The organism is Streptomyces sp. NPDC007856 (assembly GCF_042868225.1).
Classification (GTDB): Bacteria; Actinomycetota; Actinomycetes; order Streptomycetales; family Streptomycetaceae; genus Streptomyces.
The window spans coordinates 57,672-169,553 of the sequence record NZ_JBIAEC010000008.1 but is presented as its reverse complement, the minus strand read 5'-3'; the positions used below and the strand labels follow the sequence as shown (position 1 = coordinate 169,553).

Genomic DNA, 111,882 nt, shown 5'->3' with positions numbered 1-111,882 from the left:
GCGCACCACCTTGCAGACCCCTCAGCGGGCGAGGACGATCTACCGCACGAACAGGAAGGGCCGTGGCCATGGCAGTTGGACCCACCACTCGTAGGCGCCAACTGGGAGCTGACCTACGTCGACTCCGGGAGTTGAAAGGGCTGACCCTGGAGGAGGCAGGCGCGCGCGTCGGCATCTCCAAGGCGACACTCAGCCGGTACGAGACGAAGGAAGGCACGGTCAAGTGGCCGGCCGTCGATGCCCTCTGTCGTGAGTACGGCGCCACAGACGAGGAGCGCCTGGCGCTGGTCGAGCTAGCCAAGGGCGCCAAGATCCAGGGCTGGTGGCGTTCCCTCGCCGATCCGATTCCCGAGTCCATGAACCTCATGCTGACCCTCGAAGACGAGGTCGTACGCGAGGACCACTACGCCTGCATGTACATCCCCGGCCTACTTCAGACACGGGCGTACGCCGAAGCCGTACACCGGGCCTCGGAGGTGCAGTGCCCGGAGCGCGAGGTCCAGCACATGGTTGATATCCGCATGAAACGTCAGGAGTTGATGGACCGTGAGGACCCACCGCACATCTGGTGTGTGATCGACGAGGCGGCCATCCACCGGTTGGTCGGCGGTCGAGAGGTCATGCGACAGCAGTTGGAACACCTGCTCGCCCAATCGCAACGGCCACACATCACAGTCCAGGTACTGCCGTTCGCACGTGGCGCACACGCCGCAGCCGTAGGCAGCTTCGCCGTCTTGCGGGGGCAAGCGCGAGAACTCGACGTGGTGTACGTCGACCTCATCGGCGGCGGCCTCTTCATGGAGAAGCCGCAGGAACTGGACCGTTATAAGTTGGCGTTCGAGTACCTCAGCGCTCAAGCACTCGACTTCGAGTCGTCAGCCGAGCTCATCGAGCGGGTCAGCAAGGAGCCTTGATGACAGCGTCCTCAGAACTTCACTGGTTCAAGTCCTCTTACAGCGGCGGCAGCGGGACCGAGTGCGTGGAGTGTGCGCCGGCCGTTAACGAGGTAAAAATACGCGACTCGAAGAGACCCGAGTCAAACATCAGAGTCGGACACGACACTTGGCAGGTCTTCATCCGGGCGGTCACCCATAGCGAAGGAATTAGCTAGGGCGAAGACGATTCATAGCCAGCTGCGGCTGGCTCATCGACGGCCGATGAGCCAGCCGCTGAGTAAATCTCAGGGACTCCACGGCTTTCCGCTCGTAAGAGCCTCCATCGCTGTTGCGACGACCTCGGCCCGCTGCTCTATGAACGCCGCGTAGTCGTTCTCACGCAGTGGAACCTCTGGCATTCCATGTGACTTCAGCCTGAATACCGTTTCATCGTCTCCGAGGCTATTCGCCTCGGCCCGATCCCTCATATAAACCAGAGGCTGCTTATCATGGATGGTTCGATTCGTCTTCCACGTAATGAGCGCACAATTAAGAGCTAGACTGGCCGCTATCTCCGACTGAAGTGAATTAAGGTAGGCGTCAGGGAATATGTGATGATATTCGCGCCGCGTGGCATTGAGGACAGTTATTGCCTCACCATCTGCGAGATCCGTCGCCCCACCCTGGAGGCTAACCAAGAGAATTGCCCGGGCAAGTCGATCCTTCTTCTTCGGCCAGCCAGCTTCTTTCAAATCCTGGAGACTAGGCAACTCCGATGCAAAGATGGGCGGATTGATGTTCGTGGCACCATCGCGAACGGCCTTCGTAAGCTCTCTCACATCCTGAATAACTGCAGAGTGAGCACTACTCTCATACCGTTCGGTAAAGAATCCCCGCCACATGAACTTGCGTAGGAGCGTTCGCGCTTCTCCCAGCCTATCCGGAGTAAGGCCATCACCATGCGACCAGAGAGAAATCAAGGCCGGGACCACAGTGAAGATAGGCAGCCTAGCTGCATCCAACACCTTCTCGGCCTCCAGGAACTGCACCGCCCTCTCTGCCCCTGAGACAAGCTGCGGCCAAGACTTTACGACCGCTCCCCAATCAAGGCTAAGAATGCTTGGGCGGTCTGGAGTCTTGTCCTGCATCAAAGTCGCAGCTCTGAGTACGATGTCTTGAACGTCCCCGTACCTAGCCAAACCCGGGACACGCCCATTCAAGCTTTCCATCAAGTCATGCAGGGACTCGCCGACCGCTTGCTCAATATCCGCAGTAATGATGTCGAATATAGATAGCGGAGTTGAACCCGTATTGATCCTCGTGAATACCTCAAGGACCTGGGCCGCACTAGTGCCGGCGGGAAGAGACAGGAACGGAATGTTGAATGACGAGAATCGCGAACGCCAATCATTGACTCGCATCATCAGATCGAGGATTCGCTCCTGATCCTCTCCACAGGCAGCCTTTATCCATTCAAGTGCCATTTTATTCGCCTCCTCCCCAGGAAGGAGCAGTCGAATAGGAACTAGGCCTCGCTCGAGAAGTCTACTCGAATCGTCAATCCATAGCGGGTATCGCTTCCCTCCTCTGGTGCTTATCTTGACGGCTTGCACCGCTATTCCGTCATAATCAGTCTTCTCGTCAAGACTGACGAAAAATTCACGCTCCGGGTAATTCCCATGAAGGCTCTTCCAGAGAGCAGTGATACGCTGTTGCCCGTCCAGCAGGAGTTCGCTAACTTTATCCCCGGTAGGACCCGTACTTATCGGACGGGGATGAAACGGCGGGTTACCTTCGACTTGAAGCACAAACATGGCACCGATAGGCAGATCGTTCAGCACACTCTCTAGCAGGCTTTGAACCTGTGAGTAGCTCCATGCTTCAAACCGTTGGAAACGGGGTAGCTGTACCTGGCCCGTCCTGACAGCTCCCAGCCAATCATTCAAGCTACGGTTCCTGGCTTCCAAGACCCCTCCCTCATTTCCGTACCTGTAAGTTACCGTCTCAAGTGGTCAAGGTGTAGAGAGCACGCAGCCTCCTCCATGCACCAACTGAGTGAGCCTCTTGGGGAAGCAGGGTGGCTCGCCGAGGGCGGGCAGTCGGACCGGCCCCTGAGCACCCTCGGGCTAAGCGAGACCACCGTCTTGTCGGCACGCTGCAGGACACTGTGCCGAACTGACGTCAGCCCAGAGTCGCGACGGCCTTGGCCATCAGGGCCCGGGCCTCGGTGCCGTGGGCTGCCATCGCAGACATCTCAGCGAACGCTTTGAGGTACGTACGGATCTCGCCGGGTGCTGTGATGTTGACCTCCGCCGTAAGGGTCTCGACCGCGACTTGGGCATCGTCGAAGGCGTAGAAGGCTTCCAACGGCCACATGGTGCGCCGCGCCGTGAAGGGGATGATCCCGAGGGACACGTTCGGTCGGCCCATGACGTCCAGCATGTACCGGAGCTGGTCGACCATCGCTGCCGTCTCGCAGAGCCGGTAGTACAGCACCGCTTCTTCGAGCACGAAGGCGAATCGATGGTTGCCCTCGTGGACAACGCGGGATCGGTTCAGCCGGGCCCGCACGGCGTCGGCCACGTCGTCCGGAGTGCCCTGAAAGGCTGTGATGGTGCGCAGGAGCCCCGTCGCGTACTCGGCGGTCTGGAGCATGCCGGGAACCACGTTCGAGGCGTAGACGCGAAAGTGCCTGGTGCGCTCGTACAGCGGGACGGTCTTCTCGTGGATTTGCCGCATGCCGTCGCGGTGGATCTGCCGCCAGTGGACGTACATTGACTCGGCGGTGCGGGAGGCGGCGATCAAGTCTGTCGCCTGATCCTCAGCGCCGCACGCCCGGCACCATGCGCATATGTCGTCATCGGACGGGGCGGTCTTGGCTCTGGCGATGCGGGAGGCCTTCGACTTGTGCCAGCCGCACCGCTGCGCCAGTTCATGCCCGGTGAGGCCTGCATCCTTCCTTATTTCGTCCAGGCGGACGGCGATGGCCATGCGCGCGGCCTGGACGGTGGCAAGTGGCGACTTGGGCATGAACTGGCGTACCGGACTTCTCAGATGACGTACTTGTCGTGCGGGATGGCCCGCTCCCAGACGGCGTCGAACGCTGTCGAGCAAAGTCGGGCCACGGCCGGCTCTGCGGTCTGATCGGTATGGACCCAACGCCCTTCGCCGTCGAAGACGTTGAACTGGACCACTCCGCCGTCGAAGAGCCAGAAGTCATTGCCGGGCAGGGCGAGATCGGAAGTCCGTCGCCTCGGTAGCCAGCGGATCTCCTCACCTGCAGCGACGTTGGTGAACGTGAAGGAGTGCTCGTACGCGATGTACTCAGTCACCGGCTCCGAGACGATCCGTGCCCGGCGCATGACGACACCCTTGGCAGTGACCTCTTGAACGAGGTCGAGCCAGGGGCGCCACCAGGACGCGCGGTCGTCGGGGTCGAGTGTGTGGCCCCGCTTCCAGGCCGCGAATCCCTCGTCTTCGTCCGGAATGGCGTACACGTCGCGCATCTCGAGGTGGACGGCGAAACGCTCCACGGACCGAATCAGGTCGGCGAAGCTACTCAGGCTCTGCGCCATCAACTGCCTTCCTCAGCAGCGGGATCATGCGCTGCGGTAGCCGGATCACGCCTTCGTGCTCCGGGAGCGGGCTGTCCTGGGCGGTCCGGGCGACCGTATCGGTGTCGGCCCTGAGGCCCTGGATGACGAGATCTTTCGTGTCTTCGTCCACCCATACGGCCGGGCAGCCGTGATCTCCGGACTCTGGATCCTTCCCGACGAACCGTAGCTGCATCGCCCCTCCGCCTATCGAGTCGGTTACTTCCCGTTGCACGAGCGTCACGGTCCTCTGATCAGGGCGTCAAGGTCGCCACAGGCCTCGTGCAACCGCGTGCAACATTGTGGACCGGCCCCTTCACGGCTTCCTACGGTCATTGTCACTATCACGAAGAGTCGGGGAACGCTGATGGCCGCGAAGTACCAAACCACCCAAGGACGCCCTGTCGAACTCCCAATGGGGTATCACGCCTGGCTCCTGGACTGTGCTCCCATCGCCGGCTGCTCGACCTGTCAGACCGAGTCTCGGCACCTTCACGAGGCGAAGGCCGCCGGGAACATCACGCAGGCCGCGAGGCATGCGACGAATGTTCGCGATCACGCCTCTGGGGCCCACTGACGACGTCGGCACCGATACCTCGGTGGCGGCGGCCAACGCCCACCTCGGCCAGGCGGTCCTCGAAGATGACGGGTCGGACCGACGTGGGTCAGCAAGTGCAGAACGGCGCGGAGACCGACTCTCCGCACAGCAGTTGCGTCAGAAGGAGTGTCCATGAGTGATGACCTCTACTCCCTGCCCGCCGAAGGCGCCAAGTTCCAGCAGTTCTGCGGCGGCAACCTCCAGGGCGAACACGAGGCGTGCGTCAAGTTCGCGAAGATCCCCGGCTCGAAGTCGGCGTACGTCCTCACGGACTCCAAGCCGGAGGGCGCCGGCAGGGAGGTCCGCTACAGCGCGGCCGAACTCGACACGTTCGTCATCGGCTACGCCAAGGAACGGGGCTTGAGCCTCTAGTCTGTCCCCTCCCCACCACGCACACGGCGGGCCGCCCCTCCACGGCGGTGGCGGCCCGCACCTCACAGAGGGGCGCAAATGAGCTGGTCAGGACACTTCCACGGGTACGGCCCGTGGATCGGGACCGCGGAGAGCTACCACAAGGAAGGTAACCGCCGACCTCCCCACCCTGGCCACCCGGCGCCTCCGACCTCCCCCGACGACAAACAGGCCGAGCGGGTGCTCGCGCGGTACCGCGAGGTCGCCGCTGAGTTTCCAACCTCGGAGCTACCGCCCCTGATGACGGGGCACTGGCTGCTGAAGCGCAATCGCGTCTCCGCCGGGCGCACGTGGACCGAACCGGCGGCGGCGCTGGAATGGATGACAAAGCACTACCTCGAAAACCTCCCGTTCGAACGCGAGGACGGTAAGCAGGCATACGTCGGCCTGGACACCAAGCGCGCGTACGCGATCGATGTCCTGCCGGTCGGAGTCGACGTGAGCTGGGTGTACTACATGCGCTCGGGCCATATCGTTTCGCTCAGCGTTGTGTGCTGCCCGAACCGCCACCACCCCGAGCTGGTGTGCCCGCTGCCGCCCGCTTAAGCCCAAGGACAAAGCCCATGTCGCTGCGCCTCTTACTCCCCGAGGACGGTGTGAACGAGCTCCTGACCGCGTGGCCCGACGAACCGCGTGTCTTCGAGCGCGGCAGGACCGCACTCGACGAGACCGTCACCGAAAACCTCCTCACGTACTACGCCTTCACCGGCTGCGTGCCTGCGCACGAGGTCGCGGTCGTAAAGGCCCCCGGTCCCTCCCTGAACCAGAACGCGTACATGGCCAACGGCCGTACGGACGCGGCCAAACTCCGCAAGCTGTACGACAACGGCTACACGATCCGACTCGGCAACCTTCAACGTGTTATCCCCTTCATGGCGACGCTTTCACGGAGCATCCAGGAAGAGACGGGGTTTTCCAACTACGTCCACGCCTTCCTTACCCCGCCAGGCAACCAGGGGCTGTGCCACCACTGGGATCAGCAGATGGCTGTGATCGTCCAAACCTGCGGGGTGAAACGCTGGCAGCTTTGGTGTCCACCGGTCGAGTCCCCCATGAGGGAGTACAACGAATCCTGGCGCGTCTGGCGCGACCACTACATCCCCGATTGGGAAGCAGCGGGGCCCGACTTCGAGATCGACCTCAAGGCAGGGCAGTCGCTTCTGCTCCCAAGGGGCTGGGTCCACAGCCCTCACGTGATTGACGAGGTTGAGCACAGCGCCCACTTGACGTTCGCCATCCGCGAGCGCACGCCCCTGTGGCTGGCCGAAAAGTTCGTCGCGGAGGCGATCGAAGACCCCGAGTTCCGGCGGACCATCCTGCCCGGCGACATCACAGGCCCGGCTCTCGTTGATCGCATGAACGAAGTCCGCAATGCGCTTCACGCGCACCTGGACAGGCTCGACCTGGATCGTCTTGCCGCAGTCGTACGACAGACTGCACTGACCGAGCTGGAGTACACCACGTAGTCACCGGAATCCCAACGAAGGCGGATACAGCTTTACTTGGACGGTGAAGCTGGGCCGTGAAGTTCCGAGACCTTCCAGAGCGAGGCGGTGGCTGCGTTCGCGCCCTTGGCTGAGAGCGCGGGTACGGCTCACACACACGCCGGGCGGGTCGGAGGGTCGGTGTCGGCTGGGCGAGCGGCTTTGAGGATCCGCGGGCGCCGCAAGTACGAGGTGCGGCGCCCGGTGACTGTCGCATTACGCCGCCGGCGCCAGATCCCCCCGTCCGAAGAGGAGGGCGTAGCCCGGGGGGAGTTGGGCCAGGATGCGCGTGGTCAGGGGGTCGCCGACCCAGTTCGCCAGGGTGCTGAGGACCGAGCTGACGTCCCAGCGGGCCGTCGCGGGGGTCGAGCCCTCGATGCGCGTCGCCACCGACTCCACGAACTCCCTTGCCGTCAGGGGGTGGGTCGCCGGGATCTGGGAGGCGATCACTCGGGCCGCCTCTCGGGGGAGGGACTGGGCCAGGGCGACGCGTTCGTCGCCGGTCACGTGGCCGCCGAGGGCTGAGAGGACTATCCGGGTCACGCGTTCCGCCTCCGCCCTCGTGGTGTACTGACCCGCCTCGCGCACCCGCTCCGCCAGTTCGTGCCAGCGCCTGGTGTCGGCATCGCCGTCACGGGCCGCCAGGGCGGACGGGGTGGGGATCGTTGTTCTCGGCTGCGGGGTCGTCACGGTCATCGTGCTGGCTCCTCCTCCGGGACACGTGGGGGCACGGGCAGGGCCGGTGCCCCGTGATGCAGGGGACTTGAGTGGGTGGATCGGCGCGTCCCGGGTTCCGCTCGTGACCCGGGACGCTCTGTGCCGTCAGTCGTCAGCCGTCAGCCGCCGCCTGTCCGCCGTGCGGGCGGTCAGCCGCTGATCTGCTTGCGGCCGGCGTCGCCGCCCGTGATCTGGATGCGGCGTGGCTTGGCCGCTTCGGCCACCGGAATGCGCAGCGTCAGGACGCCGGCCTCGTACGACGCGTCGATGCGGTCCGTGTCGAGGGTGTCGCCGAGGAACAGCTGGCGGTTGAAGGTGCCCGTGGGCCGTTCGGCGACGAGCATCTCCGCGTCCTCGGGGGCCGGGTTGCGGCGCTCGGCGCGGACGTTGAGGACGTTGCGCTCGACGTCCAGCTCGATCGACTCGGGATCGATGCCGGGCAGATCGAAGTGGACCAGGAAGTCGTCCCCCGAGCGGTAGGCGTCCATCGGCATCGCGGCCGGGCGCGTGGCATCTCCGAAGAGCTGCTGTGTGAGGCGGTCGAATTCACGGAAGGGGTCCGTGCGCATGAGCATCACGGGTCACTCCTCTCTACAGGGACTGGGATGCGATGCCCTACGGCTTCTTATATAACTCCAGGACGGAAAGTTGACAAGCCTCGACTCAGGTTGGTCGAGTCGGCTGACCTGCGCGTTAACCTCGGCGCAGAGACAACGCAAAAGTGGAGAAAGAGGAGGCAGTCGTGGCCGGGGTTCCCAGTGCAGTCGTAGCCGCCACCGGGCTTGTCGGTGGGTATGGCGTGGCCCGTTGGACCAAGAAGCGGCAGCTGGGTGGGGCCGTGCTGGCCGTCGCCGGGGTCGCCGCCGCTCAGCAGTGGCGTGCGCAGGCCGGTGGGAAGGCTGCGGGTGCGCTCACGGCCGCTTACGTCGCCGCGTTCGCCGGGTCCCATCCGCTGGCCAAGAAGGTCGGCGCCTGGCCGTCCGTCCTCGGTGTCGCCGGTGCCGTCGCCCTCGCCTCCTGGGCCGTCGCCGACCGCCGGGGCTGACCGAGGCCGCGAGCGCTTCGGCCGACGCCGACCGCCGGGGGACGCCCCCCGGCACCGGCACTTCCTCCGGCGCCGGCCCCGCCGACGCCGACCGCCGGGGCACAACCCCCGGCACCGGCACCCTCCTGGCGCCGCCCCCGGCACCGGCACTTCGGCCGGCGCCGCGAGACCCCGCCGGGCAACGGCGCCCATCATCTGCCGAGCACGTCCCCGCCGGGCAACGGCACCCATTACCCGCCGAGCACATCCGACCCAAGCGGCAAAGCAGCCGTCAGGGGCTCACGCGCCCCGCATCGCCTCACTGCGTCAGCGATTCCGCGACCAACCGCCAGATCTCCGCGGCGAGGTCCATGTTGCCGCTCGACTGGGCCTGCTCGGCGAGGTCGCGCAGGCCGGTGATGGCCGCCTCGCGATTGCCCTCCATGAGCAGCACCCTGTTGCGCAGCATGTCGAGCCTGACCTGTTCCTGGTAGGGCGTCACGTCCTTGAAGCCCTCGAGCCGGGTCAGCAGCGCGCGCGCTTCGGCGGTGCGGTTCTGGTAGACGGCCACTCGGGCGTGCAGCGCCAGCAGTTGCTGCTCCATGGTCGGCGTTGCCGCGAACGGCATGCACGCCTCCACTTCCTCGACGCGCCGCTGAGCGGACTCGATCTTCGGCGGTCTGCACAAGAGATCGAGCTGGGCCGCATCGAGGCGCAGGCGCATCCACAGCGTGAGGTCGTCCCGGCCGTTGAAGCCGCGGATCGTCTGGTCCATCAGCTCTGCGGCGGCATCGAGATCGCCCTGGCGGGTTCGGATGTTGGCCATGGTCCACAGGGCTTCGGCCCAGCGCACTCCGGACTGTCCCTCGACCAGGGCGAGCAGCTCGTCGCAGTAGCGCGCGGCATCGGGAAGCCGCCCGGCCTCGGCGAGGGCCGACACCAGGGCCAGCAGCGTGGACGTCAGCACCCGGTGGGGAAGGTCTTCGCTCTTCGCCAGCTCGTAGGCGCGCGTCGAAGTGGTGACGGCGTCGTCGATCTGGCCGGTGCTGCGCATGCAGCGGGCCAGCTCGGCCAGGACCCTGGCCCGCAGCTCGGGCAGTCCGATGTCGTCGCTGAGCGCGACCAGCTCGTCGAGGCTCTCGCGCTGTTCGGCGAACTCCCGGCGCCGGCGGCGCCACTCGGCGACCTGCCACAGCGCCTGCCAGCGAAGGAGCGGATCCTCGCCGCCCGACGCCTTCAGTGCCTCGGCGAGCGTCTCGCCGGCTTCGTCCTGGCCCAGGCCGGTGGCCAACGTCAGGCTCTGCACCAGTGACGTGGCCGTGGACTCCGCCAGCTCGGCCGGGCTGATGCCCAGCTGGGCGGCCAGATGCGCCACGGCCCGCTCGGTGGGCTGCCGCGCGCCGGACTCGAGCCGGGACAGATAGCCGGTCGACATGCCTTCGCCCGCGAGGGCGGCGAGGGTCAGGCCCCGCTCGGTCCTCAGTTGCCTGAGTCGGCGGCCGAAAACCGGCTGCTCCAGCATGTCTGAACTCCCGCGGGTGGCGACGTCGTACGACGTCCGACTGATCCCTTCACCCCGATCCTAACCCGCTTGCCCATATGGCGGCAATTCTTTGCCCGCTCGCAATCACTCCGATCGAGCGATCCAAGCCACCTTGGCAATCACTTGTGGCAACTACTTGCCAATGTTATGGCAAGCGTCGTAGCGTTCCTGTCGTCGCCAAACGCCGTACACGACAAGGGGATTCGTCATGGGACAGAGCAACCGCGGTTTCGCCGAGGCAGGACTGCGCCGGCTGCACGACGTGCTGGCGCGGCATGTCGAGTCGGGGAAGATCCCCGGTCTCGTCGCCCTGTTCAGCCGGGGAGACGAGACGCACGTCGAAGCGCTCGGGACGATGCGTCATGACGGTGGCGCGCCGATGCGCCGGGACGCGATCTTCCGGATGGCCTCGACGTCCAAGCCCGTCACGATGGCGGCGGCGATGGTGCTGCTCGACGAGTGCCGGCTGCGGCTGGACGACCTGGTGGAGCCGTGGCTGCCCGAGCTGGCCGACCGGCGGGTGCTGAAGCGGATCGACAGCCCGCTGGACGACACCGTGCCGGCGCGGCGGCCGATCACCGTACGGGACGTGCTGGCCTCCACGTTCGGGCTTGGCATGGATATGACCTCACTCGGCACCCCGATCATGAACGCGGTCTTCGAGCAGGGGCTCACGCCCAATCTGCCCGAGCCGATGCCCGAGCAGGACGAGTGGATGCGCCGCCTGGGCACGCTGCCGCTCATGTACCAGCCCGGGGAGCGCTGGCAGTACCAGATCAGCAACGACCTGGTCGGCGTGCTCGTCTCCAGGGTCACCGGCCAGTCGTTCGAGAGCTTCCTGCGCGAGCGCATCTTCGAACCCCTGGGCATGAAGGACACGGGTTTCCACGTGCCCGCCGACGACATCGACCGGCTGCCCACCCTCTACGCCCCCGACCCGCAGACCGGCGAGTTCATCGTGTGGGACGAGGCCAAGGCGGGACGCTGGAGCGAACCTCCGGCGTTCCAGAGCGGCGGCGGCGGCCTGGTGTCCACCGCCGACGACTACCACGCCTACTTCCGGATGCTGCTGAACGGCGGCATGCACGACGGCGAACGGATCCTGTCCCGGCCCGCCGTCCAGCTGATGACCACCAACCGCCTCACGCCCGAGCAGAACGCCGCCCGCAACGCCATGGCCCGCGACAACGTCCACGTGTCCTTCGGCCAGGGGCAGCACGGCGGCTGGGGCATGGGGATGGCGGTGCGCACCTACCGCGGTGACTACGCGCCGGTCGGCCAGTTCGGCTGGGACGGCGGAAGCGGCACCTCGACCTACGCCGACCCCGACAACCAGCTCACCGGCATCCTGCTCACCCAGGTCGGAGCGTCCGTCCCGGATTCGGTGCTGCTCATGCACGACTTCTGGACCACGCTCTACCAGGCCATCGACGACTGACACCGACCGACCACCCGACGTCCCCGTGGCCCCGCCTGTCGTCCGACAGGCGGGGCCACGTCCAGGGGCTACGTCGTCCGGGCCGCCGGCCGCGCCCCACGCCCCGCCCGGCACTCCGGTCGACCTCGAAAACCCCTCATCACCCCGCCGGAACGCCCTCACCTCGCCGGAACGCCCTCCGATACGCCTGGGGGCTCGTCCCCACCACCCTCCGGAAGCGTTCCCGGAAAGCCGTCGGTGAGCCGAAGCCCGTCTGGGCGGCGATGCGCTCCACCGGGTACGGCGTCGTCTCCAGCAGGTACTGGGCACGGCGTACCCGGGCCCGGTGCAGCCACTGCAGCGGTGTCGTGCCGGTCTGCTCGCGGAAGCGGCGGTTGAGGGTGCGGGTGCTCATGCCCGCCCGAGCCGCGATCTCGTCCACCGTCATGTCGCGGTCGCAGTGGTCCTCCAGCCAGTGGAGGAGCGGTTCCAGGGTGGCACCCGACGGTGCCGGGGGGAGGTCGTGGACGATGAACTGGGACTGGCCGCCCTCCCGTTCCAGCGGCATCACCGACATCCGTGCCGCGTGCGCGGCGACCGCGGAGCCGAAGTCCCTGCGGATCATGTGCAGGCACATGTCCAGCGCCGCCGCCGCGCCCGCCGACGTCAGGAACTGGCCGTTGTCGACGTACAGGACGTTCGGGTCCACCGTCACCTTCGGGTACCGCGCCGCCAGGTCCCCCGCCGCGCACCAGTGGGTCGTCGCGCGCAGGCCGTCCAGCAGGCCCGTCGCCGCGAACAGGAACGCCCCCACGCAGATCGAGGCGATCCGGGTGCCGTTCGCCGCCGCCGCGCGAAGGGCCTCCGGCACTCCCGGCGGCAGCTGCTGCGGCACTTCCGCCACGCCCGGCAGGATGATCGTGTCCGCCTCCGCCAGCGCCTCCAAGCCGTACGGCGCCCGCACCATGAAGGCCCCCGCGCTCACCTCCCCCCGCACCGAGCACACCCGCACCCGGTACGGCACCCGGCCGTCGGGCAGCCGCGCCCAGCCGAAGGTGTCGATGGGAGCGGAGAGGTCGAAGGGGATGACGCCGTCCAGCGCCAGTACGGCCACGGTGTGCATGGCAGGATCCTAGGTCTACGACGGATTACGGCCGATGGCGCCCATCGGCGCCGTAACCGCAGAGACAACCGTCCACCTTTCTGGCGGGAATCCGTTGAAGCCTGGCACTCCCGCCACTTCTGCGAGATCCGGCCGCCGCCTACCGTCACCGCGTGACCAAGTTCCTCCTCGCCGTCCACGTCCTGGCCGCCATCGTCGCCGTCGGCCCCGTGACCGTCGCCGCCAGCATGTTCCCGCCCGTCGCACGCCGGGCCCTCGCCGCGCCCGGCGATCCCGGTGCCGGCGGCACGCTGCACCTGCTGCACCACATCTGCCGGGTCTACGCCCTCGTCGGCGTCGTCGTCCCGGTCTTCGGGTTCGCCACCGCGAGCGAGATGGGCGTGCTCGGGAGCGCCTGGCTGATCGTGTCGATCGCGCTGACCGCCCTCGCCGCCGTCGTCCTCGTCGCGCTGGTGCTGCCCGCCCAGGGCGCGGTCGTGGAGGGCCGGGACACGAACCCCGCGCGGCTCGCCATGGCCACCGACATGTTCAACCTGCTGTGGGCCACCGTGACCGTTCTGATGATCGTGCGGCCCGGCTCCACGACGGGGGCCTGACGGCACAGGCGCCCTACGGCGTACTCGGCGCCGAAGGCCCCTGCGTACCCCCGACACCATGCGCATCCCGTGTGGCCGCCCTGGTCCGGCTCGCCACCGCCGTCAGCGGCCGGGCGATGTCCTCCAGGGAGCGGCGCTCCGCCCGCACCGCCAGGAAGGCCGCGACCAGGCCCGCCGCGCACATCAGGGCCGCACCGATCGAGAAGGCCAGGACCGTGTCGCCGACCTTGCCCGTGCCGGTGAGGTCGGCGAACAGCAGCGGGCCGCTGATGCCGCCGGCCGCCGTGCCGAGGGCGTAGAAGAACGCGATGGACATCGCCCGCGTCTCCATCGGGAAGACCTCCGAGACCGTCAGATACGCGCTGGAGGCGCCCGCCGAGGCGAAGAACAGGACCGCGCACCAGCAGGCAGTCAGCGTGCCCGCGCTCAGCTCGCCCCGGTCGAACAGCCACGCCGTGCCGAACAGGAGCAGACCCGACAGCAGATAGGTCGAGGAGATCATCACCCGGCGGCCCACCGTGTCGAACAGCCTGCCCAGCAGCAGCGGGCCGCAGAAGTTGCCGACCGCGATCACCGCGAAGTAGTAACCGGTGTGGCCGGAGGGCACGTTGAAGAACCTGGTCAGGATCGCGCCGAAGCCGAAGGTGATCGCGTTGTACAGGAACGCCTGGCCGATGAACAGGGAGAAGCCGAGGACCGCGCGCCTGCGGTAGTGAGCGAAGACCGTGCGGGCGATCTCCCGGAACGTCACGCTCCTGCGCTGGTGGATCTCCAGCTCGCCCCGCGGCTCGGGCAGCGTCACGCCCTTCTCCCGCTCCACCCGGCGCTCGATACCGGAGACGATCTCCTCCGCCTCCCGGTCCCTGCCGTGGATCAGCAGCCAGCGCGGGCTCTCCGGGACGTGCCGCCGTACCAGCAGGATCACCAGCGCCAGGACCGCCCCCAGGGCGAAGGTCAGCCGCCAGCCGACGTTCCTGGCCAGCAGATCCGTGTCGAGCGCCACGATCGACAGCAGCGCGCCGCCCACCGCGCCCAGCCAGAAGCTGCCGTTGATGATCAGGTCGACCCGGCCGCGGTGGGCGGCCGGGATCAGCTCGTCGATCGCCGAGTTGATCGCCGCGTACTCACCGCCGATGCCGAAACCGGTCACAAAGCGGAACAGGAAGAACCACCAGGCCTCCCAGGAGACGGCGGTCAGCGCCGTCGCCGCCAGGTACACCGCCAAGGTGATCATGAAGAGCTTCTTGCGGCCGTGGCGATCGGTCAGCCGGCCCCAGAAGAGGGCGCCCGAACAGGCGCCGGCCACGTACAGCGCGGCGGCCGTGCCGGTGATCTGCCCCGACGTGATCGACACCCCGCTGCCCGGTTCCGCCAGCCGGCCGGCGATGTTGCCGACGACCGTGACCTCCAGGCCGTCCAGGATCCAGACCGTCCCCAGGCCGATCACGATCGTCCAGTGCCAGCGGGACCAGGGCAGCCGGTCCAGCCGGGCGGGCAGGTCGGTGATGACGGTCCGGCCCGTCCCGCCGGGCCCGCCGGTCTGCGGTGCCGGCGTCCGCGCTGCGGCCATGGGCTCCCTCCTCGCCGAAAGACGTCCCCCCGACATGCGGGAGACGGCGGGACGGGTGCCCGCGTACCGCGGATTCAGGCACCCAGCGTCCGCGTCACCGTATAGATCAACAGTCCCGCCAGTGACCCCACCACCGTGCCATTGATCCGGATGAACTGCAGGTCGCGGCCGATGTGCGCCTCGATCTTCCGGGTGGTGTGCTCGGCGTCCCAGCTCGCCACGGTGTCCGTGATCAGCGAGGTGATCTCCCTGCGGTACGTCGTCACCACATGCACCGCCGCGCCCTCGACCCAGCTGTCGACCTTCTCCTGCACCTTCGGCTCCGTCGCCATCCGCGCCCCCAGCGACAACAGCGCGGACCGCACCCGCATCCGCAGCTCGCTCCGCTCGTCCTCGGCCGCCGCCACGACCATGGCCCGTACGGCCGTCCACGCGGACGCGATCAGATCCTGCACCTCGCCCCGCCCCAGCACCTCGCCCTTCAGCCGCTCCACCCGCGCCCGGGTGTCCGTGTCGGACTGCAGATCGGAGGCGAAGTCGGTGAGGAAACGGTCCAGCGCGCCACGCGCCGGATGCGAGGGCATGTCCCGCATCTCGGTGACGAACCGCAGCAGCTCCTTGTAGACCCGCTCGCCGACCTTCCGGTCCACGAACCGCGGGGTCCAGCCGGGCGCGCCACCCTCCACCGCCACCATCACGTCACCCCGGTGCAGCACCAGCCAGTCATGCGCTCTGGCCACCACCAGGTCCACCGCCCGCCGGTGCCCGCCGTCGGCGACGATCCCCTCCAGCAGCTTGCCGATGCCAGGCGCGACCTCCTTCGTGTTCGCCCGCCGGGTGATCGCCTCGCTCACCACCACCTGCACATCCCTGTCCCGCAACACGGTCAGCGCACCGCGCAGCGCCGTGGCCAGCTCCGCCGTCACCCGGTCCGCGTGCTCCGGCTCGGCCAGCCACGCCCCCAGCCGGCTGCCGATGCCGACCGCGCGCAGCCGCTGCCGTACGACGTCCTGGGAGAGGAAGTTCTCGCCGACGAACTCGCCGAGCGAGACACCCAGCTGATCCTTCTTGGTCGGGATGATCGCGGTGTGCGGGATCGGCAGCCCCAGCGGGTGCCGGAACAGCGCCGTCACGGCGAACCAGTCCGCGAGCGCACCCACCATGCCGGCTTCGGCGGCCGCCGCGACATAACCGGCCCAGGGCCCGGCGCCCTCGTGCGAGGCGAGCTTGGCCAGGACATAGACCACCGCCACGACCAGCAGCATGCTCGTCGCCGTGAGCTTCATGCGCCGCACCCCGCGCCGACGCTCCTCGTCGGCCGGGGTGAAGGCCGTCATGGTCCGGTACGACACACCCCGCGCCGGCGCCGCTTCCGTCTCGGTCGATTCCATCGGCTCCACCCGTTCAGCTACGCCCACTCACTGATCCGTCCAGTGATCCGGTCCAGTGACCCCGTCCGGTGACCCCGTCCGGTGATCCCGCACACAATTGTCCCTTCCTGACCGACTCCCGGAACGGAACAAGAGTTCCCGGCGTCTGTCAGAAAAGAGGTTTTGAGCAGGGCCCTGACAGCTCTCCCCGGCCCATGACGCATCATGGGCTCACCAAGATCGGAGCCTCGGGCTCCCATCCCCGAGGAGAACAACACAAGCATGACCAAGCGTCATGGTTATGCCGTACTGAGTGCGCTCATCGCGCTGGTCGTAGCCGTCTCCGCCGCCATCTACCTCACCGTGGCGGCCGACGACGGCACCCCGCACGGCGCCCTCACCGACGACCGCCCCCACCACGGCTCCTCCGTCGCCCCCGCCTCCACCGGCACCTGGGTCGGCGCCTGGTCCGCCTCCCCGGTGGGCGGCGAACCCGGCACCGAGACCCACGGCCTCGCGGGCCGCTCCGTGCGCAACATCGTCCACACCAGCACCGGCGGCACGAGCGCCCGGATCACGCTCTCCAACCTCTACGGCCACGAGCCGCTGACCATCACCGACGCCTCCATCGCACTCTCCGCCGGCGACGGCACCGCCGCGGCCGTCCCGGACTCCATGCGCCGCCTCACCTTCGACGGCGCCACCAGCGTGGTCATACCCGCCGGCGAAGAGGTCGCCGGCGACCCCGTGCACCTCGCCGTCCCGCACGACAGCGACGTCCTCGTCACCACCTACTCCCCCACCCCGTCCGGCCCGGTCACCTACCACCCGCACGCGAGGCAGATCTCCTACGTCGCCACCGGCGACGCCACCGAGGACGCCACCGGCACCCCCTACACCCAACAGACGTCCTACTGGCGCTACCTGACCGCCCTGGACGTCCTCAGCAACGAGGCCGACGGCACCGTCGTCGTCTTCGGCGACTCCATCACCGACGGCATCACCTCCACCATCGGCGCCAACCACCGCTGGCCCGACATCCTCGCCGGCCGACTGCGCACCGCGCTCGAAGGCGGACAAAAGCTGCCCCGCTACAGCGTCGTGAACGAGGGCATCAGCGGCAACCAGGTCCTCACCGACGGACTCGGCCGCCCGGCCGAGAACCAGAGCGGCCTCGACCGCTTCGCCCGCGACGCGCTCACGCACCCGGACGTCAAGGTCGTCGTCATCGACCTCGGCGTCAACGACATCCTCCGCAACCCGCGGCTCGCCGACCCGAACCAGATCCTCACCGGCCTGCGCACCCTCGTCCGCGAGGCCCACGCCCGCGGCCTGAAGGTCGTCGGCGCCACGCTGATGCCCTTCCAGGGCCGCCGCGGCTGGACGGCCGCCCGCGAGGCGGTACGACAGCAGGTCAACGCCGAGATCCGCGCCGGCCGGGTGTACGACGCCGTGGTCGACTTCGACAAGGCGCTCCGCGACCCGTACGACCCCCGGCGCCTCCGCCCCGACTACGACTCCGGCGACCACCTCCACCCCAGCGACCTGGGCTTCAGCAGGATGGCCAAGGTCTTCGACCTGAACACGCTCGAGGGGGCGGGGCAGACGGAACTGTAGGTACGGGGCGAGGAACACTGACGGGATACTGGCTGGCATGACCCGCTTGATCCTCGCCACCCGCAACACCGGAAAGATCACCGAGCTGAGGGCGATCCTCGCCGAGGCCGGACTCCCTCACGAGCTGGTGGGCGCCGACGCGTACCCCGACATCCCCGACGTCAAGGAAACCGGCGTCACCTTCGCCGAGAACGCCCTCCTCAAGGCCCACGCCCTGGCCCAGGCCACCGGCCTCCCCGCGGTCGCCGACGACTCGGGCCTCTGCGTCGACGTCCTGAACGGCGCCCCCGGCATCTTCTCCGCCCGCTGGTCCGGCCGCCACGGCGACGACAAGGCCAACCTGGAGCTGCTGCTGGCCCAGCTCGCCGACATCGCGGACGAACACCGGGGGGCCCACTTCGCGTGCGCGGCGGCGCTCGCCCTGCCGGACGGGCGCGAGCAGGTGGTCGAGGGCCGGCTCCGGGGTGCACTCCGGCATGCGCCCGCGGGCACGAACGGCTTCGGCTACGACCCGATCCTCCAGCCGGATGGCGAGACGCGCACGTGCGCCGAGCTGAGCCCGGAGGAGAAGAACGCGATCAGCCACCGGGGGAAGGCGTTCCGGGCGCTGGTGCCGGTGGTGCGGGAGTTGTTGGGCTGAGAGCGGAAGAGGGGCCGTCTGGATGGACGGCCCCTCTGTGCGCGTGCGGCCGGTGGGATTCGAACCCACACGGGCTTTCGCCCACTGCGATCTAAACGCAGCTCGGCTGCCAGTTACGACACGGCCGCGTGCACGGCCATGGTACCGGTCACGCGGTGCTTGCATGAGGGGTACGTCGACGGCTCCCTCTGCACCACGTGCTGGTGATGGCGTGGCAGTTCGGACACAGCAACCGCAGGTTCTCCCGCCGGTTGTCGCGCCAGTCCCCGTTCATGTGGTCCACCTCCAGCGTCAAGGGCTTGCCGAGCCACTCCGGACCGACTCCGCATCTGGCGCACTGCTCAGGTACGCCCACTTCGCAGAGCGCACGACGGAGGCGTTCGGTGGCGGTCCGGTGTCTACCGTCGTGCCGCACCAGGACTTCCTCCGGCCGCTTGGCATTCGTACCCGGCTTGCCTCGCTGATGGGCTTGCCCGAGAAAGTGGGCGGTGTCGAGGCAGTCGTCGGCACCCCCACTTGCGAAGCATCGCGCGCTGACCGCCGTTGTTCGGGCGCCCCAAGCGGCGAAGTACCTCGGCGATGGATGCCGACTCATCGACCACCGCCCGTAACTCATCCGGAGTGGGACGCGCTTGCCTGCCGTACGGCGAGAAGTGCGAGATGTCGATGCCGAAATCGGCGAATCGCTTTGTGAGGTACCGACGGGCATTGGCGTAGGGCCGGGTGCCGAAGAAGGCAATAACCTCATCCAGGTTCGAGCACTGCGCGGCTGCCTGGGCCATCCGCTCGCGGGTGTACTGCACTCCGCCGCTCATGCGGCACCTGCCCGCGCATGGCCTTTGCCGCGCCCTCGGTAAGTGTCGGTCGTCGAGTGGCAGTTGGGGCAGAGGAACCGCAGGTTCACGACACTGTTGTTGCGCCAGTCGCCGTCAATGTGGTCGACCTCGAGCGGGAGCGGCTCTCCGTGCCAGACCGGCTCGATACCGCACAAGGCGCAGCGCTCCTCTACGCCCAACTCGATCATCGCCCTCTTGAGTCGCTGGCTCGGGATGCGCCGAGCATGCGCCGATGTGTCCTGGACAAGAATCTCCTCAGCGCTTCGGCGGCGCTGGTTGTACCTCATCCGCTCGGTTCGGACCACAGACGTGAAGTGTGAGGTGTCGATGCCGACGCCTTGATCCGTCGGGCGATGTTGGCCTGGTGACCGCCCACGGAGTCGAGCCCGAGTCGACGCACGACCTCGTTGATGCTCGCGGACACCGCGACGACCGGGTCAAGAATCTCCCGCGTCCGCTTCACCCCCTCCCGCTCGAAGTGCCCGACATCCACCCCGAGCTTCTTCATTCGCTCCCAGACACACCGCCGCGTCGAACTCCTCGGATCCACCCCCAGCCTCTCCAGTGCCTCCGACAACGTCCGCGCCCCGCGAGCCGCCTCTTCCAGCCGCTCCCTCGTGTATGCGCCGACCCCCATCGAGCCCCTCCGTTCCGGGCGTGCGTTCGCCGCCCGTACGGAGTAACGAACCGGTTATCGGACAGTCACGTACGGGGACGAGAAGGCGGCCCGCACCGGAATGTCCCGGTGCGGGCCGCCGACAGTGGAGACAGGTGTCCTCAGATGCCCAGATCCTTGATGATCTTGGCCACGTGGCCCGTGGCGCGGACGTTGTAGAGGGCTCGTTCCACCTTGCCCTCCTCGTCGACGACGATCGTGGAGCGGATGACGCCCATGTAGGTCTTGCCGTAGTTCTTCTTCTCGCCGTACGCGCCGTAGGCCTCGGTGACCGTCTTCTCCGGGTCGGCCAGGAGCGTGACCCTCAGGGACTCCTTCTCGCGGAACTTCGCCAGCTTCTCCGGGGTGTCGGGGCTGATGCCGAGCACGTCGTAGCCGGCGGAGGCGAGGACGTCCAGGTTGTCGGTGAAGTCGCAGGCCTGCTTGGTGCAGCCGGGGGTCAGGGCGGCCGGGTAGAAGTAGACGATGACCTTGCGGCCCTTGTGGGCGGACAGGGAGACATCGTTGCCGTCGGCGTCGGGGAGGGTGAAGGCGGGGGCCACGTCCCCCGGCTGGAGTCGCTCGCTCATCGGGCCAGCGTAACCGGGGGGCCTTGCGGTGCGCCGGGAGGAGAAGCTGACAGACTGTCTGGAACAGCATCACAGACTTCGGAGGCCGTACGGTGGCGGACACGTCGGACACCAGAACCCCGGCGCAGATCGAGGCGGACATCAAGCGCCGCCGCGAAGTGCTGGCCGAGACGCTCGACGAGATCGGGGTGCGGGTGCATCCGCAGACGATCATCGGGGATGCCAAGGCCAAGGTCGTCGCCAATATCGATCACACGGTCGGGCGGGCTTACGTCCAGGTCAACCGGGTGGTCAGTGAGGTGCGGGGGCAGTTCGTCGACGAAGAGGGCGCGCTGCGGGTGGAGCGGGTCGTGCCGGTCGCGGTGCTCGCCCTCGGCGTCGTGGGACTGCTCGCCGTGGGCCGCAGGCGGCGCAGGCGCTGACCCGGGCTCGGACGAGCGGGGCGAAGGCAGGTAGGTTCGAGGCGTGAGCGCCAACAGAAACCAGCACAGCACCCCCCATCACGACAAGCTGCCCATCCGGATGCTGCACGACCGGGTTCTGGTCAAGCAGGAGACCGGTGAGGGCGAGCGGCGGTCGGGGGGCGGCATTCTGATTCCCGCCACCGCGGCGGTCGGGCGGCGGCTGGCCTGGGCCGAGGTCGTCGCGGTCGGGCAGAACGTACGGACCGTGGAGCCGGGTGACCGGGTTCTGTTCGATCCGGAGGACCGGGCCGAGGTCGAGGTGCGGGGTGTGGCGTACGTGCTCATGCGTGAGCGGGATCTGCACGCCGTGGCCGCGGACCGTTTCGAGGGGTCGGAGGACTCCACGGGTCTGTATCTCTGAGTCGTCGTCTTCGAGTCGTTCCGGTAGAGGGGTTCCGGCAGAGGGGCTGGTGACCGTGGTCACCAGCCCCTTTGTCACGCCGCGGGGTCGCCGCCTCCGGTGCCGGCGGCCGTGCCTGTCGTGCCGCCGCCGCCATCGGTACCGCCGCCGGTGGCCGTGCCGCCTCCGGTGGTCCCTCCGCCGGTCGTGCCACCGCCCGTCGTGGTGCCGCCGCCCGTCGTGCCGTCGCCCGTGGTGCCGCCGGTGGTGCCGGTGCCGCCGCCCGTGGTGGTGCCACCGGTGGTGCCGGTGCCGCCGGTGGTGGTCGTACCGCCGTTGGTCGGGGTGCCGGCGGTGCCGCCGCCGGCCGGGCTGGTGGTCGCACCGCCGCCCGTCGGGGTGCCGGTGGTGCCGCCGTTGCTCTGGTCACCGGTCGTGCCCGGCTGGGCCGAGCCGGTGGCGCTGGGCGCCTGCGGCTGGTCGGCGCCCTGCTCCAGCTGGAGGTCGAAGGCGGAGGCCGACGTGTTCTTGAGCGCGTCCGCCGTGTACTGGGCCCAGATCTGGGTCGGTGCGCCGCCACCGTTGATACGCGGCTGGCCGAGGGCGCCGTACAGCGGCATGTGCTTGGCCGTCACCGGGTCCTGGCCCATGACCGAGACCACCGTGGCCAGGTCGGGGGTGTAGCCGGCGAACCAGGCGGCGGTGTCGTTCTCGGCGGTACCGGTCTTGCCGGCCGCCGGGCGGCCCGCGGCCTGTGCGGCGGTGGCGGTGCCGTTGTCGACGACGCTCTGCAGGATGGAGGTGGTGGTGTCGGCGGCCTCGCGGCTGACGACCTGCTTGACCGACTGCTCGGGCAGCTTGACCTCGTCCGTGCCGTCCTTGGTGATCTTCTCGATCAGCGTGTACGTGCCGTGCTTGCCGTGGTTGGCGAGCGTGGCGTAGCCCTCCGCCATGTCCAGCACGCTGGCGGTGGCGGTGCCGAGGGCGATCGACGGGTACGGCTGGAGGTCCGGGGTGTCGGAGGGGATGCCGAGGTCGATCGCGGTCTGCTTGACCTTGGACGGGCCGACGTCGACGGCCATCTGCGCGTAGACGGCGTTCACGGACAGGTCGGTGGCCTTGGTGACGTCGATCTGGCCGTACGACTTCTGGTCCTCGTTCTGCGGGGCGTAGGCGCCGCCGCTCCAGCCCTGTACGGGGCGTTCGTTGGTGCCGTCGTACAGGGTGTTCGGGGTGATGGGGCGGCCGTCCTGGGTGGTCGAGCCGTTCTGCACCGCCGAGGTGAAGACGAAGGGCTTGAAGGTGGAGCCGACCTGGAAGTCACCGCGGGTCGCGCCGTTGGTGTACTGCTTCACGTAGTCGATGCCGCCGTACATGGCGACGACCTTGCCGGTCTTCGGGTCGACGGAGGCGCCGCCCGCGCGGACGTATCTGTCGACCTTGTTGTTCTTCTTGTCCAGCTTGGCGATCAGCTGGTCGTTGACCGCCTTGACGAAGGCGTTCTGCCGGTTCTTCTGGATGGTGGTGGTGATGCGGTAGCCGCCGGAAGCGAGCTGGTCGTCGGTGAGGATGTTGTTGGTGGTCAGGTAGTGCTTGACCGCCTCGACGAGGTAGCCGCGCTGGCCCGACATGCCCGTGGAGACCGTCTGCTCCTTCGGCATCGGGAACTTCATCCCGGCGCGCTGGGACTGGCTGAGCCAGCCCTTCTTGACCATGCCGTCCAGGACGTAGTTCCAGCGGGCGACGGCCGCGGCCTTGTTCTCGGGGTGGGCCACGACGTCGTACTCGCTGGGCGCGTTGACGAGCGCGGCGAGGTAGGCGGCGCGGGCCGGGTCGAGGTTCTGGGCGTCCACGCCGTAGTAGGCCTGGGCGGCGGACTGGATGCCGTAGGCGTTGCGGCCGAAGTAGCTGGTGTTGAGGTAGCCCTCGAGGATCTCGTCCTTGGACTTGTTGCGGTCCAGCTTGATCGAGATGAAGAACTCCTTGGCCTTGCGGGTGACCGTCTGCTCCTGGCCCAGGTAGTAGTTCTTCACGTACTGCTGGGTGATCGTCGAGCCGGACTGCTTGCCCTTGCCGGTCGCCGTGTTCCAGGCGGCGCGGAGCATCGCCTTGGGGTCGATGGCCGACTCGGTGTAGAAGTCGCGGTCCTCGGCGGCCAGTACGGCGTGCTGGGCGTCCTTGGATACCTGGGCGAGGCTGACGTTCTCCCGGTTGATCTGGCCGTCGCGGGCCAGCTGGGAGCCGTCGGCGTAGAGGTAGACGTTGGCCTGCTTGGTGGCGAGGGCGTTGGCCGGCGGGATGTTGACCATGGAGTAGCCGAGGAAGAAGAGGCCGACGAGCAGCATGATGCCGATGACGAAGGTGCCGAGCACCATGCGCCAGGTCGGGATGATCCGCCGCCATCCGGTCCGCTTGGGCCGCTTCGGCTTCTTGCCCTTGCCGCCGTTGCCTCCGGCGGGCTCACCGTCGCCGGGGCTGGGGGTGGCTGCCGCGCGTGCCGCGCCCGCGGGGCCGGCCTGGGAAGCCTGGGCGGCGGCACCGGCGGTGCCGACCGCTCCGGCTGCCTGGGTGGCGCGGGGGGCGGTGTCGGGGCCGGGCGTACGAGGGGTGCGCCCGGCGGCGTTCGGCTCGCCGGCGGCCGTCTTGGCGGGGTCGCCCGGCTCGGCCGCTCGGGGTGCGTTGATCCGCCGGAGCACCTGGGTGGTCTCGGGCGCGGGCGCCTGCCCGGAGCCCTGGGCTGCTTCGGCCGCGGGCGCCGTGACGCGCCGCAGCACCTGGGTGCTCTCGGCGGACTGAGCCTGCGCCGGGACCTGCGGCTTCCCGGAGCCAGTACGGGGCCGACCGGAGCCCTGGGATACGGCGGAGCCGCCGGAGTCCTGGGAAGCGCTGGAGGGCCCGGAGCCTTGGGAAGCGACGGATGGCCCGGAGCCCTCGGAAGCGCTGGAGGCACCTGCGGCCTGGGACGCACTGGAGCGCTCCGAGCCATGGGAAGCACTGGAGGGCTCCGAGCCTTGGGAAGCGACGGATGGCCTGGAGCCCTGGGAAGCGTTGGAGGCACCTGCGGCCTGGGACGTGCTGGAGCGCTCCGAGCCATGGGAAGCGCTGGAGGGCTCCGAGCCCTGGGAAGCGACGGATGGCCTGGAGCCCTGGGAAGCGTTGGAGGCACCTGCGGCCTGGGACGTGCTGGAGGGCTCCGAGCCCTGGGAAGCGACCGAGGACCTGGAGCCCTCGGAAGCGCTGGAGGCACCTGCGGCCTGGGACGCACTGGAGGCGCCGGACGCCGAGGCGGCGTCGGCTGCCGGGCCACCCGAGGCCTGGCCCTCACGAGCCGCCGAGCCGCTGCCGAACGCCGACGCGCCCTGGTCCGACGCGGCCGTACCGGAGCCCGCGCCGCCGCGAGCCCCCGAGCCGTCACCAGCAGCCCCACGGGACACCAGCGCGCCTCGGTCCACCGAGCCTGCGCCGAAGCCCGAGCCCCTGCCGGAACTCGAGGCCTCACCGGACGCCGAGCCTCCGCGCGCCGCCGAGCCCCCACCGGGGCTCGAAGCCGCGCCGGAAGCCGAAAGGTCACCGGAACCCGTGTCCTCGTTGGACGCGGTCGCCCCCTGCTGTTCCGTCCGGCCGCCTCGGGCCGCCTGGCGGGCCCGGGCCATGGAGGCCGTCCGGTCCAGGGCCGAGCGGTCCGCCGGAGTCGACGAGCCCGCCGGAGTCGAGCGGTCCGGGGAGGCCGTACGGTCACCGGTTCGGCCGGACCCGGTCCCCTGGACCTGACCACCCTGCCCGGTCTCCCGGGCATGACCACCCTGCCCAGTCGTGCCGCTCTGCTCAGCCTGTCCAGCTCGGCCAGCCGTGCCACGCTGCTCAGCCCGCTCGGCCGCACCGCCCGCCTCGGCCCGCGAGGACTCCGCCGTACCCGCCGAACCCGCCGGCCCCGGCGTCTCCCGGGACTCCGCCCGCCGACCGGACCCCACCGAATCCGCCGTACCAGCCGAACCCGCCGGCCCCGGTGTCTTCCCGGGCTGCCCGCCAGCCGCCTCGGGAGGTGTCGCTGTGCCGGCCCCCTCGGGCTCGGCCTCCCCGGGCCGCTTTCTCGGCGGCATGCCTTCGTTCGGCTGCTGCGGCTGCGGCTCGTCGCTCATTCGTGCACGGACTCCTGTTTCGCGTCGTACGTTCCCGTACGCCTCGTACGCTCTTCTGCGCCCCCGGTTTGAAGACTCTCGCACCTGGCGTTCCGTTCCCGGATTCCAGCACGCTTCGGGCACGAAATTGCGTGGCCGGACGCCGGGCTCCGGGACTAGGCTCCTGCGCTTCGGTGTCGAGCGGTCCCGGGAGGTTGACTGGCGTGGGCGCGGGACGGTTGTACGTGGCCGTCGCGGCGGGGGGATTCAGACGGTACGCGACGTATCGGGCCGCCACTGCGGCAGGGGTGTTCACGAACACGGTCTTCGGACTGATCCTCGTCTATACGTACCGGGCGCTGTGGGACGAGCGGCCGCACCTCGGCGGGTGGGATCAGGCGCAGGTCGTGACCTATGTGTGGCTGGGGCAGGCGTTCCTGTCGACGCTCGCGATCGGCGGCGGTGGCGTCGAGAACGAGTTGATGGAACGCATCCGTACGGGGGACGTGGCGATCGACCTGTACCGGCCCGCCGATCTGCAGATGTGGTGGCTCGCCACCGACCTGGGCCGGGCGTTTTTTCAGTTGGTGGGACGAGGGATCGTTCCCTTTGTCTTCGGTGCTCTGTGTTTTCCGGTGTACCTGCCGACGGACGTGGGCACCTGGGTCGCCTTCTTCGTCGCCGTGCTGCTCGCGATGCTCGTCGGATTCGGCATCCGGTACCTGGTGGCGCTCAGCACGTTCTGGTTCCTGGACGGCATGGGTGTGACGCAGATGTCATGGCTGGTCGGCTACTTCTGCTCGGGCATGCTGCTGCCGCTGAACATCTTCCCGGGGGCGCTCGGCGAGGTCGTGCGGGCGCTGCCGTGGTCCTCGCTGCTGCAGGCGCCGGCCCAGGTCCTGCTGGGGCACGCGGATCCGCTGGGCACGTATGTGTTCCAGGGGGCGTGGGCGGTGGTGCTGCTGGGTGCGGGGCGGCTGGTGCAGTCGGCGGCGACGCGCAGGGTGGTGGTCCAGGGTGGCTGAGATCGGCTCCGGCCGGGTGCGGGAGGGGGTGCGGGCCTATCTGATGATCGCCGGGATGTGGATCAGGTCCACCATGGCCTACCGCGCCTCGTTCCTGATGACCACGTTCGGCAACTTCTCGGCGACCCTCCTCGACTTCGTCGGGATCATGCTGATGTTCTCGCGGGTGGACGCCCTGGGCGGCTGGTCGCTGCCGGAGGTGGCCTTCCTGTACGGGCTGTCCGGTACGGCCTTCGGTCTCGCCGACCTGGTGATCGGGTCGATGGAGCGGCTGGGGCGGCGGGTGCGCGACGGCACGCTGGACACGCTGCTGGTGCGGCCGGCGCCGGTGCTGGCCCAGGTGGCGGCCGACCAGTTCGCGCTGCGCCGGCTGGGCCGGGTGGTGCAGGGCCTGCTGGTGCTCACCTGGGCGGTGGCCCGGCTGGACATCGCCTGGACGCCGCTGAAGCTGCTGCTGATGCCGGTGATGGTGGTGAGCGGCTGCGGGATCTTCTGCGCCGTGTTCGTGGCGGGGGCGGCCTTCCAGTTCCTGGCGTCGGACGCCTCGGAGGTGCAGAACGCCTTCACCTACGGCGGTACGACGCTGCTGCAGTATCCGCCGACGGTGTTCGCGAAGGAGCTGGTGCGCGGGGTGACGTTCGTGCTGCCGCTGGCCTTCGTCAACTGGCTGCCCGCGACCTATGTGCTGGGGCGGCCGTATCCGCTGGGGCTGCCCGAGTGGCTGGCGTTCGCTCCGCCGCTGGTGGCGGTGGGGTGCTGCGCGCTGGCGGGGCTGGCCTGGCGGGCGGGACTTCGTTCGTATCGGAGTACAGGGAGCTAGCGCGGTGGCGGACAGCGATTTCATCTCACTGGAGAAGGTCGAGAAGGTCTTCGAGGTGCGCAGGAAGACCGGGTTCCTGAAGCGGGAGCGGCGCGAGGTGCGGGCGGTGGACTCGATCTCGTTCAGCGTGGCGTGCGGGGAGATGGTCGGGTACATCGGGCCGAACGGCGCCGGGAAGTCGACCACGATCAAGATGCTGACCGGCATCCTGACGCCGAGTGGGGGCCGGCTGCGGGTGGCGGGCATCGATCCGTCGCGGGAGCGGCGGCGCCTGGCGCACCGGATCGGGGTGGTGTTCGGGCAGCGTACGACCCTGTGGTGGGACCTGCCGCTGATCGACTCCTACCGGCTTGCGCACCGCATGTACCGGATCCCGGATGCGCGTTACCGCGAGAACCTGGACCGGTGCGTCGAACTGCTGGAGCTGGACGCCCTGTTGGACGTGCCCGTGCGGCAGCTCTCGCTCGGGCAGCGGATGCGCGGGGACATCGCGGCGGCCCTGCTGCACGACCCGGAGGTGCTGTACCTGGACGAGCCGACGATCGGGCTGGATGTCGTGTCGAAGGCGAAGGTCCGGGGTTTCCTGCGGGAGTTGAACGCCGAGCGGGGTACGACCGTGCTGCTGACCACGCACGATCTGCAGGACATCGAGCAGTTGTGCTCCCGGGTGATGGTGATCGACCACGGCCGGCTGATGTACGACGGCCCGCTCGCGGGGCTGCACGAGGCCGGAGAGAGCGAGCGGACGCTGGTGGTGGACCTGGAGCGGGAACTGCCGCCGGTGGAGGTGCCGTCGGCGCGGGTGGTGCGGGTGGAGGGGCCGCGGCAGTGGCTGGCCTTCCCGGCGGGGCAGTCGGCGGCGCCGCTCGTGGCGTATCTCGCGGCGGAGTATCCGCTGGTGGACCTGTCGGTGCGGGAGCCGGACATCGAGGCGGTCATCGCCAAGATGTACGCGGAGAAGGCGGTCTCGTAGGCTGCTGTCATGACCGACGACGCAAGTCCGGACCTCCGGGCGTCCGACAGCGACCGTGAGCGGGTCGCCGAGGTCCTGCGGGACGCTCTGGCCGAGGGCCGGCTCGACATGGCGGAGTTCGAGGAGCGGCTGGAGGCGACGTACAAGGCGCGTACGTACGGCGAGTTGGCGCCGCTCACCCGTGATCTGCCGGCGGCCGGCACGGTGACGGCGCCCGTCCCGGTCTCCTTCACCAAGGAACCGGCGGAGAGCGGGAGTTGGGCGGGCCGGATCGTCGGGGGCGAGGGGTCCTCGTCGGGTGCGGTCGCCATCATGTCCGGCTTCCAGCGCAAGGGCCGCTGGACGGTGCCGAAGCGGTTCGACTGCTTCGCGTTCTGGGGCGGCGGCGAGATCGACCTGCGGGAGGCGGACTTCGCGGACCGCGAGGTCGAGATCAACTGCGTGGCGATCATGGGCGGGGTGCAGGTCATCGTGCCGCCGGGGGTCGAGGTCGTGGTCCGCGGCATCGGCATCATGGGCGGCTTCGACCATCCCCGGGACGACGGCCCGCCGGAGCCGGGGGCTCCGCGGGTGATCATCGGGGGCCTTGCGTTCTGGGGCGGGGTGGACGTGACCCGCAAGATCACCCGAGCGGAACGGCAACGGCTGAAGGAGCGGCGCCGGGACCTGGAGCGCTGAGCCCCGCGCGCCTGCGTTACTTCGTGCAGACCTTGGTGAGTTCGCCGGCCGCGTCCGTGACCGGGCCCAGGTCCGGCGTCTTGTCGCCGTTCTTGAGGGCCGTACGGACGTTCCCCACGGCCTTGTCCAAGTCGTCGACCGCCTTGTTGACGTCGGCGTTGTCGGTCTTGTCGCCGATCTTGTCCAGGTTCTTCTCGATGGAATCGAGTGAGCTGTCGGCCTGGGAGGGGTCGTTGGCCGCGTTCTCCACCGCCTGCTGCAGATCCGTGACGCTGTCGGCGATGGAGTCGGCGGTCTGCACGCAGTCCAGGGCCTTGTTCACGGCGTCGCAGCCGGTGGTGAGGCCGGCGGTGAGCGCGGCGAGCGCCACGGCGGCGACGGCGGTGAGACGGCGTCGGCTGACGGCCATGGTGGTGTTTCCCTCCCCTGGTAGGGCCCGTACGGCCCGGTGCGGCCGCCGTACCCCTAGGACGCCGGGACGGGCGCGCGGGTTGCCCCTGCGCGCCCGCCCCTTTGGCCTGCCCTTTACTTCCGGGTCTTCCTGCTTCCGGGTCTTCGCCTACTTCGCGAGCGTGGCTTCGAGGGCCGCACGCTGGTGGGCGGCCAGTTCGGCGCAGCCGGTGACGGCGAGGTCGAGCAGGGCGTCGAGTTCCTCGCGGGCGAAGGGCTCGGCCTCGGCGGTGCCCTGGACCTCGACGAAGCGGCCGTCACCGGTGCAGACGACGTTCATGTCGGTCTCGGCGCGCACGTCCTCCTCGTAGCAGAGGTCGAGCAGCGGGACGCCGCCGACGATGCCGACGGAGACGGCGGAGACGGTGCCGGTGAGCGGCTGGCGGCCGGCCTTGATCAGCTTCTTGCCCTGGGCCCAGGAGACGGCGTCGGCGAGGGCGACGTAGGCGCCGGTGATGGCGGCGGTGCGGGTGCCGCCGTCGGCCTGGAGGACGTCGCAGTCGAGGACGATGGTGTTCTCGCCGAGCGCCTTGTAGTCGATGACGGCGCGCAGCGAGCGGCCGATCAGCCGGGAGATCTCGTGGGTACGGCCGCCGATCTTGCCCTTGACGGACTCGCGGTCGCCGCGGGTGTTGGTGGCGCGGGGCAGCATGGCGTACTCCGCGGTGACCCAGCCCTCGCCGCTGCCCTTGCGCCAGCGCGGGACTCCCTCGGTCACGGAGGCGGTGCAGAACACCTTGGTGTCGCCGAAGGAGACGAGGACGGAGCCCTCGGCGTGCTTGCTCCAGCCGCGTTCGATGGTGACCGGGCGGAGCTGTTGGGGGGTACGGCCGTCGATGCGAGACATGGCAAGGAGCCTAGCCGCACCTGAGGAAGGGGCTCCGCCCGCGTCGGGAAGAGCCCCTTTTCCGGTGAGCCCGTCGGCTCACATCATGTCTTCGATCTCCGCGGCGATCGGGTCGGCGTCGGTGCCGATGACGACCTGGATGGCCGTGCCCATCTTGACGACGCCGTGGGCGCCGGCGGCCTTCAGGGCGGCCTCGTCGACCAGGGAGGGGTCGGACACCTCGGTGCGCAGCCGGGTGATGCAGCCCTCGATCTCCTCGATGTTGTCGATGCCGCCGAGGCCGGCGACGATCTTCTCAGCCTTGCTGGCCATGTTCCTTCTCCCTGATCCGAACCGCTTTGTCGCAGTAACCCACAGTTGGCCCATCTTCGCGAGCGGTCATGCCGTGCGTGCCGAATGATGGCGATCACGACAGCGGAACCGTCCGCCAACTGGTCTACACCACAGGGGGTACGGTCGCCAAACCGCGTGCGAGTCGAGTGTCCGGGAGGACGCCATGAGTGCCGACAGCGCGCCCGCCGACAGCACGGCCCGCCCGGCGCGGGAGCGCTGGAACCGGCTGTTCCAGGGCCTGCAGAAGATGGGTCGCAGTCTGCAGCTGCCGATCGCGGTGCTGCCGGCGGCGGGCATCATCAACCGGCTGGGCCAGCCGGACGTGTTCGGCAAGGACGGACTCGGCTGGACGAACGTCTCGAAGGTCATGGCCGGGGCGGGCGGCGCCCTGCTCGACGGCTCGATCGGGCTTCCGCTGCTGTTCTGCGTGGGCGTGGCGATCGGCATGGCGAAGAAGGCGGACGGCTCGACGGCGCTGGCGGCGGTGACGGGTTTCCTCGTCTACTACGGGGTGCTGCACCAGTTCCCCCAGCCCTGCCCCGGCGGCTCCAAGGCGGTCCCGCAGGTCGGCTGTCAGGTGACCGTCGGCGTGGGCACGGGTTCGGTGACGCCCTTCACCTTCCAGAACCCGGGCGTCTTCGGCGGCATCGTGCTGGGCCTGCTGGCCGCCTTCTTCTGGGCCCGCTTCCACCGCACCAGGCTGGTGGACTGGCTGGGCTTCTTCAACGGCCGGCGACTGGTGCCGATCATCATGGCGTTCGTCGCCATCGTCCTCGCGGCGCTGTGTCTGTGGATCTGGCCGCCGATCGGCGGCGGACTGGAGAGCTTCAGCAAGTGGCTGCGGGACGCGGGTTCCTGGGGCGCGGGGATCTTCGGCGTCGCCAACCGGGCGCTGCTCGTCGTCGGTCTGCACCAGTTCCTCAACGTGCCCATCTGGTTCCAGTTCGGCAGCTACACCAAGCCCGACGGCACGGTGGTGCACGGCGACATCAACATGTTCCTCCAGGGCGATCCGCACGCCGGCCAGTTCACCTCGGGCTTCTTCCCGATCATGATGTTCGCGCTGCCGGCCGCCGCGCTGGCCATCACGCACTGCGCCAGACCGAGCCGTCGCAAGGAGGTCGGCGGCCTGATGCTGTCGGTGGCGCTGACGTCGTTCGTGACCGGCATCACCGAGCCGATCGAGTACTCGTTCATGTTCATCGCGCCGCTGCTGTACGCCGTCCACGCACTGCTGACCGGTGTCTCGATGGCGGCGACCTGGGCGCTCGGGGTGCACGACGGGTTCAGTTTCTCGGCCGGCCTGATCGACTACGTCATCAACTGGCGCCTGGCGACGAACCCGGGGCTGATCATCCCGATCGGCCTGTGCTTCGCGGCGGTGTACTACGCCGTCTTCCGGTTCGCGATCACGAAATTCGACCTGAAGACCCCGGGGCGTGAGCCGGAGGACGAGGTCGAGGACACCACCAAGGCGTGACGCCTTAGCACATCGGCACGCCGCGTAGCGTTCCGGTAGCGGATTTCGTGGTTCCTTATACCGCCTTCATCGTGCTACAACAGGTCTACACCACTGAGTGGTGTAGACCACCACCGATGGAGGAACCATCCATGAGCACCGCCACCGCGACGGCGGCTCCCGCGAAGAAGCGGGGATCCGGCCTGTTCCAGGGCCTGCAGAAGGTCGGCCGCAGCCTGCAGCTCCCCATCGCCGTACTGCCGGCGGCGGGCATCCTCATGCGGCTCGGTCAGCCCGACGTGCAGGCCAAGCTCCACCTTCCCACGAACGTCGCGAAGGTGTTCGCCGGTGCCGGCGGCATCCTGTTCGACAGCTCGTTCGGCCTGCCGCTGCTGTTCTGCATAGGCGTGGCGATCGGCTTCGCCAAGAAGGCCGACGGGTCGACGGCGCTGGCCGCCGTGGTGTCCTTCCTCACCTACTACGCGGTGATCCACCAGTTCCCGATCAAGGACGGGCACGAGGGCGCCGTCTACACCCCGGTCGCCCCCTTCGGTGGGTTCTGGCAGAAGGGGCACGAGGCCGCCCAGGCCGCCACCTTCCAGAACCCGGGCGTGCTCGGCGGCATCGTCATCGGTCTACTCACCGCCGTGCTGTGGCAGCGCTACCACCGCAAGCAGCTCGTCGACTGGCTCGGCTTCTTCAACGGCCGCCGGCTGGTGCCGATCATCACCGCCGTCGTCGGCGTAGCCCTCGGTGTCCTGGTGGTCCTCGGCTGGCAGCCGATCGGTGACCAGATCACCAGCTTCGGCAAGTGGATGACCGGCCTCGGTTCCGTCGGTGCCGCCCTCTTCGGCCTCATCAACCGTGCGCTCATCCCGATCGGCATGCACCAGTTCGTCAACTCGGTGGCCTGGTTCCAGATCGGCGACTACACCAACCACGCCGGCACCGTCTTCCACGGCGACCTGCCGCGCTTCTTCGCGGGTGACCCGCACGCCGGTATGTTCATGACCGGCTTCTTCCCGATCATGATGTTCGGTCTGCCCGCCGCCGCCCTGGCCATCGCCCACTCCGCCCGCCCCGAGCGCCGCAAGGCCGTCCTCGGCATGATGACCTCGCTGGCCCTGACCTCGTTCGTCACCGGTGTCACCGAGCCGATCGAGTTCTCCTTCATGTTCATCGCCCCGCTGCTGTACGCGATACACGCGGTCCTCACCGCGGCGTCGATGGCCGTCACCTGGGGGCTGGGCATGCACATGGGCTTCAGCTTCTCGGCCGGGCTGACCGACGTCCTCTTCAACTGGGGCATCTCCACCAAGCCCTGGCTGCTGATCCCCGTCGGCCTCGTCTTCGCGGCGATCTACTACTCGGTCTTCCGCTTCGCGATCGTCAGGTTCAACCTCCCCACCCCGGGCCGCGAGCCCGAGGAGGAGGTCGAGGACATCACCAAGGCCTGACGGCAACGACATGACGAAGGCCCCCGGGACCTGATCGGTTCCGGGGGCCTTCGTCATACGCCGAGGCTAGATCTCGTACGTCACCCGCGGCGCCGCCAGCTCCACCGGCCCGTCGAACACCGCACGCGCGTCACGGAGGTTCACCCGCGGATCGGTCCACGGCGGGATGTGGGTGAGCACCAGGCGCCGCGCGCCGGCCCGTGCGGCCGTCTCGCCCGCCTCGTGGCCGTTGAGGTGCAGGTCCGGGATGTTCTCCTTGCCGTGCGTGAACGCGGCCTCGCACAGGAACAGGTCGGTGTCCCGGGCCAGCTCGTCCAGCGCCTCGGTGACCCCCGTGTCGCCGGAGTACGTCATCGACCGCCCGCCGTGCTCGACCCGGATGGCGTACGCCTCCACGGGATGGCGGACCCGCTCGGTGTGCACCGTGAACGGGCCGATCTCGAACGTGGACGGCTTGACGGTGTGGAAGTCGAACACCTCGCTCATGGACGAGGCGGACGGGGTGTCGGCGTAGGCGGTGGTCAGGCGGTGTTCGGTGCCCTCGGGGCCGTAGACCGGGAGGGGGTCGCAGCGGCCGCCGTCGTGGCGGTAGTAGCGCGCGACGAAGTACGCGAGCATGTCGATGCAGTGATCGGCGTGCAGATGGCTCAGGAAGATCGCGTCCAGGTCGTAGAGACCGCAGTGGCGCTGCAGCTCGCCGAGGGCGCCGTTGCCCATGTCGAGAAGCAGCCGGAAGCCGTCGGCCTCGACGAGGTAGCTCGAGCAGGCCGATTCCGCGGACGGGAACGACCCCGAGCAGCCGACGACGGTGAGCTTCATGAAGCAGAAACCTCCGTTGGCGGAAAGATCATAAAGGGGCTGGAAACGGGGGTCGTGCGGTTCGTCGAGCGTAAGGCGCGAAAGCACGGGTCGCTCCTCCGCCAGGGGCCGTTGTGGGCGAACTCACCTGTGCTGTCACCGGTTCGGCTGGACCGGGGGCGCATGAGGATCCGCAGAGGGCGCGCAATCCTCGGCGCGCGCCGGTAACGTCGTCGTATGGACACGTCCTGGTGGCTGGCACTCGCCGCGGTGGTACTGCTCGCGCTGGTCGCCACGCTCGTCGACGGCTGGGGGCGCGGCCGCCGGTACGCCGGCCGGCGCCTCGGATCACTCGGCCGCATACGCCCGGGGCAGGCCGCCCGGCCGGTCCCCGGGGACATCTGGTGGGCGGACGTCCCCTACGAGGACCGCGCAGACGCCAAGGACCGGCCGTGTCTGGTGCTGGCCGTGCGCGGGAACCGGGCCACGGTCGCCAAGATCACCAGCAAGTACCACGACGAGCGCGCGGGCGTGATCCCGCTGCCGCCGGGCGCGGTCGGCGACGCCCGCGGCCGCCCGAGCTTCCTGGAGACCGACGAGCTGCGCGAGGTGCCGGTCGGCGACTTCCGGCGCCGGGTGGGTGTGGTGGACCCGGTTCTGTGGGACCAGGTACGGCACCTGGCCGGCTGATCACTTCACGTTCACCGTGACCGTCCACTCCTGAATGCCCTTGCAGGACACCTGGCCCGGTGCCGTCGGCTCGGCGCACAGGGGGCGGGAGGACGTCAGTTTCTCGGTGCCGGTGGCCACCGCCTGGTACGCGGCCGTCGCCTGGCCCGGCAGGATGACGAAGCCCGCGTTGATGCCCTTCAGCGCGCTGCCGGTGGCCATGAGCGGCTTCCAGGGGCGGGACTTGGTGCCGTCCAGGGTGACCCGGACCTCGCCGCCCTTGGCCACGCACACGGTACGGCCGCTGTCGGAGGCCTTGAGCTGGACGAGGGGGGCGCAGCCGGCGCCGCTCGGGGACGCGGACGGTGACACCTTGCTGCCACCGCTGCCGGCGTCCTTGCCGCTGTGGGAGCCGCAGCCGGCGAGGAGCAGCGCTGTGGCCGCGAGGGCACAGAGGGTCGTACGGCGCATGGGGGTTCGCCTTTCTGCCGTGCGTGGCCGTGAGGGTTCGGCCGCCTGGTGCAGATGTGACGTACCGGTACCGAAAGAGGATCCCGCACGCGGACGGTTTCCGCGTGCGGGACCCGGGGTCGTGCGGAGGATCAGCTGGTCGTCAGGGCGGTGTCGTCCACGACGAAGCTGGTCTGGAGGGAGGAGTCCTCCACGCCGTTGAACTTCAGGGTGACCGTCTGGCCCGCCAGCGAGGACAGGTCGAAGGTCTTCTGCGCGTACCCGGAGTTCGCGTTGACGTTCGAGTACGTGGCCAGGGTGGTCGAACCGGCGGTCACGGTCAGCTTGTCGTACGCGGTGCTGCCGGTCTCGGCGGTGTCGATGTGCAGGTAGAAGGTGAGCGTGGCCTTGCAGCCGGCCGGGATCGTCACCGACTGGGACAGCGTGTCGGTGTGGCTGGAGCCGTAGCCGTCGAGCCAGGCGTAGTACGAGCCGCCGTGGGCCGCCTCACCGGTGCCGTTGGTGATGACGCCGCTGGAGGCGCTCCAGCCGGTGTTGCCCGACTCGAAGCCCGGGTTGGCCAGCAGCTGGGAGGACGAGCAGGTGCCGCCGGAGGAGCCGACCGTCCAGGTGAAGGACGTCGAGCCGGAGGCGCCGGTGGAGTCCTGCGCGGTGACCGTGACCTGGTAGGTGCCCGCGGTGGACGCCGTACCCGAGATCAGGCCGGTGGCGCTGTTGATGGACAGCCCGGTCGGCAGGCCGGAGGCGCTGTAGGTGAGGGCCGCGCCCGCGCTGTCGCTGGCCTGGATCTGCAGGCTCGCCGAGCTTCCGGTGGTGGTCGACTGGCTGCCGGGGTTGGTGACGGTCACCGTGTTGCCGCTGCTGGAGCCGGCGGTGAAGGCGGCGGTGCCGTTCGGGGTGCCCCAGCCGGTCGGGCCGTCGTAGCCGGTGCGGGCGGTGCAGAAGTACGAGGTGGAGCAGGAGCCGTTGGAGCCGCTGGTCACGTCGTACAGGTTGGAGGTGTGGGAGTACGGGTACTTCGCCGGGTAGTCGCTCGCGCCCGGGGTGCCCGCGAGGGCGTAGACGCCGGCGACGATCGGCGAGGAGGCGCTGGTGCCGCCGACGACGCCCCAGCCGGAGCCGCCGTAGGTGTCGTAGACCGCCACACCGGTGGCCGGGTCGGCGACCGCGGAGACGTCGGCCTCCATGCGCTTGGCGCAGCCGGTGTCGGTCTGCCAGCTCGGCTTCGGGTCGTAGGCGGAGCAGCCGGAGCCGGTGCCCTCGGTGGAGTTGGTGTGCCACACCGACTCGCTCCAGCCGCGGGAGTTGGAGGCGGTGGTGAGCGCGGTGCCGCCGACGGCCGTCACGTACTGGGAGGTCGCCGGGTATTCGGCGCCGTAGGCGGAGTCACCCGAGGAGACGGTGATCGCGACACCCGGGTGCTTGAAGTACGAGGTGTCCTCGCTGGTCTGCGAGGAGGACTCGGAGCCGCCCCAGCTGTTGGAGACGAACTTGGCGCCGAGCGAGACGGCCTCGTTCTCGGCGATGCCGAGGTCGGTGTCGTTCGCGGAGTTGGCCTCGACCAGGATGATGCTGCAGTTCGGGCAGACCGCGCTGACCATGTCGATGTCCAGCGCCTCTTCACCGGCCCAGCCGCTGTCGTTGGTCGGCAGCGAGGTGGTGGAGCCGGTCTGGCTGACCTGCTTGAAGCAGCCGTTGGCCTTGGTGCAGGAGGACAGTCCGTACGTGGAGCGGTAGGTGGCCAGGTCCGACTCGGCGTTGGGGTCGTTGTAGGCGTCGACGATGGCGACCGTCATGCCCGAACCGCCCGTGGTGGGCAGGTTGTAGGCGCTGTGCAGGTTGGCCGGGGAGAGGCCGGAGGGTGCCGCGGCGGCGACCGCCGAGGCGAGGCGCTGCCGGATGTCGGTGCGGCGCTGGGCGAAGCAGGACGCGTAGCCCGGCTTGGCCTTGGCGCACAGGTGCTCGGTCGGCACCTGCTGGCCGGCCTTGCCGGTGGAGTGGAAGGTCTGCCGCCTGGGGTCGGTCAGCGCCTTGGCGTTCTGCGTGACCTTGGAGGTGTGGGGGTGTGCGGTGGCGGACTGGGCGCCGGCGGTCGGTGCGGCGACCAGACCGGCGACGGTCAGGGCGAGCGCGGGGAAGGCGACGGCGACGAGTCTTCGCAGACTCCGTCTCCGCCGCGTAAGGCGTGACTCACGCATGGGGTACTGCCTCCGGTTGACGTGGGGTATCGCACTGGATTGGCAGGCCCGTGACGCGCGTAGCGGCGGCAGAACCGCGCAGTCATGAGCATGACACTCACAGACACCTGACTGTCCGCCGCGTGAGCGTGACATGCCAGGGTGTGGGAGGAACCTAGCCTTGGCCCCGGCGCGACCGGCAGTACCTCAAAGGAATTCTTTGCCCGCCCATAGGAATGACTTAGCCCCCTCATTAGGAGGGGGCGAAGACGCGGTTGCGGCGGTCAGGCCCAGAGCTGGCCCTGCAGCGTCTCGATGGCCTCCTCGGTGGTGGCCGCCGTGTAGACGCCGGTGGACAGGTACTTCCAGCCGCCGTCGGCCACGATGAAGACGATGTCCGCGGACTCCCCCGCCTTGACCGCCTTCCTGCCCACGCCGATCGCCGCGTGCAACGCCGCGCCGGTCGAGACGCCCGCGAAGATGCCCTCCTGCTGCAGCAGTTCACGGGTGCGGGTCACCGCGTCGGCCGAGCCGACCGAGAAGCGGGCGGTGAGGACCGAGGCGTCGTACAGCTCGGGTACGAAGCCCTCGTCCAGGTTCCTGAGGCCGTACACCAGGTCGTCGTAGCGCGGTTCGGCGGCGACGATCTGCACGCCCGGCCTGTGCTCGCGCAGATAGCGGCCGACGCCCATCAGGGTGCCGGTGGTGCCGAGGCCGGCCACGAAGTGGGTGATCGAGGGCAGGTCGGCGAGGATCTCGGGGCCCGTGGTGGCGTAGTGGGCGCCCGCGTTGTCCGGGTTGCCGTACTGGTAGAGCATCACCCAGTCGGGATGCTCGGCGGCCAGCTCCTTGGCCACGCGTACGGCGGTGTTGGAGCCGCCCGCGGCCGGGGAGGAAATGATCTCGGCGCCCCACATGCCGAGCAGGTCCCTCCGCTCCTGCGAGGTGTTCTCCGGCATCACACACACCATGCGGTAGCCCTTGAGCTTGGCGGCCATGGCCAGGGAGATGCCGGTGTTGCCCGAGGTGGGCTCCAGGATGGTGCAGCCCGGGGTGAGCCGGCCGTCCTTCTCCGCCTGCTCGATCATGTGCAGCGCGGGACGGTCCTTGACCGAGCCGGTGGGGTTGCGGTCCTCCAGCTTCGCCCAGATACGGACGTCGGCGGACGGCGACAGCCGCGGCAGGCGCACCAAGGGGGTGTTGCCCACCGCGGCCAGCGGGGAGTCGTAGCGCATCGCTGCTCAGCGACCGATCAGCGCATGCCGCCGGCGACGGCCGGCAGGATCGTCACGGTGTCGCCGTCGGACAGCTTGGTCTCGATGCCGTCGATGAAGCGCACGTCCTCGTCGTTCAGGTACACGTTGACGAAGCGGCGCAGCTTGCCCTCGTCCACGATGCGGGCCTGGATGCCCGCGTGCCGGGTCTCGAGGTCGGCGAACAGCTCGGCGAGGGTGTTCCCGCTGCCCTCCACCGCCTTCTGGCCGTCCGTGTACGTGCGGAGGATGGTCGGGATGCGGACCTCGATGGCCATGGCTCAGGGCTCCTGTCGGAAGGTGTCGTCGGTTCGGTCAGGCGCGCGGCGGCGGCGCGCCGCGGCTCAATGCCGGACGGCGGCAGCGGGGTGGATCAACAGATGGCGCTGTTCAGCCTGCACAGGTCGACGTGCAGCCGCGCCACGAGCAGCATGCCCGGCGCCTTGTCGCTCACGTCGAGAAGAACCATGGGCTCATCGTAACGATTCCCGGTCGGGTCATCGGAGTGTGATCTCGCATGCTGGATGAAATCCGACCGCATCGCGGGATCAGTAGGCCTCCACGACCTTGACCTCCTCCTCCGTGACCTCGCCGTCCACGATCCGGAAGGAGCGGAACTGGAACTCGCCGAGGCCGTCGGTGTCGCGGGTGGAGACCAGGACGTAGTGGGCGCCGGGCTCGTTGGCGTAGGAGATGTCGGTGCGCGAGGGGTAGGCCTCGGTCGCGGTGTGGGAGTGGTAGATGACCACCGGGTCCTCGTCGCGGTCGTCCAGCTCGCGGTAGAGCTTGAGCAGATCGCCCGAGTCGAACTCGTAGAAGGTCGGCGACATGGCCGCGTTCGCCATCGGGATGAAGCGCTCGGGGCGGTCCGAGCCCGCCGGGCCCGCGACGACGCCGCAGGCCTCGTCGGGGTGGTCCTTGCGGGCATGGGCGACGATCTGGTCGACGAGGGCCTGGGTGATGGTCAGCATGGTTGTCAGGATAAGCAGGCAATCAAAAGGGGCCGCGCGAAGTGCGCGGGTACGGCGGCGTTGGGAGACGGCTGGGCCGTTCCGTACCGATGGATGGTACGGAACGGCCCATATGCCGGACGTCCTGAGCGGCAGCCGCCGCGGGGCACCACGAGAGCCCCGTGCGGCCGGACGTCCCGGAGGGGATGGTCAGCGCTTGCGGAAGGCCGCGGCCTCCGGGTTGCGGCGCTTGAGCACCCAGTAGGAGACGCCGAGGATCGCGGCCCACAGCGGAGCACAGTAAAGCGACACCCGGGCGTCCTTGTCGATGCCCATGAGCACGATCACCATCAGGATGAACGCCAGCGCGAAGACGCTCGTGTACGGCGCTCCCGGCGCGCGGAACTCGCTGTGCGGCAGCAGCCCGCGGTTCGCCTTCGCCCGGTAGCGGATCTGGCAGACCAGAATGACGATCCAGGCCCACATGCCGGAGATGGTCGCGAAGGAGACGACGTAGTCGAACGCCTTGCCCGGCCACTGGTAGTTGATCCAGACGCCGAACAGCATGAGCGCGGCGGAGAACGTCGTCCCGACCAGCGGGGTACCGCTGCGCGTCAGCCTGGTGAAGAACTTCGGGCCCTGGCCGTTGAGCGCCAGGTCGCGCAGCATGCGGCCGGTGGAGTACATGCCGGAGTTGCAGGAGGACAGCGCGGCCGTGAGGACGACGAAGTTGACGATGCCGGCGCCGACGGACAGACCCATCTTCTGGAAGGCGGCCACGAACGGGCTCACGCCCGGGTGGAACTCGGTCCACGGCACGACCGACAGGATCATGATCAGCGCGCCGACGTAGAAGACGGCGATGCGCCACGGCACGGTGTTGATCGCCTTGGGCAGCACCTTCTTGGGGTCCTTGGACTCGCCCGCGGTGACACCGACCAGCTCGACGGCGAGGAAGGCGAACATGACCATCTGCAGGGTCATCAGTGTGTTGCCGACGCCGTGCGGGAAGAAGCCGCCGTCGCTCCACAGGTGGCTCACCGAGGCGGTCCTGCCCGCGTCGGAGAAGCCGATCGTGAGGATGCCGGCGCAGATCAGGATCATGCCGATGATCGCGGTGACCTTGACCATGGAGAACCAGAACTCCAGCTCACCGAAGAGCTTCACCGAGATCAGGTTGGCGCCGTACAGCACGACCGTGAAGATCAGGGCCGAGACCCACTGCGGGATGTCGAACCAGTACGTCATGTAGGCGGCCGCGGCCGTGACCTCGGTGATGCCGGTGACCACCCAGAACAGCCAGTACGTCCAGCCGGTGACGAAGCCCGCGAAGGGGCCGATGAACTCGCGCGCGTACTCCGAGAACGAACCCGACACCGGGCGGTACATCAGCAGCTCGCCGAGCGCCCGCATGATCAGGAAGATGACGAGACCCGCGATGGCGTAGGCCAGGATGAGGCTGGGGCCCGCCTTGGAAATGCCCTTGCCCGCGCCGAGGAACAGGCCGGTGCCGATGGCTCCGCCGATGGCGATCATCTGGATCTGCCGGGACCCGAGCCCGCGCTGGTATCCCTCGCCGTCCTCGCTGTCGGCCGGCGCGGCGTCCTTGCCGTCCCGATGCTGGTCGACCTGCGCTGAGGTCATGTGTGGTGCGCCTTTCTCCATGCCGACCCGGGCCTTTCGTCGGCCTCGGATCGGGTTTCGATCCCCCCGGATTGCTGGAGCTGGGCGGCTTTCCAGGTCCGCCCGTGCCTGGCCGACGGTCGTCGGCTCGGTGGCGCACCCGGCCGGACATGGGTGGTGTCGGCCGGGCGGTCGTGAAGATTTATCACGGCCGCGATATTGATCACGGGGGCGTGATGTGGCGCATCACACAGGGAAAAGGGGGCAAAGAGCGCTCGAATGCGGCAAACCAGGCCGCAACGGTGACGGGATCGTTATCCGGATTTGAGCGTCCGCTGAGCGAACACCCGTGCACCGTAAAATGCCCTGATTACGCCATAAGCGTGTGGACCAGGGTCTCCTGGAGCCCGCCCAGCCACAGATAGGCCATCACCATCGGCTTGCGCGGGTCCTCGTCCGGGAGCCGGTAGAGCAGATCGGTGTCGTCCTCGTCGGTGATCTCCAGCCGGGTGCCGATCGCGAGCCGCAGGTCGTTGAGGGCGCCGAGCCACTGCCGGGACTCCGCCGGCGCCAGCTTCAGCACCGCCCCGCCCTCGTCCACCGGGGCGAGCGAGTCCAGGGCGCGGATCACCGCGAGCGCGTTCTCGCGCTTGCCGGCGCGCAGGTCGTTCTCGGTGTAGCGGCGGAACTCGGCGGAGTGGGCCTGCCGCTCCTCGGCCTCGGCGGGCGAGTCCGGGGCCTGCTCCGGGTCGCTGTAGGCGTCCGGGAGGAGTCTTCTGAGCACCGGATCGGCGGGCGGCTCGCTCGGGCCCTCCGCGAACAGCTCGGCGAGCGGGTCCTCCGGGCTGTCGGCGCCCGGCCCGGGGCCGATGAGCTCCAGGAGCTGGACGGCCAGCGACCGGATGATGGAGATCTCGACGTCGTCGAGCGCGACGGCCGCGCCGCCGCCGGGGAGCGGTTCGAAATGTCCTGGCATGTAAATGAGTTCGCTACTTCCGGTCCTGCTGCAGGGTGGCCCACAGACCGTAGCCGTGCATCGCCTGCACGTCGCGCTCCATCTCCTCGCGGCTCCCGCTGGAGACGACCGCCCGGCCCTTGTGGTGGACGTCGAGCATGAGCTTGGTGGCCTTGTCCTTCGAGTACCCGAAGTAGGACTGGAAGACATACGTCACGTAGCTCATGAGGTTGACCGGGTCGTTGTGCACGATCGTGACCCAGGGGACGTCGGGCTCGGGTACGGCGAAGACCTCCTCCGCCGACTCTGTGCGTTCGATCTCTAGGGGCGCGGGTGACGTCACATTGCCCATGCTGCCACGGCAAGGAAAAATCGTCACACCGACGAAAAGGGAGTACGATCCCCAGTCATGAACACAGCGGACCTTGGGCTGCCGGTGGACGTTCCCTCGACGGCGCTCTTCACCGACCAGTACGAGCTGACGATGCTGCAGGCCGCCCTGAAGGCCGGTACGGCCGAACGGCGGAGCGTGTTCGAGGTCTTCACCCGGCGCCTGCCGGAGGGGCGCCGCTACGGCGTGGTGGCGGGCACCGGGCGTGTCCTGGACGCGGTGGAGAACTTCCGCTTCGACGCGGACGTCCTCGGCTTCCTGCGCGAGCGGCAGATCGTCGACGAGCAGACCTTGAAGTGGCTCGCCGACTACCGCTTCAGCGGGGACATCTGGGGCTACCCCGAGGGCGAGGTCTACTTCCCCGGCTCGCCGATCATGCGCGTCGAGGGCACCTTCGCCGAGTGCGTGCTGCTGGAGACGGTGATCCTCTCCATCCTCAACCACGACTCCGCGATCGCCGCGGCCGCCTCCCGGATGGCCTCCGCCGCAGGGGAGCGCCCGCTGATCGAGATGGGCGCCCGCCGCACCCACGAGCTGGCGGCGGTCGCCGCCGCGCGCGCCGCGTACGTCGGCGGCTTCGCGACCACCTCCGACCTCGCGGCCGGCTTCCGCTACGGCATCCCGACGGTCGGCACCTCGGCGCACGCCTTCACCCTGCTCCACGACCGCGAGCGGGACGCCTTCCAGGCCCAGGTCGACACCCTCGGCCGGGGCACCACCCTGCTCGTGGACACCTACGACGTCGCCGAGGCCGTCCGTACGGCGGTGGAGGTGGCCGGCCCCGAGCTGGGCGCGGTCCGCATCGACTCCGGCGACCTGCTGCTCGTCGCCCACCGGGTGCGCCAGCAGCTGGACGAGCTCGGCGCGGCCAACACCAAGATCGTCGTCACCTCCGACCTGGACGAGTACGCGATCGCCTCCCTCGCCGCCGCTCCCGTGGACGCGTACGGCGTCGGCACCCAGCTGGTGACCGGCTCCGGGCACCCGACCTGCTCCATGGTCTACAAGCTGGTCGCCCGCGCCGAGTCCGGCGACCCGAAGGCGCCGCTGGTGCCGGTCGCGAAGAAGTCCAGCGGCGGCAAGACCTCCATCGGGGGCCGCAAGTGGGCGGCGCGCCGGCTGGACGAGGACGCGGTGGCGGAGGCCGAGGTGGTGGGCACCGGCCCGGTCCCGGCGGACCTCGCCGACCGACAGCTGCTGGTGGAGCTGATCAAGGGCGGGGACGTGGTGGCCCGCGAGCCCCTGGACGCGCCGCGCGACCGCCACATCGCCGCCCGCGCGAACCTCCCGCTCTCGGCCACCCAGCTCTCCCGAGGGGAACCTGTCATTCCGACGGAGTACGTCCAGGGGCGCTCGGGTAGCTAAAGCGGGACCGCCGTCCGCCCCGCCCACGCCCCCTCCCCTACGGGCCCGTAAGTCTCTAGGCTCAGTTACTTAATCCTCAGTCGAAGGACAACCGCCATGCGTCGCGCCTTGATCGTCGTAGATGTGCAGAACGACTTCTGCGAGGGGGGCAGCCTCGCGGTGGCCGGGGGTGCGGACGTGGCCGCCGCCATCACGGAACTGATCGGCCAGACCGGGGGCAGCGGATACCGCCACGTGGTGGCCACCCGCGACCACCACATCGCGCCCGGCGGCCACTTCGCCGACAACCCCGACTTCGTCCACTCCTGGCCCGCACACTGTGTCGCGGGCACGGAGGGGGTGGGCTTCCACCCCAACTTCGCCCCCGCCGTCGCCTCCGGCGCGGTCGACGCGGTCTTCTCCAAGGGGGAGTACTCGGCGGCCTACAGCGGCTTCGAGGGCAAGGAGGAGAACGGCACACCGCTCGCCGACTGGCTCCGCGCCCGCCACATCGACGAGGTCGACGTGGTCGGCATAGCCACGGACCACTGCGTACGCGCCACGGCCCTGGACGCCGCGCGGGAGGGCTTCCGTACCCAGGTCCTGCTGGACCTCACGGCGGGGGTGGCTCCGGAGACGACGGAGCGGGCGCTGGAGGAGCTGCGAGAGGCGGGCGTCGAGCTGACGGGCAAGCCCGTGGTCAGTGGCTGAGGGTCACTGAACCACCGCTGACCTGCGCAGAAGCGCCCGGATAGGGTGCCACAGCTCGGTCACGATGACACCGTTGTCCGTCGGTGCCGTGCGCCATATCAGGCCGTCCGGATGGTGCAGCACGGCCGTGATCTCGTCCAGGGTCGGGGGCGCGGCGTTCCCCCGGAGGTAGATCGCACGGAACCCCAGGTTGCGGAGCCTGGTCAGGGCTCGGGCCCGGTTCTGGGCGTGCACCAGAACCCGCACCCCGGCGGAGCCGTGGGGCAGGTTCAGCGCCACCACGACCGTGCCGTTCGGCAGCTTGCAGAAGCCTCCAGCGGCCATGCGGTCACATCCCCGTTTCGGTCGGTGTCAATAAGCGGTCCACAGGACGCACCTAAACACGATCGGCGGCGACCCGCCAAGGGGTCGCCGCCGATACGCGTCTGACCTGCGAAAACGTTGACCACTTCAGCGCGGGACCGACCTTGAGCAAGATCGTCGAGCCGTCCTTGGCCTCCTTGACGATCGCGATCTTGGTGTTGGTGTCAGTGACCCGCACGCCACCGGTGGGGTTCGACGGGTCGTAGTAGGTGCTGGTGTGGTCGTTGAAGACCGGCACCGCCTTCGGCGCCTTGACCACTTCAGCGCCGTCGGGTGCGAGTCGATCGGCAGGATCAGACCGGTGCCCGGGTGACCGGCTGCGCTGTTGGTGTTGTTGTCCGCCTCGGAGGCGTCCCACTTCCAGATCAACAGGCCGTTCCGGACTCCTTGGTGAAGGACGGGCCGATGCGGAAGAAGCCGTTCGAGTTCCAACCGGCGTCCACGGTCCCGGCGTTGTCGGAAGCGCAGGTCGATAGCCAGTCCTTGACTTGTTCGGGCCAAGTGCACTGGATGGCGCAGACGTTCGCTCTGCGAACCTGCTCGCGGTCTATGCCTCCACCCCATGACTCCGTGCGCCCCCTGTGCACCGGTACCGTGGGTTAGGTCACGCTTACCGGGTGCCTGGCTCGGGCATGCACGCGAAGAGAGTCGAATGGCACGCCCATCCGAAGAATCGAATCCCCCGAAGACTTCCGAGGACACGATTGCCATGCCTCGTCCGACCGCCGCACAGCTCGTTTACGGTTCGTGCACCGTGATCTTCTCGACGCTCGCCATGCTGCTGCTGTCCCAGACGAGTTCGCGCCTCGGGGTCAGCGTCATCGCCCTCTCGGCGCTGGCCCTCGGGCTGCTCGTGGCGATGACGGTGCCGCTGCCGAAGGCCCGCACCACCGGGGCACCGGCCCGGACGCCGGTCGCATCCGCCGAGCCCGCGCCCCAGGAGCAGCCGGTCTCCACGGCCCTGTGAACAGTCCGTACGAAAGCGGCGGGCCCGTGATCCCACGGACCCGCCGCTTTCGTACGGGCGCCCCTGACGCCTCGCTCAACCGGTGCTGACCACCACCGTCTTGGCCGCCTTGTCGTGCAGCCCCTGCTTGTAGGGCTTGTCGAAGTAGCTCCAGCCGCCGCAGATCGCCGTCCAGATGCAGGCACAGCAGAAGGCGAACGGCAGCCACAGCACCAGGGCGCGGATCAGGTTGGTCTGCACCGAGGGGGTGGCGCCGTTGTCCAGGTTCGCCACCCGCATGTTGAGCCACTTCTTGCCGAGGGTCTGGCCGTACTTGCTCATCATGAAGGTGTCGTACGCGATGTACAGCACGGCCGCGATGAAAGCCTGCCCCACGGACTTGCCGACCGTGACGTGGTCGCCGTTGACCTGGTACTCGCGCACTCCGAACGCCCAGGTGAGCAGCCAGACGACGATGCCGACGAGGATCATGTCGGCGATCCGCGCGAGCGTCCGCCTGCCGCTGTCGGCGAGCGGGGGCATACCGGCGAGCGGGTCCTCGGGGTAACCGCCGGCACCCGCGCCGTAGGGGCCGCCCGCGTAGGGAGGGGGCTGAGGCTGGTCTCCGCCGTACGGGGGCGGGGGCTGCTTGCCGTACGGCGGCGGGGGCTCGCCGCTTCCGTACGGGGGTGGCTGGCCGCCGCCCGGAGGCTGCCCGCCACCCGGTGGCGGAGGCTGCTGGGCGCCGCCGTACGGGGTGTCGTACGGCGAGCCCGGCCCCTGGTCCGACGGGGGCCGCTTCCTGAACGGGTCGTCCTCGGGGGGCTCCTCTCCGGAGCCGGGGGGCGGTTGGCTGCTCATGGCCCGAGTGGACCGCGAACGCCCCGGCTCCGCATCCGGCGGACGGCCGTACGGAGTACGTCCGTGCCCCGCGCTCAGCCCGCGACGAAGGTGTGCGCCGCCTTGTCGTGCCAGCACTGGTGCCAGGGCCGGTCGAACAGGCACCACAGCACGCCGACGATCCCGATGCCGAGCAGGCCGGGCACGCTGTAGACCAGCCAGCGGCGCAGCGCCAGGCCGAAGGTGGGGGGCTCGTGCGCCTCGATGTCCCGCACTTCGAGCCCCAGCAGCTTCTTGCCGAGGGTGCGGCCCCATTTGGCGGTGGGCAGCACCTCGTACCCGACGCCGGCCAGGAGCAGGACCGCGAGCACGATGCCGAGGCTGGTGGCGGTCGTGCCGTCGAGCAGCCAGACGGTGACCTCGCGGCCGGACAGCCTGGCCGCGTCGATCTTCTGCTGGACGTGGTCGACGGCCTTGCTGCCGAGCGGTACGGCGGCGGCGGCCGTCACGGCGCCCACGACCAGGGTGTCGATCAGCCGGGCGGCGAACCGCTTGCCGAGTCCGGCGGGACGGGCGGCGGCCTGGCGGCGCGCGGCCGCCTGGAACAGGTCCTCGACGGGCGGCTTCCACGGCGCCACGGGCTGCCCGTCCGCGCCGCCGGCCAGCTGGTGCACCTGCTGCGCCCAGGACGCCTGCCCGCCGCCGGGCCCGCTGGTCACCGGGGTGACCGGGGTGACCGGGGCACCGCTCTGCGCCGGCACCGAGGGGGCCACGGCCTCCTGAGCGGGCTGCGCGGACGGGGCCTGCGGCGTCTGCGCGGCGGCGCGGGCGGCGGCGGCCTTGCCGGCCCCGAAGCCGGGGCCGCCTGCCGGGGAAGCGGAGGCGGGGTTCGAGGAGGACGCGGCGGAGGGCGGGGTGGGCGCGCCGACGGGGCCCTGCGGTCCGAAGCCGGCGCCGGGAACCTGCGGGCCGTAGCCGGACGAACCGGCCGCATCCGCCCCGGGCCCACCGGAGGCCGGCGCCTGCGCGCCGGACGCCGGCGCGCCGAAGCCGGAGCCCTGGGCCGCGCCCTGCGGTCCGAGGCCGGAGCCCGGCCCGGCTTCCGCGCCGGAGGCCTGCGGTCCGGACCCGGACCGCGCGCCCCGCCGGCCCTGGCCGGGTACCGGGCGGAACGTCATCGTGCCGTCGTCCGTGACGGCCGCGGGCCCCGGGACCGGCCGGCGGAAGAGGAAGGTGCCGCCGGGGTCCTGGTCCTCGCCCTCGCCCGGGCCTCCGTCGGTGCGGCCGCCCTGTCCGGCCGACCCGGCCGAGCCCTCCGCGGGCACTCGCGGATCGGCACTCCAGGCGGTCCGCCCGTCACCGGCACCGGCCTCCTGGCCGGAGGGCGTCGGCTGTGGGTCCTCGTCGAAGAAGTGGGGGCCCGTCTCCTCCACCGCCGAAGGCGCGGCGCGGACACCGGGCGGCGGGATGAGCGGTTCGCCGTCCTTGGGCGCCGGGCGGCTGGTGCCGGGCACCCAGGAGGCGCCGTTCCAGTACCGGACGTATCCGGGGATGGACGGGTCCGGGTAGTAGCCCTCGCGGGGCCGGTCGTCACCTGGGGCCGGGGTTGGGGCGCTCATGTCCGTCGTCCCGTATCTGCTCGGGGGTGGGATGGGAGCCTCCACATCTATCAGACCGCGGCAGCCCGCAGCGCCAGTCCCGCAGGACCCACCCCTTTCCGGGCGACTCCGTGCCCGGCTCTCACACGTCCGCGGAAAGAGCTTCCCCGAACCCGCGTAATGGCCTGGCCCCTGCGGGAGCTGGAACTGAGGCTCATCCTGTCGCCGCAGCGCGGCATTCCGGTGCCGGCCCGGCTGAGCTACCGCTCCGACGATCCGTACGCCGGGCAGGGGGACGTGCGGGTGTGGCCGACGAAGGTGGAGGGGCGCGGTGTCGTGCTGTTGGCGCTGAGCTCGCCGGACGGGGACGCGCTGCTTCAGGCGCCGGTCCCGCAGGTGTCGGCCTGGCTGGAGCGGACGCTGCGGGCCGTGCCCCCGGGGACGGAGGGCGGGCAGCTGGGCATCGACGACGCGCTCGACCAGCTGCTCGCCCAGTGAGGGCCCGTACCGAGGGCTCAGAGGACCTTGCCCGGGTTGAGGAGGTTCAGCGGGTCGAAGGCCTGTTTCACGGCCCGCTGCATCTCCACCCCGACCGGGCCGATCTCCCGGGCCAGCCACTCCTTCTTCAGCACGCCGACGCCGTGTTCGCCGGTGATGGTGCCGCCGAGCTCCAGGCCGAGGGCCATGATCTCGTCGAAGGACTCGCGGGCCCGCCGGGACTCGGCCACGTCCTGGGCGTCGAAGCAGACCGTGGGGTGGGTGTTGCCGTCGCCGGCGTGGGCGCAGACGCCGATGGTCAGGTCGTACTTGGCGGCGATCCGCTCGACGCCCTCCAGCATCGCGCCGAGCCGCGAGCGGGGCACGCACACGTCGTCGATCATCGTCGTGCCCTTGACCGCCTCCAGCGCGGTCAGCGAGAGCCGCCGGGCCTTGAGCAGCAGCTCGGACTCGGCCGCGTCCTCGGCCGGGACCACCTCGGTGGCGCCGGCGGCCTCGCACAGGGCGCCGACGGCTGCGAGGTCGGCGGCCGGGTCCGGGGTGTCGAAGGCGGCCAGCAGCAGCGCCTCGGTGGTCTCCGGCAGGCCCATGCGGGCGAGGTCGTTGACCGCCTTGACGGTCGTACGGTCCATCAGTTCGAGGAGGGACGGGACGTGACCGCCCGCCATGATCCGGCACACGGCGTCGCAGGCGGCCGCGGCGGACGGGAACTCGGCGGCCAGCACCAGCTGCTGCGGCGGCTTGGGCTTGAGCGCGAGCACGGCCCGTACGACGATGCCGAGCGAACCCTCGGAGCCGACGAACAGGCGGGTGAGGTCGTACCCGGCGACGCCCTTCGCGGTGCGACGGCCGGTGGACATCAGGCGGCCGTCGGCCAGCACCACGTCCAGGCCGAGCACGTACTCGGCCGTGACCCCGTACTTCACGCAGCACAGGCCGCCGGACCCGGTGCCGATGTTGCCGCCGATGGTGCACATTTCCCAGCTGGAGGGGTCCGGCGGGTAGTACAGGCCGTGTTCCTCGACCGCGCGGGAGAGGGTCGCGTTGATCACGCCGGGTTCGACCACGGCGATCCGGTCGACGGGGCTGATCTCCAGGATGCGGTCCATCTTGGTGAGGGACAGCACGATGCAGCCGTCGGTGGCGTTGGCGCCGCCGGACAGGCCGCTGCGGGCGCCCTGCGGGACCACCGGGACGCGCAGTGCGGTGGCGGTGCGCATGACGTGCTGGACCTGCTCTACGGTGCGCGGCAGGACGACGACGGCCGGGGTGCCGGCCGGGCAGAAGCTCGCCATGTCGTTGGCGTAGGCGGCGGTGACGTCGGGGTCGGTCAGAACGGCCTCGGCGGGCAGGCCGGCCAGGAGCCGGTCGGTGAGGCTGCCGGTGTCCACGGCGTCTTCGGAGCGGGGCGCTTCGATGCGGCTCATGATCTCAGGTTCGCACTGACGGCCATCGGTGTGAACCCGCGGGCGTCGGGCGACGGACGCAAGCGCCGCCGCCCGACTGAAGCCCGTACGGACCTAGAGGTTGCCGCGCTTGGCCTGCTCGCGCTCGATCGCCTCGAACAGGGCCTTGAAGTTGCCCTTGCCGAAGCCCATCGAGCCGTGGCGTTCGATGATCTCGAAGAACACCGTCGGGCGGTCCTGGACCGGCTTGGTGAAGATCTGCAGCAGATAGCCGTCCTCGTCGCGGTCGGCGAGGATCTTCAGCTCGCGCAGGGTCTCGATCGGCACCCGGGTGTCGCCGACCCACTCGCCGAGGGTGTCGTAGTAGGAGTCCGGGGTGTCGAGGAACTCGACACCGGCCGCGCGCATGGTGCGGACGGTCTGCACGATGTCGTTGGTGTTCAGCGCGATGTGCTGGACGCCGGCGCCGCCGTAGAACTCCAGGTACTCGTCGATCTGGGACTTCTTCTTGGCGATCGCGGGCTCGTTGATCGGGAACTTGACCTTGAGGGTGCCGTCCGCGACGACCTTCGACATCAGCGCGCTGTACTCGGTGGCGATGTCGTCGCCCACGAACTCCTTCATGTTCGTGAAGCCCATGACCTTGTTGTAGAACCCGACCCACTCGTTCATCCGGCCGAGTTCCACGTTGCCGACGCAGTGGTCGATGGCCTGGAAGGTGCGCTGGGCGGGCGGGGCGACCATCGGCTTGGCGGCGACGTAACCGGGCAGGTACGGGCCGTCGTAGCCGGAGCGGTCGACCAGGGTGTGACGGGTCTCGCCGTAGGTGGCGATCGCGGCGAGGACGACCGTGCCGTGCTCGTCCTTCACCTCGTACGGCTCGACGACGCTCCGCGCGCCGTGCTCGACGGCGTACGTGTACGCGGCGCGGGCGTCCGGGACCTCGATGGCCAGGTCGATGACGCCGTCGCCGTGCTCGGCCACGTGCCGGGCGAGGAAGTGGCCCCAGGCGCTGCTCGGCTTGATCACGGAGGTGAACACGAAACGGGCGGAGCCGTTCTCGAGCACGTAACTGGCGGTCTCGCGGCTGCCGTTCTCCGGTCCGGAGTAGGCGACCAGCTTCATGCCGAAGGCGGTGGAGTAGTAGTGCGCCGCCTGCTTGGCGTTGCCCACGGCGAAGACGACCGCGTCCATTCCCTTGACCGGGAAGGGGTCGGCCTGCCGGGCGGTGTCGGGAGTGTGGTGAGTGGTCTGCGTCATAGCGGAAGCGTGGACCCGCCCTGCAAGGTGCGCAATAGTTTCCGTGTTCGCTGGGCAATCTGCTCAGTAGTACGGCCGTATCGGCGGTCTTTCTGTACAGGATGCCCATCCCTGGAGGTGCCGTGGCGATCGATCATCTGGACGGGCGGATCATCGTGCTCCTCGCCCGCGAGCCGCGCATCGGCGTGCTGGAGATGTCCCGGCGGCTCGGGGTCGCCCGGGGCACGGTCCAGGCGCGCCTGGACCGGCTTCAGTCGAACGGGGTCATCCGGGGATTCGGCCCGCAGGTGGACCCGGCGGCCCTCGGCTACCCGGTGACGGCCTTCGCCACCCTGCAGATCCGCCAGGGCCAAGGCCCCGATGTCCGGGCGCACTTGGCGACCGTGCCGGAGGTGCTGGAGCTGCTGACCACCACCGGCAGCGGCGACATGCTGTGCCGCCTGGTGGCCCGCTCCAACGCCGATCTCCAGCGGGTCATCGACCGGGTCGTCGGTTTCGAGGGCATCGTCCGGGCCTCCACGGCGATCGTCATGGAGAACCCGGTTCCGCTACGGATCATCCCGCTGGTGGAGCAGGCGGCCGCGGACAGCGGGGAAGGGACGTAGGCCGGCTCAGCAGCTCGGCACGGACCCCTTGCCGCTCTCCAGCGTCTGAAGGGAGTTCACGGCGCCCTTGAGTGTGGTCACCGGGATCAGGCGCAGGCCCTTGGGCAGTTCCGCCCTGGCGTCGGCGCACTCGGCCTTCGGGACCAGGAAGATCGTGGCGCCGTCGCGCCGGGCGGCCTGGGTCTTGAGGGCCACGCCGCCGACCGCGCCGACCGTGCCGGAGGCGTCGATCGTGCCCGTACCGGCGATGGTCCGGCCGCCCGTGAGGTCGCCGCCGCTGCCGTCGCCGTGCAGCTTGTCGATGATCCCCAGCGTGAACAGCAGGCCCGCGCTCGGCCCGCCCACGTCGGCGAGCCTCAGTGTGACCCTGACCTTGTCGGCGCTCAGCCCCAGGTACTCCAGCGCCGCCTCGGTCGCCGCGTCCTGGGACTGCCGCATCTGCGCCTCGTTGTGCTTCTCGATCTCCTTGACGGTGTTGCCGCTCGGGTAGACCGCGTCGCGCGGCATGACGGCCCGGTCGGTGCGGAACCAGTTGCCGGCCACGTCACCGAGGGTCACCGTGGCGTCGGGACCGGTCGCCTCGATCGTCACCATCCGCAGTTGCCCGCTGGTGTTGCGGACCGGCGCGCCGGAGACGCTGATCACCTGGGTGCCCTTGTTCGCTCCCAGGACGTTCGCCGTCATTCCGGGCTGCGCCACCGAGAACGGCAGCGGCGCGAACGCCGCCGTGGCGAGCAGGGCCACGACAGGCAGAGCGCAGACGGCTACGGCCTGGGGACGCGTGAGACGTGAGAACACGGGATCAATCTAACGTGACCAGCGGCTGTGCCTTATGCCGTGTACAGGTCCCGTCGCCGACGGGTGAAGCGGCGCAGGGCCTCCGGGAGGGGCTCGACGCCGATCCCGGGGGCGGTCGGGACCGGCAGATGGCCGTCCTGGAGGACGAACGGCTCGGTGATGTCCTCGGCGAAGTACCGGGAGGAGGCGGAGGTGTCCCCGGGCAGGGTGAAGCCGGGCAGGGCGGCCAGGGCGAGGTTGGGGGCGCGGCCGACGCCCGTCTCCAGCATGCCGCCACACCAGACCGGGACCCCGTGCGCGTGGGCGACGTCGTGGACCCGGCGGGCCTCCGGATAGCCGCCCACCCGGGCGGGCTTGACGTTCACCACCCGGCAGGCGTCCATCGCGATCGCGGCGGCGGTGTCGGCGGCGTGGTGCAGGGACTCGTCCAGGCAGACGGGGGTGCGCAGGCGTTTCTGCAGCTGGGCGTGGGCGTGCAGGTTGTTCTCCGCCAGCGGCTCCTCGATCAGCAGCAGCCCGAAGTCGTCCAGGCGCCGCAGGTGCTCGGCGTCGGCCAGGGTGTAGGCGGTGTTGGCGTCGACCTGGAGGGGCAGTGCCTCGCCGAAGCGGTCGCGCACCGCCCGTACCGGCTCCACGTCCCAGCCCGGCTCGATCTTGAGCTTGATGCGGACGTACCCCTCGGCGAGATAGCGCTCGACGTCGTCCAGCAGCTCCGGCACCGAGTTCTTGATGCCGACCGACACCCCGGCGGGCACCCGGTCCCGGACCGCGCCCAGATACGTCGCGAGCGGCATGCCGTACGACCGCAGCTCGGCGTCCAGCAGGGCCGTCTCCAGGGCCGCCTTCGCCAGCTCGTGGCCCTTGATCTTCGCCATGGCCGGGGCGAGGGCGGCGGTCGTGACCTCCCCCAGCGCCGCGACGCGCGGGATCAGGAAGTCGCGCAGCACGATCTCGGCGCCGGCGACGAACTCCGAGCAGTACAGCGGCTCGGGGTCGGCGGCGAACTCCGACCAGCCCTCGGCGGAGTCCGTGACGACGTGCAGCAGGAAGGTGTCCTTCGTCGTCATCGTCCCGAAGGACGTACGGAACGGGGTGACCAGCGGGATCGCCACGTGGACGATCTCGACGCGCTCCAGCTTCACGCCGCAGCCTCCTCACGGGTGAGGGTGTACCAGCCGTCGCGGGACATCCCGGTGGCCCGGAACCCGTCCTCGAAGGCCGTCAGCAGCACCTCGCGCACCGCGTGCCGCCAACGCAGCGCCAGCGCCGGGTCGGCGGCGCGCAGCTTGACGATGTCCTCCGGCACCCGGCACCACAGGTGCCGCTCGTCGCGGCGGGCGAGGGGGTCGCCGTCGGGGGCGGTGGCGGTGACCGGTCCGCGCGGTGCGAGGTCGTACGACGTCGCGGGTGTGCCCGGGTCCGCGCCCAGGTCCCATGTCACCGTCAGCCGGTCGCTCTCGTCGCCGTCGTTCACGCCGTCGGTCATCGGGCCGTAGAAGTCGACCAGGTACTCGGTGCCGGTGGCGCCCAGCTTGGCCAGGTTGAAGCGGGCGTTGCGGCCGACCAGCGGGTCGAAGGTCCAGCGCATGGTGCGGGCGCCCAGGCAGAGGGCCCAGTCGCGCTGGGCCAGCTTCACCGCGTGCCCGAGCCCCCGGTCGGCGGCGGCCACCAGCGAGTACGTGCCGCGGCCGGCGCCGAGGACGGCGACGGAGGCGCCGGCGAGCCGCTGCCCGTCGTACGCGGCGTGCACCGCGCCGCCGGCGTGCACCAGGCTGTGCAGGACCTCGGCCGGGTAGGGCGGGGCGGTACGGGGCGTCTGCCAGACGTCGCTGAAGTAGTCGGCCACGGCCGCGAGAGAGGCGACGTCGTGGACGGTACGGATGGTGACTCCTGCTGTCATGGCACGAGTCTTAAAGGAGCCGGCTTCACTTGTGTTGTGCGAGTGGCCAACGCACGCGTACGTTCGTTTCACCATCCGCCAACAGCCCGCTGGAGACCGCCATGGACGCCTGCACCCTGGGTGACCTCCTGGACGTCGTCGGCGGCCCCGCCCTGCGCCTGCACACGGCCCCCGCCGGGCAGGCCGTCCCGGTGACCGAGGTGGTGCTCCACGACGGCCGCACCCCGCTCCCCCGGCAGCCCGGCGCACTCCTGCTCGCGGTCGGTGTCCCGGCCGCGGAGTCCGGGCCGCTGCTGCGTGCGGCCGCCGAGGCCGGGCTGACCGGGGTGGTGGTGCGCGGCGCGGACGGCCCGGTCGCCCAGGCGCAGGAGCACGGCGTGGCCCTGCTGTCGGTCGCCGAGGACGCCGCCTGGCACCACGTCCATCTGCTGCTGGCTTCGGCCATCGCCGCCCAGCCCGCCGCCGTGTCCTCCGACACCGGGCTCGGCGATCTGTTCGCGCTGGCCGACGCGATCGCGACGGCGACCGGCGGGGCCACCGCCATCGAGGACCCCCGGCAGCGGATCCTCGCCTACTCCACCGTCCCCGGTCAGCCGGTGGACGAGGACCGCCGGCAGGGCATCCTCGGTCGGCAGGTGCCGGCCAGCGCCGAGAACACCGAGCAGTACCGCAGGCTGTTCGCGGCCGACCGCCCGCTCCGGCTGCCCTCGCTGACGGACGGGGAGCTGCCCCGCCTGGCGATGCCGGTGCGGGCCGGCGGGGAGACGCTCGGCTCGGTGTGGGTGATCGACGGCGGCTCGCTCGCGCCGGACGCCGAGGACACCCTCGCCCAGGGCGCCTCCACCGCCGCCCTGCTCCTGCTGCGGGCGCGCGCCGCCCGGGAACTGGCCCGGCACCGGGGCAGCGAGCTGCTGCGCCGACTGCTGGACGGCACGGCAACGGATCCGGCCACGGCCGCCGAGCGCCTGGGCCTCGCCGGTCCCGCCCGGGTGGCGGCCTTCGTACTGGACTCCGCCGCGAGCGTCCCGGACGCCGAGCGCACGGCGCTGCGCCTGCTGGACGTCGTACGGCTGCAGTGCGAGGCACGCTACGGGCGGCACGCGGGCGTGCTGGTGGACGGGGTGGTGTACGCGGTGCTGCCCGGTCCTGGTGAGCGGCACAAGCGGCTGGCCGAGGACATCGTGGCGCGGGCCGGGCAGGCGCTGCGGGTGCCGGTGCGGGCGGCGCTCGGCGAGGTCGTGCCGGACGCGGCGGGGCTGGCGGACTCACGGGCGGACGCGGATCTGGTGCTGCGGGTGCTGGACGCCGGCCTGCCGGTGGCGGTCGTGGACGAGGTACGGCCCCGGGTGACGCTGCTGCGGCTGGCCGAAGTGATGGGTGAGCGACGGGAGTTGAGCGCGGGCGCCTGGCGGCGGGTGCTGGCGTACGACGCCGCGCACGGCACGGAGTACGCCCGCACCCTGGTCTGCTGGCTCGACGCGGGCTGCGACATGGCGGGCGCGGCGAAGCTCCTCGCCGTGCACCCCAACACCTGCCGCTACCGCCTGAGGCAGCTCCAGCAGCACGCCGGGGTCGACCTGGACGACCCCGACGAACGGCTGGTGCTGTGGCTCCAGTTGCGGGTGCTGGCGGGACTCAGAGGAGCCACTGCCTGAGCCGGTCCTCGCACCGCCGAAGGTGCTCCACGGGGACGTACTCCCCCGCCGTGTGGGCGAGGGAGGGGTCCCCGGGGCCGTAGTTGAGCGCGGGCACGCCCAGCGCGGCGAACCGGGCGACGTCCGTCCAGCCCAGCTTGGGCCTGGGCTCGGCGCCGAGCGCGGCGACGAGCCCGCCGACCCGGTCCAGGTGCGGCAGGGCTCCGCCGACGACCTCGGTGACCCGCGCCTCGTACTCCGGGAAGAGCGAGCGCACGTACGCCTCGGCCTCCTCGGGTGAACGGCTCGGCGCGAAACGGCAGTTGACGGTGACGACGCACTCGTCCGGCACCACGTTCCCGGCGACCCCGGCCCGTACGGCGACGGCGCTGAGCCCCTCCCGGTACTCCAGCCCGTCGACGAGGATCCGCTCGGGCCGGTGCGCGTCGAGCCGTTCGAGGACCCGGCCGGCCTTGTGGGCGGCGTTGACGCCCTGCCAGGCGCGGGCGGTGTGGGCGCGGGCACCCTCGACCACGATGTCGGCGGTGAGGATGCCCTGGCAGCCGGCCTCCACACGCGCGTCGGAGGGCTCCATGAGGATGGCGAGCCCGGCGTCGGCGAGCAGTTCCGGCCGCTCGGCCCCGATCCGGGCGAGGCCGTTGCGGTCCCCTTCCACCTCCTCGCACTCGTAGAAGACGTAGGTGAGATCGCGCACGGGAGCGGACACGGTGGCCGCCAGCCGGAGCGCCACGGCCACCCCGCCCTTCATGTCGCAGGCGCCGAGCCCGTGCACACGGTCGTCGGCGAGCCGGGAGGGCAGGTTCCCGGCGGCCGGGACGGTGTCCAGGTGCCCGGCGATCAGGGCGCGTTCGCCCCGTCCGAGGTGGGTGCGGGCGACGACGGAGTTGCCGATCCGGTCGACGGTGAGATGGGGCAGGGCGCGCAGGGCGGTGTGGACGGCGTCGGCGATCTCCGCCTCCCGCCCGCTCTCGGAGGGCAGGTCGACCAGGGCGCGGGTGAGGGTGACGACGTCGGCGGTGAGGTCGAGGGCGGTCATGCGAGGTCTTCCGGGGAGATCTGGGCGAGCTTGGAGTGCCGGATGCCGTAGAAGCCGTAGATCACGAGCCCGGCCGCCATCCATGCCCCGAAGGCGATCCAGGTGTCGGCGCCCAGGCTGCCCAGCATGTAGACGCAGAAGACGACGCCGAGCAGGGGCGTGACGGGCGAGAACGGCACCCGGAAGGAGCGCGGGGTGTCGGGGCTGCGCCGGCGCAGCAGTACGACCGCCAGGTTGACCAGCATGAACGCGAAGAGGGTGCCGATGCTGGTGGCGTCGGCGAGGCTGCCGAGCGGGACCAGGGCGGCGAGGACGGCGATGAACGCCGACACGATCACGGTGTTGGCGCGGGGCACGCCGGTGCGCGGGTGCACCTTGGCGAACAGGGGCGGCACGAGCCCGTCCCGGGCCATGGCGAAGAGGATGCGGATCTGCCCGTACTGCACGGTGAGCACCACGCTGGTGGTGGCGACGACCGCGCCGATGGACAGCAGGATCGGCCACAGGTTGCCGCCGCCGACGGACCGTACGAGCACCTCGCTGAGCGTGGCCTCGGTCCCCGCGAACTGCTTCCACGGCATGGCGCCGAGCGCGGCGACGGCGACGAGCACGTACAGGGCGGTGACCAGGATCAGCGACAGGATGATGGCGCGCGGCAGGTCCCTTTGCGGGTTGCGGGCCTCCTCACCCGCGGTGGAGGCGGCGTCGAACCCGATGTACGAGAAGAACAGCGAGGCGGCTCCGGCGCTCATGCCGGCGGCGCCGAGCGGGAAGAGGGGGTGGAAGTTCCCGGCCCGGAAGGCGGTGAAGGCGACGGCGCAGAACAGCACGAGAGCGGCGATCTTGATGCCGACCATGATGGTGTTGGCGACGGCGCTCTCCTTGGCCCCGCGCAGCAGGACGGCCATGGCGAGTACGACGATGAGGGCGGCCGGGATGTTGAGGGTGCCGCCGGCCCCGGGCGGCGCACTGAGCGAGTCGGGCAGCGTGACGCCGAAGGTGAGCTGGAGCAACTCGTTGACGTACTGCCCCCAGCCCACGGCGACGGCGGCGACCGACACCCCGTACTCCAGGATCAGACACCAGCCGCACACCCAGGCGACCAGCTCGCCGAGGGTGGCGTAGGCGTAGCTGTACGAGGACCCGGAGCCGGGGATCATGCCGGCCAGCTCGGCGTACGACAGCGCCGAGAACAGGGCGGTGACACCGGCGAGGACGAAGGAGACGACGATGGCGGGTCCCGCCTCCGGCACGGCCTGCCCGAGCACCACGAAGATGCCGGTGCCGAGGGTGGCGCCCACGCTGAGCAGCGTCAGCTGGGCCACGCCCATGGTCCGCTTCAGCGGGCTGCCGGCGGCCTCCCCGACGAGGCGTTGCACCGGCTGGCGCCGGGTGAGCCGATGTGTGCTGCTTGCTTCGTGTGCTGTGGCCTCCGGCCGGGTGCCCACTGTGTCCACCGCGCTGTTACCTCCGCCTCGGGGTGTATGGCCCTTGATGATGCGGAGGGGCAGGGAAGGCGGGGTGTGCGGATCGGCCAAAGGTGTGTGGCGGGGGTTGGCCGGATGAGCAAACGCAGCTGCGGGCAGTCGTGCCGCCGGGAGGCCGGACACTCATCGCACCGCTCGGCGCGGCCGGCGTCAGCGCAACGCTTCGGCGACCTCCTTCGCCGCCTCCACCACTCTCGGCCCCACCCGCTCCGGCACGGAGTCGGCCAGCATCACGACGCCCACGCTGCCCTCGACGCCCGTGACTCCCACCAGCGGCGCAGCGGCCCCGCTCGCCCCGGCCTCCAGTTCCCCGTGCGTGAGGGTGTACCCGGGATCCGCGGACGACGACTGCCGCGCGGAGAGGATCGCCTTGCCGGCCGCCCCCCGCTCCAGCGGATGCCGGAACCCGGCGCGATACGCCACGTGATAGTCGGTCCACGTCGGTTCGACGACGGCGACGGCCAGCGCCTCCGTCCCGTCCACCAGCGTCAGATGCGCCGTCGCCCCGATGTCCTCGGCGAGCGACCGCAGCGCCGGCAACGCGGCCTCCCGCACCAGCGGATGCACCTGCCGGCCGAGCCGCAGCACCCCCAGCCCGACCCGGGCTCGCCCGCCCAAGTCACGCCGTACGAGCGCGTGTTGTTCCAGGGTGGCGAGCAACCGGTACACCACGGTACGGTTCACGCCCAGTTTCGTGGACAACTCCGTGACGGTCAGCCCGTGGTCGGTGTCGGCCAGCAGCTTGAGGACACGCAGTCCCCGATCGAGCGTCTGAGAGGTCTCCGCGGTCACGACGCCCACTCCTTCGGCGGTGAGGTCGGCGGACCCCTGAGCGGCGGATGCGCCGCCGAGTCCCGTCGGCGACGCGCTTCAGAGGCCGCCGATCGGCAGGACGCCCGGCGGCTCCGGGCCATGTCGCTTCACGGCTGCGCTCCGCGGCGGCGCTGCCACGGGGCGTGTGCGTAGCCGGACAGTAGCGAAGCAGGTTCGCTGAGCGGAAGTCTCCGTCCAGAATCCGGGCAAGACCAGTTCCGGCCTGCCTGAATTCGTCCGGATACGCACAGGCCCCAGGAACTGACACGTGGCGGACCGGGTCACCTCATCCGGGTCGCCCACTCCTGCACCTTGGCGATCCGCTGCCGCAGCTGCCCCGCCGTGGCCTCCGCGCTGGGCGGTCCGCCGCAGACCCGGCGCAGCTCGGTGTGGATGACCCCGTGCGGCTTGCCGCTCTGGTGGACGTACGCGCTGACCATCGTGTTGAGCTGCTTGCGCAGCTCCATCATCTCCTTGTGGCTGACCACCGGCCGCCGCTCGGCCGGCAGCTCCAGCAGGTCGGCCTCGCTGTCCGGTTTCTTGCGGCTGTGCGCGATCTGCCGGGCCTGCCGCTTCTGCAGCAGCAGCTGCACCTGCTCGGGCTCCAGCAGGCCCGGAATGCCGAGGTAGTCCTGCTCCTCCTCGCTGCCCGGGTGCGCCTGCATACCGAACTCGGCGCCGTCGTACAGCACCCGGTCGAAGACGGCGTCGGACTCCAGCGCCTCGAAGGGCAGCATGTCCTGCTCGCCGGTGTCCTCGTCCTGCTGCTTGTTCGCCTCCTCCATCTCCTTCTCGGATTCGGCGTACGGGTCCTCCTCGCCCTCCTTCTTCGGCTTGTCGAGGGCGTGGTCCCGTTCCTTCTCCATCTCGTTGGCGAAGGTCAGCAGATCGGGCACGGTCGGCAGGAACACGGACGCGGTCTCGCCGCGCCGCCGGGACCGTACGAAACGCCCGACGGCCTGAGCGAAGAAGAGGGGGGTGGAGATCGTCGTCGCGTACACGCCGACCGCGAGCCGGGGCACGTCCACGCCCTCGGACACCATGCGCACCGCGACCATCCACCGGTCGTTGCTGTCGCTGAACTCGTCGATCTTCGTCGAGGCGCCCGCGTCGTCCGACAGCACGAGGGTGGCCTTGGTGCCGGTGATCTCACGGATCAGCTTGGCGTACGCGCGTGCCGAGTCCTGGTCGGAGGCGATGACGAGGGCACCGGCGTCCGGGATGGCCTTCCTGACCTCAGTCAGCCGCTGGTCGGCGGCGCGCAGCACGCTGGGCATCCAGTCACCGCGCGGATCGAGCGCCGTACGCCAGGCCTGGCTGACCGCGTCCTTGGTCATCGGCTCGCCGAGCCGGGCGGCCACCTCGTCGCCGGCCTTCGTGCGCCAGCGCATGTTGCCGCTGTAGGAGAGGAAGATGACGGGCCGCACGACCCCGTCCGACAGGGCGGAGCCGTAGCCGTACGTGTAGTCGGCGGCGGACCGCCGGATGCCCGCGTTGTCCTCCTCGTACGTCACGAAGGGGATGGGGTTGGTGTCGGAGCGGAAGGGCGTACCGGTCAGGGCGAGCCGGCGCGTGGCGGGCTCGAACGCCTCCAGGCAGGCCTCGCCCCAGGACTTGGAGTCACCGGCGTGGTGGATCTCGTCGAGGATGACGAGGGTCTTGCGCTGCTCGACCCGGTTGCGGTGCAGCATCGGGCGCACGCCCACACCGGCGTAGGTGACGGCGACGCCGTCGTACTCCCGGCCGAGCGGCCCCGCGCTGTACTCGGGGTCGAGCTTGATCCCTATCCTGGCGGCCGCCTCGGCCCACTGCTTCTTCAGGTGCTCGGTCGGCGCGACCACGGTCACCTGCTGCACGACGTGGTGGTGCAGCAGCCAGGAGGCCAGCGTCAGCGCGAAGGTGGTCTTGCCGGCGCCGGGCGTGGCGACGGCGAGGAAGTCACGCGGCTGCTCCTGGATGTACTTCTCCATCGCCCCCTGCTGCCAGGCACGCAGCTTGCTGGCGGTACCCCAGGGCGCGCGGCCCGGGAAGGCGGGCGACAGGTGGTGGGAGTGAGCGGAGGAAGCGGCGGTAGTAGTCACGGTCTCCGTATGTCTTGCGGGTCGGGCGGCTCGGCTACGTATGACAACCGGGCCACCCTACCGGCGCCCCGGTGGTGTCAACGCGCGAACGAGGCCGGGTCGCCCGTGGGTGGGAGCCACGTCACAGTCAGCGCGCGAAGCGCGGCAGTTGCGCCGCGCTCTTGGCAACGTCCAGCGCTCCCTGGCAGACGTCCAGCACGAATCGCTCGGCCTCGTCGACGTCGAAGTCCGGGTCCAGTGGATGCCCGTTCATCTGCAGGAAGACCCAGGTCGCGTACCAGGAGAGGCGCCTGTTGCCGTCCACGAGGGCGCGATTGCGGGCGAGGGACTCCATGAGGGCTGCGGCCTTCTGCCACACGTCCGGGTATGCGTCCTGCCCGAACACGCTCGACTGCGGACGTGCCAGCGCCGAGTCCAGGAGCCCGTAGTCGCGCACTTCATCCGCTCCGAGCCGCTGCGCGAGGTTCAGCAGCTCGGGGAGCGTGAGGTAGTGCATCAGGCGAGCCTCCGGTTCAGCTCGGCGCTGGCCTTCAGGACGTGCTCGGCCGCCTCGTTGAACAGTCGTGAGTGCTCGTTGATGGCTGCGATCACCGCGTCGTGCGCAAAGGCCTGCATGCTACGCCCCTCGGCCGCAGCGCGCTCCCGCAGGGCATCCAGCTCTTCGTCCGTGAACCGCAGGTTCAGTCCAGCCACGCGTCGACGGTACTAAGTAGTACCAATCGGTGCCACCGGACTCCGCTCCCGCAACCGCGTCGTCACCCAAGCCCCCACCAGTGCCACCCCCGCCATCGGCAGGAAGACGGCGGCGAAGGCGGCGGGGTGGGTGCCGTCGGTGGCCGTGGCCGGGCCGGCCGCCGCGGCGGCCGCCGTGCTGCCGCCGCCCAGGGCCGCGAAGGCGGCGCCGGTCGCGGCGAGCAGGACGACGTTGGAGAGGGCGTCGGAGATCTGGAGTGCGGCGGAGTTGGCGCCGGCCTCCTCCGGGGCGGACAGCTTCAGCATGAGCACGCTGGTGGAGGAGATCACCAGGCCCATGCCGAAGCAGCCGAAGGCCCAGACGACGGCGAGGATCCAGACCGGCACGGCGTGCAGGAGCACACTGGGCGCGGCCGTGATCGCGGCGGCGACCAGCACCATGCCGACGGTCATCAGCCGCTCCCGGTACGGCCGCACGCGCGGCCGGGACTGCGCCCACGAGCCCAGCGCCCAGGTGCCGCCGCCCGCCGCCAGCGAGAACCCGGCGAGCGTCGGCGACAGCCCGCGCTGGGTGACCAGCATCAGCGGCACGAAGGACTCGGCGGCGATGAAGGAACCGGCGGACAGCCCGCGCAGCAGCACGACGGAGGGCAGGCCGCGGGCCGCCCGGTAGGTGCCGTGCGGGAGGAGACCGAGGACAGCGGGAACCAGCAGGGCGGTGCCGGCCAGCCCCGGGAGCAGGGACAGGGGGCGCAGGTCCTGCGCGGCGTACTGGAGGAGGCCGGCGCCGACGCAGATGCCGAGGGCGAGCCGGATCCGCCGCCGGTCGAGGGCGAGGGCGCCGGCCTCCTCGTCCACCGGGCCCGCCGCCCTGCGCCGTATCTGCGGCAGGGCGAGGGCGAGCGGGAAGACGACGAGGACCGGGATGCCGAGGAAGACCCAGCGCCAGCCGAGGTGCTCGGTGACGGCGCCGGAGGCGAGCGGGCCGACGACGGACGGCACGACCCAGGAGGCCGCGAACGCCGCCATGATCGCGGGCCGCAGCCGCTCGGGGTAGGCGCGGCCGACGACGACGTACAGCGCGACGATGACCAGTCCGCCGCCGAGCCCCTGCACGGCCCGGCCGAGGATGAACACCCACATGGCCTGTGCGGTCCCGGCCACGACGAGCCCGGCGGCGAAGGCGCCGATCCCCGTGGTCAGCGCCCCGAGCGGCCCCCGCCGGTCGGACCACTGACCGGCCAGCACCATGCCGAACAGGCTGGTCGTGAAGTACCCGGAGAAGGCGAACGCGTACAGGGCCACGCCGTCCAGCTCCCGCGCGGCGACCGGCATGGCGGTGCCGACGGCGGTCGCCTCGAAGGCGATCAGCAGCACGACGGACACGATCCCGACACTGAGCGCCCGATAAGCCCTGCCCAGTACACCGTCGCCCTGCTCGACGGGGCTCAGGACATCGGCGTCACGCGACTCAAGGGCACTCATGGCCGCAGCGTAAGGCGCACAGCACGGTTTTACCCCTGTCGGTGGTCCCGCTCGCCCTGCGACCTTGGTCGTACGCCGCCGGGCCGTTCATGAACGCCGTGTGGCAGTCGCATTGCGACGCCACCGATTCCCTTGAGCCCTTGAAGCAGCTCGCCATAACGTCATTCCCACGAACACGGCCGTGTGCCCGAGTGGTTCAGGGGCTCGCCTGCGCTGCATCCATCAGCGAGCTCCGCTCGCGGGGAGTCACGTGGGTCCGAATCCCACCACGGCCGAGAGCAACGATTCAACACGGCCGTGTGCCCGAGTGGTTCAGGGGCTCGCCTGCAAAGCGAGTTACGCGGGTTCAATTCCCGCCACGGCCTCCAAAAGTAGGTCTGACCAGCACGTTTCAAGGTCAGACAACGCTCCACAGCTCTGGGACTCCCACACCAGAGGGGGCTAGGTCAGTTGCTTGGTCCATCACGGACTGACCTAGCTCCACAGAGCGCCGCACGGCGCAGAGGGAGCCACAGTGCAAGCACGTACACCTCTCCGGAGTGCTGTCAGGAGCGCACAGAGCAGCGCTGAACCGACACAGCCGACAGCACCTCTCCGAGTCGTAGACGGACGCTCAGCCACAGATGCGCGTACGGCCATGCTGGAAGAACTTGATCTCCACCTGAGCACGATCACCAACAGGTACGGCCGTCCCTTCCAACGCAAGACCATCAACGCGTACAAGTTCGCTGGTGTCGCCCTGCACAACTGGATGACCGAGTGCGGAGAAGAAGGGGACTTCACCACGTGTGACGTAGCCACCCTGAACCGCTTCTTTCGCTGGTACTACCGAGTGCACGACGTGCCCAAGTCCCAGGACGGCAAGGGCGGTTACACGGGAGGGACCAACACCCTTCAAAGGAACCTGCGCCCTCTGTTCATCTACTTGGCAGAGGAGTACGACCACGCCAACCCCTATGACTCCCCCAAGCTCCACCGGTACGCCGCTCCTCCTCTCGGTAAGCCCAAGACACTCTCAGAGGAGTTCGTGACTGACGTACTCAAGGCGACAGGGAACGGCTCTGCCAAGGTTCGGGACTTCCAGACTGTTCGGGATCACGCAATCATCCGAGTTCTCACGGAGGGACTGAGGGCTGAGGAGTTGCTGAACCTGCGGGTACAGGACTTGGACCTAGCTCGGCGAACCATGCTGGTGATCCCGCTCAAGATGGATCGGAACAGCGTTGACGCCCGTGTGGTGCCTCTCCAGCCCAAGACAGCAAAGGCTCTTGCTCGGTATCTCCGAGTCCGTTGCACGCACGCTCTAGCCGACTCAACCCCGTTCCTCTGGCTTGGCACCCGTGGCAGGGGTCCACTCCAGTACAGGGGTCTGTACGTCATGGTGAAGAAGCGGGCAGAGCAAGCCGGTTACGACCCTGCGCAGGTAGCCCCTCACTCGTTCTGCCACACGTGGGCGGATGACCTCAAAGCGGCTGGAGTCTCGGGAGAGCACATCATGGCTATCAGGGGTTGGAAGTCCCCTGCCATGCTCCGCAGGTACGGGGCGGACATGGCCTCCACAAGGGCTGTGAACGCCGTACAAGGCTTGGGAGACAGGTACTGAGCCCAACCCCTTAAGAACACAGCAGAGAAGCCCTTAGACGCTGATCTAGGGGCTTCTCTGTTTCTGGATACTGTCTCGGCGCACAACACAAGTTGCGTGAAAGAGACCAGGCAGGCCACTTCCCTTAACGAAACTTTTAAGGGTGGGGTAGGTCATATCTTGGTAACGATGCTTGACATTGCGCGGCCTGACTGAGTGCCGAAAAGTCACCTGAGTATGCGTCAGGGACCGATGGGAGCGTTCATCAAACGATCGTTAGATGAACCCTGCCGACACCGGCCAACTCGGCCCCAGGAATCCCCGAATCTGTTCATCAACCCGTTCATCTATCTGGTAGTGTTCATCTTGTTGAGACAGGGGTTTGATGAACGCGGAGGGGTAGTCATGGCGCTGGTCGGACTGGTTCGAGTGAGCACGGACAAGCAGGAGACGGCACGGCAGCACGACGCACTCACTGAGGCAGGGTGCGTGAAGGTCTTTGAGGAGAAGATCTCCGGAAAGCTCACTGTTGCGGAGCGCCCTGGTCTCGTCTCTGCTCTCGACTACATGCGAGAGGGAGACATGCTCACGGTTCAGGAAGTTGACCGGCTCGGCCGGAACCTCCTTGAGGGTCTACTGATGCTGACTGAGCTTTTCGAGCGTGGTGTGTCCGTGAAGGTGTTGGACGGCATTGCCAAGGGTGAGCACACAGAGCGCTCCCTGATCCTTGACCTTGCTTTCGCGCTTGCCGAGGACCGACGCAGGGACATTGTGAAGAAGACCAAGAACGGCCTTGAGACGGCTCGGAAGAACGGCAGGGTAGGCGGACGTCGTGCGGTCATGTCTGAGGCTCTTACGGCTCAGGCTGTGGCGCTCAGGGACAAGGGATTCACCATCCGGCAGATTCAGCCGCACCTCACCTACAAGACGCAGAGTGGAGAGAGCCGTAACCCGTCCGTCGGTGCCATCTCTCAGGCTCTGTCGGCTCACGACACTCAGAAGGGGGAGTGACCAGCAATGGGAATCATCGGAATCGTTGTTAGTGCCATTGCGGGTTGGGTGTTCATCGGTATTGCGGTCGGTAACGCAATACTCTGGCCGGTAGTAGCGGTGATTGAGTGGGTGCAGGAGAGACGTAAGAAGCCGGAGTTTCAGCACCGGATATACCCTGGAAGGACTTTGCTCTATCCCTGCAATGGGGAAAAGACAGGAATATGTCTTTGCATGCCCGACCATAAGGATGAACCCTACTGCTATCTCAATATGGAGTACGGACTAAATCCCGGACTAACGCGTGTTGCGTATACCGGGGGGAGGTGTTTGTGTACGCCCCAAGCGGTAACCTGAAATAACCGATTAGGAAAGCCCCTGGATTTCATCCGGGGGCTTTCTTTATTTCCGATTCCAGAAATGGGACAATTAAAGGGAGGAGTAAAACCAACACTAGAAAGGCAATGATTATGGATCTAACCAGTGGAAGCACTACACAGACAGCACGGTTTGGGCAAAGCTCTGTAGAGCCATCTAACGGCGTCGCATCCCCTTCTACGCCTCCAGTACCGGAGAGCCGTAACGAGAGCTTCCTAGGGGGCGTACACAGCTCACGTAGCGGTATGCCTGCCGTAGGGGTTACCTCACCAGACCAGGAGAAGACTCCTGCGCCGCTCAATCCGCTTACGTTCGAGGGAGAGTGACTTATGAGTGCACCAGCAGGAGCAAACATCCCGGACATGGGAGCAGCCCTATAGATAAAAACCAGAAGGCGCTTAGCTGGAATTAACCGGCCGAGCGCCTTTGGTATTTCTGGGATTCCGTTGATGGGTCGGAGTGATTCCGTTAATGGAGCGGAATGTGAGATAATAGACTCAACAGCAACCCGTTTATGGAAGGGAAGACAGGAATGCCATTAGCCACAAAAGACGGATGGAATCCGTCTGAAGTCGGAAAGCTTTTGTACGACCAGAGACTATCAGCAATGGCGAAATTGCTTACCTGGTATCTGGGAGTATGGGCAGACGGAGTTCAGATAAGCCAGGAAGAGCTAAGTCAAGTAGTGAGTACCAATAGCGGCAGCAAGGCCGTACAGAGAGCCATTGAAGAGGCGGAGCGCTTTGCTTACATCGAAGTTGACAGATCAGTCAAGCCCTATTGGTATCGAGTTCAGTAATCGACAGAGGAGAAAGAACTATGAGTAATACACCATTTTTACAGTCAGCCGGCTTCAGTTTTGGCGCGCAAGAGCGCTCATGGTGGAGCGAAACTCTAGATCCGGCAGTACAGGCGCAGAGAGCTATGGAAAGTCAGTTAGCTGAACAGGCGGCATTGAAGGAAGCAGAGTTTCAGAGAGTACAGGAGTTAACCCAGCATGCTGGACCAGCACTAATTGAGATCATTCGAACTTACTCAGCCCAGAATATTCCGGCAAAGCTCGATGAAGTTTCTATGGCATTTAATGAGAGTTTTCCCGGTGTGAATTTCCGAGAAATTCTAGAAGTGCTTGTTAATCAGGGACTAGTCCATATGAATCGAGTTTCCCAGAATGGCTTTATGGGAGCCGAGACCTGGCACCTTCACCTGTTATGAGCCGCTATGGAACTCAGTACAGCAGCTATCGCGCTAGCCACAAAGATTGAGGATCTCCAGGGCCTCTCTAACGAGCTAGAAGTCTGGTTCGGTAGAGAGTTTCCAGGAGAGGACTACTTGGCGTCCCTCGCGGCCTTGAGAGCCGCTGGACTGATATATGTGGCTGTCTCATGGAAGCCAGAGGAACGAAGGGGAGTCCGCTTCAACCAATTGAGCGCCCTTCACCTACGGACCTACTAAATAGAAGAACTCCTCTAGGGCCGGTCCGACTAGAGGAGTTCTTCGCCAAGAAAAGGAATATAGCTACATTCTACCGGGAAATAGAAGAAGCCCCATAGGGGGGAACCTACAGGGCTTCTCAGGGATGACCGACCCAGCGAAAGGATGAGAAATGAATGTTCCGAGGAGCAACGCGAACCATAAGCAAAATCTCTATAAGGAGTTTAACACGAATGACTGACACAAATAAATTCACCAAAGGTGGGAGTAAGGACTTAGTAGTCAACGGGGTAAAGACCTCAGAGTTGGCAATGGTCTTAGATCAAGAGGGAGTCCAGTACGCTGCCGGGCATTTCAGCGTAGTGCCAAGAGCCCTCAAGTACGCCAAGGAAATTTCCAGTGACGCCAAGATACTGTGGGAGATCATCAATGACTACGCCGGAAGCAATCGACAAGCGTTCCCCTCACACAAGACTCTGGCCGATGATATGGGCAAGTCCGTGCCCTCCATCAAGAGGTACGTTGAAGAACTCATTAGCCAAGGATGGCTTACGGTACAGAACCGTATCGGAACGTCGAACTTCTACTACTGCGCCATTCCAGCAGTGCACTACAAGGCATTCGACAACCCGGCTATCGATGGGAACTACAAGCCCTCGATAGAGCGCAGAAAGTTGCCAGAGCTTCCCCCAACTCAGTAGAGGGGTAGCTCATCTATGAGCTAGGGGGTAGCTCAAATCTGAGCTAGGGGTAGTTCATGGATGAGCTATGGGGTAGCTCACCAATGAGCTACTAAATATATAGAAAGAAAGAAAAAGAAGAAAGAGACTAAAGAAAGAATACGTACCAACCGCCTACGGCGGCGGGTACGTTAGGGATACCAGGAGAAATCAGAGATTAGAGGGGAGTCCCTTGGTCTCTTGGATACCCGCCATCGTCGCTGCGCTCCTCTGGCTTAGGTATCTCCCTTTGGTGATGCCATCGGCGCTGCCGCGCCTCTGGAAGAGAAATCTTCTAATCAAAGGGAACTCAACATTATGCACAATATTCCCGCGCGTTGTGGTACGAATTCCATTACCCATCAAAACTGGGTATGCTATTTCGGCTCAGTATCCTTTTTGGGGATACGGGTTATAGAATTAAATCAAAGAATTCGCTGAGACTCCTGGTTTCCATGGGTATATTCAATTGATGGAGTTACTACTCTAATGGCTATTTCAGCCGGCTCGCGGCATTCTCCATTATTTGAAAAACCTGAAAACTCCGGGTGGAGTTGGTCCTGTTGACCTCACGCCGGGAGGCGTGATAGAACCTTGAGTACACTGTTCTTTAAAAAGAGATATATACAGGGAAGAGATTCTGATAGATATTAATTCCCCCGAAGGGGGAATATATCTTTTCTCTAGATATTCTCTATTTCTCTATCTATTCCCTATCTCCATACTGTCCAGGGACCTGGATTCTACTCCAAGGGTCTACGGGGCCCTAGGGGGCCTCTGAGAGCCTGCCTCGTCTGGTGGCACTGGGAGGCCAGGAGTGGATGCTAGGCGCTCTCAGGGGCGTACAGGCTCGTTCTGGGGGCACCTGGAGCGTAGGTGTACGCTCGTCCCAGCTTTGCTGAGACTTCGGGTCGCACTGAGGGGCCTAGTCAAAGACACAGCCTCTCTGGCGTGCCCCCTGACGCCCTTACGGGACTTGGGTGGCTGGGAGACCAGCAAGCTCCATAAGGGCGTCACAGTGGCGTACGGGGACCTTTACGGGCCCTACTTGGGATTACTGCTACGCCGGGTAGTGCATGGTCATGATGCGCCCTGTCTTCACCGCCATCTTGGGTGACTTGTACAGGGTGAGGATCAGTGCCTTTCTTCCTGCCTGGTTGATCGCTGGTTCAATCGAGAGCACTTCAGCAGTCTTGCCATTCCAGAGTTTCAGGTAATCGCCTGCCTTCAACTTGTCGGCTCTCTTACGTGCTGGCTTGTTAATGCTTCCTCCTCATGGTCGGTTGGTCTTGGAGCTATGACTGTCCCATGAGGCACTGACAAACGAGAGGTGCAGATTCCGCTTAACGGAGACGAAGGCGCAAGGCGCCCTGTCACACAGATGGAGATGACAGCCCGAGTTCCGGGTAGTAGCCGTTGATCCTTTTGATCTGATCGTCCAGTGCGCTGCGAGAGATCCGCTTTCCGTGCACCTCTTCACCGTTAGTCAGCCGCACTACAACCGTCACGGAGCCCCAACCAGGGGGAGGCGAGATAGTTTCGAAGTCATACGGGATCTCCCAACTCAATCCGCCAAAGGCTGGAAGTTCCATGTTCGGCGCCTTGAGGGAGCGTGGACCCGCAATGCGGGGGATTTTGATCTCTTGGCGGACCGGAACGCGCCTCTTTGGCCAAGGTTTGCGAAACATCTTCTTGAGTGGATAACGCAGCGGCATCCAACCCACCACGTAAACGCTCTCCACCTTGGCGGCTGTGGGGCTGACATTCTTGACGTGCAGACGGAAACCGAAAGTGTTCTTACCCTTTCTGGGGTGTTCAAGGTCTCCTAGCAGTCCCCACCTGGACTCGACTTCGACTCGTGGCCTTACGCGACGGTAGGTCAACGCAGAGATGACCATGTTGGACCCGGTGAACACCGCACTGACGGACGCGATGATGATCGCGATGACTGGAAGCGACATGGGCCAAGGATGCCCAGCAGTAAGCCCGTTGGACCGGCACTTGAGGAACCTCAGCGCTTGGACATGAAAGAGCCCCCAGACACGCGCCCAGGGGCTCTCTGAGAGGTAGGAGACCTACTCCTCCTCGTACTCCGGCAGCCTCTGTCCCCGGCTCTCTGCGATGTTCAGTACCTCTGTCAGGCTCTCGATGAGCCGAGAGCAGATCCAGCGCAGTTCATCCGCTGTCAGCTTGGCTTCCTCGCCGACCATCGGCCGTGCCAACTCCACGATCACCGTTGCTGTCTCGATCTGCTGGCTCTCGATCGTGTCGGCAAGCAGTGACAGGGGCGTAGGGGTGCCGTCCGTAATCAGGTGCGCCGACTTCCCTTCCGGCCCCTTCCAGGGCAACAGCCGGACATGACTAGGCTGGCTCACTGTCATCAGCTCCTCATAGCTGGTGGCCACGCCCCCGGACCGTTCGCCCGGTCGCGGGGGTCCTTTCGAAGCTGAGGATACGCGCATACGCGTATACGCGGTCGCGGGAATGCGCGTACTCACGGATGCTCGGTTGTATGGATCTTGACCGCAGCAAGCCCGTATGGCCCCAGGTTGCTGCTGAGCTACGCCGACGGCTGGATACCGGTACGTACGCCCCTGGGGAGCGTTTCCCTGCTGTGGTGGAGCTTGCTACCGAGTTGGACGTAGCTCCCTCTACCGTCCAGAAAGCCGTAGCGGCTCTCAGGGAAGAGGGCAGGCTCTACACCGTGCTCGGGCAAGGTTCGTTCGTCTCCAAGCCCTGAGAGCAGCAGGAAGCCCCGTGATCCCAAGCAGGGACCGGGGCTCCTCTGTGTCTGCTTACGGCCGTCAGTGCCCGCTGTTGGGTAAGTCGCCTCAGTTCATCTGAACCGCTTGACCTACAGGGCGAGCCTGGCAGACTCGGTACGAGTCTCTGGGCTGCGTGAGCAGACTGCAAAGCGAGTTACGTGGGTTCGAATCCCGCCACGGCCTCTGCATGCCTGAGCAGGCAGTACGAAGGGGCGGCACCCCGGGAGGGGTGCCGCTCCTTCGGTCGTCCGTCGGTGTTTCAGAGCACCCCGCCCGCCTCGTCCTGGAACAGTTCCGTCCAGTAGTGCCAGTGGGTGCCGGGGGCCGTGCCCGTGGGGTCGACGGTCGACAGGGTGTGGATCATCGCCGCGGCCAGCTGGTCGTACGCGTCCGTCGTCAGTTCGTTGGCGAGGTGTTCGTCGATGGTGCGCTCGTGGTGGAGGAGCCAGAGCGTGAAGGCGAGGGTGGAGACGTCGGTGTTGAGGGGGTAGAGCGTGGCCTCCGGCTCGCTGAAGGTCAGCACCGCGCCGGTTCTGCCGTCGACCACCAGGCTGTTGTCCTCGATGAGGTGGCCCAGGCGGATCAAGTGGTCGGCGTGGGCCGGGAGTTCGTCCAGGGGGTAGTCGCCGGCGTGCTCCTCCGTGAAGTACTCCCGGAGCGTCGGCAGCGGGACGTCGGTGTCGGCGTGGAAGAGGACCGCCTCCTCCGGCAGCCCGGTCTCGCGCAGGAAGCGCCGGGTCGGCCCGTGCGTGAGGGTCGCGGGGAAGTCGACCTCTTCGAAGCGGGTCACCCTGCCGTGCCCGAACTCCTGGTCCAGGACGCGGGCGGGGACGTCCAGCGTGAGGCCGGAGGCGATGCCGGGGCCGGCGACGAGGGCGAGCGGGCGGATCAGGGCCGCCGCCTTCCAGTACGGCGGGACCTCGCCGTCGGCGCCCTCCTCGAAGAGGGAGAGCAGGCGGCGGGTCGCCTCGGTGGCCGTCCTGGGGCCGTACTGACCCGCCAGGGACGCGAAACGGCCGCGCAGGCCCGCCAGTTCCTCGGTGACCGCGGCGAAGCGCAGCAGCGTGGACAGGGAGGGCGCGAAGGGGCGGGGCTCGGACGGGTCGAACAGGTACGCCGTCGTCAGCTCGCCGGTGCCGCCGTCGAGCAGGATCGACTCGCGGTCCATGCCCGCCGGGTTGAGGAGTTCGCCTATCACCAGCCGGTCCCGCAGCTCGTCCGCGACCCGGAACGGGCCGTCCGCGGCGTCGGCGAGCGTGCGCAGGCCGTGTGTGCGCAGCGGGGAGAAGGTCAGCAGGTCGGTGTCCGCGGGCAGTCCGGTGCCGCTGAGCAGGCCGCGCGTCGGCCCGTGGGTGACATAGCGGTCCAGCTCCGCCTCGGTCAGCGTGATCGCCGCAATCCCGGCGTCGGTCGTGCTCATCGCTCCCCCGCGATCTTCCCCGTCGGTGCCCACGCGCGTCGGTCCGCACGTGAGTCCGTGAGTGCGAGTGCCCCCACCGCTCAGAACACTACGCCGCACCACTGACAACGGCCCTCACCGGGAAGGACGTCGGATCACGGGGACGCGTTGCGCGCGGCACCGGGGCACGTCGCGGGCGGACGAGGACCGTCTCCGCGGCGGGGTGAGCCTCCGGGCGCTCACTGTCCCGTGACCACCGCCGCCTGTGGCCGGATGGGGAGCCGGTTGACCGGGCGGCCGGTGGCCGCGCGGACCGCGGAGGCGATCGCGGCCGGTGCCGTCACGACCGGGACCGCGCTGGCGGACTTGGCCCCGAAGGGGGCGACCACGTCCCGTTCCTCGACCAGTTTGACGATCCGGATGTCCGGGGCGTCCAGCGCGGTGGGGAGGGCGTAGCCGGTCAGGTCGGGGTGGCGGATCAGGCCGCGGGGGGTGCGCAGGTTCTCGGTGAGCGCGATGCCCACGCCCTGGGTCACGCCCGCCTCGATCCGGGCCGCGAGCTGGGTAGGGTTGAGGATCCGGCCGACGTCCTGGGCGACCGAAAGCTCCACCACCCGCACCGAGCCCAGCTCGATGTCGACATCCACCACCGCGCGGATCGCGCAGAAGGCCAGGCCCACGAAGGCGTCGCCCTGGCCGGAGGCGTTCAGCGGCTCGGTCGGGTGCGGCCGGCACTGCGCCGTCGCCCACAGCTCCTTGCCGTCCATCGCCTCCGTGACGGTGGTCGACAGCACGCCGTCGTACGACGTGATCTTGCCGTCGGTGATCTGGAGCAGCTCCGTCGACATTCCGAACTTGTGGGCGAGCGGCTGCAGGAGCTGGGTGCGGACCATCTTCGCCGCGCGTTCCACCGCGCCGCCCGACACCCAGGTGTGGCGGCCGCGGCAGCCCGCGCCGGCCGGGGGCTGGTCGGTGTCGACCGGCGCCACGTGGACTTCCTCGATGCCGAGGGTCTCCTGGACGATCTGCCGGGCGAGGGTGGTGAAGCCCTGGCCGGTCTCGACGGCCGCGCAGAGCACGGTGGCGACACCGTCGTGGACCTTGACCGTCGCCGTGGACACCTCGTCGGCGCCCTCCGCGCCGAGCATGTGCACCATGCCCAGGCCGTAGCCGACGCCCCGGCGCACCGCGCCCGGTTCGCCGGCGCCCTCGGGGCCGCCGGGCAGCAGCCACTCCTCCTCGGGCGTGTCCTTCGGCAGGGCCGGGAGCGGGAAGTCCCGGACGGCCTGCAGGAGTTCGGCGACCGGCGCCGGGCAGGTCACCGTCTGGCCGATCGGGAGGACGTCACCGGTCGCGAGGACGTTGCGCAGGCGCACCTCGGCCGGGTCCAGGCCGAGTTTCTTGGCCAGCTTGTCCATCTGGGCCTCGTAGGCGGCGCACACCTGCATCGCGCCCTCGCCGCGCACATGGCCGGAGGGCGGGTTGTTGGTGCGCACGGCCCAGCCCTCGATGAGGGCGTTCGGGACGACGTACGGGCCGCAGGCGAAGGAGACGGCGGCGGCCAGGGCGTCGGAGGAGGTGTCGGCGTACGCGCCCGCGTCCAGCAGGATCTGCGCCTCCACCTTCACCAGCCTGCCCTCGGCGTCGGCGTGGTGGCGGTACCTGAGCAGCGTGGGATGGCGGTGGGCGTGGCCGAGGAAGGACTCCTCGCGGGTCGCCGTGAGCTTCACCGGGCAGCCGGTCTTCAGGGCGAGCAGGCCGAGCGGGAGCTGGAAGCCCTGGTCCTCGCGGTCGGCGGTGGCGCCCGGCACCCCGGTGACGACGATCTTCACCCGATCCGGGGACAGGCCGTAGCAGGCCGCGGCGGTGTTGCGGTCGGTGTGCGGGTCGGTGGAGGCCAGGTACAGCTCCACGCCGCCGTCGGGGCGCGGCACGGCGAGGCCGGCCTCGGCGCCGATGGGGGCCGGGTCCTGGCGCCCTATCCGGTACAGGCCCTCGACGACGACCTCGCCGACCGCCTCCGGGTCGCCGTGCCGGAGCGGGATGTGCCGGATCAGGTTGCCGTCGGGGTGCAGCGGTTCGGCCTCGAAGGCCTGTTCGGGGTCGGTGACCGGGTCGAGTACTTCGTACTCGACGATGACGGCCGCCGCGGCCATCCGTGCGGTGTCCGGGTGGTCGGCGGCGACGGCCGCGATGGGCTCGCCGTGATGCCGTACGACCTCCGAGGCGAACACCGGCCGGTCGGGGGTGCCCCGGCCGTGGCGGGGGGTGCCGGGCACGTCCTCGTGCGTGACGACGGCCCGTACGCCGGGCATCTCGCGCGCGTGGCTGGTGTCGATGGACACGATGCGCGCGTGCGCGTGCGGGGAGCGCAGGACGGCCGCCCACAGCAGGCCCTCGGCCCACAGGTCGGCCGCGTACGGGAAGGTGCCCTCGGTCTTGGCGCGGGCGTCGGCGTGCGGCAGGGAGGCGCCGAGGCCGTGCGGCAACGCCTCGGGGGCGGGTTCCGCGGCGGTGGTCGCCGTGGCGGCTTCGTTGCTCACGCCTGGCCTCCGTCCTGGCCGTAGTGCGGGCCGTGCGGTCCCGGGATGCCGTGCGGCGGTGTGCCGTACGGGTCGGGTGTGCCGTACGGCGGCGTGTCGCCGTAGCCACCGGGGGCGTGCGGGGTGCCGAACGCCCCGGGCGCCTCGAACGCCGACGGGTTGACGCCGCCGGATCCGGGGCCCGCCTGGTGGGGAATACGGGCCTCGTCCGCGTCCGTCTCGGCGTCGGCGGCGTGCGACGCCTCGCGTTCGGCGACGACCTCCTTGACGGCGTCCAGAACGCCCCGATAGCCGGAGCAGCGGCACAGGTTGCCGCACAGCGCCTGCCGGGTCTCCAGCTCGGTCGGCGCCGGGTTGCCCTCCAGCAGGTCGTGCACGGTCATCGCCATGCCGGGCACACAGAAACCGCACTGCACGGCACCGCACCGGGCGAGCGCGCGCTGCACGTCGGAGGGCTGTCCGTCGGCGGCCAGGCCCTCGACCGTGCGCACCTCGCTGCCGGCCGCGGTGACCGCCGGGACCAGGCAGGAGGCCACCAGCCGGCCGTCGACCTGGACGTTGCAGGCCCCGCACTCGCCCTGCGAGCAGCCGTCCTTGGCGCCCGCGAGCCCGAGCCGCTCACGCAGGACGTACAGCAGCGACTCGCCGATCCAGGCGTCGGTGACGGGCCGCTCGACGCCGTTGACGCGCAGGACGTAGGAGGCGAGCGGGTGGTCGTCGTGCGGCGGGACGGGGGCGGTGTGCTCCGCGTGTTCCTCTGCCGCGGCTTCCTGCGGCCGGGGCGCGGTGTCCTCGGCGGCGCCCTCGGGCGCGTCGTCGGCCTCGGGCGCGTCGGAGGAGTGCTCGGGTACGGCTGCGGAGGCCGGGGTCCGCGGTGCCGGGTGCCCGGCCGCCGCCGCGTCGGCCGCGGTGGGGCTCGTGGGCGTTGTGGGGGCTGTGGCTGCCTGCCGGACGTCGGCGCGGGCCGCCGGTCCCTCATGACCTGCCGGGCCGCCAGCGGGGCGCTCAGGGGCCTGCTCGGGGCCGTGGCCGTCGCTGTCCGGCTCCGCGGACTCGCCGAAGTCCCCGTACTCGAACTCGGCAGGCTCCGCGGACCCACCGGCCGACGCGTGCCCGGGGCCCCCGGGGCCGGCTTCCGCCGGCCCGGTCTCCTCGTGGGCGGCCGGGGCCTGGCCGGCCGGGCCCGGCCCGTACCGCTCGTCCGGTGCGGGCGCGTACCCCGGCGCCGCCGGGCCGACCGGACCGCCCCCCGGGTGGGCGTCGGTGTGGTCGGGCAGGCCGGGATGGCCGGTCTCGGCGGGCCGGTCCCAGGAGCGGCCGGTCTCCTCCGTCGCCCAGGGCGCGGGCGCGCCGCCGGGCAGGGTGGCCGGCGGGGTCCCGCCCCACTGCTCGACCAGGGACGACGTGGTGAACTCGCCCGAATCGTCCGGGAGATCGCCGTCGGCGACCGGGATCGACCACTGCCCGGTGACGTCGTGCCCGGACGCGGCCGGCGCCGCGGGCTCCTCGAAGGTCCAGTGCTGGGTCGCACCGGGGCTGTAGGTGAACCGGTCGTCGGCCCGCGTCTGGGGCGTGGCGTTCGGGTCGGGCCACTCCGCGCCGCCCGCGGGCGCTGCCCAGGTGCCGGCCTGGGCGGGGTCGCCGGTGCCGGGGGCGACCGCTATCTGCGGCGGCACATAGCCATGACCCGGCGCGGCCAGCGGGCTGTCGCCGGACAACAGGGCGTCGATGCCGCCCTCGGGGAGCTTGACGAAGGCGGTGGCGCCGTCGTCGTAGTCGCCCTGGGGCAGCGGGTCCCAGCGTCCGCCGCCCTGGGGCGTGCCCTGTCCGTGCTGGTCGTCGGTCACGACAGCGCCCTCCCCAGTGCTCGTCGGGCCAGTGCGGCAACGGTGCGCCGCAGGTGCAGTACGGCGGGCGGAAGCGGGGCCACGGAGCCGTCGGGCTCCGGTGCCGGATCCGGGATGCAGGCCGCGGCGACGTACTCGCCGAAGGCGTTCAGGGCCTCCGGGACGAGCTCGCGGTCGTTGTCCCAGTCGATCAGCTGGGCGACCCACTGCTCGGCGTCCAGGGGCCGGAGCGGCATCGGCGCTATGGCACCGACGGCGCACCGCACTCCGCGCCGGGCGGGGTCGAGGACCAGGGCCACGGAGGCCAGCGCGCGGCCCGGGCCGGTGCGGCCGGTCGCCTTCAGGAAGACCTGCGGGGCGTGCAGCAGCGGCACGCGCACGTAGCCGATGAGTTCGCCGCCGCGCAGCATCTCCATGCCGGCCAGCAGGTGCGACACCGGAACCTCGCGGCGGGCTCCGTCCGGACCCGCGATGATCAGCGTCGCCTCCAGGGCGGCCAGCACCGGCAGTGCGTCCCCGGTGGGGGCGGCCGAGGCGATGTTGCCGCCCAGGGTGCCCGCGTTGCGGATGTGCGGCGGGCCCGCGGCGCGCGCGGCGGCGGCGAGCGCCGGGATCAGGGCCGCGAAGTCGGGGCGGCCCATGCGCGCGTGCGTGAGGCCCGCGCCGAGCAGCGCGTGGCCGTCCTGGTACTGCCAGCCGCGGATCTCGCTGATCCGCCCGAGGCCCACCAGGGCAGCCGGCCTGAGCTGGCCGGAGTTGACGGCGGCCATCAGGTCGGTGCCGCCCGCGACGGGCACGGCGGTGGGCATGGCCCCGAGGGCCGCCACGGCCTCGTCCAGCGTCGTGGGCAGCGTGACGGCCTGCTCCGCCTGCGGTGCGTGCGTGGTCAAAACCGGCTGCCCCTTCCCGCTGCCCCACCTGGTCCCACCTGTGTGGCCGTACGGTACGTGCTCACAGGGCGGACGTGGCAACTCTGGCACATCTTCGCAAGGGCCGAGGACGGGGGTCCGCTAGGAGGCAGTAGAGGGCATTCGCCCACCTCATCGCGGAGATGGTCCGTTTTTGTACGGCATCGCCGGTGCACGCCGATTGACACTCTTCGGTGACGCTTGGCGCGGTTTTCCAGCACTTGTTCGGAACGGTCGCCCGGACCGGGCGGTCACCTGTCCGGCGGAGGCCCCTCGATGGGACGGCCGAGGACACCGGGGCGTTTCTGCCACGGCCGGGGCCCGGTGGGCGGCCGGTAGGCCACGCCGAGGGCGTCGAGTCGCGCGTAATGGGCGGTCATACGGCGTTCGAAGCCGGCGAAGTCCCGTTCCGCGGGGGCGGGCAGCCGGCTCCAGGCCACCTCGGCAAAGGCCGCGAGCCGGGGGAAGGTCTGGTAGTCCACGCGCGCGGTGTCCTCCAGCACCTCGGTCCACACGTTGGCCTGAGTGCCCAGCACATGCCGGGCCTCCGCCTCGGTGAGCCCCTGCGGAACGGGTTCGAACCGGTAGACGTCCTCCAGGGTGCGCACGAACCCGATCGGCACCGGCTCGTCCTCGCCCGGGGCCTGACGGTGGTCCAGATACACGTACTGCTCGGGGCACATGACGACGTCGTGGCCGGCCCGCGCGGCCGCGATCCCGCCGCCGTAACCGCGCCAGGACGACACGGCGGCCCCCTTGGCGAGCCCGCCTTCCAGGATCTCGTCCCAGCCGATGAGCCGGCGCCCGCGCGCGGCGAGCCAGGCGTCGAAGTGGCCGATGAACCACGACTGCAGCTCGTCCTCGTCGGCGAGAGACAGGTCCGCGATCCGGGACTTGGCGGTCACCGACTCGGTCCACTGCTCCTTGCGGCACTCGTCGCCGCCGACATGGACGAACTGCGACGGGAACAACTCCAGGACCTCCTCGAACACCCCCTCGTAGAACCGCAGGGTGGTGTCAGTGGGGGCGAGTACGTTGGAGGAGATTCCCCAGTCGTCCCAGACCTCAAGGGCGGTGGTGTCGATGACGTCGGTGTTGCCGAGTTCCGGATACGCGGCGATGGCGGCCTGCGAATGGCCCGGTACGTCGATTTCCGGGACGACGGTGATATGCCGCTCGGCGGCATAGGCGACGATCTCCCGGATGTCGTCCTGGGTGTAGTAACCGCCGTGCGGTTTCTCCTCCCACAGCGGGGAGGCCCGGTGACCGAATTTCGACCGTGACCGCCAGGAGGCGGTTTCGGTCAGTTTCGGATACCGCTTGATCTCGATCCGCCAGCCCTGGTCGTCGGTCAGATGGAAGTGGAAGACATTGAGTTTGTGCGCGGCCATCAGGTCGAGATAGCGCAGCACGCCTTCCTTGGGCATGAAGTGCCGTGCCACGTCCAGGAGAAGACCGCGCCAGCGGAATCGGGGCGCGTCGCGAATGGTGACGGCCGGGAACTCCCACTCGGTGCGCCCGCTGATCGGGGCGCGCCGGAACGCCTCCGGACCGAGCAGTTGCCGGAAGGTCTGGGCGCCCCAGAACAGGCCGGCTTCGCTCGCGCCGTCGATGCAGATCAGATGTCCGTCGGCGCACAGCTGATAGGCCTCCGGGCTGCCGAGTTCCTCCTCCAGCGAGGGGGCGATCCGCAGCAGGACGCGGAAGCCGCTGTCGCGGTGCGGGGCCAGCGGCAGCCCGGTCGCCGCGCCGACTGTCGTCCGCAGCCAGCGCGCGACCCGCTCGGTGCCCTGGGTGGCCTCGATCTCGGTGTCCGCGTCGATGACGAATCCGGTGCCGCCGCCCGGCAGCGAGGCCGAAACGCGGCTGGGCGCGGGGATCAGCGCCACATCGGGGTCCGGGTAGAGGGGTGTGTCGCTCATGTGCCGCCGCACCTCCGCGCCTGCGTTGTGCTCAGTGCAACGCCCGTTCCGCTACGCACAACCGAAGACGGAGGCTACAGGTCTCGACCACTCCTGACCAGAGAACACGAAAGCCCCCGGCGCGCGCACCGCACACGCACCGGGGGACCTCACGAACTCGGACGGACGCCTACTTGTCGCCGCCCTTGTCGTCGCCGCCGCTGCCCATGGATTCGTAGATCTCCTTGCACATGGGGCACACGGGGTACTTCTTCGGGTCGCGGCCCGGCACCCAGACCTTGCCGCACAGCGCCACGACGGGGGTGCCGTCGAGGGCGCTCGCCATGATCTTGTCCTTCTGGACGTAGTGGGCGAAGCGCTCGTGGTCACCGTCGCCGTGGGACACCTGTGGCGTCGGCTCTACGAGGGTCCCCGTACCAGTCCCGCGCTCGGGCTCAAGAGTGCTCATACCGCCCAGGGTACTGAAGTGCACAGGTATCAGTTGAGCGAAGGGTCGTCCGGATACGTGGCCACCATCGCCAGCTCGTTGCGCTGACGGCGCAGCACCTCGCGCCACAGTCGCTCCGGGGCCGGTGAGGAGACGTCCCCGGGCTCCGACTCGACCACGTACCAGGCGCCCTCGACCAGCTCGTCCTCCAACTGGCCGGGGCCCCAGCCGGCGTATCCGGCGAAGATCCTGAGGGAACCGAGGGCCGAGGCGAGCAGTTCCGGCGGGGCCTCCAGGTCGACCAGGCCGATCGCGCCGTGCACCCGGCGCCAGCCCAGCGGGGCCAGGTCGCTGTTCGCGCCGCCCGGGATGACCGCGACGCCGAGCGCCGAGTCCAGCGAGACGGGCCCGCCCTGGAAGACCACGCCGGGCTCGCCGGTGAGATCGGCCCAGCCCTCCAGGATGTCGCTCACGTCCACCGGGGTGGGGCGGTTGAGGACGACACCGAGGGAGCCCTCCTCGTCGTGGTCGAGAAGGAGCACCACAGCGCGGTCGAAGTTCGGGTCCGCCAGGGCGGGAGTGGCCACGAGCAGCCGCCCTGTGAGCGAGGACACCTCGGTCATGCCAGACATGATCCCGCATCTTCCCCTTCGGTGGGGAGCCAATCGGGGTGCGGGAGTGAACGCAGCTCAGGGTGTACGGGAGCGCTGCGGGCGCAGGCCCGGAGCCGGTGACCCCATGTGCCCGATAGCGCACGGTTCGTGTTGTGACACACATATGACGCGACTGAGTGGTCCTTGGACTTACGGACGGGGGGTGATCGGCGATTACCCTGTCTTCCCGGCCCCCGCGCACAGTGATCCGGCCGGCCCCTGCCCAACTCATCGGAACGCGAGATACATGACCGTCAACGACGATGTCCTGCTTGTCCACGGCGGAAACCCGCTGGAGGGCGAGATCCGTGTCCGCGGTGCGAAGAACCTCGTACCGAAGGCCATGGTCGCCGCCCTGCTGGGCAGCGCGCCGAGCCGCCTGCGCAATGTCCCCGACATCCGTGACGTGCGGGTCGTCCGCGGCCTGCTGCAGCTGCACGGCGTGACGGTCCGCCCGGGCGAGGAGCCGGGCGAGCTGGTGCTCGACCCGACGCACGTCGAGAGCGCCAACGTGGCCGACATCGATGCCCACGCGGGCTCCAGCCGTATCCCGATCCTCTTCTGCGGGCCTCTGCTGCACCGCCTCGGGCACGCGTTCATCCCGGGCCTCGGCGGCTGTGACATCGGCGGCCGGCCCATCGACTTCCACTTCGACGTGCTGCGGCAGTTCGGCGCGACGATCGAGAAGCGCGCGGACGGACAGTACCTGGAGGCGCCGAAGGGCCTGCGGGGCACGAAGATCCGGCTGCCGTACCCGTCCGTCGGCGCGACCGAGCAGGTGCTGCTGACGGCCGTGCTCGCCGAGGGCGTAACGGAGTTGTCCAACGCGGCCGTCGAGCCGGAGATCGAGGACCTCATCTGCGTGCTGCAGAAGATGGGCGCGATCATCGCGATGGACACCGACCGCACGATCCGCATCACCGGTGTGGACAAGCTCGGCGGCTACACCCACCGCGCCCTCCCGGACCGCCTGGAGGCCGCGTCCTGGGCGTCGGCGGCCCTCGCGACCAACGGCAACATCTACGTCCGCGGCGCCCAGCAGCGCTCGATGATGACGTTCCTGAACACCTACCGGAAGGTGGGCGGTGCCTTCGAGATCGACGACGAGGGCATCCGTTTCTGGCATCCCGGTGGCCAGTTGAAGTCCATCGCGCTGGAGACGGACGTACACCCCGGTTTCCAGACCGACTGGCAGCAGCCGCTGGTGGTCGCGCTGACCCAGGCGACGGGCCTGTCCATCATCCACGAGACGGTGTACGAGTCCCGGCTGGGCTTCACCTCCGCGCTGAACCAGATGGGCGCACACATCCAGCTCTACCGCGAGTGCCTGGGCGGCTCCGACTGCCGCTTCGGCCAGCGCAACTTCCTGCACTCCGCGGTCGTCTCGGGGCCCACCAGGCTCCAGGGCGCCGACCTGGTCATTCCCGACCTGCGCGGCGGCTTCTCGTACCTGATCGCGGCACTGGCGGCCGAGGGCACGTCCCGCGTCCACGGCATCGAGCTCATCAACCGCGGCTACGAGAACTTCATGGAGAAGCTCATGGAACTCGGCGCGAAGGTCGAGCTGCCCGGCAAGGCGCTCGGTTAACCGTTACGACAATGGGGCGGCCCCTTGGCAAAGGGGCCGCCCCATTGTCGTTGTCCACGCCCGCTGTGGACGCGCCCCGAAGGGGCGCGGGGCTGTGTCGATCTCCGGCTCCGCCGCGCGGGCGCGGCCAGCTACGGACGACACGGCCCACGGCGCTCCAGTGGGACCGGCGCTCGAAGCGGAGCGCTTACTTGCCCTTCGCCGCTTCCTTGAGCTTGGAGCCCGCGGTGACCTTCACGCTGTAGCCGGCGGGGATGTTGATCGGCTCGCCGGTCTGCGGGTTGCGCGCGGTGCGAGCGGCACGGTGGGTGCGCTCGAAGGTCAGGAAGCCGGGGATGGTGACCTTCTCGTCGCCCTTGGCGACGATCTCGCCGACGGTCTCGGCGAACGCGGCCAGCACGGCGTCGGCGTCCTTGCGGGTCACCTCGGCGCGGTCGGCCAGCGCGGCCACCAGCTCACTGCGGTTCATGTTGTTACTCCCGTGTTTTTCTTGCCGTTGGGGTGTGCCACGCGGCGGATCCGCCCGAGGCACTGCGATGCCGATGCTCTCGCGCCCAGGGACGCATCCTGCCCCTACCTGCGGCGGTAAAGCCAATCCGGCACCCGTAGGAGTCGTGAGAACACCCTGGGGAGTCACACGAAAAGCGCCCGCTCGGCGTCACCCTAGAGGGCGCCCGGCATCGGCTGGTTCCACGACGCGCCGGTGCAGGGGCCGCCGTGGTGATCCTCACAGCCCCTGCACAGTACGGCACGGCGTCACCGGGACGTCGCCCGGGCGCCGCTCCGCCGTCACCCGACGGAGCGGCGTGGAGCAGACTAGGCCGTCGCGCCCGCCGCCCTCGCGGCCTCGCGGACCGCGCCGGCGACCGCGCCCGCGACCTTGTCGTTGAAGACGCTCGGGATGATGTAGTTCGGGTTCAGCTCGTCCTGGCTGACCACGTCGGCGAGGGCCTTCGCGGCGGCCAGCATCATGTCGGTGTTGACGGTGCGGGACTGGGCGTCCAGCAGGCCGCGGAAGACGCCCGGGAAGACCAGCACGTTGTTGATCTGGTTCGGGAAGTCGGAGCGGCCGGTGGCCACAACGGCCGCGGTCTGGCGGGCGATTGCCGGGTCCACCTCGGGGTCCGGGTTCGCGAGCGCGAACACGATGGCGCCGTCGGCCATGGCGGCCACGTCGTCGCCGTCGAGCACGTTAGGGGCGGAGACGCCGATGAACACGTCGGCGCCGCGCACGGCCTCCTTGAGGGTGCCGGTGAGGCCCTCGGGGTTGGTGTTGTCGGCGATCCAGCGCAGCGGCGAGTCGGCGGGGGCGTTCACCAGGTCCTCGCGGCCGGAGTGGACGACACCGTGGATGTCGGCGACGACGGCGTTCTTCACGCCGGCGGCGAGCAGCAGCTTGAGGATGGCCGTACCGGCGGCGCCGGCGCCGGACATCACGACCCGGATGTTCTCGATCGCCTTGTCCGTGACGCGAAGTGCGTTGGTCAGGGCGGCGAGGACGACGATGGCGGTGCCGTGCTGGTCGTCGTGGAAGACCGGGATGTCGAGGGCCTCGCGCAGCCGGGCCTCGATCTCGAAGCAGCGCGGCGCGGAGATGTCCTCCAGGTTGATGCCGGCGAACCCGGGGGCGATCGCCTTGACGATCTCCACGATCGCGTCGGTGTCCTGGGTGTCCAGGCAGATCGGCCAGGCGTCGATGCCGGCGAAGCGCTTGAAGAGGGCCGCCTTGCCCTCCATGACCGGCAGCGCGGCCTTGGGGCCGATGTTGCCGAGGCCGAGCACGGCGGAGCCGTCCGTCACGACCGCAACGGAGTTGCGCTTGATGGTGAGGCGGCGGGCGTCCTCGGGGTTCTCGGCGATCGCCATGCAGACGCGGGCCACGCCCGGCGTGTAGATCATGGACAGGTCGTCACGGTTGCGGATGGGGTGTTTCGACGCCATCTCGATCTTGCCGCCGAGGTGCATCAGGAACGTACGGTCGGAGACCTTGCCGAGGGTGACGCCCTCGATCCCGCGCAGCTTCTCGACGATCTCCTCGGCGTGGGCCGTGGAGGTGGCCGCGATGGTGACGTCGATACGGAGCTTCTCGTGGCCGGACGCGGTGACGTCGAGGCCGGTCACCGAGCCTCCGGAGGACTCCACCGCGGTGGTGAGCTGCGAGACGGCGGTTCCGCTCGCGGGCACCTCCAGCCGGATGGTCATCGAGTAGGAGACGCTGGGCGCCGTTGCCATGGCCGACTTCCTCTGCTTTCACCGTGTCGCGAGTTGTGCCGTCCGATCGTCGCACCTACCGCGGAGTACGCGGTAGTCGCCCCGGATTGCGGACGTTGTGTTCATGAGCGGTGGGTGGTTTCGGAAAAACACTTCCACCATACGAGAGACAATCAGACAAAGAAAGAGACCCACGTCACACGGACGTGGGTCTCTTTCACGCTTACGACACCGACCCGCCATGCTCGCCTCGCGGCAAGTGGTCCCTCGCAGGGACAAAGGTTGGGCCCGGGGGCTTGGATCGAGCCGGTGCCGCATCCAGGCTAACAAACACCTGCCGAGGACCATTCCCCCTGCGACGAGTTCACAGAAAACTCAGTCCCGCAGCAGGTCCGGCACCCCGGCCGCGTCCGGCTCGTCCCGGTCGCCCGACAACACCGTCAGCTGCTGGGTGGCCCGGGTCAGCGCCACGTAGAGCACGCGCAGGCCGGCCGGGGACTCGTCGGCGATCTCCGCCGGCGAGACGACGACCGTCGCGTCGTACTCCAGGCCCTTGGCCTCCAGGCTGCCGAGCGCGACGACCCGGTCGCCGAGCCCGGCCAGCCAGCGCCGGGCCTCCTCGCGCCGGTTCATGGCGACGACCACGCCGACCGTGCCGTCCACCAGGTTGAGCAGCCTTTCGGCCTCCGCCCGCACGGTCCGCCCCAGGGAATCCCGTACGACCGTGAAGCGCGGCTCGACCCCGGTGGACCGCACGGCGCTGGGCGCCTCGGAGCCGGGCATGGCGAGCGCGAGCACCTTGGCGGCCAGCTCGGCGATCTCGGCGGGGTTGCGGTAGTTCACGGTGAGCTGGAAGCGGCGCCGGGGCCGGCTGCCGAGGGCCTCGTCGCGGGCCTGGGCCGCCTCGTCCGGGTCGGACCAGGAGGACTGCGCCGGGTCGCCGACCACCGTCCAGGTGGCGTGCCGGCCGCGGCGGCCGACCATGCGCCACTGCATCGGCGTGAGGTCCTGCGCCTCGTCCACGATGACGTGCGCGTACTCGGTGCGCTCCTGCGCGAGGCGCTCGGCCCGCTCCCGCTGGGACTCCTCGCGCACCGGCATCAGCTCCTCCAGGCCGGTGAGCTGGTCCAGCGGGTCGAGCTCGCGCTTCTTCCGCGGCCGGGCCGGAGCCCCGAGGATCGCCTGCAGCTCGTCCAGCATGGCGATGTCGTGCACGGAGTACCCGTCCCGCTGGAGCGAGCGGGCGACCCTGCGGATCTCGCCGGGGTTGAGGATCCGCCGGGCCCAGCGGCCGAGCCGCTTCTCGTCCGCCATGGCGGCGAGCACGGCCTTCGGGGTCAGCTCGGGCCACCAGGCGTCGAGGAAGGCGAGGAAGGCGTCCTCGCTCGTGACGTCCTCGTCGAAGGAGGAGCGCAGCTCGGCGGCCAGCTCCGGGTCGGTGTGCCGGGCGCCGGCGCCGGACTTGGCCCACAGCGCGTCCAGCAGCAGCTTGCGGGCGCGCGGGCGCAGCAGGTTGACCGGCGCGGTGCCGCCGAGGGCGGTGCGGCGGATGCGTTCCAGCTCCTCCCGCTCCAGCTCCAGCCGGCGTCCGAAGGCGACGACGCGCAGGCGGGACGGCGGCCCGTCGAAGGCCCGCGGCCCGGCGTCCTCGTCGGCGGCGGGGCGGGGGGCTGGCCCCAGTTCCAGGGCGCCCCGGGCCGCCTTCCGCAGCACCTTCAGCATCCGGTACGAGCCCTTGGCCCGGGCCACGGACGGGGAGTCGTACAGCGTGGCCTCGGCGCCGACGGCGTCCACGGCGAGGGAGCCGATCGCGCGGATCGCGACCTGGCCCTCCTCGCCGAGCGAGGGCAGCACACCCTCGGTGTAGGCCACGAGCAGCGGGGTCGGGGAGACGATCAGGATGCCGCCCGCGTAGCGGCGTCTGTCCTGGTAGAGCAGGTAGGCGGCGCGGTGCAGGGCGACCGCGGTCTTGCCGGTGCCCGGGCCGCCCTCGACATGGGTGATGGAGGCGGCGGGGGCGCGGATGACCAGGTCCTGCTCGGCCTGGATGGAGGAGACGATGTCCCGCATGGTGTGGCTGCGGGCCTGGCCGAGGGCGGCCATGAGGGCGCCGTCGCCGATCACGGGCAGCTCACGGCCGTCGAGGTGGGCGGTCAGTTCGGGCCGCATCAGATCGTCCTCGACGCCGAGCACCCGCCGCCCCTTGGACCGGATGACCCGGCGCCGTACGACCCGCCCGGGATCCACCGGAGTGGCCCGGTAGAAGGGCGCGGCGGCGGGCGCCCGCCAGTCGATGACCAGCGGCGCGTAGTCCTCGTCGAGCACGCCGATGCGCCCGATGTGCAGGGTCTCGGCGATGTCGGCGGTGTTGTCGTCCCGCACGGCGCCCTCGGCGGGCTCCACGGCGGTGTAGGCGCCGTCGGGCCCCTTCTTGCCGTCCTTGCCGAGGAGGAGGTCGATGCGCCCGAAGAGGAAGTCCTCGAACTCGTTGTTCAGCCGGTTCAGGTGGATGCCGGCCCGGAAGACCTGCGCGTCCCGCTCGGCCAGCGCACCCGGCGTGCCGACCTGTCCGCGCTTGGCCGCGTCGTGCATCAGGAACTCGGCCTCGTGGATCTTCTCCTCCAGCCGCCGGTACACCCGGTCCAGGTGTTCCTGCTCGACGCTGATCTCTCGGTCACGGACGGAGTCGTGTGCGCCGTGTACCGAGCCGACCGCGGACTGCTGAACCTGAGCGGCCACCGGGCCCCCTTCTGACGTGCTGGGCAGCCGTCAACCGTACGCGAAGGGGGCCCGTGGAAGCTACGCGTCGACTTGCACCAGCTTCTTCCCCTGGAAGGTGACGACCTCGAAGTGGTCGATCTCGTTCGGCTTGAAGGCCGCCGCGCCGCCGATGTAGAGCGGTTTCCTGGACTCCGGCGTCTTCCCGTTCGGGATGCCGTAGCCCCAGTCCGGCACGGACCAGGACGACATCGTCACGCGCTGCCCATTCTTCGCGACGAGGACCAGTGAGCACTTCAGCGGGCCCTTGGCGTTCTTCAGCTGCAGGACCGTCTGGGTGCCCCAGTCCTTCCGGGCCATGGCGACGGTGGCGCTGATCTGGGACGACGGATCCGTGGCCGACTTCTTGTCGGGCATGGCCTCGAAGGTCGTCTGCGCCGAGGACGCGGTGACCTGCCCGCCGCCCGAGCCGCTGTTCACCGCCACCGCGGCCAGCGGTCCGGCGATGATCAGCGCGGCCGCCGCCGCGATCATGTAGAAACTGCGCCGGCGCTTCTGGGCGCGCTTCTCCGCGACCTCGTCGACCAGCTTCTCCACGATCCGCGGGCTGGGCCTGGCGGACAGCGACTCGCCGATCGCGGGGGTGCTGCCGGAGCCCGGCAGGTCCGCGAGGGCGGCCAGCATGGGCTCCATCCCGGCCAGCTCGTCCAGCTGCTGGGCACACCACTCGCAGCCGGCGAGGTGCGCTTCGAAAGCGGTTGCCTCGGCGTCGTCGAGAATCCCGAGGGCATAGGCGCCGACGGTCTCGTGCTCGCTCGGCACCGAAGATCCCGATTGGGGGTTCATGGGCCCAGACATACCCGGACCACCTGCACCGAATCCCTGCATTCCCCCGTAACCACTGCTCATCACGCCGTCACCCCCCGCTCCTCCAGTGCCAGCTTCATCGATCGCAGGGCGTAGAACACCCGAGAGCGCACCGTGCCGCTGGGGATGCCCAGCGTCTCGGCCGCCTCATTGACCGTACGCCCCTTGAAGTACGTCTCGACGAGGACCTCCCGGTGGGCCGGGGTCAGGTCGTCGAGCGCGTCCGACAGCGTCATCAGCCACAGCGCCTTGTCGATCTCGTCCTCCGCGGGGATGACCTCCAGCGGCGACGGATCGACCTCCTGCGGCCGGGCCTGCCGGCTGCGGTGGCCGTCGATGACGATGCGGCGCGCGACCGTCACCAGCCAGGGGCGTACCGAACCGGTCGCCCGATTGAGCTGACCGGCGTTCTTCCAGGCACGGATGAGCGTTTCCTGTACGACGTCCTCGGCGCGCTGCCGATCACCGGCGACCAGCCGCAGGACATAGGCGAGCAGGGGGCCGGCGTGCTCTCGATACAGCGCACGCATCAGCTCCTCATCGGGTTCCGAGGGCTGTGAGGACATGCGATGTCGGGCCCTCGATCCACGTTCATTGGCCACGGCCGCATCCTTGCGCACGCCCACCTCCGGTGTCCGGGGGTTCCCCCAGTCGGTCGCTCGCCCACCCGTACGGAAGGAAGTGGCGCGGTGTTCAAACGGAGGTGACAGTTTTCTCGCGGGTGACGTGACGAGCGGGACATGCGACCACAATCCCACCAGTTGATCTTCACATTTCAGACACATCGCGGGGAGGGGTGCAGCATCCCTGTGCATGGGCCAACCAAACCCGGTGTTACGGAAATCACGCCCGCGCGAGCGCGGCCCGCCGCCGGTGCCGGGCCACCCGCTCCCGGTTCCCGCAGACCTCACTGGAACACCACCGCCGGCGCCGCCCCCGGGAGGTGTCCAGGTACACCAGCGGGCAGTTGTCACCCTCGCACTCCCGCACGGCCGCCCGTGCGACGGGGTCGGTGAGCAGTTCCACGGCGTCCCGCGCGACGAGCGCGAGCAGCCCGGCGCAGGCCGGCGGATCGGCCAACTCCCTGGTGAGTCCGCCGCGCTCACCGCGTACGGCTCGCGGGACGGGGGTCGAGGCATGGGCGACCTCGTTGACCCGCCGGAGCGCGCTCTCGTACGACGGCGTGTCCGGCGCATGTGGGTTCCGCACCAAATGCCCGATGTGCGCGCGCAGTTCCCGGAACCCGACGAGCCAGGAGGCGTCGGCGTGACCGAGCGCCGTACCCTCCGGCACGAGTCCCGTCCCGGCGATCCACGCGCACAGCGCCTCGACGCCGTCCAGGCGTTCGGCCGGATGCGTGGTCGCGAGGAGATCGAGACAGATCCGTCCGGCGTCGAACCGTGGCTCGTACGGAGGTGTGGCCGTACCCAGTGCCATGTGCCTGTCACCGCCTAGGCAGGAAGCGTGGGGCTCTTCTCTTCACAGTGCCCGCCCGGACGCCCGGCCGGAACCCCTCGTACCTCCTGGACGCACGCGTATGCGAACGCGCGCCTCGGCCAGGACGACCACGCCGACCACGACTGCCGCGGCGGCCACGCGCGCTGCTGCTGACTGGGTTGTCGGCATGGCGGCTCTGGGGCACCCCCTGCGCCCGCTGGATTCGTCGGGCCCGGGCGGCGAAGGGCAACGGCGTTCACGCGTCCGCGTACTTCGCGTCCGTCGCCGGGTCCAGGGCCAGGCGGTAGCCGCGCTTGACCACCGTCTGGATCAGCTTCGGCGCGCCGAGGGCCGTACGGAGCCTCGCCATCGCCGTCTCCACCGCGTGTTCGTCGCGGCCCGCACCCGGCAGGGCGCGCAGGAGGTCGGCCCGGGGCACCACCCAGCCGGGGCGGCGGGACAGGGCCCGGAGCAGGGACATGCCCGCCGGGGGGACCGGCTTGAGCGCGCCGTCGACCAGGACCGCGTGGCCCCGGATCTCCACCCGGTGGCCGGCGATCGGCAACGCGCGGGCGCGGGCCGGGAGTTCCTGGCACAGCAGCTGTACCAGGGGGCCCAGACGGAAGCGCTCCGGCTGGATGGTGTCCACCCCGTGGGCCTGGAGGGGGACCGCCGTGACCGGGCCCACGCAGGCCGGGAGGACATCGTGGGTGAGGGCCGACAGCAGGTCGGTGAGCAGGCCCCGGTCCTCCGCCCGGGAGAGCAGCGAGGCGGCCGCGGGGGCACTCGTGAAGGTGAGGGCGTCCAGGGAGCGGGAGACCGTCGCGTCCAGCAGTCGGTCCAGCGGGGTGATGTCCTCCGGCGGCATCCAGCGGTACACCGGCACCGGGACCACCTCCGCTCCCCCGGCCCGCAGGGACTCCACGAAGCCCGGGAGCGGCTCGCCGTGCAGCTGTACGGCGATACGGCGGCCGTCCACCCCCTCCTCCAGCAGGCGGTCCAGGACCTCGGCCAGGGATTCCGAGGACGGCGACCACTCCTCCGTCAGGCCGGCCGCGCGGATCGCCCCCTTGACCTTCGGCCCCCTGGCCAGGAGTTCGGCGCCGCGCAGCCCGCCGAGCAGCTGCTCGCCGAGGCCCCAGCCCTCGGCGGCCTCGATCCAGCCCCGGAAGCCGATCGCCGTGGTGGCCACGACCACGTCGGGCACCTGGTCGATGATCTCCTTCGTCGCGGCGAGGAGTTCGCCGTCGTCGGCCAGCGGCACGATGCGCAGGGCCGGCGCGTGCAGGACGGCGCCCCCGCGCCGCTGGAGCAGGGCGCCCAGCTCGTCGGCCCGGCGCGCGGCGGTGACGCCCACGGTGAATCCCGCGAGCGGACCGTGCTCGACGGCTCCGGGTTGCTGCTCTTCGTCGTACATGGAGGCCTCTCCTAGCTGACCGGCGCGCGAATCGAGCCTGTCAACGGCGCATGACAGGCTCGGTTCGGCTTCATTGCACCGGTGTTACGTCACACTTCGGCGTAGCTGAGCTGCGCCTTTGTCTCCGAAGCCGCCACCGTCGCGGTCTCTCGCGCCGGGCGGCGAAGGTATACGGCCCATGTCACCGCGAAGCAGAGGCCGTAGAAGGCGAGGAAGGCGACGAACGCTCCGGTGCCGGTGCCGTAGGACAGGAAGGACTGGCGGAAGGCGAGGTTGATGCCGACCCCGCCGAGCGCGCCGACCGCGCCGATCAGGCCCATGGAGGCACCGGAGAGGCGGCGGCCGTAGGCCACCGCGGCCTCCCCCTCCAGGCCCTTGGCCAGGGCCTTCGCCTGGAAGATGCCCGGGATCATCTTGTACGTCGAGCCGTTGCCGAGCCCGCTGAGCACGAACAGGACGACGAAGACGGACACGAACAGCGGCAGCGACTTCTGCCGGCTCGCGCCGATGAGGACGGCGGTGGCGGCGGCCATGGCGACGTAGTTCCACAGGGTGATGCGGGCACCGCCGAAACGGTCGGCGAGCCGGCCGCCGAGCGGGCGGATCAGGGAACCGAGCAGCGGGCCGATGAAGGTGAGGTACGCCGCCTGCAGCGGGGTGCGGCCGAACTGGATCGTCAGGACCTGGCCGAAGGCGAAGCTGTAGCCGATGAAGGAGCCGAAGGTGCCGACGTAGAGGAAGGACATGATCCAGGTGTGGGCGTCCTTGGCGGCGTCCTTGGCCGCGCCGGTGTCGTTCTTCACGGAAGCCAGGTTGTCCATGAAGAGGGCGGCCAGCACCGCGGCCACGACGATCAGCGGGATGTAGATGCCCAGCAGGACCCGCGGGCCGCCGCTCGCGCCGATGACCGCCAGGGCGACGAGCTGGATGACGGGCACGCCGATGTTGCCGCCGCCCGCGTTCAGGCCGAGCGCCCAGCCCTTCTTCCTCAGCGGGAAGAAGGCGTTGATGTTGGTCATGGAGGAGGCGAAGTTGCCGCCGCCGATGCCGGCCAGCAGGCCGACGACGAGGAACGTGCCGAAGGACGTGCCCGGTGTCATGACCGCGAAGGCCGCGATCGTCGGGATGAGCAGCAGGCTCGCCGAGATGATCGTCCAGTTGCGGCCGCCGAAGACGGCCACCGCGAAGGTGTAGGGGACCCGCACGACCGCGCCGACGAGGGTGACCATCGAGGTCAGCAGGAACTTGTCGGCGGGCGTGAGTCCGTACTGCGGGCCCATGAACAGGACGAGGACGGACCACAGGGTCCAGACCGAGAAGCCGATGTGCTCCGAGAGGACGGAGAACCAAAGGTTCCGGTTGGCGATCCGCTGCCCGGTGGCCTTCCAGAATCCCTCGTCCTCCGGGTCCCAGCGCTCGATCCAGCGGCCACTGCGACGGGTTGGGGCTGTTGGGGCTGGGGCTGTCATCACGCCTCCACGGGGGCTCCGGCTGCTCGGTCTGCCGTCGACCTGCCATCGACCGACTGAGCCCGAAGGTAGGGAGGGCGCGTTTCCGGCCCTGTGGCTGTGAGTGACCGGAAGGGAACGTTGCTCTCACCCCGGCCGGAGCGGGGATGAGAGGTCCCGCGGCGGACCGGGCGCGGCCACGCCACCCATGCGGCGCAGCTTCTGCCAGCGCAGCCGGCCACCAGTGAGCGCGGTGATCCAGGACTGGAGGAGCACCACGTACATCAACTGGCGGTAGAGGATCTGCTGCAGGGGCAGCGAGAGCAGCGGGGTGAGGCGCTCGCGGTCCAGGGCGAAGGCGTAGGCCGCGCAGACCGCCTGCACCGCGAGGACGGCGAACCAGGCCACGATCGTCTTCCCGGTCGGCCCGAAGACCAGGCCGTAGACGAGGAAGAGGTCGATCAGCGGCGCCAGCAGCGGGGCCACCACCATGAACAGGGACACCAGGGGAAGGCCCACCCGGCCGAAACGGCCGGAGGGACCCCGCTCGAACAGGGCCCGGCGGTGCTTCCAGATCGCCTGCATGGTGCCGTACGACCAGCGGTAGCGCTGCGACCACAGCTGCTGGACGGACTCGGGCGCCTCGGTCCAGGCGCGGGCGCGCTCGGCGTAGACGACCCGCCAGCCGTCGCGGTGCAGCGCCATCGTGATGTCGGTGTCCTCGGCGAGCGTGTCGTCGCTCATCCCGCCGACCCGTCGCAGCGCCGAGCGGCGGAACGCGCCGACCGCGCCGGGGATCGTCGGCATGCAGCGCAGGATGTCGTACATCCGGCGGTCGAGGTTGAAGCCCATCACGTACTCGATGTGCTGCCAGGCGCCGATGAGCCGGTTCTTGTTGCCGACCTTGGCATTGCCGGCGACGGCGCCGACGGACGGGTCGGCGAAGGGCTGCACCAGTTCGCGGACCGTGGACGGCTCGAAGACCGTGTCTCCGTCCATCATCACGATCAGGTCGTACCGCGCGTTGTCGATGCCGCGGTTGAGCGCGGCCGGCTTGCCCGCGTTGGCCTGCCGGATCACCCGGACGTTCGGCAGGTCCAGCGCCTCGACGATCCCGGCCGTGCCGTCGGTGGAGCCGTCGTCGACGACGAGCACCTCGATCGGATGCTCGCTGCGCATCAGCGAACGGACCGTGTTCTCGATGCACTTGGCCTCGTTGTACGCCGGAACCAGCACCGACACCGGCTCGGTGACCGGCTCCTCGCCCCAGCGGAAGTCCCGGCGCCGGGTGCGCCGGGCGTGGACGCCGGCCAGCAGCAGCATCAGGGCGAAGCGCGCGAGGACGAGGACGCCGACGACCGCGAGACCGGCGACGAGGACACCGGTGACGCTGTCCGACGCCCGCACCAGGAAGATCCAGGCCCTGCCCTTCCACAGGTCGAGGCCGGTGACCGGGGTGTCGGCGCTCGGCGCCTTCAGCGCCTCGGTGACGGTCTGGAAGGCGTACCCCTGCTGCTGGAGCCGGGACAGGTACCGGTCGAGCGCCTGGACCGTCTGGTGGCGGTCGCCGCCCGAGTCGTGCATGAGGACGACCGCGCCCTTGCCGCCGTGCGGCGTGGCGTTGCGGATGATCGTGGCCACGCCCGGCCTGCGCCAGTCCTCGCTGTCGATGTCGTCGACGACGGTGAGATAGCCGCGGCTGCCGACGTACTCGGTCACCGGCCAGGACGCGTCGTCCATGGCGTCCGCGAAGGAGGAGTACGGCGGCCGGAACAGGGAGCTGCGGATGCCGGCCGCACCGGCGAGCGCGAGCTGGCTCTGCGACAGCTCCCAGTCGATGCGCTGCCTGGAGTGGTACGAGAGGTCGGGGTGGTCGAAGGTGTGCACGCCGACCTCGTGGCCCTCGGCCACCATGCGCCGGACGAGGTCCGGACAGCGCGAGGTCATCGTGCCGGTGACGAAGAAGACCGCGTGCGCGTGGTGCTTCCTGAGGACGTCGAGGACCTTTGGCGTCCAGGTCGGGTCGGGGCCGTCGTCGAAGGTGAGCACGATCCGGTGGTCCGGTATCCGCAGGCTGGTGACGGCGCCGTCCCGGGTGTCGATGACCGGGCCGCCGTCGACGATCTTCGACGGCACCTTGTCCTGCGCGGCCCCGGGCCGGATGCGGTGGTCCGCGAGGATCTCGCTGTGCACGTAGCCACGCAGCATGAGCATCGCCAGGGTCGCGCACAGCACCAGGACGGGGAGCAGATAGCGCAGCGGCAGTCGGGGGCGCCGTACCGGTGACGGGGTACGGCCGTCGCGGAAACGCGAAGCCATCAGAGGTTGTTTCCCTGGCGAGTCAGAGCGGGAGCGGGGGGTGCGAGTGCCGGGCCCGACCGGGCGGCGTGCGCCTGGTGGGCGTCGGGGACGCGGAGGGGCCGGCGGTGGACCCGGGGCCGGAGGCGGTCGGGGAGGTGCCCGTCGACGGAGCCGACGCGGACGGGGAGTCCCCGGGACCGCTCGGCGTGGCGGTGGCGGAGGCACCGGCCGTGGGTGTGGCGGCTGCCGAGCCACCGGGCGCCGGGCTGGACGAACCGGCAGCGGGTACGGCGGTGGCGCCCACCGATGCGGGAACACCTGTCCCGGTCACCGCGCGGGGACCGGACAGGCTCGGCGCGGAGGAGGCGCTGGGGTGCGGCGAGGTGTGCCTCTGGCCGGCCGGCTTGTCGTCGCCCTGGCCGGGCACCGGCAGCCACGGTGCGGTGGAGTTGCCGGACAGCAGGGTCGCGGCGATGACGGCGGCGTAGCCCGCGCAGGCGACGGCGACGGCCATGCCGAGCCGCCGGAAACGCCGTCCACGGCGACCGGACGCGTCGACGAAGACCGGCCCGTCACCGCCGTCGCCGCCGGCACTCGGTGCTTTCGTGGCGGATCCGGGCGACGTCTTTCCGGGCCCGACCGGGGCCAACTGGACGGTCACGTCGGGGAGGGTGTGCACAGGTTCGTGGGCCGGGGGCTCTGCGGAGGCTTCCGGATCCTGCCGTTCGGCGCTCACCAGGGCGGCCTCGCCGACCTCGCCGGCCTCGGCGTCCACGACGCCCACGACGCCCACGATTCCCACGACGCCCACGGCGCCCACGGCTTCCTCGCCGACCTCGGCTTCCTCGCCGACCTCGCCGACCTCGGCTTCCTCGGCGGCCTCGCCGTCCACAGCGGCCTCGCCGACCTCGCCGTCCACAGCGCACTCGGCACCCTCGGCGCCCACGGTCTCGACGACCCGCTCGCCGTCCAGGGTGTCCACGGTCTCCACGGCTTCGGTGTGCTCGGACTTCGCGTCGCCGTCGGCGGCGCCACCCGTTGGAGCCTCTCCGGCACCCGGAACCACATCGGTGTGCGAATCGGTGTCCGGAACGGTCGCCTCGCCCTGAGCGCTGCCGGGCTCCGGCACGGCCGGGGCCCCGCCCCGGGCCACCCTTGGGGCCGCCTCCGCGGGTGCGGTTCTCGGACCCTCCGGTTGGGCGTCTTCTGGCCACCTGTTCACGCGCGCACTTCCCCCCACGGGACAGTTCCGGGTGCGCTGACGGCCCGAGCGCCGTCGACCGAAACACGCCCCCACCCTGGTTCGAGCGCCCCCAAATACCACTCAGCGCTCGGGCCATGAATGTAGCGCACGTGCTGCACCGGTGACGGCCAGGCATCACTTCCAGCCGCTGGTCACGCCCTCATCACGCCCTCATCAGTGGCCGGAATCCACCCGCCGGCCGGCCGCCGCAGCCACCCCTCCGCCGCCGCGAGTTCGGCCGCCGCCCGGCGCAGCGCGTCCAGCCCGGGATGGACCAGCCCCTTCCGCCACACCAGGGAGACCGGCGACAGCGGGACGGGATCGACGAGCGGCCGGCGCACCGTGCGGGGCAGCGCTGGAAAATCCACGACAGCCAGTACCGGATGCCGGTTCTTGGCCATGATCCGCTCGAACTCCTCGTCCCCGACGGCCAGCGGCAGCGGCGCGGCGAGCCGGATGCCGCGCCCCTCGAAGAGCCGGGTCGCCAGGTCGGTCCACTCCAGGGTGCGCGGGTTCCCGGCGCCGGCGTACACGGTCTCGCCGGCCAGCGCGGCCAGCGGCACCTCGGCGCGGGCGGCCAGCGGATGGTCCTCGGGCAGTACGACGGCCATCGGCTCGTAGCGGACGGGCTGCTGTCCGAGGCCGGAGCGCAGCGCCGGGTCGAGGCCGGCGAAACGGCCGAAGGAGGCGTCCAGCCGGCCGGCCAGCACTTCGGCGGCGGCCCGGGTCAGGCCGCTCTCGTAGCGTGCCATCAGCTCGCAGTCGGGGGCGAGCTCGCGGGCCCGGTGCAGCACGCGGCGGCCGGTGGCCAGGCCCGGCGAGTTGAGGTCCACCAGCAGCGGGCGGGACCGGCCGGAGGCGAAGGCGGCGAGCAGGTCGTCCTGGGCGGCGAGCACCCGCCGGGCATGCGGGAGCAGCCGTTCGCCGTCCGGGGTCAGTGTCACCTGCCGGGTCGTCCGCACGAACAGCTCGGCGCCCAACTCCCGCTCAAGCCGCCGCACATCCCGGCTCAGCGCCTGCTGGGCGACGTACAGGCGGGCCGCGGCGCGGGTGAAGTGCAGTTCCTCGGCCACGGCGACGAAGGCGCGCAGCAGACGGGGCTCCATGTCGGCGGGGACGGGCATGTCCGTGAACTTACAACGCAGGTGCGTGAATCGGCACCGAGAAGGTGTTGGACCGGGTGATCCACTCACGGCGAGGGTGGACCCATGTCCTCGGTCATATCCACCACCAGCGGCTACCGCCGCCTCCTCTCGCTCCCCGGCGCCCGCGCCTTCACCACCGGCAACCTTCTCGCCCGGCTGCCCATGGGCATGTTCAGCGTGAGCGCCGTCGTGATGATCGCCGGCTCGCGGGGCTCGTACGCCCTGGCCGGTGCCGTCACCGCGACCGGCCTCGCGGCGACCGCGCTGGCCGGGCCCTGGATCGCCCGGCTCGTCGACCGCCGAGGGCAGGCCAGGATCGCGGTACCGGCCACGCTCGTCTCCGTGCTCGGCAGCCTGGCCCTGCTGCTGTGCGTGCGCTACGACGCCCCGGACTGGACCCTGTTCGCCGCCTACGCCCTCACCGCGGCCACCCCGAACATCGGCGGCCTGTCCCGCGCCCGCTGGGCCCATCTGCTGCGCGACGACCCCGGCGCGCTGCACACCGCGAACTCCTTCGAACAGGCCGCCGACGAGCTGTGCTTCATGCTCGGCCCGGTGCTGGCCTCCTTCCTCACCGGCGCCTTCTTCCCGGAGGCGGGCACGCTGGCCGGCGCGGTGCTGCTGCTCACCGGCATGCTGCTGTTCACCGCCCAGCGGGCCACCGAGCCGCCGCCGCGGGCCCGCTCCGAGGCACCCTCGCCGCTGCGCAGCCCGGGCATCCCGCCGCTGCTGGCCTGCTTCACCGCGACCGGGTCGGTGTTCGGCTCGATGGAGGTCGTCACCATCGCGTACGCCGACGCGCAGGGTCACCGTACGGCGGCCGGCGCGGTGCTCGCGTTGCAGGCGGCGGGGTCGTGCGCGGCGGGCCTGGGGTACGGCGCGCTGAAGCCGACGGGAGTGCGGCTGGGGCACTGCCTGGCGGGGATGGCCGTGCTGATGACGCTGCCGTGGGCTGCCGCCGGGGTCGCCGGTTCGCTGTGGGTGCTGGCGGGTGCGCTGCTGGTGGCGGGGATGGCGACGGCGCCGACCATGGTGACGGCGATGACGCTGGTCCAGCGGCGTACCCCGGCCGACCGGCTGAACGAGGGCATGAGCCTGATGGTGACGGGGCTGCTGGCGGGCATCGCCTGCGGCTCGGCGGCGGGGGGCTGGGCGTCGGAGCGCCTCTCCCCCACGGCCGCGTACGCCGTACCGGCGGCCGGCGCGGCTGTTGCCCTCGGGTTGGCTTCGCTCACCCGCGCGGGCGGGGTGCCGCCGGAATGACAACGGCCCCGCCGCTCGAAAGCGACGGGGCCGTTGCCCACATGGGGTGCCCCCGGAGGGGCGTCGTGGAGATGGCGGGAATCGAACCCGCGTCCAACGGTGCGGAATCAGGGCTTCTCCGTGTGCAGTTCGCTTCGCTTTTCTCGGCCCCGGCGATCACGCGAACAAGTCGCCGACGGGCTCAGTCACTGTTTGGTTTCCCTCTTCACCCCGTGACCGGGATCAAGGTTTAGTTCCCTAGCTGATGCCAGGATCCGGGTCGGGAACAGCCCCGGGCTGACACTTCGCAAGTCGCTACTTAGGCAGCGAGGGCGAAGGAATCGCGCTTGGTGTTGGCGATTATTTTTTTCGGCCTGTGGTTTACGAGATCATGGCCGCTTCCTCGACACGCTTCCCCTGCTTCGACAGCCGCTGTCGAAACCGATCATCCCCATGTTGATTTCTCAATGTGCACACCGGGCGTCCCCGTCCGGTGTTGGTGCCATCGTACGGGAACAACGCAGGTCGATGCCAGCGTATTCCCCTCGCCCGGGGGACTAGCCCCGCTGCTTCCGGCGTACCGCCGCCATCGCCCGGTCCGCCTCGCGCCGGTCCTGCTTCTCACGCAGGGTCTGGCGCTTGTCGTACTCCTTCTTGCCCTTCGCCAGCGCGATCTCGATCTTGGCCCGGCCGTCCTTGAAGTACAGGGCGAGGGGCACGATCGTGTGACCCGTCTCCTGGGACTTGGACTCCAGCTTGTCGATCTCCTCGCGGTGCAGCAGCAGCTTGCGCTTGCGGCGGGCGCTGTGGTTGGTCCAGGTGCCCTGGCTGTACTCGGGGACGTGCACGTTGTGCAGCCACGCCTCGTGACCGTCCAGTTGCACGAAGCCGTCGACCAGCGAGGCCCGGCCCTGGCGCAGCGACTTCACCTCGGTGCCCATGAGGACCAGTCCGGCCTCGTAGGTGTCGAGGATGTGGTAGTCGTGCCGCGCCTTCTTGTTCTGCGCGATCAGCTTGCGCCCTTTTTCCTTAGCCATAGTGCCGACCATTTTGGCACCACACAGGGGGTGTGCGTACAGCCGATTACGAGTGGCTACGAGGCGTCGCCCAGGCCGGTGAGCACCGTCTCGGCCCGGGTCAGGGCCTGCGGGCCCCCGTCCAGGTCGGGGGTGATGCCCCGGCCGTCGACCGCGTGGCCGGACGGGGTGCGGTAGTGGCCGACGGTGAGCTCGGCCACCGAGCCGTCGGGGAGCGTCGTCGGCATCTGGATGGAGCCCTTGCCGAAGGTGCGCGAGCCGATCACCACCGCGCGGCCCCGGTCCTGCAGGGCGCCGGTGAGCATCTCGGCCGCGCTCATCGTGCCGCCGTCGACCAGGGTGACCAGGGGCCGGGCGGTGTCGCCGCCGGGCGCGGCGTGCAGCGAGCGCTGGGCGCCCTTGACGTCGTAGGTGGCGACCAGGCCGCCGTCGAGGAAGGCGGAGGCGGTGTCGACCGCCTCGGTGACCAGGCCGCCGGAGTTGCCGCGCAGGTCGAGGACGATCCCGTCGTCGGCCGGGGCCTGCCGCACCGCGGCGCGGACGGCGGCGCCGGAGCCCTTGGTGAACGCGGCGATCCTGATGACGGTGACCCCGCCGGGCAGTCGGCGCACGGTCACCGAGTCGGTGGACAGGCTGGCCCGGTGCAATGTCTCGGTCCACGCGCGCGTGCCGCGCTGCAGGCCCAGGGTGACGGGCGTGCCCGCGGCCGCGTCGTCGGCGTCGCCGCGCAGTAAGGAGACGACCTCGGTGACCGGCTGCCCGTCGACCTTGCTGCCGTCGACGCTGCGCAGCCGGTCCCCCTTGCGGATCCCGGCCGCCGCGGCCGGCGAGCCGGGCTGCACCCTGGTCACCTCGATCCGGCCGTCCCGCTCGCGCCGCGCCCACAGGCCGACGCCGGTGTAGCGGCCGTCGAGGGCCTCCTGGAACTCCTGGTACTGGCCCTCCGAGTACACCGCGCCCCAGCGGTCCCCGCTGCGGCTGACGGCCCGCTCGGCGGCCTCCATCGGGGACTTGCCGTCGGCCATCGCCTCGGCGGCGGCCTTCTGCACGTCCTCGTGCCCGGTGGCCGTGGGCGCCGGCCCGGCGACGGATCTGCGCGCGGTGGCGTCGGGCTCCGGGAAGGAACCGGTGGCGGCGCCGGTGACCAGGACGCCGGCGAAGACCAGGGTCAGGGCGGCCCCGCGGCTGACGCGGCGGGGCTGACCGAACAGGTCTCGGCCTGACGTTGCGGTGAGTCCTCGGCCCGACATGGCGGTGAGTCTAGGACAACGCGAAGGGCCGTACGGGCGGATGCCCGTACGACCCTCTTGGCATGCGTCACACCTTCAGGTACTTGCGCAACGCGAAGAACGCGGCAAGTGACGGCATGAGAACGCTCGTTGCGAGGATCAACGGCAGCTTGGTCAACACCGCGTCCCACCCCACGAAGTTGATGAGAGTCAGCTTGTGGGCGAGGTCCATGCCGTGGTCGATGGTGAAGTACCGGCCGACCACCAGGGCCACACAGGCGAGGCCGCCGCCGATGAGGCCGGCGACCGCGGCCTCGGCGATGAACGGCGCCTGGATGTAGAAGCCCGAGGCACCGACCAGGCGCATGATCCCGGTTTCGCGCCGACGGCTGAACGCCGACACGCGCACGGTGTTGACGATCAGCAGCAGCGCGACGATCAGCATCATCGCCATCACGCCGAGCGCGCCCCGGTTCATCAGGTTCAGCAGCTGGAAGAGGTTGTCCAGGATGCCCTTCTGGTCCTGCACGGACTGCACACCGGCGCGCCCGTTGAAGGCGGACGCGATCACCTGGTACTTCTGCGGGTCCTTGAGCTTGATCCGGTACGACTCCTGCATCTGGTCCGGCGTGAGCGAACTGGCGAGCGGGGAGTTGCCGAACTGCTCCTTGTAGTGCTTGTACGCCTCGTCCTGCGACTCGTACGCCACCTTCTCGACGACCGGCATCTTCTGCAGGTCCGAGAGGATCTGCTTCTTCTGGTCCTCGGTCACCGCGCCCTTGGCGCAGTTGACGTCCGAGTCGGCGTCGTGCTTGTTGCACAGGAAGATCGAGACGTTGACCTTGTCGTACCAGTAGCCCTTCATGGTGCTCACCTGGTCGCTCATCAGCAGCGAGCCGCCGAAGAGCGCCAGGGACAGGGCGACGGAGACGATGACGGCGAAGGTCATCGTCAGATTGCGGCGGAGACCGACACCGATCTCCGACAGGACGAACTGGGCGCGCATGGCGTCTTGTCGAGCCTTTCCGTCGTGAACTTGCTTAGTGCTGGTAGCCGTAGACGCCGCGGGCCTGGTCGCGGACGAGGCGGCCCTTCTCCAGCTCGATGACGCGCTTGCGCATCTGGTCCACGATGTTCTGATCGTGCGTCGCCATGATGACCGTGGTGCCCGTCCGGTTGATGCGGTCGAGCAGCTTCATGATGCCGACGGAGGTCTGCGGGTCGAGGTTGCCGGTGGGCTCGTCGGCGATCAGCAGCTTGGGCCGGTTGACGAAGGCCCGCGCGATGGCCACGCGCTGCTGCTCACCACCGGAGAGCTCACCGGGCATCCGGTCCTCCTTGCCGCCGAGCCCGACGAGATCGAGCACCTGCGGCACGGATTTGCGGATCTCGCCGCGGGACTTGCCGATGACCTCCTGGGCGAAGGCCACGTTCTCCGCGACGGTCTTGTTCGGCAGGAGCCGGAAGTCCTGGAACACCGTCCCCAGCTGGCGGCGCATCTGGGGCACCTTCCAGTTGGAGAGGCGCGCGAGGTCCTTGCCCAGCACGTGCACCTGTCCGTGGCTGCACCGCTCCTCGCGGAGGACCAGCCGCAGGAAGGTGGACTTTCCGGAGCCGGAGGACCCCACGAGGAACACGAACTCGCCCTTCTCCACCTCCAGGGAGACATCCCTGAGCGCGGGGCGGGTCTGCTTGGGGTAGACCTTGGAGACATTGTCGAATCGGATCACGGATGCACCACGGGTCGCCGGGGGTAGATGAGCGTGACCATACGCGAACCGGGTGCGCAAGTGCAGTCGCAGGTCGAGGTTGGGTAAGGCTTGTACGTTTTTGTACCGACAGCTGCTCTCTCTCGGCTCTCCGAGGCCCCGCGCAAGCTCGTCGGGAACCTGGCACAGTGGAGGGGGGAACGTTCTGGTTCCCGTGAGCGTTGTACGAGTGATGGCCGGTGCGAGGAGGGCGAGCGCATGACGTACGACCGGTTGGTGTGCGCGAACTGCGCGGCGCCCGTGAGCGAGGGCCGGTGCCCGGTGTGCCGGGCCAACCGCGAGCGGCTGCAGCAGGAGGGTTTCCTCAGCGGGGTGAACCCGATGGCGCTGATCGCCCTGTTGGCGGTGCTGATCGCCGCGGTGGCGCTGCTGGCGCATCAGACCGCGTAAGACGCCGCGTCATCAGAACGACCGCGTGAGAAAAGCCTCAGAAACCCGTCAGGGCCCGGAGCGTCAGGCTCCGGGCCCTTCGGTGTGCGTATCGCGCGCGCTGCGTGACCGTACGGCTACGCTCAGGCGGCCGCGCCGCCCCGGCCGTTGACCAGACGCGGCAGGACGCGGAAGCCGATCCCGCCGGCGATCATCGTCGCGGCGCCGATGACCAGGAACGCGGTCTGGCCGGCACCGGTCTCGGCGAGCTGCTTGTCGCCGCCCTGCGCCTGGGTGTCGGAGCCGGTGTCGGTGAGGGTCGAGGACCCCTCCTCCTGCGAGGCGTTGTCGTTGCCGCCGCCCTGCGGGGTGTCGTTGTTGCCGCCGGTGCTGGAGGAGCCACCGGTGCTGCTGCCGCCCGCGCTGGAGGAGCCGCCGGAGTTGCCGCCACCCGTGGTGCCGGAACCGCCGGTGCTGCTGCCACCGCCCGTGCTGCCGCCACCCGTGGTGGAGGTGCCGCCGGTGCCGTTACCGCCACCCGTGCTGCCGCCACCCGTGGTGGAGGTGCCGCCGGTGCCGTTACCGCCACCCGTGCCGTTGTCGCCACCGTTCGTGTTACCACCGTTGGTGTCGCCGCCGCCGATGACGCCGCCGATGGTGACGTCACCGCCGGTGCCGTTGTCGCCGCCGGTGGCGGTGGTGTCACCGCCGGTGGTGTCACCGCCGGTGGCGTCGCCGCCGGTGGTGGTGCCACCAGTCGTGGTACCACCGGTGGTGGTGCCACCAGTCGCGGTTCCGCCGGTCGTGGTACCGCCGGTGGTGGTGCCGCCGGTCGTGGTGCAGACGCCGAGGTCGCAGCCCCCGGCACCGCCGTCGGTGCCGCCGTCGCCCTCGCCGTTCGTGTGCGCGCCCAGGCTGATCGGGCCCGCCTGGACATTGAGGTCCAGGGCGGAGGCCGCGCCGGCCGCGGTCAGTGACGCACCGGCCGCGATCACGGCGCCGGCGGCTATCCGCGCGACCCGGATCCGCGTCTTCTTCGTCATATGGTTGCTACCCCCAGTAGCTGTTCGTCAATGAGGCGCGCATGGGGCGTTGCCGTGATCGACGGGAGGCAGCCGGCGACGAAGTCCGCGTCAACTCATTCCCCCGGTTCACATGCGCCCCCTGAGTACGCATGCCGCACTTCACCCTTCCGATTTTTCAAAGCAACGTCAAGGCCGTTGCGGGCGTGATGTCCCATCGGGGGGCGTTTGTAGCGAGTTGAAGCCTGTGAGTGTGATGTAAAACCCAGACAAAAGACAACTGCCGCCTCCTGGGCGGCAGTTGTGATGTCGACAAAGCTACTTCTCCTGCTGCTTGCGCCAGCGAATACCGGCCTCCAGGAACCCATCGATCTCACCGTTGAACACGGCCTCGGGGTTGCCCACTTCGTGCTCCGTCCTCAGGTCCTTGACCATCTGGTACGGGTGCAGCACGTAGGAACGCATCTGGTTGCCCCAGGAGTTGCCGCCGTCGCCCTTGAGGGCGTCCATCTTGGCCTGCTCCTCCTGCCGGCGGCGCTCCAGCAGCTTGGCCTGGAGGACGTTCATCGCCGTCGCCTTGTTCTGGATCTGCGACCGCTCGTTCTGACAGGAGACGACGATGCCGGTGGGGAGGTGGGTGATGCGGACCGCGGAGTCGGTGGTGTTCACGCCCTGGCCGCCGGGACCGGAGGAGCGGTACACGTCGATCCGGAGGTCGCTCTCGTCGATCTCGACGTGGTCGGACTGCTCGACGACGGGCAGCACCTCCACACCGGCGAAGGACGTCTGGCGGCGGCCCTGGTTGTCGAAGGGCGAGATGCGCACGAGGCGGTGCGTGCCCTGCTCGACGGAGAGGGTGCCGTAGGCGTACGGCGCCTGGACGGCGAAGGTGGTCGACTTGATGCCGGCCTCTTCGGCGTACGACGTCTCGATGAGCTCCGTCTTGTAGCCGCGCTGCTCGGCCCAGCGCAGGTACATGCGCTGGAGCCGCTCGGCGAAGTCGGCGGCGTCGACACCACCGGCCTCGGCGCGGATGTTGACGAGCGCCTCACGGGAGTCGTACTCACCGCTGAGCAGCGTCCGGACCTCCATCTCGTCCAGCGCCTTGCGCACCGCGGTCAGCTCGGACTCGGCCTCGGCGCGGGTGTCGGGGTCGTCCTCCTCCTCGGCCATCTCGAAGAGGACGGCGAGATCGTCGATCCGGCCGCGCAACGCCTCCGCCTTCCTGACCTCGGCCTGGAGGTGGGAGAGCTTGCTGGTGATCTTCTGCGCCTCGTCCGGGTTGTCCCAGAGGGACGGCGCGGCCGCCTGCTCCTCGAGCACGGCGATGTCTGCCCTCAGCTTGTCGAGGTCCAGGACGGCCTCGATCGACTCCATGGTCGAGGAGAGGGACTTCAGCTCTTCGGATACATCGACGACTGCCACGCCTTCAAGCGTAACGGCTGTGGCAACCGACCTCGGCCGGGCTGCACCCGGTACCGCGGTCGCCCCCCCCTGGGTGGGTCACGGCGTCGACGTGCTGTGGGTGTTCTGCGGGGTGTCCGAGTCCCCGTCGGCGGACGCCAGCCACGCGCCGACGCCCACGACGGCGGCCAGGACCACTCCGGCCACTCCCAGAGTCACCCGGCGCCGCCGCACCGCGGCCCTGTGCCGGGCCGATCCCGGCCGGGGCGCACCGCTGGCCCGGGGGACGCGGGCGGTCCCGTGCGCGCCGCCCGCGAGCTCGTCCGGCCCCGGCACCCGCATCGAGGTGTGCGTGTCCCGGTTGGAGTCCGGCTTGGCGCCCGGCACCAGCGACACCGCGCCCCGCCGTCGCGCCGGCTCACCATGCGCAGGCGCCGGCCCCGGCTCCTCCTCCGCCGCGCCCTCGGAGAGCTCCGGCTCGTCCACGTCCAGCGGCGGCAGTCCGGCCAGCGTCGGCAGCTGCTCCCGCAGCCGGGCCGCCAGCTCGGAGGCGCGCAGCCGGGACGCGGGCGCCTTGGCCAGGCACTGCACGATCAGCTGCCACAGCTCCTCCGGGATACCGGGCAGCGGTACGACGGTCTCGGTGACATGTCGGCGCAGGACCGCGCCGGGGTGGCCTCCGCCGAACGGGGTGAAGCCCGCGAGCAGCTCGTACAGGACCGTCGCCAGGGCGTAGATGTCCACGGACGCGCGCGGCGGCAGGCCCTCGACGATCTCCGGGGCCAGATAGTCCGGCGTGCCGATGATCTTCGTGGCCCGGGTCCGCTTCGGCGAGTCGATCAGCTTGGCGACGCCGAAGTCCGTCAGCAGGGCGGGGTGGGAGCCGCCGGGACCCAGCGGGCCCTGCATGTCGAGGAGGACGTTCTCGGGCTTGACGTCCCGGTGGACGACCCCGGCCGCGTGGGCCGCCGCCAGCGCGTCGGCGATGTCGGCGACGATCGCCACGGCCGCCTCGGGGGCGAGCCGGCGCTCGCGCTCCAGCCGGGTGCGCAGGTCGGTGCCGCGCACGAGGTCCATCACCAGGGCCAGGTCGTTGCCGTCGACCACCAGGTCGCGCACGGTGACGATGTGCGGGTGCTCCAGGCCGAGCAGCGCGGTGCGCTCCTGGACGAAGCGTCCGACGAGCTCCTGGTCGGAGGCGAGGTCCTCGCGCAGCAGCTTGATCGCGACGGGACCCTCCGGCCCCTCGCCCAGCCACACCGTGCCGGCGCTGCCCCGCCCGAGGATCTGGTTCGCGGTGTACCGGCTGCCGATCTTCCGTGCCAAGACTGCTCCTACCAGACGCGTGTTGCCGACAAAACTACGCGTCCGAGGAGCCAACCTTCACCGCGGAGACGGAAATCACCCGCCAGGTGTCGACAAATCCGCAAACTCGCGGTCGTTCACCGGGAGTTCGCGCGATCGGCCGCCACGCGTGCGTACGGTCAGTTGCCGCCGCCTGAGGAACCGCCGAGATCCTTGGCCCACTTGCTCACCTGGCCGACCCAGTGGCTCACTTCGTGCCAGTAGCTCCGGCCCTGGCCGATCCAGGTGTGCACCGGGGTCAGCTCATAGATCATCCAGCTCGCCACGACCAGGATGACGATCGTGAACAGGCAGCCCTTCAGACAGCCGAGCCCCGGGATCTTCATCGGGTTGGCGCTGCGCTGCCGGGGCGCCCGGGGCTCGCGCGCGGGCCGCTGCGGCTCCGGCGCGGGCGGCGCGTACCGCTGCGGCGCCTGCGGCGGGGCGTACTGCTGGGGCTGTTGCTGCGGCGCATAGCCGTACCCCTGCTGGTACCCCTGCTGCCGGCCACGCGGCTGCTGCGGGCGTGCCTGCGGGGCCTGCCGCGGCGGCTGCTGAGGACGGGCCACCTGCCGCTGGGGCCGGTGGTGCAGCGGGTCGTCCTCCGGGGACAGGTACTGGATCTGCGTCTGCTCGTTGCGGTCGCGGGCGGCGCGCAGCTGGGTCTGCCAGGGGTGCGGCTGCTCGGGCTGCTGCCCCTGCGGGCCGGTGTTCGGCAGCACCGCCGTCGGGTCCGCCGCGCCCGTGCTCGGCAGTACGGCGGTGGGGTCGGCGGCGCCGACGGGGCCGCCGGTGTGCGGCAGCACGCTGGTCGCGGCGTTGGGGTCGTACGCGCCCTGAGGGCCGGTGTTCGGCAGCACCTGGGTGGGGTCGGCGGCGCCGGGCACGCCCGGGACGGCGGTCGGGGCCGGGTCGGGTGCGAGCAGCGCGCCCACGCCCTCGGCGGCGGCGATCTGCGCCGCGTTCGCGTGCACGCCGATGCCCTCGGCGACGACCCTGAGGCCGCGCGCCAGGTTCTCGGCACTGGGCCGTTCGTCGGGGTTCTTGCGCAGGCAGCGCTCTATGACCGTCCACAGCGGGTCCGGGACGGTGGAGGGGCGGCGCGGCTCGGCGCTCAGGTGCTGGTGCAGCACCTCCAGCGCGGTGCTGCCGGCGAACGGCGGGCGGCCGGTGACCAGCTCGTACAGCAGGATGCCGGCGCCGTAGATGTCCACGGCGGAGGTCTGCGGGCGGCCCTCGGCGGACTCCGGCGCCACGTACGCGGGCGTGCCGACGAACTCCTGGGTGCGGGTCAGGCCCGGGGAGTCGGCGAGGCGGGCGATGCCGAAGTCGGTCAGCATCGGGTGCATCTGGCCGCCGGCCTGCATGAGCAGCACGTTGGCGGGCTTCAGGTCGCGGTGGACGACTCCGTCGGCGTGGCTCGCGGCGAGCGCGTCGGCGATCTGCGCGGTCATCAGCGCGGCGGCGACCGGTGTGAGGGGGCCGTTCTCGCGCAGGTAGCGGTGCAGGTCGGGGCCGTCGACGAGGTCCATCACCAGGGCGAGCAGATCGCCCTCGACGACCAGGTCGCGGACCCGGACGATGTTCGGGTGGGTGAGGCGGAGCAGGACGGAGCGCTCGCGCAGGAAACGCATCACGATGTCCGGGTCGCTCGCCAGCTCTTCCTTCAGGACCTTGATCGCGACCGTCTCGCCGGGCTGCCCGGGCACGGCCGCCTCGGCGCCCGCGGTCTCGCGCTGGCGGGCACGCCAGACGGTGCCTGTGGCGCCGCGTCCGAGCGGCTCCTCAAGCAGGTACTTGCTGCCGACTGGCCGCACGTCACGCGCTCCCTGCTGCTTGCTGATGCTTGCTTGCCTGCGTTCCGGTTGTCGTTCCGGTTGCTCCGGACCACTGTAGTGCCGCCCTCGTCGGCACCACGTGTCGACGGAAAGACGCGCTTCCCGGTCTCCTGGTTGCCGAAGCCGGACGTGACCGATCTCAAGTGATCGCCCGTGCGCCACTGGTCAGGCACTTTTGGGGGCAGAGCCGACCAATCAAGATCACTTGGTGCCGGGTCCCGGGCGCGTTGTCAGTGGCAGGTGCGAGGATGCCTTCCAGTACTGGCCGACGTGCTCGTGTGGGGTGGGGGGAAGTCCGTCCCGCGCAGACCCGCGCAGAAGGGACCGCTGACGCCGATGCAGATCCGGCTGACCGTCGTAGACCCGCTGGGCCCGCCCCCGCAGCGGGGCCGCGCCGCGAGCCGCGACGTGCTGGTCACGGCGCCCACGGGCACGGACCTGGCCGCGGTCGCGTCGGCGCTGGCCGGCGCGGTCACCGGGGAGGGCCGCGACACCGGCGGCGCGCCGGTGCTGTACGCCGGCACCGAGCGGCTCGACCCCCGCCGCCGCACCCTCGGCGAGCCTCCGCTGGTCGACGGCGCGGTGCTGTCCCTGGGAGCCCCGGCGGCCGCCGAGCCGCATCCCGAACTCGACGACGCGCCGACCCAGCTGCATGTCGTCGCGGGCCCGGACGCGGGCGGGGTCCATCTCCTGCACGGCGGCCGGATAACGGTGGGCCGCTCGGCCGACGCGGACGTGCCGCTGGACGACCCCGACGTGTCCCGGCTGCACTGCGCGGTCACGGTCGGCGCGGACGGGCGCGTGTCGGTCGCCGACCTCGGCTCCACGAACGGCACGACGCTGGACGGGGTGCCGGTGAGCGAGCGTCCGGTGCGGGTCCCTGCCGGGGGCTTGCTGCGGATCGGGGAGTCGGCGCTTCGGGTTGCTCCGTCCGGGGGACCGGGAGCACGGACGGTCGCCGACGGTGAGGGGTGCCTTCGGGTCGTCCGGGACGCGTTGCCGGGTGCGGGTGGCCCCGGTGGGGGTGACGCGCCCTCGGCGACTGCCGGTGACAGTGGTGTGAGCGGACCGACGTCCGTAAGTGCCGAAGGCGCCTCCGGGATCGGGCAGCACAGCTACGGCTCGGGTGGCTGGGGGACCTCGGGCAGTGGGGGCCAGGAGCATCGGCGGGGGTCGGCCGTGGTGCCGGGGCAGAGCGGGGCGCCCCGGATCGAGAACGCGTCCGGTGCCGCTTCCGGCGGAGACACGCACGCGGGGCGCTTCGGAGTCGGGGAGGCGGACGGGGAGCCGCTGGACAGCGGGCGCAAGGCCACTCCCCTCCGCGGCATCGATGCCGCGCAGGGCGCACGCCGGCGTGGCCTCGGCGCCTGGGCGCGCCGGCTGGCCGGTACGCGTGGTGAGCAGTCCACCGGTCCCGAGGCCTACGCCGGCACCGACACCCGTGCCGTCACCGGCCCGGCGGCCACCGCGCCGCAGCAGCCCGAGACCTGGCCGGATCCGGCCGCACTGCTGCTGGCGGCACTCGGTCCCGGGTCCCGGCTGTGGGAGCGCGGGCCCGGTCATCCGGAGACGCTGACCGTGCGGCTCGGCACGGCGGACCGGAGCGCGCCGGACGGCTCCGGCCCTGTGCCCGCGGTGCCCGTGACGGCGGCGCTGCGCGAGGCGGGCGCGCTGGGCCTGGCCGGTCCGCGCCCCCGGCTGTCCGGGCTGACCCGCGCGGTGCTGGCGCAGCTGGCCGCGCTGCACTCGCCCGACCTGCTGGAGATCGTGCTGATCAGCGCCGACCGCTCGCGCCCCGTGGAGGAGCGCACGGCCGAGTGGTCCTGGCTGGGCTGGCTCCCGCATGTGCGGCCGGGGCACGGCCAGGACTGCCGGCTGCTGCTGGCCTACGACCGCGAGCAGGCGGCGGCCCGCACGGAGGAGCTCCTGCGCCGGGTCGACGACCACGCCGCGACCGGCCGAACCGCGGCCCACCCCACCCGCACCGCGACGGAAGCGGGCGGGGCCACGAGCGACCGCGGCGCCACCCTCACCCCGGGCACACAAGCCCAGGGCCTCGTCCCCGGCCACCCCGGCGCCCCCGCCGAGGCCTTCGGCCCTCCCGCGCAGGTCCCGGCCGACCGCGCCCCCGCCGAGTGGGCCACCCCCGGCACTGCCGGCGCCCCGTCGCCGGGACTCGCCCCCGGCCGGACCGGCGATCACGCGCCCGGCCCCACCTCCCCTCCTCACACCGGCACCCGCCCGTCGGCCACCCCCT

General features: G+C 69.7%; 103 protein-coding genes, 3 tRNA genes, 1 other RNA gene and 4 pseudogenes (1 of these 111 cut by a window edge). 37 read left to right on the top strand and 74 right to left on the bottom strand.

The genetic code is table 11. From position 1 onward, the window contains the following. The first annotated feature begins 68 nt into the window (after window positions 1-68). Entirely contained in the window at window positions 69-914 is an 846-nt protein-coding gene (locus ACFYOH_RS20730; RefSeq protein WP_388627454.1) for a helix-turn-helix domain-containing protein, read from the top strand. After that, window positions 914-1,111 carry a DUF397 domain-containing protein gene (locus ACFYOH_RS20725; RefSeq protein ID WP_388627453.1) on the top strand — a complete coding sequence of 66 codons (198 nt, stop codon included), beginning with the start codon at window positions 914-916 and terminating at the stop codon, window positions 1,109-1,111. The genes ACFYOH_RS20730 and ACFYOH_RS20725 overlap by 1 nt, the downstream gene beginning before the upstream one ends. 69 nt (window positions 1,112-1,180) lie before the next feature. Here the strand turns inward: ACFYOH_RS20725 and ACFYOH_RS20720 are convergent, their stop codons facing one another. The 4 genes from ACFYOH_RS20720 to ACFYOH_RS20705 all read right to left on the bottom strand — a co-directional run bounded on the left by ACFYOH_RS20720 (window position 1,181) and on the right by ACFYOH_RS20705 (window position 4,712). Continuing rightward, window positions 1,181-2,821: a DUF262 domain-containing protein gene (locus ACFYOH_RS20720; protein ID WP_388627735.1), complete on the bottom strand. Its 1,641-nt coding sequence runs from the start codon at window positions 2,819-2,821 to the stop codon at window positions 1,181-1,183. A gap of 235 nt (window positions 2,822-3,056) precedes the next feature. Then, window positions 3,057-3,905: a helix-turn-helix domain-containing protein gene (locus ACFYOH_RS20715; RefSeq protein ID WP_388627451.1), complete on the bottom strand. Its 849-nt coding sequence runs from the start codon at window positions 3,903-3,905 to the stop codon at window positions 3,057-3,059. A gap of 20 nt (window positions 3,906-3,925) precedes the next feature. Further along, window positions 3,926-4,450 carry a DUF6879 family protein gene (locus ACFYOH_RS20710; RefSeq protein ID WP_388627449.1) on the bottom strand — a complete coding sequence of 175 codons (525 nt, stop codon included), beginning with the start codon at window positions 4,448-4,450 and terminating at the stop codon, window positions 3,926-3,928. Next, window positions 4,431-4,712 (bottom strand): hypothetical protein, encoded by a 282-nt coding sequence (locus ACFYOH_RS20705; RefSeq protein WP_388627448.1) that lies wholly within the window; start codon window positions 4,710-4,712, stop codon window positions 4,431-4,433. Before ACFYOH_RS20705 ends, ACFYOH_RS20710 begins: the two co-directional genes overlap by 20 nt. Before the next feature lie 486 nt (window positions 4,713-5,198). Here ACFYOH_RS20705 and ACFYOH_RS20700 point away from each other — a divergent pair, with 486 nt between their 5' ends. The 3 genes from ACFYOH_RS20700 (at window position 5,199) to ACFYOH_RS20690 (ending at window position 6,943) form a co-directional block, all read left to right on the top strand. Continuing rightward, entirely contained in the window at window positions 5,199-5,438 is a 240-nt protein-coding gene (locus ACFYOH_RS20700) for a DUF397 domain-containing protein (RefSeq protein WP_388627446.1), read from the top strand. 78 nt (window positions 5,439-5,516) lie between these two features. Next, on the top strand, window positions 5,517-6,023 hold the full coding sequence (locus ACFYOH_RS20695; RefSeq protein WP_388627445.1) for a hypothetical protein: 507 nt from the start codon (window positions 5,517-5,519) through the stop codon (window positions 6,021-6,023). Between the two features lie 17 nt (window positions 6,024-6,040). Further along, window positions 6,041-6,943, top strand: a complete 903-nt coding sequence (locus tag ACFYOH_RS20690; protein WP_388627443.1) for a JmjC domain-containing protein — start codon at window positions 6,041-6,043, stop codon at window positions 6,941-6,943. 234 nt (window positions 6,944-7,177) lie between these two features. Here the strand turns inward: ACFYOH_RS20690 and ACFYOH_RS20685 are convergent, their stop codons facing one another. Further along, on the bottom strand, window positions 7,178-7,657 hold the full coding sequence (locus tag ACFYOH_RS20685; RefSeq protein WP_388627442.1) for a DUF2267 domain-containing protein: 480 nt from the start codon (window positions 7,655-7,657) through the stop codon (window positions 7,178-7,180). A 170-nt stretch (window positions 7,658-7,827) separates the two neighbouring features. After that, window positions 7,828-8,253, bottom strand: coding sequence for an Hsp20/alpha crystallin family protein (locus ACFYOH_RS20680; protein ID WP_388627441.1), 426 nt, complete (start codon window positions 8,251-8,253; stop codon window positions 7,828-7,830). A gap of 167 nt (window positions 8,254-8,420) precedes the next feature. Between ACFYOH_RS20680 and ACFYOH_RS20675 the strand changes: the two genes are divergently transcribed. Continuing rightward, a complete protein-coding gene (locus tag ACFYOH_RS20675; protein WP_388627439.1) occupies window positions 8,421-8,723 on the top strand; it encodes a hypothetical protein in 303 nt (100 codons plus the stop codon). Window positions 8,724-9,021: 298 nt separating this feature from the next. On the opposite strand, the gene ACFYOH_RS20670 is transcribed toward ACFYOH_RS20675, so the two are convergent. Beyond that, window positions 9,022-10,224 carry a helix-turn-helix domain-containing protein gene (locus ACFYOH_RS20670; RefSeq protein WP_388627437.1) on the bottom strand — a complete coding sequence of 401 codons (1,203 nt, stop codon included), beginning with the start codon at window positions 10,222-10,224 and terminating at the stop codon, window positions 9,022-9,024. A gap of 229 nt (window positions 10,225-10,453) precedes the next feature. Here ACFYOH_RS20670 and ACFYOH_RS20665 point away from each other — a divergent pair, with 229 nt between their 5' ends. Then, on the top strand, window positions 10,454-11,683 hold the full coding sequence (locus ACFYOH_RS20665) for a serine hydrolase domain-containing protein (protein WP_388627435.1): 1,230 nt from the start codon (window positions 10,454-10,456) through the stop codon (window positions 11,681-11,683). Window positions 11,684-11,822: 139 nt separating this feature from the next. Here the strand turns inward: ACFYOH_RS20665 and ACFYOH_RS20660 are convergent, their stop codons facing one another. After that, complete coding sequence (locus ACFYOH_RS20660) at window positions 11,823-12,785, bottom strand: GlxA family transcriptional regulator (protein ID WP_388627434.1); 963 nt, start codon at window positions 12,783-12,785, stop codon at window positions 11,823-11,825. A 152-nt stretch (window positions 12,786-12,937) separates the two neighbouring features. On the opposite strand from ACFYOH_RS20660, the gene ACFYOH_RS20655 reads away from it, so the two are divergent. Beyond that, the gene (locus tag ACFYOH_RS20655; RefSeq protein WP_388627431.1) at window positions 12,938-13,381 is read left to right on the top strand and encodes a hypothetical protein; all 444 of its coding nucleotides are present in this window, start codon (window positions 12,938-12,940) and stop codon (window positions 13,379-13,381) included. A 13-nt stretch (window positions 13,382-13,394) separates the two neighbouring features. Here the strand turns inward: ACFYOH_RS20655 and ACFYOH_RS20650 are convergent, their stop codons facing one another. Both ACFYOH_RS20650 and ACFYOH_RS20645 read right to left on the bottom strand, forming a co-directional pair. After that, entirely contained in the window at window positions 13,395-14,951 is a 1,557-nt protein-coding gene (locus ACFYOH_RS20650; RefSeq protein WP_388627429.1) for an MFS transporter, read from the bottom strand. Between the two features lie 74 nt (window positions 14,952-15,025). Beyond that, window positions 15,026-16,342 (bottom strand): DUF445 domain-containing protein, encoded by a 1,317-nt coding sequence (locus ACFYOH_RS20645; RefSeq protein WP_388627427.1) that lies wholly within the window; start codon window positions 16,340-16,342, stop codon window positions 15,026-15,028. Window positions 16,343-16,603: 261 nt separating this feature from the next. On the opposite strand from ACFYOH_RS20645, the gene ACFYOH_RS20640 reads away from it, so the two are divergent. Continuing rightward, entirely contained in the window at window positions 16,604-17,938 is a 1,335-nt protein-coding gene (locus tag ACFYOH_RS20640) for an SGNH/GDSL hydrolase family protein (protein ID WP_388627425.1), read from the top strand. Between the two features lie 37 nt (window positions 17,939-17,975). After that, window positions 17,976-18,578 carry an RdgB/HAM1 family non-canonical purine NTP pyrophosphatase gene (gene rdgB, locus ACFYOH_RS20635; RefSeq protein ID WP_388627424.1) on the top strand — a complete coding sequence of 201 codons (603 nt, stop codon included), beginning with the start codon at window positions 17,976-17,978 and terminating at the stop codon, window positions 18,576-18,578. Window positions 18,579-18,622: 44 nt separating this feature from the next. On the opposite strand, the gene ACFYOH_RS20630 is transcribed toward rdgB, so the two are convergent. The 4 genes and pseudogenes from ACFYOH_RS20630 to bcp form a co-directional block, all read right to left on the bottom strand. Next, window positions 18,623-18,706 (bottom strand) — tRNA-Leu (locus ACFYOH_RS20630). A gap of 20 nt (window positions 18,707-18,726) precedes the next feature. Further along, a pseudogene (locus tag ACFYOH_RS20625) lies at window positions 18,727-19,393 on the bottom strand (HNH endonuclease signature motif containing protein). Further along, window positions 19,390-20,051 (bottom strand): annotated as a pseudogene (locus tag ACFYOH_RS20620) (HNH endonuclease signature motif containing protein). Before ACFYOH_RS20620 ends, ACFYOH_RS20625 begins: the two co-directional pseudogenes overlap by 4 nt. A 140-nt stretch (window positions 20,052-20,191) precedes the next feature. Next, the gene (gene bcp / locus ACFYOH_RS20615) at window positions 20,192-20,659 is read right to left on the bottom strand and encodes a thioredoxin-dependent thiol peroxidase (RefSeq protein ID WP_388627422.1); all 468 of its coding nucleotides are present in this window, start codon (window positions 20,657-20,659) and stop codon (window positions 20,192-20,194) included. Window positions 20,660-20,751: 92 nt separating this feature from the next. Here bcp and ACFYOH_RS20610 point away from each other — a divergent pair, with 92 nt between their 5' ends. Then, window positions 20,752-21,081 carry a DUF3618 domain-containing protein gene (locus ACFYOH_RS20610; protein WP_388627420.1) on the top strand — a complete coding sequence of 110 codons (330 nt, stop codon included), beginning with the start codon at window positions 20,752-20,754 and terminating at the stop codon, window positions 21,079-21,081. A 43-nt stretch (window positions 21,082-21,124) separates the two neighbouring features. After that, the gene (locus ACFYOH_RS20605) at window positions 21,125-21,484 is read left to right on the top strand and encodes a co-chaperone GroES (RefSeq protein WP_031159553.1); all 360 of its coding nucleotides are present in this window, start codon (window positions 21,125-21,127) and stop codon (window positions 21,482-21,484) included. A gap of 74 nt (window positions 21,485-21,558) precedes the next feature. On the opposite strand, the gene ACFYOH_RS20600 is transcribed toward ACFYOH_RS20605, so the two are convergent. Then, window positions 21,559-24,237, bottom strand: a complete 2,679-nt coding sequence (locus ACFYOH_RS20600) for a transglycosylase domain-containing protein (RefSeq protein ID WP_388627418.1) — start codon at window positions 24,235-24,237, stop codon at window positions 21,559-21,561. Window positions 24,238-24,511: 274 nt separating this feature from the next. On the opposite strand from ACFYOH_RS20600, the gene ACFYOH_RS20595 reads away from it, so the two are divergent. The 5 genes and pseudogenes from ACFYOH_RS20595 to ACFYOH_RS20575 form a co-directional block, all read left to right on the top strand. Continuing rightward, window positions 24,512-25,234, top strand: a complete 723-nt coding sequence (locus ACFYOH_RS20595) for a hypothetical protein (protein WP_388627416.1) — start codon at window positions 24,512-24,514, stop codon at window positions 25,232-25,234. A 571-nt stretch (window positions 25,235-25,805) separates the two neighbouring features. Next, window positions 25,806-26,606: an ABC transporter permease gene (locus ACFYOH_RS20590; RefSeq protein WP_388627414.1), complete on the top strand. Its 801-nt coding sequence runs from the start codon at window positions 25,806-25,808 to the stop codon at window positions 26,604-26,606. A 43-nt stretch (window positions 26,607-26,649) separates the two neighbouring features. Continuing rightward, a complete protein-coding gene (locus tag ACFYOH_RS20585; protein WP_388627733.1) occupies window positions 26,650-27,426 on the top strand; it encodes an ABC transporter permease in 777 nt (258 codons plus the stop codon). 4 nt (window positions 27,427-27,430) lie between these two features. Next, complete coding sequence (locus ACFYOH_RS20580) at window positions 27,431-28,399, top strand: ATP-binding cassette domain-containing protein (RefSeq protein WP_388627413.1); 969 nt, start codon at window positions 27,431-27,433, stop codon at window positions 28,397-28,399. A 9-nt stretch (window positions 28,400-28,408) separates the two neighbouring features. Continuing rightward, window positions 28,409-29,074 (top strand): annotated as a pseudogene (locus ACFYOH_RS20575) (DUF1707 domain-containing protein); the annotation flags it as partial. Window positions 29,075-29,093: 19 nt separating this feature from the next. Here ACFYOH_RS20575 and ACFYOH_RS20570 read toward each other — a convergent pair. From ACFYOH_RS20570 to ACFYOH_RS20560, 3 genes are all read right to left on the bottom strand, one after another. Further along, window positions 29,094-29,486, bottom strand: coding sequence for a hypothetical protein (locus tag ACFYOH_RS20570; protein WP_388627411.1), 393 nt, complete (start codon window positions 29,484-29,486; stop codon window positions 29,094-29,096). A 150-nt stretch (window positions 29,487-29,636) separates the two neighbouring features. Continuing rightward, window positions 29,637-30,374: a ribonuclease PH gene (rph, locus tag ACFYOH_RS20565; RefSeq protein WP_388627410.1), complete on the bottom strand. Its 738-nt coding sequence runs from the start codon at window positions 30,372-30,374 to the stop codon at window positions 29,637-29,639. Between the two features lie 78 nt (window positions 30,375-30,452). Then, a complete protein-coding gene (locus ACFYOH_RS20560) occupies window positions 30,453-30,686 on the bottom strand; it encodes a glucose PTS transporter subunit EIIB (protein ID WP_030782705.1) in 234 nt (77 codons plus the stop codon). Between the two features lie 184 nt (window positions 30,687-30,870). Between ACFYOH_RS20560 and ACFYOH_RS20555 the strand changes: the two genes are divergently transcribed. Together ACFYOH_RS20555 and ACFYOH_RS20550 are read left to right on the top strand one after the other, a co-directional pair. Then, window positions 30,871-32,187, top strand: a complete 1,317-nt coding sequence (locus tag ACFYOH_RS20555) for a PTS transporter subunit EIIC (RefSeq protein WP_388627408.1) — start codon at window positions 30,871-30,873, stop codon at window positions 32,185-32,187. A 131-nt stretch (window positions 32,188-32,318) separates the two neighbouring features. Then, window positions 32,319-33,623 (top strand): PTS transporter subunit EIIC, encoded by a 1,305-nt coding sequence (locus tag ACFYOH_RS20550; protein ID WP_388627407.1) that lies wholly within the window; start codon window positions 32,319-32,321, stop codon window positions 33,621-33,623. 66 nt (window positions 33,624-33,689) lie between these two features. Here ACFYOH_RS20550 and ACFYOH_RS20545 read toward each other — a convergent pair whose 3' ends face one another. Beyond that, window positions 33,690-34,442 carry an MBL fold metallo-hydrolase gene (locus ACFYOH_RS20545; RefSeq protein ID WP_388627405.1) on the bottom strand — a complete coding sequence of 251 codons (753 nt, stop codon included), beginning with the start codon at window positions 34,440-34,442 and terminating at the stop codon, window positions 33,690-33,692. A gap of 216 nt (window positions 34,443-34,658) precedes the next feature. On the opposite strand from ACFYOH_RS20545, the gene ACFYOH_RS20540 reads away from it, so the two are divergent. Further along, on the top strand, window positions 34,659-35,111 hold the full coding sequence (locus ACFYOH_RS20540) for a type II toxin-antitoxin system PemK/MazF family toxin (RefSeq protein ID WP_388627403.1): 453 nt from the start codon (window positions 34,659-34,661) through the stop codon (window positions 35,109-35,111). On the opposite strand, the gene ACFYOH_RS20535 is transcribed toward ACFYOH_RS20540, so the two are convergent. From ACFYOH_RS20535 to clpS, 9 genes are all read right to left on the bottom strand, one after another. After that, a complete protein-coding gene (locus tag ACFYOH_RS20535) occupies window positions 35,112-35,561 on the bottom strand; it encodes a hypothetical protein (protein WP_388627402.1) in 450 nt (149 codons plus the stop codon). A 131-nt stretch (window positions 35,562-35,692) separates the two neighbouring features. Beyond that, window positions 35,693-37,759, bottom strand: a complete 2,067-nt coding sequence (locus ACFYOH_RS20530; protein WP_388627400.1) for a putative Ig domain-containing protein — start codon at window positions 37,757-37,759, stop codon at window positions 35,693-35,695. Between the two features lie 263 nt (window positions 37,760-38,022). Further along, the gene (locus ACFYOH_RS20525; protein WP_388627398.1) at window positions 38,023-38,973 is read right to left on the bottom strand and encodes a PLP-dependent cysteine synthase family protein; all 951 of its coding nucleotides are present in this window, start codon (window positions 38,971-38,973) and stop codon (window positions 38,023-38,025) included. Window positions 38,974-38,990: 17 nt separating this feature from the next. Further along, window positions 38,991-39,269 (bottom strand): MoaD/ThiS family protein, encoded by a 279-nt coding sequence (locus tag ACFYOH_RS20520; RefSeq protein ID WP_388627396.1) that lies wholly within the window; start codon window positions 39,267-39,269, stop codon window positions 38,991-38,993. Between the two features lie 95 nt (window positions 39,270-39,364). Then, window positions 39,365-39,460 (bottom strand): putative leader peptide, encoded by a 96-nt coding sequence (locus ACFYOH_RS20515; protein ID WP_317774922.1) that lies wholly within the window; start codon window positions 39,458-39,460, stop codon window positions 39,365-39,367. Window positions 39,461-39,539: 79 nt separating this feature from the next. Next, entirely contained in the window at window positions 39,540-39,962 is a 423-nt protein-coding gene (locus tag ACFYOH_RS20510; RefSeq protein WP_388627394.1) for a Mov34/MPN/PAD-1 family protein, read from the bottom strand. A 189-nt stretch (window positions 39,963-40,151) separates the two neighbouring features. After that, on the bottom strand, window positions 40,152-41,585 hold the full coding sequence (locus ACFYOH_RS20505; RefSeq protein WP_388627393.1) for an amino acid permease: 1,434 nt from the start codon (window positions 41,583-41,585) through the stop codon (window positions 40,152-40,154). A 349-nt stretch (window positions 41,586-41,934) separates the two neighbouring features. Then, window positions 41,935-42,540, bottom strand: coding sequence for a DUF2017 domain-containing protein (locus ACFYOH_RS20500; RefSeq protein WP_388627391.1), 606 nt, complete (start codon window positions 42,538-42,540; stop codon window positions 41,935-41,937). 13 nt (window positions 42,541-42,553) lie between these two features. Beyond that, window positions 42,554-42,871 carry an ATP-dependent Clp protease adapter ClpS gene (gene clpS / locus ACFYOH_RS20495; RefSeq protein WP_107455226.1) on the bottom strand — a complete coding sequence of 106 codons (318 nt, stop codon included), beginning with the start codon at window positions 42,869-42,871 and terminating at the stop codon, window positions 42,554-42,556. A 57-nt stretch (window positions 42,872-42,928) separates the two neighbouring features. Here clpS and ACFYOH_RS20490 point away from each other — a divergent pair, with 57 nt between their 5' ends. Then, window positions 42,929-44,275 carry a nicotinate phosphoribosyltransferase gene (locus tag ACFYOH_RS20490; RefSeq protein WP_388627389.1) on the top strand — a complete coding sequence of 449 codons (1,347 nt, stop codon included), beginning with the start codon at window positions 42,929-42,931 and terminating at the stop codon, window positions 44,273-44,275. A gap of 96 nt (window positions 44,276-44,371) precedes the next feature. Beyond that, window positions 44,372-44,965 carry a nicotinamidase gene (locus tag ACFYOH_RS20485; protein ID WP_388627387.1) on the top strand — a complete coding sequence of 198 codons (594 nt, stop codon included), beginning with the start codon at window positions 44,372-44,374 and terminating at the stop codon, window positions 44,963-44,965. Window positions 44,966-44,968: 3 nt separating this feature from the next. On the opposite strand, the gene ACFYOH_RS20480 is transcribed toward ACFYOH_RS20485, so the two are convergent. Together ACFYOH_RS20480 and ACFYOH_RS20475 are read right to left on the bottom strand one after the other, a co-directional pair. Continuing rightward, window positions 44,969-45,289 (bottom strand): hypothetical protein, encoded by a 321-nt coding sequence (locus ACFYOH_RS20480; RefSeq protein ID WP_388627385.1) that lies wholly within the window; start codon window positions 45,287-45,289, stop codon window positions 44,969-44,971. Between the two features lie 124 nt (window positions 45,290-45,413). After that, window positions 45,414-45,789: pseudogene (locus ACFYOH_RS20475) on the bottom strand (protease); the annotation flags it as partial. A 248-nt stretch (window positions 45,790-46,037) separates the two neighbouring features. Between ACFYOH_RS20475 and ACFYOH_RS20470 the strand changes: the two are divergent. Then, window positions 46,038-46,295: a hypothetical protein gene (locus ACFYOH_RS20470; protein WP_388627383.1), complete on the top strand. Its 258-nt coding sequence runs from the start codon at window positions 46,038-46,040 to the stop codon at window positions 46,293-46,295. 75 nt (window positions 46,296-46,370) lie between these two features. Here ACFYOH_RS20470 and ACFYOH_RS20465 read toward each other — a convergent pair whose 3' ends face one another. After that, entirely contained in the window at window positions 46,371-47,135 is a 765-nt protein-coding gene (locus ACFYOH_RS20465; RefSeq protein ID WP_388627381.1) for an RDD family protein, read from the bottom strand. 74 nt (window positions 47,136-47,209) lie between these two features. Further along, window positions 47,210-48,733, bottom strand: coding sequence for an RDD family protein (locus tag ACFYOH_RS20460; RefSeq protein WP_388627379.1), 1,524 nt, complete (start codon window positions 48,731-48,733; stop codon window positions 47,210-47,212). A gap of 159 nt (window positions 48,734-48,892) precedes the next feature. On the opposite strand from ACFYOH_RS20460, the gene ACFYOH_RS20455 reads away from it, so the two are divergent. Beyond that, on the top strand, window positions 48,893-49,210 hold the full coding sequence (locus ACFYOH_RS20455; RefSeq protein ID WP_388627377.1) for an SsgA family sporulation/cell division regulator: 318 nt from the start codon (window positions 48,893-48,895) through the stop codon (window positions 49,208-49,210). 17 nt (window positions 49,211-49,227) lie between these two features. Here the strand turns inward: ACFYOH_RS20455 and ACFYOH_RS20450 are convergent, their stop codons facing one another. Beyond that, window positions 49,228-50,637, bottom strand: coding sequence for an FAD-binding oxidoreductase (locus ACFYOH_RS20450; protein ID WP_388627375.1), 1,410 nt, complete (start codon window positions 50,635-50,637; stop codon window positions 49,228-49,230). 93 nt (window positions 50,638-50,730) lie between these two features. After that, a complete protein-coding gene (hppD, locus tag ACFYOH_RS20445; protein ID WP_388627373.1) occupies window positions 50,731-51,876 on the bottom strand; it encodes a 4-hydroxyphenylpyruvate dioxygenase in 1,146 nt (381 codons plus the stop codon). A 122-nt stretch (window positions 51,877-51,998) separates the two neighbouring features. On the opposite strand from hppD, the gene ACFYOH_RS20440 reads away from it, so the two are divergent. Then, complete coding sequence (locus ACFYOH_RS20440) at window positions 51,999-52,481, top strand: Lrp/AsnC family transcriptional regulator (RefSeq protein ID WP_388627372.1); 483 nt, start codon at window positions 51,999-52,001, stop codon at window positions 52,479-52,481. Window positions 52,482-52,487: 6 nt separating this feature from the next. Here the strand turns inward: ACFYOH_RS20440 and ACFYOH_RS20435 are convergent, their stop codons facing one another. The 3 genes from ACFYOH_RS20435 to ACFYOH_RS20425 are packed head-to-tail and all read right to left on the bottom strand — an operon-like array spanning window position 52,488 to window position 55,179. Then, a complete protein-coding gene (locus tag ACFYOH_RS20435; RefSeq protein WP_388627370.1) occupies window positions 52,488-53,279 on the bottom strand; it encodes a S16 family serine protease in 792 nt (263 codons plus the stop codon). A gap of 32 nt (window positions 53,280-53,311) precedes the next feature. Beyond that, window positions 53,312-54,421 (bottom strand): o-succinylbenzoate synthase, encoded by a 1,110-nt coding sequence (gene menC, locus ACFYOH_RS20430; protein ID WP_388627369.1) that lies wholly within the window; start codon window positions 54,419-54,421, stop codon window positions 53,312-53,314. Then, window positions 54,418-55,179 (bottom strand): chorismate synthase, encoded by a 762-nt coding sequence (locus ACFYOH_RS20425; protein ID WP_388627367.1) that lies wholly within the window; start codon window positions 55,177-55,179, stop codon window positions 54,418-54,420. The genes menC and ACFYOH_RS20425 overlap by 4 nt, the downstream gene beginning before the upstream one ends. Window positions 55,180-55,280: 101 nt before the next feature. Between ACFYOH_RS20425 and ACFYOH_RS20420 the strand changes: the two genes are divergently transcribed. Next, window positions 55,281-56,834, top strand: a complete 1,554-nt coding sequence (locus ACFYOH_RS20420) for a PucR family transcriptional regulator (RefSeq protein WP_388627365.1) — start codon at window positions 55,281-55,283, stop codon at window positions 56,832-56,834. Here ACFYOH_RS20420 and dapE read toward each other — a convergent pair. The 7 genes from dapE to ACFYOH_RS20385 form a co-directional block, all read right to left on the bottom strand. Beyond that, window positions 56,815-57,870, bottom strand: a complete 1,056-nt coding sequence (gene dapE, locus ACFYOH_RS20415) for a succinyl-diaminopimelate desuccinylase (protein ID WP_388627364.1) — start codon at window positions 57,868-57,870, stop codon at window positions 56,815-56,817. The genes ACFYOH_RS20420 and dapE overlap by 20 nt on opposite strands. After that, window positions 57,867-59,327, bottom strand: coding sequence for an amino acid permease (locus tag ACFYOH_RS20410; protein ID WP_388627362.1), 1,461 nt, complete (start codon window positions 59,325-59,327; stop codon window positions 57,867-57,869). The genes dapE and ACFYOH_RS20410 overlap by 4 nt, the downstream gene beginning before the upstream one ends. A gap of 180 nt (window positions 59,328-59,507) precedes the next feature. Further along, on the bottom strand, window positions 59,508-60,149 hold the full coding sequence (locus ACFYOH_RS20405) for an IclR family transcriptional regulator (protein ID WP_388627360.1): 642 nt from the start codon (window positions 60,147-60,149) through the stop codon (window positions 59,508-59,510). Between the two features lie 302 nt (window positions 60,150-60,451). After that, the gene (locus tag ACFYOH_RS20400) at window positions 60,452-62,251 is read right to left on the bottom strand and encodes a DEAD/DEAH box helicase (RefSeq protein ID WP_388627358.1); all 1,800 of its coding nucleotides are present in this window, start codon (window positions 62,249-62,251) and stop codon (window positions 60,452-60,454) included. Between the two features lie 127 nt (window positions 62,252-62,378). Further along, window positions 62,379-62,747: a type II toxin-antitoxin system death-on-curing family toxin gene (locus ACFYOH_RS20395; protein ID WP_388627356.1), complete on the bottom strand. Its 369-nt coding sequence runs from the start codon at window positions 62,745-62,747 to the stop codon at window positions 62,379-62,381. Beyond that, entirely contained in the window at window positions 62,747-62,944 is a 198-nt protein-coding gene (locus tag ACFYOH_RS20390; RefSeq protein WP_124441851.1) for a hypothetical protein, read from the bottom strand. Before ACFYOH_RS20390 ends, ACFYOH_RS20395 begins: the two co-directional genes overlap by 1 nt. 12 nt (window positions 62,945-62,956) lie before the next feature. Continuing rightward, entirely contained in the window at window positions 62,957-64,429 is a 1,473-nt protein-coding gene (locus tag ACFYOH_RS20385) for an MFS transporter (RefSeq protein WP_388627354.1), read from the bottom strand. Window positions 64,430-64,606: 177 nt separating this feature from the next. Between ACFYOH_RS20385 and ACFYOH_RS20380 the strand changes: the two genes are divergently transcribed. The 6 genes from ACFYOH_RS20380 (at window position 64,607) to ACFYOH_RS20355 (ending at window position 69,514) form a co-directional block, all read left to right on the top strand. Next, a tRNA-OTHER gene (locus tag ACFYOH_RS20380) sits at window positions 64,607-64,704 on the top strand. Between the two features lie 18 nt (window positions 64,705-64,722). Further along, window positions 64,723-64,797: transfer RNA gene (locus ACFYOH_RS20375), tRNA-Cys, on the top strand. 269 nt (window positions 64,798-65,066) lie between these two features. Continuing rightward, window positions 65,067-66,032, top strand: a complete 966-nt coding sequence (locus ACFYOH_RS20370) for a tyrosine-type recombinase/integrase (RefSeq protein ID WP_388627352.1) — start codon at window positions 65,067-65,069, stop codon at window positions 66,030-66,032. A 384-nt stretch (window positions 66,033-66,416) separates the two neighbouring features. Continuing rightward, on the top strand, window positions 66,417-67,022 hold the full coding sequence (locus ACFYOH_RS20365) for a recombinase family protein (protein WP_388627350.1): 606 nt from the start codon (window positions 66,417-66,419) through the stop codon (window positions 67,020-67,022). 1,176 nt (window positions 67,023-68,198) lie between these two features. After that, a complete protein-coding gene (locus ACFYOH_RS20360; protein ID WP_388627348.1) occupies window positions 68,199-68,594 on the top strand; it encodes a hypothetical protein in 396 nt (131 codons plus the stop codon). A 452-nt stretch (window positions 68,595-69,046) separates the two neighbouring features. Continuing rightward, window positions 69,047-69,514, top strand: coding sequence for a helix-turn-helix domain-containing protein (locus ACFYOH_RS20355; RefSeq protein ID WP_388627346.1), 468 nt, complete (start codon window positions 69,047-69,049; stop codon window positions 69,512-69,514). A gap of 1,078 nt (window positions 69,515-70,592) precedes the next feature. Here the strand turns inward: ACFYOH_RS20355 and ACFYOH_RS20350 are convergent. The 3 genes from ACFYOH_RS20350 to ACFYOH_RS20340 form a co-directional block, all read right to left on the bottom strand. After that, complete coding sequence (locus ACFYOH_RS20350; RefSeq protein WP_388627344.1) at window positions 70,593-70,763, bottom strand: hypothetical protein; 171 nt, start codon at window positions 70,761-70,763, stop codon at window positions 70,593-70,595. Between the two features lie 142 nt (window positions 70,764-70,905). After that, window positions 70,906-71,493, bottom strand: a complete 588-nt coding sequence (locus ACFYOH_RS20345; RefSeq protein WP_388627343.1) for a hypothetical protein — start codon at window positions 71,491-71,493, stop codon at window positions 70,906-70,908. 114 nt (window positions 71,494-71,607) lie between these two features. Further along, a complete protein-coding gene (locus ACFYOH_RS20340) occupies window positions 71,608-71,937 on the bottom strand; it encodes a hypothetical protein (protein WP_388627341.1) in 330 nt (109 codons plus the stop codon). 95 nt (window positions 71,938-72,032) lie between these two features. Between ACFYOH_RS20340 and ACFYOH_RS20335 the strand changes: the two genes are divergently transcribed. Further along, the gene (locus ACFYOH_RS20335) at window positions 72,033-72,272 is read left to right on the top strand and encodes a GntR family transcriptional regulator (RefSeq protein ID WP_388627339.1); all 240 of its coding nucleotides are present in this window, start codon (window positions 72,033-72,035) and stop codon (window positions 72,270-72,272) included. 284 nt (window positions 72,273-72,556) lie between these two features. Here the strand turns inward: ACFYOH_RS20335 and ACFYOH_RS20330 are convergent, their stop codons facing one another. The 7 genes from ACFYOH_RS20330 to ACFYOH_RS20300 all read right to left on the bottom strand — a co-directional run bounded on the left by ACFYOH_RS20330 (window position 72,557) and on the right by ACFYOH_RS20300 (window position 81,966). Next, window positions 72,557-73,717: an SUKH-4 family immunity protein gene (locus ACFYOH_RS20330; RefSeq protein WP_388627337.1), complete on the bottom strand. Its 1,161-nt coding sequence runs from the start codon at window positions 73,715-73,717 to the stop codon at window positions 72,557-72,559. Window positions 73,718-73,935: 218 nt separating this feature from the next. Continuing rightward, the gene (locus ACFYOH_RS20325) at window positions 73,936-76,239 is read right to left on the bottom strand and encodes a xanthine dehydrogenase family protein molybdopterin-binding subunit (RefSeq protein WP_388627336.1); all 2,304 of its coding nucleotides are present in this window, start codon (window positions 76,237-76,239) and stop codon (window positions 73,936-73,938) included. Further along, on the bottom strand, window positions 76,236-78,086 hold the full coding sequence (locus tag ACFYOH_RS20320; protein WP_388627334.1) for a 2Fe-2S iron-sulfur cluster-binding protein: 1,851 nt from the start codon (window positions 78,084-78,086) through the stop codon (window positions 76,236-76,238). Before ACFYOH_RS20320 ends, ACFYOH_RS20325 begins: the two co-directional genes overlap by 4 nt. Further along, the gene (locus ACFYOH_RS20315; RefSeq protein ID WP_388627332.1) at window positions 78,083-78,976 is read right to left on the bottom strand and encodes an FAD binding domain-containing protein; all 894 of its coding nucleotides are present in this window, start codon (window positions 78,974-78,976) and stop codon (window positions 78,083-78,085) included. The genes ACFYOH_RS20320 and ACFYOH_RS20315 overlap by 4 nt, the downstream gene beginning before the upstream one ends. A gap of 269 nt (window positions 78,977-79,245) precedes the next feature. Next, window positions 79,246-80,916, bottom strand: coding sequence for a beta-N-acetylhexosaminidase (locus ACFYOH_RS20310; protein ID WP_388627330.1), 1,671 nt, complete (start codon window positions 80,914-80,916; stop codon window positions 79,246-79,248). 169 nt (window positions 80,917-81,085) lie between these two features. Continuing rightward, window positions 81,086-81,364, bottom strand: a complete 279-nt coding sequence (locus ACFYOH_RS20305) for a DUF3039 domain-containing protein (RefSeq protein ID WP_143638399.1) — start codon at window positions 81,362-81,364, stop codon at window positions 81,086-81,088. 29 nt (window positions 81,365-81,393) lie between these two features. Continuing rightward, window positions 81,394-81,966 carry a YqgE/AlgH family protein gene (locus tag ACFYOH_RS20300; protein WP_388627329.1) on the bottom strand — a complete coding sequence of 191 codons (573 nt, stop codon included), beginning with the start codon at window positions 81,964-81,966 and terminating at the stop codon, window positions 81,394-81,396. Between the two features lie 277 nt (window positions 81,967-82,243). Here ACFYOH_RS20300 and murA point away from each other — a divergent pair, with 277 nt between their 5' ends. Next, entirely contained in the window at window positions 82,244-83,584 is a 1,341-nt protein-coding gene (gene murA, locus ACFYOH_RS20295; protein ID WP_388627328.1) for a UDP-N-acetylglucosamine 1-carboxyvinyltransferase, read from the top strand. Window positions 83,585-83,771: 187 nt separating this feature from the next. Here the strand turns inward: murA and ACFYOH_RS20290 are convergent, their stop codons facing one another. The 11 genes from ACFYOH_RS20290 to ACFYOH_RS20240 form a co-directional block, all read right to left on the bottom strand. Further along, the gene (locus tag ACFYOH_RS20290) at window positions 83,772-84,053 is read right to left on the bottom strand and encodes an HU family DNA-binding protein (protein WP_023550134.1); all 282 of its coding nucleotides are present in this window, start codon (window positions 84,051-84,053) and stop codon (window positions 83,772-83,774) included. A gap of 347 nt (window positions 84,054-84,400) precedes the next feature. Next, entirely contained in the window at window positions 84,401-85,816 is a 1,416-nt protein-coding gene (locus tag ACFYOH_RS20285; protein ID WP_388627325.1) for an NAD-dependent malic enzyme, read from the bottom strand. A gap of 354 nt (window positions 85,817-86,170) precedes the next feature. Beyond that, window positions 86,171-88,534: a HelD family protein gene (locus ACFYOH_RS20280; protein ID WP_388627324.1), complete on the bottom strand. Its 2,364-nt coding sequence runs from the start codon at window positions 88,532-88,534 to the stop codon at window positions 86,171-86,173. A gap of 60 nt (window positions 88,535-88,594) precedes the next feature. Next, window positions 88,595-89,359, bottom strand: coding sequence for an anti-sigma factor family protein (locus tag ACFYOH_RS20275; RefSeq protein WP_388627322.1), 765 nt, complete (start codon window positions 89,357-89,359; stop codon window positions 88,595-88,597). Window positions 89,360-89,421: 62 nt separating this feature from the next. After that, window positions 89,422-90,006, bottom strand: a complete 585-nt coding sequence (locus ACFYOH_RS20270; RefSeq protein WP_030167252.1) for a sigma-70 family RNA polymerase sigma factor — start codon at window positions 90,004-90,006, stop codon at window positions 89,422-89,424. 217 nt (window positions 90,007-90,223) lie between these two features. After that, window positions 90,224-90,817 (bottom strand): CGNR zinc finger domain-containing protein, encoded by a 594-nt coding sequence (locus ACFYOH_RS20265; RefSeq protein ID WP_388627321.1) that lies wholly within the window; start codon window positions 90,815-90,817, stop codon window positions 90,224-90,226. A gap of 256 nt (window positions 90,818-91,073) precedes the next feature. After that, the gene (locus ACFYOH_RS20260; RefSeq protein ID WP_388627319.1) at window positions 91,074-92,234 is read right to left on the bottom strand and encodes a uroporphyrinogen-III synthase; all 1,161 of its coding nucleotides are present in this window, start codon (window positions 92,232-92,234) and stop codon (window positions 91,074-91,076) included. 89 nt (window positions 92,235-92,323) lie between these two features. Then, a complete protein-coding gene (locus ACFYOH_RS20255) occupies window positions 92,324-93,703 on the bottom strand; it encodes a nitrate/nitrite transporter (RefSeq protein ID WP_388627317.1) in 1,380 nt (459 codons plus the stop codon). A 126-nt stretch (window positions 93,704-93,829) separates the two neighbouring features. After that, window positions 93,830-96,001, bottom strand: coding sequence for a bifunctional polysaccharide deacetylase/glycosyltransferase family 2 protein (locus tag ACFYOH_RS20250; protein WP_388627315.1), 2,172 nt, complete (start codon window positions 95,999-96,001; stop codon window positions 93,830-93,832). Between the two features lie 22 nt (window positions 96,002-96,023). Beyond that, a complete protein-coding gene (locus ACFYOH_RS20245; protein WP_388627314.1) occupies window positions 96,024-97,112 on the bottom strand; it encodes a hypothetical protein in 1,089 nt (362 codons plus the stop codon). 266 nt (window positions 97,113-97,378) lie between these two features. Then, window positions 97,379-98,350, bottom strand: a complete 972-nt coding sequence (locus ACFYOH_RS20240) for a LysR family transcriptional regulator (RefSeq protein ID WP_388627312.1) — start codon at window positions 98,348-98,350, stop codon at window positions 97,379-97,381. An 84-nt stretch (window positions 98,351-98,434) separates the two neighbouring features. On the opposite strand from ACFYOH_RS20240, the gene ACFYOH_RS20235 reads away from it, so the two are divergent. Beyond that, window positions 98,435-99,634 carry an MFS transporter gene (locus ACFYOH_RS20235; RefSeq protein ID WP_388627310.1) on the top strand — a complete coding sequence of 400 codons (1,200 nt, stop codon included), beginning with the start codon at window positions 98,435-98,437 and terminating at the stop codon, window positions 99,632-99,634. A 63-nt stretch (window positions 99,635-99,697) separates the two neighbouring features. On the opposite strand, the gene ssrA is transcribed toward ACFYOH_RS20235, so the two are convergent. From ssrA to ftsE, 5 genes are all read right to left on the bottom strand, one after another. Beyond that, window positions 99,698-100,066: a transfer-messenger RNA gene (gene ssrA / locus ACFYOH_RS20230) on the bottom strand. Between the two features lie 104 nt (window positions 100,067-100,170). Continuing rightward, window positions 100,171-100,650: an SsrA-binding protein SmpB gene (smpB, locus tag ACFYOH_RS20225; RefSeq protein WP_388627309.1), complete on the bottom strand. Its 480-nt coding sequence runs from the start codon at window positions 100,648-100,650 to the stop codon at window positions 100,171-100,173. Between the two features lie 56 nt (window positions 100,651-100,706). Then, on the bottom strand, window positions 100,707-101,900 hold the full coding sequence (locus ACFYOH_RS20220) for a S41 family peptidase (RefSeq protein ID WP_388627307.1): 1,194 nt from the start codon (window positions 101,898-101,900) through the stop codon (window positions 100,707-100,709). Between the two features lie 67 nt (window positions 101,901-101,967). Next, entirely contained in the window at window positions 101,968-102,885 is a 918-nt protein-coding gene (gene ftsX, locus ACFYOH_RS20215; protein WP_388627305.1) for a permease-like cell division protein FtsX, read from the bottom strand. Window positions 102,886-102,919: 34 nt separating this feature from the next. Next, window positions 102,920-103,609, bottom strand: coding sequence for a cell division ATP-binding protein FtsE (gene ftsE, locus ACFYOH_RS20210; protein WP_031159396.1), 690 nt, complete (start codon window positions 103,607-103,609; stop codon window positions 102,920-102,922). Window positions 103,610-103,846: 237 nt separating this feature from the next. On the opposite strand from ftsE, the gene ACFYOH_RS20205 reads away from it, so the two are divergent. After that, window positions 103,847-104,038 (top strand): hypothetical protein, encoded by a 192-nt coding sequence (locus ACFYOH_RS20205; RefSeq protein WP_388627303.1) that lies wholly within the window; start codon window positions 103,847-103,849, stop codon window positions 104,036-104,038. Between the two features lie 122 nt (window positions 104,039-104,160). Here the strand turns inward: ACFYOH_RS20205 and ACFYOH_RS20200 are convergent, their stop codons facing one another. The 4 genes from ACFYOH_RS20200 to ACFYOH_RS20185 all read right to left on the bottom strand — a co-directional run bounded on the left by ACFYOH_RS20200 (window position 104,161) and on the right by ACFYOH_RS20185 (window position 109,604). Next, the gene (locus tag ACFYOH_RS20200; RefSeq protein ID WP_388627301.1) at window positions 104,161-105,060 is read right to left on the bottom strand and encodes a hypothetical protein; all 900 of its coding nucleotides are present in this window, start codon (window positions 105,058-105,060) and stop codon (window positions 104,161-104,163) included. 297 nt (window positions 105,061-105,357) lie between these two features. Continuing rightward, on the bottom strand, window positions 105,358-106,464 hold the full coding sequence (gene prfB / locus ACFYOH_RS20195) for a peptide chain release factor 2 (RefSeq protein ID WP_388627299.1): 1,107 nt from the start codon (window positions 106,462-106,464) through the stop codon (window positions 105,358-105,360). Between the two features lie 78 nt (window positions 106,465-106,542). Continuing rightward, window positions 106,543-107,769 carry a serine/threonine-protein kinase gene (locus ACFYOH_RS20190; RefSeq protein WP_388627297.1) on the bottom strand — a complete coding sequence of 409 codons (1,227 nt, stop codon included), beginning with the start codon at window positions 107,767-107,769 and terminating at the stop codon, window positions 106,543-106,545. Between the two features lie 158 nt (window positions 107,770-107,927). Continuing rightward, on the bottom strand, window positions 107,928-109,604 hold the full coding sequence (locus tag ACFYOH_RS20185; RefSeq protein ID WP_388627296.1) for a protein kinase: 1,677 nt from the start codon (window positions 109,602-109,604) through the stop codon (window positions 107,928-107,930). Window positions 109,605-109,961: 357 nt separating this feature from the next. Here ACFYOH_RS20185 and ACFYOH_RS20180 point away from each other — a divergent pair, with 357 nt between their 5' ends. Then, window positions 109,962-111,882: the 5' portion of an FHA domain-containing protein gene (locus ACFYOH_RS20180; RefSeq protein WP_388627295.1), read on the top strand. Its footprint extends 1,604 nt past the window's final position; only the first 1,921 of its 3,525 coding nucleotides appear in the window; the start codon lies at window positions 109,962-109,964; its stop codon lies beyond the right edge, outside the window.

What these genes read in the sequence shown, in the direction of transcription:
- ACFYOH_RS20520 (WP_388627396.1), bottom strand. Translation starts at nt 39,269, where the DNA reads ATGGCCATCGAGGTCCGCATCCCGACCATCCTCCGCACGTACACGGAC.
- ACFYOH_RS20450 (WP_388627375.1), bottom strand. Translation starts at nt 50,637, where the DNA reads ATGAGCCGCATCGAAGCGCCCCGCTCCGAAGACGCCGTGGACACCGGC.
- ACFYOH_RS20725 (WP_388627453.1), top strand. Translation starts at nt 914, where the DNA reads ATGACAGCGTCCTCAGAACTTCACTGGTTCAAGTCCTCTTACAGCGGC.
- ACFYOH_RS20550 (WP_388627407.1), top strand. Translation starts at nt 32,319, where the DNA reads ATGAGCACCGCCACCGCGACGGCGGCTCCCGCGAAGAAGCGGGGATCC.
- ACFYOH_RS20370 (WP_388627352.1), top strand. Translation starts at nt 65,067, where the DNA reads ATGCTGGAAGAACTTGATCTCCACCTGAGCACGATCACCAACAGGTAC.
- ACFYOH_RS20525 (WP_388627398.1), bottom strand. Translation starts at nt 38,973, where the DNA reads ATGCGCTACGACTCCCCGCTGGCCGCGGTGGGCAACACCCCCTTGGTG.
- ACFYOH_RS20275 (WP_388627322.1), bottom strand. Translation starts at nt 89,359, where the DNA reads ATGAACCCCCAATCGGGATCTTCGGTGCCGAGCGAGCACGAGACCGTC.
- ACFYOH_RS20460 (WP_388627379.1), bottom strand. Translation starts at nt 48,733, where the DNA reads ATGAGCGCCCCAACCCCGGCCCCAGGTGACGACCGGCCCCGCGAGGGC.
- ACFYOH_RS20300 (WP_388627329.1), bottom strand. Translation starts at nt 81,966, where the DNA reads ATGACCGAGGTGTCCTCGCTCACAGGGCGGCTGCTCGTGGCCACTCCC.
- ACFYOH_RS20260 (WP_388627319.1), bottom strand. Translation starts at nt 92,234, where the DNA reads ATGTACGACGAAGAGCAGCAACCCGGAGCCGTCGAGCACGGTCCGCTC.
- ACFYOH_RS20480 (WP_388627385.1), bottom strand. Translation starts at nt 45,289, where the DNA reads ATGGCCGCTGGAGGCTTCTGCAAGCTGCCGAACGGCACGGTCGTGGTG.
- ACFYOH_RS20485 (WP_388627387.1), top strand. Translation starts at nt 44,372, where the DNA reads ATGCGTCGCGCCTTGATCGTCGTAGATGTGCAGAACGACTTCTGCGAG.
- ACFYOH_RS20310 (WP_388627330.1), bottom strand. Translation starts at nt 80,916, where the DNA reads ATGAGCGACACACCCCTCTACCCGGACCCCGATGTGGCGCTGATCCCC.
- ACFYOH_RS20290 (WP_023550134.1), bottom strand. Translation starts at nt 84,053, where the DNA reads ATGAACCGCAGTGAGCTGGTGGCCGCGCTGGCCGACCGCGCCGAGGTG.
- ACFYOH_RS20710 (WP_388627449.1), bottom strand. Translation starts at nt 4,450, where the DNA reads ATGGCGCAGAGCCTGAGTAGCTTCGCCGACCTGATTCGGTCCGTGGAG.
- ACFYOH_RS20250 (WP_388627315.1), bottom strand. Translation starts at nt 96,001, where the DNA reads ATGGCTTCGCGTTTCCGCGACGGCCGTACCCCGTCACCGGTACGGCGC.
- ACFYOH_RS20455 (WP_388627377.1), top strand. Translation starts at nt 48,893, where the DNA reads ATGGCCTGGCCCCTGCGGGAGCTGGAACTGAGGCTCATCCTGTCGCCG.
- ACFYOH_RS20420 (WP_388627365.1), top strand. Translation starts at nt 55,281, where the DNA reads ATGGACGCCTGCACCCTGGGTGACCTCCTGGACGTCGTCGGCGGCCCC.
- ACFYOH_RS20640 (WP_388627425.1), top strand. Translation starts at nt 16,604, where the DNA reads ATGACCAAGCGTCATGGTTATGCCGTACTGAGTGCGCTCATCGCGCTG.
- ACFYOH_RS20700 (WP_388627446.1), top strand. Translation starts at nt 5,199, where the DNA reads ATGAGTGATGACCTCTACTCCCTGCCCGCCGAAGGCGCCAAGTTCCAG.
- ACFYOH_RS20240 (WP_388627312.1), bottom strand. Translation starts at nt 98,350, where the DNA reads ATGCCCGTCCCCGCCGACATGGAGCCCCGTCTGCTGCGCGCCTTCGTC.
- hppD (WP_388627373.1), bottom strand. Translation starts at nt 51,876, where the DNA reads ATGACGCAGACCACTCACCACACTCCCGACACCGCCCGGCAGGCCGAC.
- rph (WP_388627410.1), bottom strand. Translation starts at nt 30,374, where the DNA reads ATGTCTCGCATCGACGGCCGTACCCCCCAACAGCTCCGCCCGGTCACC.
- ACFYOH_RS20510 (WP_388627394.1), bottom strand. Translation starts at nt 39,962, where the DNA reads ATGCTGACCATCACCCAGGCCCTCGTCGACCAGATCGTCGCCCATGCC.
- ACFYOH_RS20670 (WP_388627437.1), bottom strand. Translation starts at nt 10,224, where the DNA reads ATGCTGGAGCAGCCGGTTTTCGGCCGCCGACTCAGGCAACTGAGGACC.
- murA (WP_388627328.1), top strand. Translation starts at nt 82,244, where the DNA reads ATGACCGTCAACGACGATGTCCTGCTTGTCCACGGCGGAAACCCGCTG.
- bcp (WP_388627422.1), bottom strand. Translation starts at nt 20,659, where the DNA reads ATGAGCGAGCGACTCCAGCCGGGGGACGTGGCCCCCGCCTTCACCCTC.
- rdgB (WP_388627424.1), top strand. Translation starts at nt 17,976, where the DNA reads ATGACCCGCTTGATCCTCGCCACCCGCAACACCGGAAAGATCACCGAG.
- clpS (WP_107455226.1), bottom strand. Translation starts at nt 42,871, where the DNA reads ATGGGCAATGTGACGTCACCCGCGCCCCTAGAGATCGAACGCACAGAG.
- ACFYOH_RS20570 (WP_388627411.1), bottom strand. Translation starts at nt 29,486, where the DNA reads ATGGCCGTCAGCCGACGCCGTCTCACCGCCGTCGCCGCCGTGGCGCTC.
- ACFYOH_RS20335 (WP_388627339.1), top strand. Translation starts at nt 72,033, where the DNA reads ATGCTCGGTTGTATGGATCTTGACCGCAGCAAGCCCGTATGGCCCCAG.
- ACFYOH_RS20535 (WP_388627402.1), bottom strand. Translation starts at nt 35,561, where the DNA reads ATGCGCCGTACGACCCTCTGTGCCCTCGCGGCCACAGCGCTGCTCCTC.
- ACFYOH_RS20395 (WP_388627356.1), bottom strand. Translation starts at nt 62,747, where the DNA reads ATGCACTACCTCACGCTCCCCGAGCTGCTGAACCTCGCGCAGCGGCTC.
- ACFYOH_RS20470 (WP_388627383.1), top strand. Translation starts at nt 46,038, where the DNA reads ATGCCTCGTCCGACCGCCGCACAGCTCGTTTACGGTTCGTGCACCGTG.
- ACFYOH_RS20665 (WP_388627435.1), top strand. Translation starts at nt 10,454, where the DNA reads ATGGGACAGAGCAACCGCGGTTTCGCCGAGGCAGGACTGCGCCGGCTG.
- ACFYOH_RS20365 (WP_388627350.1), top strand. Translation starts at nt 66,417, where the DNA reads ATGGCGCTGGTCGGACTGGTTCGAGTGAGCACGGACAAGCAGGAGACG.
- ACFYOH_RS20465 (WP_388627381.1), bottom strand. Translation starts at nt 47,135, where the DNA reads ATGAGCAGCCAACCGCCCCCCGGCTCCGGAGAGGAGCCCCCCGAGGAC.
- ACFYOH_RS20360 (WP_388627348.1), top strand. Translation starts at nt 68,199, where the DNA reads ATGAGTAATACACCATTTTTACAGTCAGCCGGCTTCAGTTTTGGCGCG.
- ACFYOH_RS20200 (WP_388627301.1), bottom strand. Translation starts at nt 105,060, where the DNA reads ATGACGAAGAAGACGCGGATCCGGGTCGCGCGGATAGCCGCCGGCGCC.
- ACFYOH_RS20490 (WP_388627389.1), top strand. Translation starts at nt 42,929, where the DNA reads ATGAACACAGCGGACCTTGGGCTGCCGGTGGACGTTCCCTCGACGGCG.
- ACFYOH_RS20355 (WP_388627346.1), top strand. Translation starts at nt 69,047, where the DNA reads ATGACTGACACAAATAAATTCACCAAAGGTGGGAGTAAGGACTTAGTA.
- ACFYOH_RS20500 (WP_388627391.1), bottom strand. Translation starts at nt 42,540, where the DNA reads ATGCCAGGACATTTCGAACCGCTCCCCGGCGGCGGCGCGGCCGTCGCG.
- ACFYOH_RS20695 (WP_388627445.1), top strand. Translation starts at nt 5,517, where the DNA reads ATGAGCTGGTCAGGACACTTCCACGGGTACGGCCCGTGGATCGGGACC.
- ACFYOH_RS20220 (WP_388627307.1), bottom strand. Translation starts at nt 101,900, where the DNA reads ATGTCGGGCCGAGGACTCACCGCAACGTCAGGCCGAGACCTGTTCGGT.
- ACFYOH_RS20555 (WP_388627408.1), top strand. Translation starts at nt 30,871, where the DNA reads ATGAGTGCCGACAGCGCGCCCGCCGACAGCACGGCCCGCCCGGCGCGG.
- ACFYOH_RS20545 (WP_388627405.1), bottom strand. Translation starts at nt 34,442, where the DNA reads ATGAAGCTCACCGTCGTCGGCTGCTCGGGGTCGTTCCCGTCCGCGGAA.
- ACFYOH_RS20690 (WP_388627443.1), top strand. Translation starts at nt 6,041, where the DNA reads ATGTCGCTGCGCCTCTTACTCCCCGAGGACGGTGTGAACGAGCTCCTG.
- ACFYOH_RS20305 (WP_143638399.1), bottom strand. Translation starts at nt 81,364, where the DNA reads ATGAGCACTCTTGAGCCCGAGCGCGGGACTGGTACGGGGACCCTCGTA.
- ACFYOH_RS20385 (WP_388627354.1), bottom strand. Translation starts at nt 64,429, where the DNA reads ATGAGTGCCCTTGAGTCGCGTGACGCCGATGTCCTGAGCCCCGTCGAG.
- ACFYOH_RS20540 (WP_388627403.1), top strand. Translation starts at nt 34,659, where the DNA reads ATGGACACGTCCTGGTGGCTGGCACTCGCCGCGGTGGTACTGCTCGCG.
- ACFYOH_RS20715 (WP_388627451.1), bottom strand. Translation starts at nt 3,905, where the DNA reads ATGCCCAAGTCGCCACTTGCCACCGTCCAGGCCGCGCGCATGGCCATC.
- ACFYOH_RS20660 (WP_388627434.1), bottom strand. Translation starts at nt 12,785, where the DNA reads ATGCACACCGTGGCCGTACTGGCGCTGGACGGCGTCATCCCCTTCGAC.
- ACFYOH_RS20425 (WP_388627367.1), bottom strand. Translation starts at nt 55,179, where the DNA reads ATGACAGCAGGAGTCACCATCCGTACCGTCCACGACGTCGCCTCTCTC.
- dapE (WP_388627364.1), bottom strand. Translation starts at nt 57,870, where the DNA reads ATGACCGCCCTCGACCTCACCGCCGACGTCGTCACCCTCACCCGCGCC.
- ACFYOH_RS20680 (WP_388627441.1), bottom strand. Translation starts at nt 8,253, where the DNA reads ATGCTCATGCGCACGGACCCCTTCCGTGAATTCGACCGCCTCACACAG.
- smpB (WP_388627309.1), bottom strand. Translation starts at nt 100,650, where the DNA reads ATGGCTAAGGAAAAAGGGCGCAAGCTGATCGCGCAGAACAAGAAGGCG.
- ACFYOH_RS20345 (WP_388627343.1), bottom strand. Translation starts at nt 71,493, where the DNA reads ATGTCGCTTCCAGTCATCGCGATCATCATCGCGTCCGTCAGTGCGGTG.
- ACFYOH_RS20645 (WP_388627427.1), bottom strand. Translation starts at nt 16,342, where the DNA reads ATGGAATCGACCGAGACGGAAGCGGCGCCGGCGCGGGGTGTGTCGTAC.
- ACFYOH_RS20730 (WP_388627454.1), top strand. Translation starts at nt 69, where the DNA reads ATGGCAGTTGGACCCACCACTCGTAGGCGCCAACTGGGAGCTGACCTA.
- ACFYOH_RS20255 (WP_388627317.1), bottom strand. Translation starts at nt 93,703, where the DNA reads ATGACAGCCCCAGCCCCAACAGCCCCAACCCGTCGCAGTGGCCGCTGG.
- ACFYOH_RS20650 (WP_388627429.1), bottom strand. Translation starts at nt 14,951, where the DNA reads ATGGCCGCAGCGCGGACGCCGGCACCGCAGACCGGCGGGCCCGGCGGG.
- ACFYOH_RS20685 (WP_388627442.1), bottom strand. Translation starts at nt 7,657, where the DNA reads ATGACCGTGACGACCCCGCAGCCGAGAACAACGATCCCCACCCCGTCC.
- ACFYOH_RS20235 (WP_388627310.1), top strand. Translation starts at nt 98,435, where the DNA reads ATGTCCTCGGTCATATCCACCACCAGCGGCTACCGCCGCCTCCTCTCG.
- ACFYOH_RS20330 (WP_388627337.1), bottom strand. Translation starts at nt 73,717, where the DNA reads ATGAGCACGACCGACGCCGGGATTGCGGCGATCACGCTGACCGAGGCG.
- ACFYOH_RS20560 (WP_030782705.1), bottom strand. Translation starts at nt 30,686, where the DNA reads ATGGCCAGCAAGGCTGAGAAGATCGTCGCCGGCCTCGGCGGCATCGAC.
- ACFYOH_RS20515 (WP_317774922.1), bottom strand. Translation starts at nt 39,460, where the DNA reads ATGGTTCTTCTCGACGTGAGCGACAAGGCGCCGGGCATGCTGCTCGTG.
- ACFYOH_RS20285 (WP_388627325.1), bottom strand. Translation starts at nt 85,816, where the DNA reads ATGGCAACGGCGCCCAGCGTCTCCTACTCGATGACCATCCGGCTGGAG.
- ACFYOH_RS20530 (WP_388627400.1), bottom strand. Translation starts at nt 37,759, where the DNA reads ATGCGTGAGTCACGCCTTACGCGGCGGAGACGGAGTCTGCGAAGACTC.
- ACFYOH_RS20505 (WP_388627393.1), bottom strand. Translation starts at nt 41,585, where the DNA reads ATGACCTCAGCGCAGGTCGACCAGCATCGGGACGGCAAGGACGCCGCG.
- ACFYOH_RS20585 (WP_388627733.1), top strand. Translation starts at nt 26,650, where the DNA reads ATGATCGCCGGGATGTGGATCAGGTCCACCATGGCCTACCGCGCCTCG.
- ACFYOH_RS20205 (WP_388627303.1), top strand. Translation starts at nt 103,847, where the DNA reads ATGACGTACGACCGGTTGGTGTGCGCGAACTGCGCGGCGCCCGTGAGC.
- ACFYOH_RS20265 (WP_388627321.1), bottom strand. Translation starts at nt 90,817, where the DNA reads ATGGCACTGGGTACGGCCACACCTCCGTACGAGCCACGGTTCGACGCC.
- ftsX (WP_388627305.1), bottom strand. Translation starts at nt 102,885, where the DNA reads ATGCGCGCCCAGTTCGTCCTGTCGGAGATCGGTGTCGGTCTCCGCCGC.